The organism is Pseudomonas sp. 7P_10.2_Bac1 (genome assembly GCF_025465935.1).
Lineage (GTDB): Bacteria > Pseudomonadota > Gammaproteobacteria > Pseudomonadales > Pseudomonadaceae > Aquipseudomonas.
In genome coordinates, this window is the sequence record NZ_JANLNV010000010.1 from 1 (window position 1) to 109,232 (window position 109,232).

At 56.7% G+C, this 109,232-nt stretch carries 103 protein-coding genes, 1 tRNA gene, 1 other RNA gene and 2 pseudogenes; 73 read left to right on the forward strand and 34 right to left on the reverse strand.

The window, feature by feature from the left end:
• Positions 1-526 precede the first annotated feature (526 nt).
• The 3 genes from NTD86_RS02300 to NTD86_RS02310 form a co-directional block, all read right to left on the reverse strand.
• The gene (locus NTD86_RS02300) at positions 527-2,185 is read right to left on the reverse strand and encodes a hypothetical protein (RefSeq protein WP_262200546.1); all 1,659 of its coding nucleotides are present in this window, start codon (positions 2,183-2,185) and stop codon (positions 527-529) included.
• A complete protein-coding gene (gene dcm / locus NTD86_RS02305) occupies positions 2,133-3,518 on the reverse strand; it encodes a DNA cytosine methyltransferase (RefSeq protein WP_262200547.1) in 1,386 nt (461 codons plus the stop codon). Before dcm ends, NTD86_RS02300 begins: the two co-directional genes overlap by 53 nt.
• A gap of 369 nt (positions 3,519-3,887) precedes the next feature.
• Positions 3,888-4,883, reverse strand: a complete 996-nt coding sequence (locus tag NTD86_RS02310) for a tyrosine-type recombinase/integrase (RefSeq protein ID WP_262200548.1) — start codon at positions 4,881-4,883, stop codon at positions 3,888-3,890.
• A 167-nt stretch (positions 4,884-5,050) separates the two neighbouring features.
• On the opposite strand from NTD86_RS02310, the gene NTD86_RS02315 reads away from it, so the two are divergent.
• Complete coding sequence (locus NTD86_RS02315) at positions 5,051-5,695, forward strand: MBL fold metallo-hydrolase (RefSeq protein WP_262200549.1); 645 nt, start codon at positions 5,051-5,053, stop codon at positions 5,693-5,695.
• Positions 5,696-5,798: 103 nt separating this feature from the next.
• Positions 5,799-6,515: an OmpA family protein gene (locus tag NTD86_RS02320; protein WP_262200550.1), complete on the forward strand. Its 717-nt coding sequence runs from the start codon at positions 5,799-5,801 to the stop codon at positions 6,513-6,515.
• A gap of 106 nt (positions 6,516-6,621) precedes the next feature.
• Here NTD86_RS02320 and NTD86_RS02325 read toward each other — a convergent pair whose 3' ends face one another.
• The gene (locus NTD86_RS02325) at positions 6,622-7,056 is read right to left on the reverse strand and encodes a YhcB family protein (protein ID WP_262200551.1); all 435 of its coding nucleotides are present in this window, start codon (positions 7,054-7,056) and stop codon (positions 6,622-6,624) included.
• 139 nt (positions 7,057-7,195) lie between these two features.
• On the opposite strand from NTD86_RS02325, the gene NTD86_RS02330 reads away from it, so the two are divergent.
• From NTD86_RS02330 to zapE, 3 genes are all read left to right on the forward strand, one after another.
• Entirely contained in the window at positions 7,196-7,831 is a 636-nt protein-coding gene (locus NTD86_RS02330; RefSeq protein WP_262200552.1) for an alpha/beta hydrolase, read from the forward strand.
• 23 nt (positions 7,832-7,854) lie between these two features.
• On the forward strand, positions 7,855-9,210 hold the full coding sequence (locus NTD86_RS02335) for a tryptophan--tRNA ligase (RefSeq protein WP_262200553.1): 1,356 nt from the start codon (positions 7,855-7,857) through the stop codon (positions 9,208-9,210).
• A 91-nt stretch (positions 9,211-9,301) separates the two neighbouring features.
• Positions 9,302-10,396 (forward strand): cell division protein ZapE, encoded by a 1,095-nt coding sequence (zapE, locus tag NTD86_RS02340; RefSeq protein ID WP_262200554.1) that lies wholly within the window; start codon positions 9,302-9,304, stop codon positions 10,394-10,396.
• An 81-nt stretch (positions 10,397-10,477) separates the two neighbouring features.
• Here zapE and NTD86_RS02345 read toward each other — a convergent pair whose 3' ends face one another.
• A complete protein-coding gene (locus tag NTD86_RS02345; RefSeq protein WP_262200631.1) occupies positions 10,478-11,374 on the reverse strand; it encodes a GlxA family transcriptional regulator in 897 nt (298 codons plus the stop codon).
• Between the two features lie 273 nt (positions 11,375-11,647).
• Positions 11,648-12,688, reverse strand: coding sequence for an NADP(H)-dependent aldo-keto reductase (locus tag NTD86_RS02350; protein WP_262200555.1), 1,041 nt, complete (start codon positions 12,686-12,688; stop codon positions 11,648-11,650).
• A gap of 246 nt (positions 12,689-12,934) precedes the next feature.
• On the opposite strand from NTD86_RS02350, the gene rplM reads away from it, so the two are divergent.
• From rplM to NTD86_RS02385, 7 genes are all read left to right on the forward strand, one after another.
• Positions 12,935-13,363, forward strand: coding sequence for a 50S ribosomal protein L13 (rplM, locus tag NTD86_RS02355; RefSeq protein WP_262200556.1), 429 nt, complete (start codon positions 12,935-12,937; stop codon positions 13,361-13,363).
• 14 nt (positions 13,364-13,377) lie between these two features.
• Positions 13,378-13,770: a 30S ribosomal protein S9 gene (rpsI, locus tag NTD86_RS02360; RefSeq protein WP_205889778.1), complete on the forward strand. Its 393-nt coding sequence runs from the start codon at positions 13,378-13,380 to the stop codon at positions 13,768-13,770.
• 256 nt (positions 13,771-14,026) lie between these two features.
• The gene (petA, locus tag NTD86_RS02365) at positions 14,027-14,620 is read left to right on the forward strand and encodes a ubiquinol-cytochrome c reductase iron-sulfur subunit (RefSeq protein ID WP_262200557.1); all 594 of its coding nucleotides are present in this window, start codon (positions 14,027-14,029) and stop codon (positions 14,618-14,620) included.
• Positions 14,620-15,831 (forward strand): cytochrome b, encoded by a 1,212-nt coding sequence (locus NTD86_RS02370; RefSeq protein ID WP_262200558.1) that lies wholly within the window; start codon positions 14,620-14,622, stop codon positions 15,829-15,831. Before petA ends, NTD86_RS02370 begins: the two co-directional genes overlap by 1 nt.
• The gene (locus tag NTD86_RS02375) at positions 15,831-16,610 is read left to right on the forward strand and encodes a cytochrome c1 (protein ID WP_262200559.1); all 780 of its coding nucleotides are present in this window, start codon (positions 15,831-15,833) and stop codon (positions 16,608-16,610) included. The genes NTD86_RS02370 and NTD86_RS02375 overlap by 1 nt, the downstream gene beginning before the upstream one ends.
• A gap of 183 nt (positions 16,611-16,793) precedes the next feature.
• Positions 16,794-17,411, forward strand: coding sequence for a glutathione S-transferase N-terminal domain-containing protein (locus tag NTD86_RS02380; protein ID WP_048389907.1), 618 nt, complete (start codon positions 16,794-16,796; stop codon positions 17,409-17,411).
• 17 nt (positions 17,412-17,428) lie between these two features.
• A complete protein-coding gene (locus tag NTD86_RS02385) occupies positions 17,429-17,842 on the forward strand; it encodes a ClpXP protease specificity-enhancing factor (protein ID WP_262200560.1) in 414 nt (137 codons plus the stop codon).
• 123 nt (positions 17,843-17,965) lie between these two features.
• On the opposite strand, the gene NTD86_RS02390 is transcribed toward NTD86_RS02385, so the two are convergent.
• The 4 genes from NTD86_RS02390 to NTD86_RS02405 all read right to left on the reverse strand — a co-directional run bounded on the left by NTD86_RS02390 (position 17,966) and on the right by NTD86_RS02405 (position 21,408).
• Entirely contained in the window at positions 17,966-18,547 is a 582-nt protein-coding gene (locus NTD86_RS02390; protein WP_262200561.1) for a BON domain-containing protein, read from the reverse strand.
• Entirely contained in the window at positions 18,544-19,137 is a 594-nt protein-coding gene (locus NTD86_RS02395) for a phosphoheptose isomerase (protein WP_048367201.1), read from the reverse strand. Before NTD86_RS02395 ends, NTD86_RS02390 begins: the two co-directional genes overlap by 4 nt.
• A gap of 136 nt (positions 19,138-19,273) precedes the next feature.
• Positions 19,274-19,636, reverse strand: coding sequence for a YraN family protein (locus NTD86_RS02400; RefSeq protein WP_262200562.1), 363 nt, complete (start codon positions 19,634-19,636; stop codon positions 19,274-19,276).
• Positions 19,636-21,408, reverse strand: coding sequence for a penicillin-binding protein activator (locus NTD86_RS02405; protein ID WP_262200563.1), 1,773 nt, complete (start codon positions 21,406-21,408; stop codon positions 19,636-19,638). The genes NTD86_RS02400 and NTD86_RS02405 overlap by 1 nt, the downstream gene beginning before the upstream one ends.
• A 236-nt stretch (positions 21,409-21,644) precedes the next feature.
• Here NTD86_RS02405 and rsmI point away from each other — a divergent pair, with 236 nt between their 5' ends.
• The 18 genes from rsmI to lpxC all read left to right on the forward strand — a co-directional run bounded on the left by rsmI (position 21,645) and on the right by lpxC (position 41,159).
• Positions 21,645-22,499 (forward strand): 16S rRNA (cytidine(1402)-2'-O)-methyltransferase, encoded by an 855-nt coding sequence (gene rsmI / locus NTD86_RS02410; protein ID WP_262200632.1) that lies wholly within the window; start codon positions 21,645-21,647, stop codon positions 22,497-22,499.
• 131 nt (positions 22,500-22,630) lie between these two features.
• Positions 22,631-22,984: RNase P RNA component class A (rnpB, locus tag NTD86_RS02415), an RNA gene on the forward strand.
• A 355-nt stretch (positions 22,985-23,339) separates the two neighbouring features.
• Complete coding sequence (gene mraZ, locus NTD86_RS02420; protein ID WP_262200564.1) at positions 23,340-23,795, forward strand: division/cell wall cluster transcriptional repressor MraZ; 456 nt, start codon at positions 23,340-23,342, stop codon at positions 23,793-23,795.
• Positions 23,792-24,739, forward strand: coding sequence for a 16S rRNA (cytosine(1402)-N(4))-methyltransferase RsmH (rsmH, locus tag NTD86_RS02425; protein ID WP_410016939.1), 948 nt, complete (start codon positions 23,792-23,794; stop codon positions 24,737-24,739). The genes mraZ and rsmH overlap by 4 nt, the downstream gene beginning before the upstream one ends.
• A complete protein-coding gene (ftsL, locus tag NTD86_RS02430) occupies positions 24,736-25,029 on the forward strand; it encodes a cell division protein FtsL (RefSeq protein WP_262200565.1) in 294 nt (97 codons plus the stop codon). The genes rsmH and ftsL overlap by 4 nt, the downstream gene beginning before the upstream one ends.
• A complete protein-coding gene (locus NTD86_RS02435; RefSeq protein WP_410016940.1) occupies positions 25,026-26,768 on the forward strand; it encodes a peptidoglycan D,D-transpeptidase FtsI family protein in 1,743 nt (580 codons plus the stop codon). Before ftsL ends, NTD86_RS02435 begins: the two co-directional genes overlap by 4 nt.
• Positions 26,768-28,231 (forward strand): UDP-N-acetylmuramoyl-L-alanyl-D-glutamate--2,6-diaminopimelate ligase, encoded by a 1,464-nt coding sequence (locus tag NTD86_RS02440; RefSeq protein WP_262200566.1) that lies wholly within the window; start codon positions 26,768-26,770, stop codon positions 28,229-28,231. The genes NTD86_RS02435 and NTD86_RS02440 overlap by 1 nt, the downstream gene beginning before the upstream one ends.
• Positions 28,224-29,591 (forward strand): UDP-N-acetylmuramoyl-tripeptide--D-alanyl-D-alanine ligase, encoded by a 1,368-nt coding sequence (gene murF / locus NTD86_RS02445; protein WP_262200567.1) that lies wholly within the window; start codon positions 28,224-28,226, stop codon positions 29,589-29,591. Before NTD86_RS02440 ends, murF begins: the two co-directional genes overlap by 8 nt.
• Entirely contained in the window at positions 29,591-30,673 is a 1,083-nt protein-coding gene (gene mraY / locus NTD86_RS02450) for a phospho-N-acetylmuramoyl-pentapeptide-transferase (RefSeq protein WP_262200568.1), read from the forward strand. Before murF ends, mraY begins: the two co-directional genes overlap by 1 nt.
• Before the next feature lie 5 nt (positions 30,674-30,678).
• Positions 30,679-32,025, forward strand: a complete 1,347-nt coding sequence (gene murD / locus NTD86_RS02455; RefSeq protein WP_262200569.1) for a UDP-N-acetylmuramoyl-L-alanine--D-glutamate ligase — start codon at positions 30,679-30,681, stop codon at positions 32,023-32,025.
• Entirely contained in the window at positions 32,022-33,236 is a 1,215-nt protein-coding gene (gene ftsW / locus NTD86_RS02460; protein WP_410016941.1) for a putative lipid II flippase FtsW, read from the forward strand. Before murD ends, ftsW begins: the two co-directional genes overlap by 4 nt.
• Positions 33,226-34,296: an undecaprenyldiphospho-muramoylpentapeptide beta-N-acetylglucosaminyltransferase gene (gene murG / locus NTD86_RS02465; RefSeq protein ID WP_262200570.1), complete on the forward strand. Its 1,071-nt coding sequence runs from the start codon at positions 33,226-33,228 to the stop codon at positions 34,294-34,296. The genes ftsW and murG overlap by 11 nt, the downstream gene beginning before the upstream one ends.
• Entirely contained in the window at positions 34,289-35,749 is a 1,461-nt protein-coding gene (gene murC / locus NTD86_RS02470) for a UDP-N-acetylmuramate--L-alanine ligase (RefSeq protein WP_262200571.1), read from the forward strand. Before murG ends, murC begins: the two co-directional genes overlap by 8 nt.
• Positions 35,746-36,702: a D-alanine--D-alanine ligase gene (locus NTD86_RS02475; RefSeq protein WP_262200572.1), complete on the forward strand. Its 957-nt coding sequence runs from the start codon at positions 35,746-35,748 to the stop codon at positions 36,700-36,702. Before murC ends, NTD86_RS02475 begins: the two co-directional genes overlap by 4 nt.
• Positions 36,703-36,706: 4 nt before the next feature.
• On the forward strand, positions 36,707-37,573 hold the full coding sequence (locus tag NTD86_RS02480; protein ID WP_262200573.1) for a cell division protein FtsQ/DivIB: 867 nt from the start codon (positions 36,707-36,709) through the stop codon (positions 37,571-37,573).
• 15 nt (positions 37,574-37,588) lie between these two features.
• Positions 37,589-38,848, forward strand: coding sequence for a cell division protein FtsA (gene ftsA / locus NTD86_RS02485; RefSeq protein ID WP_262200574.1), 1,260 nt, complete (start codon positions 37,589-37,591; stop codon positions 38,846-38,848).
• Between the two features lie 72 nt (positions 38,849-38,920).
• On the forward strand, positions 38,921-40,135 hold the full coding sequence (gene ftsZ, locus NTD86_RS02490; RefSeq protein ID WP_262200575.1) for a cell division protein FtsZ: 1,215 nt from the start codon (positions 38,921-38,923) through the stop codon (positions 40,133-40,135).
• Between the two features lie 112 nt (positions 40,136-40,247).
• A complete protein-coding gene (lpxC, locus tag NTD86_RS02495) occupies positions 40,248-41,159 on the forward strand; it encodes a UDP-3-O-acyl-N-acetylglucosamine deacetylase (RefSeq protein WP_055104996.1) in 912 nt (303 codons plus the stop codon).
• Positions 41,160-41,316: 157 nt separating this feature from the next.
• On the opposite strand, the gene NTD86_RS02500 is transcribed toward lpxC, so the two are convergent.
• The 7 genes from NTD86_RS02500 to NTD86_RS02530 form a co-directional block, all read right to left on the reverse strand.
• Entirely contained in the window at positions 41,317-42,864 is a 1,548-nt protein-coding gene (locus tag NTD86_RS02500; RefSeq protein WP_262200576.1) for a sensor domain-containing diguanylate cyclase, read from the reverse strand.
• 60 nt (positions 42,865-42,924) lie between these two features.
• Entirely contained in the window at positions 42,925-44,244 is a 1,320-nt protein-coding gene (locus NTD86_RS02505) for an OprD family porin (protein ID WP_262200577.1), read from the reverse strand.
• Between the two features lie 191 nt (positions 44,245-44,435).
• Positions 44,436-44,660 carry a hypothetical protein gene (locus NTD86_RS02510; RefSeq protein WP_262200578.1) on the reverse strand — a complete coding sequence of 75 codons (225 nt, stop codon included), beginning with the start codon at positions 44,658-44,660 and terminating at the stop codon, positions 44,436-44,438.
• A gap of 170 nt (positions 44,661-44,830) precedes the next feature.
• Positions 44,831-46,189 carry a heavy metal sensor histidine kinase gene (locus tag NTD86_RS02515; RefSeq protein ID WP_262200636.1) on the reverse strand — a complete coding sequence of 453 codons (1,359 nt, stop codon included), beginning with the start codon at positions 46,187-46,189 and terminating at the stop codon, positions 44,831-44,833.
• A gap of 13 nt (positions 46,190-46,202) precedes the next feature.
• Positions 46,203-46,877: a heavy metal response regulator transcription factor gene (locus NTD86_RS02520; RefSeq protein ID WP_153330380.1), complete on the reverse strand. Its 675-nt coding sequence runs from the start codon at positions 46,875-46,877 to the stop codon at positions 46,203-46,205.
• A gap of 8 nt (positions 46,878-46,885) precedes the next feature.
• Entirely contained in the window at positions 46,886-49,981 is a 3,096-nt protein-coding gene (locus NTD86_RS02525) for a multidrug efflux RND transporter permease subunit (RefSeq protein ID WP_262200579.1), read from the reverse strand.
• A complete protein-coding gene (locus tag NTD86_RS02530) occupies positions 49,978-51,147 on the reverse strand; it encodes an efflux RND transporter periplasmic adaptor subunit (protein WP_262200580.1) in 1,170 nt (389 codons plus the stop codon). Before NTD86_RS02530 ends, NTD86_RS02525 begins: the two co-directional genes overlap by 4 nt.
• 192 nt (positions 51,148-51,339) lie before the next feature.
• Between NTD86_RS02530 and NTD86_RS02535 the strand changes: the two genes are divergently transcribed.
• Both NTD86_RS02535 and NTD86_RS02540 read left to right on the forward strand, forming a co-directional pair.
• Positions 51,340-51,681 (forward strand): hypothetical protein, encoded by a 342-nt coding sequence (locus tag NTD86_RS02535; RefSeq protein ID WP_262200581.1) that lies wholly within the window; start codon positions 51,340-51,342, stop codon positions 51,679-51,681.
• Between the two features lie 82 nt (positions 51,682-51,763).
• Positions 51,764-52,015, forward strand: a complete 252-nt coding sequence (locus tag NTD86_RS02540) for a hypothetical protein (RefSeq protein ID WP_262200582.1) — start codon at positions 51,764-51,766, stop codon at positions 52,013-52,015.
• 11 nt (positions 52,016-52,026) lie between these two features.
• Here the strand turns inward: NTD86_RS02540 and NTD86_RS02545 are convergent, their stop codons facing one another.
• From NTD86_RS02545 to norR, 3 genes are all read right to left on the reverse strand, one after another.
• On the reverse strand, positions 52,027-52,500 hold the full coding sequence (locus NTD86_RS02545; RefSeq protein ID WP_262200583.1) for a GNAT family N-acetyltransferase: 474 nt from the start codon (positions 52,498-52,500) through the stop codon (positions 52,027-52,029).
• Between the two features lie 6 nt (positions 52,501-52,506).
• A complete protein-coding gene (locus NTD86_RS02550; protein WP_262200584.1) occupies positions 52,507-53,406 on the reverse strand; it encodes a chemotaxis protein in 900 nt (299 codons plus the stop codon).
• A 108-nt stretch (positions 53,407-53,514) separates the two neighbouring features.
• On the reverse strand, positions 53,515-55,059 hold the full coding sequence (gene norR, locus NTD86_RS02555) for a nitric oxide reductase transcriptional regulator NorR (RefSeq protein ID WP_262200585.1): 1,545 nt from the start codon (positions 55,057-55,059) through the stop codon (positions 53,515-53,517).
• Positions 55,060-55,214: 155 nt separating this feature from the next.
• On the opposite strand from norR, the gene hmpA reads away from it, so the two are divergent.
• The 9 genes and pseudogenes from hmpA to NTD86_RS02600 all read left to right on the forward strand — a co-directional run.
• On the forward strand, positions 55,215-56,387 hold the full coding sequence (hmpA, locus tag NTD86_RS02560; RefSeq protein WP_262200586.1) for an NO-inducible flavohemoprotein: 1,173 nt from the start codon (positions 55,215-55,217) through the stop codon (positions 56,385-56,387).
• A gap of 254 nt (positions 56,388-56,641) precedes the next feature.
• A complete protein-coding gene (locus tag NTD86_RS02565; protein WP_262200587.1) occupies positions 56,642-57,151 on the forward strand; it encodes a disulfide bond formation protein B in 510 nt (169 codons plus the stop codon).
• 802 nt (positions 57,152-57,953) lie between these two features.
• Positions 57,954-58,892, forward strand: a complete 939-nt coding sequence (gene cyoA / locus NTD86_RS02570) for a ubiquinol oxidase subunit II (RefSeq protein WP_262200588.1) — start codon at positions 57,954-57,956, stop codon at positions 58,890-58,892.
• A gap of 3 nt (positions 58,893-58,895) precedes the next feature.
• Complete coding sequence (gene cyoB / locus NTD86_RS02575) at positions 58,896-60,920, forward strand: cytochrome o ubiquinol oxidase subunit I (protein ID WP_262200589.1); 2,025 nt, start codon at positions 58,896-58,898, stop codon at positions 60,918-60,920.
• A gap of 3 nt (positions 60,921-60,923) precedes the next feature.
• On the forward strand, positions 60,924-61,544 hold the full coding sequence (locus NTD86_RS02580; RefSeq protein ID WP_048367147.1) for a cytochrome o ubiquinol oxidase subunit III: 621 nt from the start codon (positions 60,924-60,926) through the stop codon (positions 61,542-61,544).
• A complete protein-coding gene (cyoD, locus tag NTD86_RS02585; protein WP_262126393.1) occupies positions 61,545-61,871 on the forward strand; it encodes a cytochrome o ubiquinol oxidase subunit IV in 327 nt (108 codons plus the stop codon).
• Positions 61,872-61,881: 10 nt separating this feature from the next.
• Complete coding sequence (gene cyoE / locus NTD86_RS02590) at positions 61,882-62,769, forward strand: heme o synthase (protein WP_262200590.1); 888 nt, start codon at positions 61,882-61,884, stop codon at positions 62,767-62,769.
• A gap of 338 nt (positions 62,770-63,107) precedes the next feature.
• Positions 63,108-63,317, forward strand: a pseudogene (locus tag NTD86_RS02595) (PAAR domain-containing protein); the annotation flags it as partial.
• Between the two features lie 190 nt (positions 63,318-63,507).
• Positions 63,508-63,783 (forward strand): annotated as a pseudogene (locus NTD86_RS02600) (DUF2931 family protein); the annotation flags it as partial.
• Between the two features lie 386 nt (positions 63,784-64,169).
• On the opposite strand, the gene NTD86_RS02605 reads toward NTD86_RS02600, so the two are convergent.
• The 7 genes from NTD86_RS02605 to NTD86_RS02635 all read right to left on the reverse strand — a co-directional run bounded on the left by NTD86_RS02605 (position 64,170) and on the right by NTD86_RS02635 (position 73,862).
• Complete coding sequence (locus tag NTD86_RS02605) at positions 64,170-64,934, reverse strand: amino acid ABC transporter ATP-binding protein (protein WP_262200591.1); 765 nt, start codon at positions 64,932-64,934, stop codon at positions 64,170-64,172.
• A gap of 10 nt (positions 64,935-64,944) precedes the next feature.
• Positions 64,945-66,042 carry an amino acid ABC transporter permease gene (locus NTD86_RS02610; protein WP_262200592.1) on the reverse strand — a complete coding sequence of 366 codons (1,098 nt, stop codon included), beginning with the start codon at positions 66,040-66,042 and terminating at the stop codon, positions 64,945-64,947.
• A gap of 10 nt (positions 66,043-66,052) precedes the next feature.
• Positions 66,053-67,234 carry an amino acid ABC transporter permease gene (locus tag NTD86_RS02615; protein ID WP_262200593.1) on the reverse strand — a complete coding sequence of 394 codons (1,182 nt, stop codon included), beginning with the start codon at positions 67,232-67,234 and terminating at the stop codon, positions 66,053-66,055.
• Between the two features lie 72 nt (positions 67,235-67,306).
• On the reverse strand, positions 67,307-68,302 hold the full coding sequence (locus tag NTD86_RS02620) for an amino acid ABC transporter substrate-binding protein (protein WP_262200594.1): 996 nt from the start codon (positions 68,300-68,302) through the stop codon (positions 67,307-67,309).
• A gap of 207 nt (positions 68,303-68,509) precedes the next feature.
• Entirely contained in the window at positions 68,510-70,624 is a 2,115-nt protein-coding gene (locus NTD86_RS02625) for an FAD-dependent oxidoreductase (protein WP_262200595.1), read from the reverse strand.
• A 552-nt stretch (positions 70,625-71,176) separates the two neighbouring features.
• Positions 71,177-73,114 carry an autotransporter domain-containing protein gene (locus NTD86_RS02630; protein WP_262200596.1) on the reverse strand — a complete coding sequence of 646 codons (1,938 nt, stop codon included), beginning with the start codon at positions 73,112-73,114 and terminating at the stop codon, positions 71,177-71,179.
• A gap of 295 nt (positions 73,115-73,409) precedes the next feature.
• A complete protein-coding gene (locus NTD86_RS02635; RefSeq protein ID WP_262200597.1) occupies positions 73,410-73,862 on the reverse strand; it encodes an Lrp/AsnC family transcriptional regulator in 453 nt (150 codons plus the stop codon).
• A gap of 147 nt (positions 73,863-74,009) precedes the next feature.
• On the opposite strand from NTD86_RS02635, the gene NTD86_RS02640 reads away from it, so the two are divergent.
• From NTD86_RS02640 to NTD86_RS02650, 3 genes are all read left to right on the forward strand, one after another.
• Positions 74,010-74,630, forward strand: coding sequence for a LysE family translocator (locus NTD86_RS02640; protein ID WP_262200598.1), 621 nt, complete (start codon positions 74,010-74,012; stop codon positions 74,628-74,630).
• A gap of 49 nt (positions 74,631-74,679) precedes the next feature.
• A complete protein-coding gene (locus NTD86_RS02645) occupies positions 74,680-75,228 on the forward strand; it encodes a DUF924 family protein (protein WP_262200599.1) in 549 nt (182 codons plus the stop codon).
• 134 nt (positions 75,229-75,362) lie between these two features.
• Positions 75,363-75,752: a c-type cytochrome gene (locus tag NTD86_RS02650; protein ID WP_262200600.1), complete on the forward strand. Its 390-nt coding sequence runs from the start codon at positions 75,363-75,365 to the stop codon at positions 75,750-75,752.
• On the opposite strand, the gene NTD86_RS02655 is transcribed toward NTD86_RS02650, so the two are convergent.
• A complete protein-coding gene (locus NTD86_RS02655) occupies positions 75,753-76,082 on the reverse strand; it encodes a hypothetical protein (RefSeq protein WP_262200601.1) in 330 nt (109 codons plus the stop codon).
• 341 nt (positions 76,083-76,423) lie between these two features.
• Between NTD86_RS02655 and NTD86_RS02660 the strand changes: the two genes are divergently transcribed.
• Positions 76,424-76,918, forward strand: coding sequence for a GlcG/HbpS family heme-binding protein (locus tag NTD86_RS02660; protein WP_262200602.1), 495 nt, complete (start codon positions 76,424-76,426; stop codon positions 76,916-76,918).
• A gap of 121 nt (positions 76,919-77,039) precedes the next feature.
• Here NTD86_RS02660 and NTD86_RS02665 read toward each other — a convergent pair whose 3' ends face one another.
• Both NTD86_RS02665 and NTD86_RS02670 read right to left on the reverse strand, forming a co-directional pair.
• Positions 77,040-77,330, reverse strand: a complete 291-nt coding sequence (locus NTD86_RS02665; RefSeq protein ID WP_262200603.1) for a DUF3077 domain-containing protein — start codon at positions 77,328-77,330, stop codon at positions 77,040-77,042.
• Positions 77,331-77,769: 439 nt separating this feature from the next.
• Positions 77,770-77,854: transfer RNA gene (locus tag NTD86_RS02670), tRNA-Leu, on the reverse strand.
• Positions 77,855-77,960: 106 nt separating this feature from the next.
• On the opposite strand from NTD86_RS02670, the gene queA reads away from it, so the two are divergent.
• The 6 genes from queA (at position 77,961) to NTD86_RS02700 (ending at position 84,041) form a co-directional block, all read left to right on the forward strand.
• Positions 77,961-79,022, forward strand: coding sequence for a tRNA preQ1(34) S-adenosylmethionine ribosyltransferase-isomerase QueA (gene queA / locus NTD86_RS02675; RefSeq protein ID WP_262200604.1), 1,062 nt, complete (start codon positions 77,961-77,963; stop codon positions 79,020-79,022).
• 11 nt (positions 79,023-79,033) lie between these two features.
• Complete coding sequence (gene tgt, locus NTD86_RS02680; RefSeq protein ID WP_262200637.1) at positions 79,034-80,149, forward strand: tRNA guanosine(34) transglycosylase Tgt; 1,116 nt, start codon at positions 79,034-79,036, stop codon at positions 80,147-80,149.
• A gap of 42 nt (positions 80,150-80,191) precedes the next feature.
• Positions 80,192-80,530, forward strand: coding sequence for a preprotein translocase subunit YajC (gene yajC / locus NTD86_RS02685; RefSeq protein WP_262200605.1), 339 nt, complete (start codon positions 80,192-80,194; stop codon positions 80,528-80,530).
• A 66-nt stretch (positions 80,531-80,596) separates the two neighbouring features.
• On the forward strand, positions 80,597-82,465 hold the full coding sequence (gene secD, locus NTD86_RS02690; protein ID WP_262200606.1) for a protein translocase subunit SecD: 1,869 nt from the start codon (positions 80,597-80,599) through the stop codon (positions 82,463-82,465).
• Between the two features lie 9 nt (positions 82,466-82,474).
• Positions 82,475-83,389 (forward strand): protein translocase subunit SecF, encoded by a 915-nt coding sequence (secF, locus tag NTD86_RS02695; protein WP_262200607.1) that lies wholly within the window; start codon positions 82,475-82,477, stop codon positions 83,387-83,389.
• 124 nt (positions 83,390-83,513) lie between these two features.
• Positions 83,514-84,041: a glycine zipper 2TM domain-containing protein gene (locus NTD86_RS02700; RefSeq protein ID WP_262200608.1), complete on the forward strand. Its 528-nt coding sequence runs from the start codon at positions 83,514-83,516 to the stop codon at positions 84,039-84,041.
• Between the two features lie 137 nt (positions 84,042-84,178).
• Here NTD86_RS02700 and suhB read toward each other — a convergent pair whose 3' ends face one another.
• Positions 84,179-84,994 (reverse strand): inositol-phosphate phosphatase, encoded by an 816-nt coding sequence (gene suhB / locus NTD86_RS02705; protein WP_262200609.1) that lies wholly within the window; start codon positions 84,992-84,994, stop codon positions 84,179-84,181.
• Positions 84,995-85,137: 143 nt separating this feature from the next.
• Here suhB and trmJ point away from each other — a divergent pair, with 143 nt between their 5' ends.
• The 21 genes from trmJ to NTD86_RS02810 all read left to right on the forward strand — a co-directional run bounded on the left by trmJ (position 85,138) and on the right by NTD86_RS02810 (position 103,933).
• Positions 85,138-85,908 carry a tRNA (cytosine(32)/uridine(32)-2'-O)-methyltransferase TrmJ gene (gene trmJ, locus NTD86_RS02710; protein ID WP_262200610.1) on the forward strand — a complete coding sequence of 257 codons (771 nt, stop codon included), beginning with the start codon at positions 85,138-85,140 and terminating at the stop codon, positions 85,906-85,908.
• 2 nt (positions 85,909-85,910) lie between these two features.
• Positions 85,911-86,687, forward strand: a complete 777-nt coding sequence (gene cysE / locus NTD86_RS02715) for a serine O-acetyltransferase (RefSeq protein WP_262200611.1) — start codon at positions 85,911-85,913, stop codon at positions 86,685-86,687.
• A gap of 263 nt (positions 86,688-86,950) precedes the next feature.
• A complete protein-coding gene (gene iscR / locus NTD86_RS02720; protein ID WP_047273839.1) occupies positions 86,951-87,442 on the forward strand; it encodes a Fe-S cluster assembly transcriptional regulator IscR in 492 nt (163 codons plus the stop codon).
• A gap of 49 nt (positions 87,443-87,491) precedes the next feature.
• Entirely contained in the window at positions 87,492-88,706 is a 1,215-nt protein-coding gene (locus tag NTD86_RS02725; RefSeq protein WP_048367095.1) for an IscS subfamily cysteine desulfurase, read from the forward strand.
• A gap of 94 nt (positions 88,707-88,800) precedes the next feature.
• Positions 88,801-89,187 (forward strand): Fe-S cluster assembly scaffold IscU, encoded by a 387-nt coding sequence (iscU, locus tag NTD86_RS02730; protein ID WP_007929523.1) that lies wholly within the window; start codon positions 88,801-88,803, stop codon positions 89,185-89,187.
• Between the two features lie 66 nt (positions 89,188-89,253).
• Entirely contained in the window at positions 89,254-89,577 is a 324-nt protein-coding gene (gene iscA / locus NTD86_RS02735) for an iron-sulfur cluster assembly protein IscA (protein ID WP_262200612.1), read from the forward strand.
• Between the two features lie 8 nt (positions 89,578-89,585).
• Positions 89,586-90,107, forward strand: coding sequence for a co-chaperone HscB (gene hscB, locus NTD86_RS02740; protein WP_262200613.1), 522 nt, complete (start codon positions 89,586-89,588; stop codon positions 90,105-90,107).
• Between the two features lie 51 nt (positions 90,108-90,158).
• The gene (gene hscA / locus NTD86_RS02745) at positions 90,159-92,021 is read left to right on the forward strand and encodes a Fe-S protein assembly chaperone HscA (protein ID WP_262200614.1); all 1,863 of its coding nucleotides are present in this window, start codon (positions 90,159-90,161) and stop codon (positions 92,019-92,021) included.
• A 2-nt stretch (positions 92,022-92,023) separates the two neighbouring features.
• Entirely contained in the window at positions 92,024-92,365 is a 342-nt protein-coding gene (gene fdx, locus NTD86_RS02750) for an ISC system 2Fe-2S type ferredoxin (protein WP_153328855.1), read from the forward strand.
• A gap of 14 nt (positions 92,366-92,379) precedes the next feature.
• Positions 92,380-92,580 (forward strand): Fe-S cluster assembly protein IscX, encoded by a 201-nt coding sequence (gene iscX, locus NTD86_RS02755; RefSeq protein WP_262200615.1) that lies wholly within the window; start codon positions 92,380-92,382, stop codon positions 92,578-92,580.
• A 94-nt stretch (positions 92,581-92,674) separates the two neighbouring features.
• Positions 92,675-93,100: a nucleoside-diphosphate kinase gene (gene ndk, locus NTD86_RS02760; RefSeq protein WP_262200616.1), complete on the forward strand. Its 426-nt coding sequence runs from the start codon at positions 92,675-92,677 to the stop codon at positions 93,098-93,100.
• A gap of 28 nt (positions 93,101-93,128) precedes the next feature.
• Positions 93,129-94,277, forward strand: a complete 1,149-nt coding sequence (gene rlmN, locus NTD86_RS02765; protein ID WP_262200617.1) for a 23S rRNA (adenine(2503)-C(2))-methyltransferase RlmN — start codon at positions 93,129-93,131, stop codon at positions 94,275-94,277.
• Between the two features lie 12 nt (positions 94,278-94,289).
• The gene (gene pilW, locus NTD86_RS02770; RefSeq protein WP_262200618.1) at positions 94,290-95,048 is read left to right on the forward strand and encodes a type IV pilus biogenesis/stability protein PilW; all 759 of its coding nucleotides are present in this window, start codon (positions 94,290-94,292) and stop codon (positions 95,046-95,048) included.
• Entirely contained in the window at positions 95,048-96,040 is a 993-nt protein-coding gene (locus NTD86_RS02775; protein ID WP_262200619.1) for a helix-turn-helix domain-containing protein, read from the forward strand. The genes pilW and NTD86_RS02775 overlap by 1 nt, the downstream gene beginning before the upstream one ends.
• Positions 96,041-96,043: 3 nt before the next feature.
• Complete coding sequence (ispG, locus tag NTD86_RS02780; protein WP_262200620.1) at positions 96,044-97,153, forward strand: flavodoxin-dependent (E)-4-hydroxy-3-methylbut-2-enyl-diphosphate synthase; 1,110 nt, start codon at positions 96,044-96,046, stop codon at positions 97,151-97,153.
• 22 nt (positions 97,154-97,175) lie between these two features.
• Complete coding sequence (gene hisS, locus NTD86_RS02785) at positions 97,176-98,465, forward strand: histidine--tRNA ligase (protein ID WP_262200621.1); 1,290 nt, start codon at positions 97,176-97,178, stop codon at positions 98,463-98,465.
• A gap of 40 nt (positions 98,466-98,505) precedes the next feature.
• Positions 98,506-99,147 carry a tetratricopeptide repeat protein gene (locus NTD86_RS02790; protein WP_262200622.1) on the forward strand — a complete coding sequence of 214 codons (642 nt, stop codon included), beginning with the start codon at positions 98,506-98,508 and terminating at the stop codon, positions 99,145-99,147.
• Positions 99,140-100,291: an outer membrane protein assembly factor BamB gene (gene bamB / locus NTD86_RS02795; protein WP_262200623.1), complete on the forward strand. Its 1,152-nt coding sequence runs from the start codon at positions 99,140-99,142 to the stop codon at positions 100,289-100,291. The genes NTD86_RS02790 and bamB overlap by 8 nt, the downstream gene beginning before the upstream one ends.
• A 138-nt stretch (positions 100,292-100,429) precedes the next feature.
• On the forward strand, positions 100,430-101,899 hold the full coding sequence (gene der / locus NTD86_RS02800) for a ribosome biogenesis GTPase Der (RefSeq protein ID WP_262200624.1): 1,470 nt from the start codon (positions 100,430-100,432) through the stop codon (positions 101,897-101,899).
• Positions 101,900-102,005: 106 nt separating this feature from the next.
• Positions 102,006-103,154 carry a pyridoxal phosphate-dependent aminotransferase gene (locus tag NTD86_RS02805; RefSeq protein WP_262200625.1) on the forward strand — a complete coding sequence of 383 codons (1,149 nt, stop codon included), beginning with the start codon at positions 102,006-102,008 and terminating at the stop codon, positions 103,152-103,154.
• Positions 103,142-103,933: an amidohydrolase gene (locus tag NTD86_RS02810; protein WP_262200626.1), complete on the forward strand. Its 792-nt coding sequence runs from the start codon at positions 103,142-103,144 to the stop codon at positions 103,931-103,933. Before NTD86_RS02805 ends, NTD86_RS02810 begins: the two co-directional genes overlap by 13 nt.
• Before the next feature lie 206 nt (positions 103,934-104,139).
• Here NTD86_RS02810 and leuA read toward each other — a convergent pair whose 3' ends face one another.
• The 3 genes from leuA to xseA form a co-directional block, all read right to left on the reverse strand.
• On the reverse strand, positions 104,140-105,819 hold the full coding sequence (leuA, locus tag NTD86_RS02815) for a 2-isopropylmalate synthase (protein WP_262200627.1): 1,680 nt from the start codon (positions 105,817-105,819) through the stop codon (positions 104,140-104,142).
• A 328-nt stretch (positions 105,820-106,147) separates the two neighbouring features.
• Positions 106,148-106,972 carry a M23 family metallopeptidase gene (locus NTD86_RS02820; RefSeq protein WP_262200628.1) on the reverse strand — a complete coding sequence of 275 codons (825 nt, stop codon included), beginning with the start codon at positions 106,970-106,972 and terminating at the stop codon, positions 106,148-106,150.
• A gap of 4 nt (positions 106,973-106,976) precedes the next feature.
• Positions 106,977-108,356 carry an exodeoxyribonuclease VII large subunit gene (xseA, locus tag NTD86_RS02825; protein WP_262200629.1) on the reverse strand — a complete coding sequence of 460 codons (1,380 nt, stop codon included), beginning with the start codon at positions 108,354-108,356 and terminating at the stop codon, positions 106,977-106,979.
• Between the two features lie 77 nt (positions 108,357-108,433).
• Here xseA and NTD86_RS02830 point away from each other — a divergent pair, with 77 nt between their 5' ends.
• A complete protein-coding gene (locus NTD86_RS02830; protein WP_262200630.1) occupies positions 108,434-109,180 on the forward strand; it encodes a sulfite exporter TauE/SafE family protein in 747 nt (248 codons plus the stop codon).
• The last annotated feature ends 52 nt before the right edge of the window (positions 109,181-109,232 follow it).

The window sequence follows — 109,232 nt, forward strand, 5'->3', positions numbered from 1 at the left end:
TCCCTCGGCGGCATAACCCCTAAACAGAAATTGGCCCTGGTGGCCTGACCTCTATTTTTGACGAGTATTAAAATGGGGGGATTACCATAGGGTGTGGTTTTGTTTGCTAAAACATTGCTAGCCTGGGTCACGTCAAAGAGATACGATCATTCGTAATTGCACTTCAAAGATTGGCGGCGTCACCGAAGCGGAGGATATATGTGTGACCGATCTCACGATAAAGTCATGGGCGAGTCTTATCGCCATCGACCTTTAGATGCTGTGGGAATGTTTAAAGCGTTATTGATTCAAGGCGGGACTCTTGGAGAGTGGCGCATATTCTTGCGTCATATTCGGATAGCATTGTGCAAACGATAACAAGATTTTTGTTGAAGATATTATCTCGAGACGCTGGATGGCGTCAGATTAGTAGGGGCCATTTAATTGATGCGGGAGAGTGGGTACATGTCTCGATGGAGCAAATCTTAATCTAACCGGTAAGCTCCTTGAAACTTACTGGTTAGATAATATTTGGGTGTGTGAAATATCAAATAGTTTTTATCTGGATTAGGCCGTTGCTGTTTAACCACCCGAGATCTAAACTAAATCGAGTTGCGCCTGAGTCTGTGGCGCCTAAAAGTCGTTCATAGATTCTTCCAAGGGCTGGTAATCCGACTCCCCGATCAGCTCCCACCCCCGGGGCAATTACAACAACAGAACCTCCAGTTCTCTGGAATCGTTCTCCTTCCACCACAATGATATCCAGCAACATTATACGTCTTGAATTGACAAGCAGTCTTGGTGAAATTTGGATGAGGCCAGAAGCTTGTAACATTAAGTTTTCTGCAATACAGAAATTATAACACCGTAAAATCTCTTCCTCTGAGTAGTCTTCATCAATCAAAATTAACCTTGCGCGCTCTAGCGATCCTTCAGCACGGAGTAGTGCATGCACAAAATCGAGAGGCGTTAAAAAGCCAATATTTTGTAACGCCCGGCGAAGTTTCACATGAGCCGTTCTTACTTGGATGAAGTCCGCGGTGGAGGGCATCTCAAGCATGTGCTTGAGATCTCGGTAAAGACTCGAGTAATAGCCCGCACCATCCAAGTACTCAACAAATAGTGCCCTTGGGTATATTGCTCTAGTCAATACTCTAGATGAACGTGTTTGATCAACGACCTTGTGAGAAACACTGCCTGAATCACCAGCGTAAAACTGTGCTTGAATAAAAATGCGCGGTGACCAGCCAGGTGTTCTATACGGCAATACAAAATCATATGCTCGCGTTTTAGTGGGATCGGCACTCAAGTCATCAATAATACGGCCCCCATTGTTATTCTCTTGTAGCTCAACGGCGGCCTCAATAAGATCGTCTCTTTGCAGGTCGCGACCACTAATTACTACGTCATCATTATTGAAATCAATACCGGATTTTAAGCCCCACGTTGTCATGCAGCGTCTGAGAATTTTCTCTGGCAGATGTCCACTCTGAGCTGCGACTGATCCGCGCACTTTAAAGGCAACGATAGGGGCCAGCAGCTTGCCTTCAAAGCCAGGGTTTCTTTCCTTTAGGGTAAAGTAACTAAATCCTAATGCCCAAAGTTGTTCAATGCTTCCATCGCTATTAAGTATACTATTGATGTAGCCCTTTAGAAGCCAAACTGCTTCGGATTCTAGGTCAATTGTTCCAGGATATCTCGCTCGAAGAACTAATGCTTCACCGATCAGCTTAGAGACTTTCTCCTGCTTAATTACTCGGCCTAGTTCTTCAAATTCAAAATTGACACGCCCATTTCCACGGCGGTTCACCATTGGGAAAACGGTTCTATTTTCGCTTTGAATTAGGTATACCGGAAATTGACACTTCATATTGTTATCAGACTTTCCAGTGACCAGGAAAAGCATTGATATCAATGAATCGAGTAGGTCAATTGCAGCAGTAAGTGATAATTCAATTGTCTCAAATTCAGCTATAATTCTCTCTACTTGGGCGATGCAATAGATTGCCATCTGCTCAGGGTTGCAATCTTCTACACGTTGAAAACCGTTGGTAGCGGCGCCGAGTGAATCTAGAATTAGGCTGATCTTTTCTAGTTCGCTGCGATAGGTTGCCGTGTCACTAACCTGCTGAATAGATGCAGTAATCCAATTTTCAAACTCGCTCAACTTCTCTTCTAGAGAAAGTTCTACTGATACCAGTTTCAATTTTCACTTCCTTGGACAAATACTTAAAAATTGCCTTTGCAAACGCGCGGCCCACTGGCGGTGATACAGCGTTACCTACAAGCCTATAACCATCCACAAGTTCGCGTTCGCTACTTCCAAAAGTAAACAGGAAATCGTCAGGGAATCCTTGAAGGCGGGCACACTCCCTCAAGGAAAAAGGACGATTTGCCTCCGGGTGAAGAAAATATCTCGGATTGTGAAAATTTGTCAGCACTGTAGAGGAGGGAGAGTCCCAGTCTGGTCGCTTGTATAAGCCTGAGCAAAACATTGCCCCTTTTAAGTCAAACTTTCCTTCGACTTCTTTGAGGTAGCCTTTAGTCATAAGGCTATCTATATGGCGGCTTACTGATTTTATCCCAGAAAGTTCTTTTATGACTTCGACTGAAAGAGGGTTGCCATTTGGAATGGATCCATATTTTTTATGGCGCCTATTCTTCCCGATTGTCTCGAGAATATTTCTTTCTGTGTCGTTGATGTGGCCGAAGTATTCTGGTATGTCCCAGGTATAAACAGACGTCGGGGAGTGCCTAACATTACAAAGTTTCTGACCAGGTCCAATTTTTGCGAAAATAGAACTCCATGCATCATTCCATGCATATGTGACCCTGTGGTCCGCAATCTTAGAGTCTAGCTGAATTAAATCCCCTATAGACTCTCGGATAGTCCTCGCCGGTAGCAGGGTTTGCTTATCCTGAGAGAAAAGATCCCCGAGGTCCGCAATCGCTGCTTCACCGTTTCGGCTCTGGCTTAAATGTGTAAATTCGGGCCAATTAAAGTCATCAAATAAAAGATCATCCCTAATCCCAATAAAGTATATTCTTCTTCTATGTTGGGGGACCCCGAATCCAACGGAATCAAACAGCCGATACTCAACTCTATAACCAATATCTTTAAAGTCTCTGACTATGGCTTCTAGGTACGCGCCTTTAAAGTTTTGCGATAATCCGTCGACATTTTCTGCGAGAAACAATTTCGGTTTTAATCTATTTACGGCTGAATGCATTTCCAGATACAGCAGGTTTCGTATGTCATCATGTTTTTTTGGTCCAGCCTTCGAGAACCCTTGGCATGGGAATCCTCCAAGAATGATGTCGCACGAACCAATAGATTTCATTTCAGCATGGAATTCATCAGAGGTGACGTCTCTAACATACGCCCTCTCGTCAATATTTTTTTTATAAACCGCCACAGCTGCAGGGTCATTATCACAAGCGTAAATCAAATCGTAATCCAGTTCTTTAAACCCGACATCAAGCCCGCCGCACCCAGCAAAAAGGCTTACAACGGTTGGTTTTTGAACTAAACTATTCATGATCACTTCGCTGCGCAATATAAACAAAAAAATAAATTCCCGCATTTTATCACGTGTCAAATGACTAGGCAAGATCATGATTAGGCTTGATTATTATAATAGGCTTCCGGCTCGCGAAGAGCATACGACATTGGTATGCAAACTTTTGAACAGTGGAGGTAAGTTTCAGTTGAAAAGCATTGTAAGTAAAACTGGACTCACAAAAACCCAGGTTTTATGCACTTTGCAAGCACTTGTTAATCATAAGATAGTATCTTTTTCTGCTGTTGGAAAAACAAAATTTTACTTCATAGAGTCTGATATGTGAGCAGGCATTTACTTTGAAATAATAATCGTCTGTTCGAAGTGAGGTTATGATTTATAGTGAACTTATTTTAGTTTTTTTGCTAGGTCTTCTGTCCGAGGATGGTAGTAGCGCATTAGCATGCGTGAGTCTTGGTGTCCTGTAATTTTCGTTAATTCATGCAGCGGGAATATTTCAGCAAGTCGGGAAGTTGCTTCGTGCCTCAGATCATGAAATCTAAGGTCCGTCAGGAAAAGATCATCTTCAATTTTTTTCTGGAGTTTATTTTTTTTCTTCCCCTCATTTCCCCAATGTTTTTCTAGGCCTTTTTCATAGGCCATTCGAGCGTTGTTCAATGCTTCCATAAAAGCTTTGGTGATGGTGTCTGGTTGGCTTTTGAATAGCCGGCCATCATCCCGCGAGGGCTGTTTTTTTAGGATTTCAACGGCAACGCTAGAAAGCGGAACTCCGCGAGCGGAGCCGTTTTTGGTGAGTGGGAGGATGGCTGTTCTCTTCTCGAGATTTACATTGGACCTCAGTAGTCCTGCAATTTCGCTTCGGCGCATAGCTGTCTCTACTGCAAACTTGACTATCTTTGGAAGCTCAGTCGAGCGGCAGTGGCGGTAGAGCATTTCCAGTTCGTCCAGGTGCTCGCAGACTAGACCGTCGTTTGTGAGTGTCCAGACGTCCGCGCTGAGCACACGTCTCTTCCTTGCGTCAGTAACAGTGGGCTGCCGGATCAGCTCGACTGGGTTGATCAGGGATTCCATCCGCCATTCTTTACGAGCGATGGTGAACACATGCGAAATCAAGGCGAGTTCACGTCGCACTGTGGATGCCGCCAGTCCCTCTTCGAGGCGTTTGTCGCGATACGCCGCCATATCGGACCCGCGGATACTGGCAAGTGAGCGAAGCGCGAGCGGATGGCGTTGCATTGCGAGGATACGTGACAGCTCGGACGCACTGCTGCGTTTTTTGCTCGTAACCTCCGTTGCATACAACTCTAGTGCGCTGGCGAAGGAGGTCGCCTCCGCTTCGTTCCGGCTGACGAACACACCAGCATCCATTTCGCGCTCAATCATGGTCGCCCAGGTTTTTGCTTCGAGTTGGGTATTGAATGTACGTGTCTGTTGGGGCCACCCTTTGCGTCTGATTTGGGCGTGCCATTGGTGGGGGCCTTTCTTCCTAAACGTCGCCATCGCTTTTCACACTGTGCCAAAATTGTGCCATCAACTTTACAGGAACACCCATGGAAGCCGCAAACCCCTTGCTTATCCGCGAAACCTTCCCCGTCGGCCCTTTGCAGTGCAACTGCACGATCATTGGTGATCCGATCACTAAAAAAGCCATTGTGGTGGATCCGGGCGGCGATCATGAGGGAATTCTCGCGCGACTGAAGAAGCACGGGCTGCGGCTGGTGAGCATCATCCACACCCATGCGCACCTGGATCACTTTTTAGCGTCGGGCCAGTTGAAGGAGAAAACCGGTGCAACCCTGCACTTGCACAAGGAGGACCAGTTTTTGTGGGACAACCTTGAGATGCAATGCAGCCTGTTCGGCGTGCCGTATACGCCTGTACCGCCGCCAGATCGCTGGTTGGCCGATGACGAAGAGCTGGCCTGCGGCTGCGGTGTGGCCCTGCACACGCCCGGGCATACGCCCGGTTCCATGAGTTTTTGGTTTTCTGAGGCTAAGCTGTTGATCGCGGGTGACACGCTGTTTCGTCGCGGGGTAGGGCGTACGGACTTATGGGGTGGCGATCAAGCCACTATTGTCCGCTCGATCAAGCAACGTCTGTATACGCTGGACGAGGACGCTACCGTGGTGACCGGGCATGGTCCTGACACGCGTCTTGGCGATGAAATGCGTGAGAACCCGTTTGTTCGCGCTTAAACAAGATGTAATGGAATTTTTACCGTTGGTCGTGTTCCAACGAACCGCAGAGGTCTATTGCCAACGGCCTTTGTCCCCAGAAAGATTGAGTAGGAGCTTCACCATGTTCATCTCGCGTCGTTTGATTGTGGCTGCAAGTGCAATTGCCTTGTTGGCCGGCTGCGCCTCTCCCAACCCTTATGACAACCAGGGCCAGGCCTCTTCGGGCATGAGCAATACTGCTAAATACGGTGGTCTCGGTGCCTTGGCTGGTGCTGTTGCAGGTGCTGCCATTGACCACAACAACCGTGGCAAGGGCGCATTGATCGGCGCTGCGGTGGCGGGTCTGGGGGCTGCGGGCTATGGCTATTACGCTGACAAGCAAGAAGCCGCGCTGCGCGCCAGCATGGCTAACACAGGCGTTGAGGTTCAGCGTCAGGGCGACAACATTACGCTAGTGATGCCGGGCAACATTACGTTTGCCACCAGCTCGGCGAATATTGCGCCAAGCTTCTATCAGCCGCTTAACAGCCTGGCCAACTCGCTGAAGCAGTTGAACAACCAGCAGCAAATCCAAATCGTGGGTTACACCGATAGCACCGGTAACAGCGCTTTCAACCAGCAGCTGTCGCAACAACGTGCGCAGAGCGTAGCGACCTACCTGACCTCGCAGGGCGTCAGTGGCCAGTACCTGTCGGTGATTGGTAAAGGCCCGGCCGACCCGATTGCCAGCAACGCCACCCCTGATGGCCGCGCTCAGAACCGTCGTGTTCAGATCACCCTGGCGCCGATCCCGGGTATGAACTACCAGCAACAGGGTCAGGTGCAGCAGTACCCGTAACTCGACAGTGAGGCCGCAGCTCTCGGCGGCGGCTCCAGCGTCCATAAAAAAGCCCCGCGATCGTTGCTGATCGCGGGGCTTTTTGTTGAGCGTTTGGCTGGATGAATTACTTCTTCAGGCCGTAATGCTCGTCCAGCATGCCGGGGGCGTTCGGGCTTTTTGGCGCGTAATCCTTTGGCGGCTCGGAACTGTGCGGCGGGGTCAGGCGCTCGCGGTGCGGTTGTGGTGCCTCGGAGTGCAGGGCCGCCAGCAGGCGCTGACGTGTCAGTTCGTCCAGTGCCAGGCTGTTGGCGCCTTCAGCGAGGTGATCTTGCACTTCCTGGTAGCTCTGGGTGAGTTTCTTCACCAGATGGGCCGTGGTGTTGAAGTGGGTTACTACTTCACTTTGATAGTGATCAAAACGTTCCTGGATGTCGTCCAGCTGACGCTGCGTGCGATTAGGCGCGGCGTTCGGCAGCAGACGAGCGACCAGAAAACCAATGGCGACACCGGCAACCAGGGCTAGGGTCGGCAACAACCAAATTAAGAGCGAGTGTTCCACGAGTCCTTCCTCTATAAACGGCTTTGCTTTACGTTAACGGCTCGGACCTGCGCTGTATACCGCGATCCACTCGCAAATATGTCAGACAGAATCTATCAGCTAGACGTGTCGACCCACTTTGAGGTCACGGAGTTCCTTCTTGCTTACCCGCGAAACCCCCGTACTGATTGATGGCCCCGTTGGCCAATTGGAAGCTTTATACCTCGATTCTGCTGAGCCGCGCGGCCTTGCGTTGCTGTGCCATCCCAACCCGGTACAGGGTGGGACGATGCTGAATAAAGTGGTGTCGACCCTGCAACGCACCGCCCGCGATGCTGGTCTTGTTACGTTGCGATTTAATTACCGCGGCGTAGGTGCCAGTGCCGGCAGTCACGACATGGGTACTGGCGAAGTCGAAGATGCTCTGGCAGCCGCCCGCTGGTTGCGCGCCCAATACCCTGAGTTGCCATTGACCTTGCTGGGCTTTTCGTTCGGCGGCTTTGTCGCGGCCAGCCTGGGCGGGCAACTTGAAGCGCAAGGTGCCAAGCTTTCGGGGCTGTTCATGGTGGCGCCGGCGGTGATGCGTTTGCTTGAGCAATACCCGCTGCCAGCGTCGTGTCCGATCACGGTTATCCAGCCCGAAACTGACGAAGTCATTGATCCGCAACTGGTATATAACTGGTCAAACGATCTCTCACGCCCCCATGAGCTGCTGAAAGTGGCAGAATGCGGTCACTTTTTTCACGGCAAGCTGCCCGAACTCAAAGAGTTGGTAGCGCCACGCCTTTTGAATTGATACAGCCTGATAAGCGATTACCCATGACCACTCGTACTCGTATCCTCACCGGTATCACCACCACCGGCACACCGCATCTGGGCAACTATGCCGGTGCTATCCGCCCGGCAATCCTTGCCAGCCGTGACAGTAATGCCGACTCGTTTTACTTTTTGGCCGACTACCACGCCTTGATCAAATGTGATGACCCGCAGCGCATTCAGCGTTCGCGCCAGGAAATCGCAGCAACCTGGCTGGCGGGTGGTCTGGATGTTGAGCGAGTGACGTTTTATCGCCAATCCGACATCCCGGAAATCCCGCAATTGGCCTGGTTTCTGACCTGTGTAGCGGCCAAGGGGCTGTTGAACCGGGCGCATGCGTACAAGGCCTCGGTGGACAAGAACCTGGAAAACGGTGAAGACCCGGATGCAGGCATCACCATGGGCCTGTACAGCTACCCGGTGTTGATGGCCGCGGACATCTTGATGTTCAACGCGCACAAGGTGCCGGTGGGTCGTGACCAGATCCAGCATGTTGAAATGGCCCGAGATATCGGCCAGCGCTTTAACCACTTGTTCGGCAATGGCAAAGAGTTCTTCGCCATGCCTGAAGCATTGATTGAAGAAAGCGTGGCGACCTTGCCTGGCCTTGACGGTCGCAAGATGTCAAAGAGCTACGACAACACCATTCCGTTGTTCACCAGCGCCAAAGACATGAAAAGCGCGATTTCGCGGATCGTGACCGACTCCCGTGCACCGGGCGAAGCCAAAGATCCGGACAACTCGCACTTGTTCACCTTGTATCAGGCATTCTCGACGCCTGAGCAGTCGGCTGAGTTCCGCAGCGAATTGTTGCAGGGCTTGGGCTGGGGTGAGGCTAAAGACCGCCTGTTCAAGCTGCTGGACGCTGAGTTGGGCGAGGCACGCGAGCGCTATCACGACCTGATGTCGCGCCCTGCAGACATGGAAGACATTCTTCAAGCCGGCGCACAAAAAGCCCGTGCTATCGCGACGCCGTTTTTGGGTGAGTTGCGTGAAGCGGTGGGCCTGCGTTCGTTTGAGAGCGCTGCACAAAGCTCGGCGGCAACCAAAAAGAAAGCCGCCAAGGGCCCGCGCTTTGTGAGCTTCCGTGATGAAGACGGCAGCTTCCGTTTCCGTCTGTTGAGCGCAGATGGCGAGCAATTGTTGCTGTCACGCAGCTTCGCCGATGGCAAAGCGGCAGGTCAGGTGACCAAGCAATTGCAAGCGGGTGAGGCGCTGGATGTACGCGCTGACGGTTTAAGTTTCAGCGTTTGGCTTGACGGTGCGAGTGTTGCCGACAGCCCGGCATTTGCCGATAACGCAGCACGTGATGCGGCAATCGAAGCGCTGCGCTTGGCCTTGGTGCCTGCGCAAGACTGACAAACTGCGACGTTTCGTCCCAGGTTTGATTGCCATTCCCCCGGGCCGTCGCTAAAGTGTCGGCCCGTTTTTGTTGCCCAGCTAGCGAATTATGACGCCTCTAGAACGATATCAAGCTGATCTGAAACGCCCGGACTTCTTCCACGATGCCGCGCAGGAAAACGCTGTGCGTCACCTGCAGCGTCTCTATGACGACTTGGTCGCGTCTTCGCAGAGCAAGCCTGGCCTGCTGGGCAAACTGTTCGGCAAAAAAGAGCCTGCGCTGGTCAAAGGCCTGTATTTCTGGGGCGGTGTAGGTCGCGGCAAGACGTACCTGGTTGACACCTTCTTTGACGCTTTGCCGTTCAAAGAGAAGGTACGTACCCACTTCCACCGCTTCATGAAGCGTGTGCACGAAGAAATGCGCACCCTCAATGGTGAGAAGAACCCGCTGACCATTATCGCCAAGCGCTTTGCTGATGAAGCACGAGTGATCTGTTTCGACGAATTCTTTGTGTCGGACATTACCGACGCGATGATTCTCGGCACCTTGATGGAAGAGCTGTTCAAGAACGGCGTGACCCTGGTGGCGACCTCCAACATCGTGCCTGACGGTCTGTACAAAGATGGTCTGCAGCGTGCCCGTTTCTTGCCAGCCATTGCGCTGATCAAGCAGAACACCGAGATCGTCAACGTCGACAGCGGCGTGGATTACCGTTTGCGCCACCTGGAGCAAGCCGAGCTTTACCACTTCCCGCTCAATGAAGCTTCTGAAGCCTGCCTGCGCGAAAGCTTCAAGGCGCTGACACACAACTCGACCCGCACGGTTGAAAACGATGATCTGATCATCGAGAACCGGACGATTCGTGCATTGCGCACCTGCGATGATGTGGCCTGGTTTGATTTTCGCGAGCTGTGTGACGGCCCGCGCAGCCAGAACGACTACATCGAACTGGGCAAGATCTTCAACGCTGTGATCCTCAGCGGTGTTGAGCAAATGGAAGTTAAAACCGACGACATCGCCCGTCGTTTCATCAACATGGTCGACGAGTTCTACGACCGTGGTGTCAAGTTGATCATCTCGGCCGAGGTCGAACTCAAGGACCTCTATACCGGTGGTCGTTTGAGCTTCGAGTTCCAGCGTACGCTGAGCCGCCTGCTCGAGATGCAATCCCACGAATACCTGACTCGGGCGCATAAGCCCTAAGTGATTGCCTGGCTCTGGGCTTGGCTCGCGATCTTTCAATAATCATAAGATCGCGAGCCAAGCTCCTAAAAGGGCGGGAGATCAGGCGGCTTGCTGGAACTGTTGCCGGTATTGATTGGGTGACAGTTCGGTGTGCTGGCGAAACAGCCTTGCAAAGAAGCTGGCGTCGTCGTAGCCCACGTCGTAGCTGATGGTCTTGATGCTTTTACGGGTGGCAGACAGCAGGCCCTTGGCGGTTTCTATGCGCAAGCGCTGCAGATAGTGCAGCGGCTTGTCGCCGGTGGCGATCTGGAAGCGACGCATGAAATTGCGGATGCTCATACCGTGTTCGCGGGCCACATCTTCAAAGCGGAACTTGTCGGCAAAGTGCTCTTCGAGCCAGTGCTGGATCTGCAAGATAATCACGTCTTGATGCAGCTTTTGCCCGCCGAAGCCAATGCGCCCCGGTGAGTAATTGCGCTGCACCTCATACAAAATGTCGCGGGCCACGGCCTGGGCGATGTTCGCGCCGCAGAAACGCTCAATCAGATAAATGTACAGGTCACACGCCGAAGTCGGGCCGCCAGCACAGTAGAGATTGTCGGCGTCGGTGAGGTGTTTGTCCTGATTGAGGTTCACCTGTGGGAAGCGTTCGGCGAAAGTGTTGAAAAATCGCCAATACGTTGTGGCTTCCTTGCCGTCGAGCAACCCGGCCTCTGCCAGCCAGAACACGCCGGTCGCTGCCGCGCACAACACAGCCCCTCGCGCATGTTGCTCGCGCAACCATGGCATTACCTGCGGGTAACGCTCGCAGAGGGTGTCAAAGTCACCCCAGAAGGCGGGGAGGATGATGATGTCTGCGTCATCGAGGCCGCCGTCCACTGGTAGCGTTACATTGCTGAAACTGCCCACAGGCTGGTTGTCGGGGCTGACAAGACGGGTTTCGAAGCTGGCATTGAAGCCTTGGCCCAATTGTTTGCCATGGCGCAGGCTGGCCAGGTGAAAAAAATCCTTGGCCTGCATCAGGGTCGAGGCGAACACCTGATCCGTGGCCAAAACGCTGACGCGCCGCAGGGGCGTGGAGAGTTGAGTAGACATGATTCGATTATTCTTATAGGTGAAATTGGTCAACTTACGGCTGGATCGTCTTATGTTTTTTCCTGTGTGTCTAGGGGAAGAGGAGTGAAGCCGCTGTGTAGGGGTGAGCTTGCCTCGCGATCTTTTAAAGATCAAAAGATCGCGAGACAAGCTCGCTTGTACAGGGGGATTGGGTCACGGTGCCGGGTTTGGTTGCTCTTTATGAATGGCTTCAATGCCTTCGAGCACTTCGTGCGACAGCTTCAGATCGGCGCTGGCGATGTTGCTTTTGAGTTGCTCCATTGTCGTGGCGCCAATGATGTTGCTGGTCACGAACGGTTGCTGGGTGACATAGGCCAGGGCCATTTGTGCCGGGTCCAGCCCGTGTTCGCGAGCCAGGGCGACGTAGCGCTCGCAGGCGGCAACCGATTGCGGATTGGAGTAACGCGCGAAACGGCTGTAGAGGCTCAGGCGGCCTTTTTCCGGGCGGGCGCCACCGCCGTATTTGCCGGTCAGCATGCCGAAGGCCAGAGGCGAGTAAGCCAGCAGCCCGCATTGTTCGCGAATGGCAATTTCCGCCAGGCCCACTTCAAAGCTGCGGTTAAGCAGGTTATAGGGGTTCTGGATCGACACAGCCCGCGGCCAGCCGCGGCTCTCGGCCAGTTGCAGGAACTTCATGGTCGCCCATGGGGTTTCGTTGGACAGGCCTATGTGGCGAATTTTGCCGGCCTTGACCTGCTCATCCAGGGCTTCGAGGGTGTCTTCCAGTGGGGTAAAGTCTTCATCGGCCTTGTGTGTGTAGCCCAGTTGGCCAAAAAAGTTGGTGCTGCGCTCGGGCCAGTGCAACTGGTACAGATCGATCCAGTCGGTTTGCAGGCGCTTGAGGCTGGCGTCCAGCGCTTGAACGATGTGGGTGCGGTTGTGTTTGAGGTTGCCATCACGGATGTAGTCGATGGTGTTGCCAGGGCCGGCAATTTTGCTGGCCAGTACCCAGTCGGCGCGATCGCCACGGGCTTTGAACCAATTGCCGATGTAGCGCTCGGTGGTGGCGTAGGTTTCGGCTTTGGGAGGGACCGGGTACATCTCGGCGGTGTCGAGGAAGTTGATGCCGGCGCTTTTCGCGTAAGCAATTTGCTCAAAGGCTTCGTCTTGGGTGTTCTGCTCACCCCAGGTCATGGTGCCGAGGGCAATGGCACTGACGTTGAGGTTGCTGCGGCCTAGCTGGCGGTAGTCCATCGGTGACTCCTTCGGGGAAAGAATCATAAAAGCAGGTTGTAATTTTTTGCGCAATCTGGATAATCGTCGACCTCTTTCTGCAGTGGAAGTGATGCCCCGCCTGCCGAAGAATCTTGCCGTTGAACGGACGCGCTGACCCGAGCCCCCGATAGCGTCTGTATCCGGCTGCCTTTGACTTGTCAAAGTACGCACTATTCAGTAAGATCCGCCGTCTAATTTACAGGGCGGCCCCTGAGGCTATAAAGAATGAAAACTTTTACTGCTAAACCAGAAACAGTAAAGCGCGACTGGTTTGTCGTCGACGCTGCTGGTCAGACCCTGGGTCGTCTGGCCACCGAGATCGCAAGCCGTCTGCGTGGTAAGCACAAGCCTGAATACACTCCGCACGTTGACACCGGTGACTACATCGTTGTTATCAACGCTGAGCAGATTCGTGTCACTGGTGCTAAGACCTCTGACAAGATGTACTACTCTCACTCCGGTTTCCCGGGCGGGATTAAGTCGATCAACTTCGAAAAGCTGATCGTCAAAGCTCCTGAGCGCGTGATCGAGACCGCGGTTAAAGGCATGCTGCCTAAGAACCCGCTGGGTCGCGACATGTACCGTAAGCTGAAAGTCTATGCGGGCGCTGCTCACCCTCATACTGCTCAGCAGCCCCAAGAACTGAAGTTTTAACGGAATAGTTCATTATGTCGGCGACTCAAAACTACGGCACTGGCCGTCGTAAGACTGCAACCGCACGCGTTTTCCTGCGTCCGGGCACTGGTAACATCTCTATCAACAACCGTTCCCTGGACAACTTCTTCGGCCGCGAAACTGCCCGCATGGTAGTTCGTCAGCCGCTGGAACTGACCGAGACTGTTGAGAAATTCGACATCTACGTTACCGTTATCGGTGGCGGTGTAAGTGGTCAAGCTGGCGCAATCCGCCACGGTATCACTCGCGCTCTGATGGACTACGACGAGACTCTGCGTAGCGCTCTGCGTAAAGCAGGTTACGTAACTCGCGATGCTCGTGAAGTTGAACGTAAGAAAGTCGGTCTGCGTAAAGCGCGTAAGCGTCCGCAGTACTCGAAGCGTTAATTCGCAGCTTCGTTCAAAAAAAGCCCAGCCTCCTCACGGAGCTGGGCTTTTTTTATGGCTCCACAAAAGTCTGTGTGACAACGTGCCACATCCGCCGAATCCTTGTGCTGCAAGGGCTGCAGCCGGCTCCTCCCGGTAATTACCTTGTTTTAGTAGGGTCTTTTCATTACCATTCGGCAAAATTTTTATAAAGATTAGTTTGCTACTTACTAGATGCCTGTTTTAACAGGTCGCAAAGCTGATGGGAGAGGACGGAATGAGCAAAGTCGACGTTAATGTCGGTCGGCGTCGTTTCCTCGTGGCAGCCACATCCGTGGTGGGAGCTGCAGGGGCGGTAGGGGCGGCGGTCCCGTTCGTGGGGTCGTGGTTCCCCAGTGCCAAGGCCAAGGCGGCTGGCGCGCCGGTGAAGGTCAATATTGCCAAGGTCGAGCCGGGCCAGCAGATGGTTGCAGAGTGGCGGGGGCAGCCGGTGTTCATTGTCCGTCGCACTGAGGAAATCCTGGCCAACCTGAAGAAAATTGATGATCGGCTCGCTGATCCGGACTCCCAGCAATCAGATCAACCGACCTACGTAAACCCTGAGTTACGCTCGATCAAGCCCGAAATCCTGCTGGTGATCGGCATCTGTACTCACTTGGGCTGCTCACCTACTTTCCGTCCTGAAGTGGCCCCTGCCGACCTTGGCAAGGACTGGGTCGGGGGGTATTTCTGCCCCTGTCATGGTTCGCACTATGATTTGGCGGGGCGTGTCTATAAGGCCCAGCCAGCCCCGTTAAATCTGCCTGTACCGCCTTACTACTATGAGTCGGACAACATTATTGTCGTTGGCCTGGATAGGGAGACTGCGTAATGAGCAAGTTCATGGATTGGATTGATGCTCGCTTCCCGGCCACCAAAATGTGGGAAGACCACCTCAGCAAGTATTACGCGCCAAAGAACTTCAACTTCCTGTATTTCTTTGGTTCTCTCGCTCTCGTGGTGCTGGTCAACCAGATCGTCACGGGCGTGTGGCTGACCATGAGTTACACGCCGACGGCAGAGGACGCATTTGCCTCGGTCGAATACATCATGCGTGATGTCGAATACGGTTCGATTCTGCGCCTGCTGCACTCCACGGGCGCGTCTGCGTTCTTTATCGTGGTGTATCTGCATATGTTCCGTGGCTTGCTCTACGGCTCTTATCAGAAGCCGCGCGAGCTGGTGTGGTTGTTTGGCATGATGATTTACCTGGCCCTGATGGCAGAGGCGTTCATGGGCTATCTGTTGCCTTGGGGGCAGATGTCCTACTGGGGCGCGCAGGTGATTATCTCGCTGTTCGGCGCGATCCCGGTGATCGGCAACGACCTGACGCAATGGATTCGCGGTGACTACCTGATTTCCGGGATCACCCTGAACCGCTTTTTCGCGTTGCACGTTGTCGCGTTGCCCATCGTGATCTTGGGCTTGGTGGTGCTGCACATCCTGGCCCTGCACGAAGTCGGCTCGAACAACCCTGACGGGATCGATATCAAGAAGTACAAGGACGAAAACGGCATCCCGCTGGACGGCATTCCATTCCACCCGTACTACACCGTGAAAGACATTGTCGGCGTAGTGGTGTTCTTGTTTATCTTCTGTTCGATTGTGTTCTTCTTCCCCGAAATGGGGGGTTACTTCCTCGAAAAGCCTAACTTCGAGCAAGCCAACGCCTTCAAGACCCCGGAGCATATTGCCCCCGTCTGGTACTTCACGCCGTTCTACGCGATCTTGCGGGCGATCCCCGACAAGCTCATGGGCGTGATCGCCATGGGCGCTGCGATTGCAGTGCTGTTTGTATTGCCTTGGCTGGACCGCAGTCCGGTGAAATCCATGCGCTACAAAGGCTGGATGAGCAAGGTCTGGTTGTGGGTGTTCTGTGTATCGTTCGTGACCCTGGGCGTGCTGGGTGTCTTGTCGCCTACGCCTGAGCGTACGTTGCTGTCGCAGGTGTGTACGTTCCTGTACTTCGCCTACTTCATTCTGATGCCGTTCTACACCCGGCTCGAGAAGACCAAACCGGTTCCGGAAAGGGTGACAGGCTGATGAAAAAGTTATTTGCCGTAGTAATGCTCGCAATGATGCCCGTGCTGTCTTTTGCCTCCGAGCAGGGCGTCCAGCTGGACAAGGTTGATATCGACGTCTCAGACAAGGCGGCACTGCAAGATGGTGCGCGTACTTTTGCCAACTATTGCATGGGTTGCCACAGCGCCAAGTTTCAGCGCTACGAGCGGGTGGCAGACGATTTGGGAATTCCTCATGACGTCATGCTCAACAATCTGGTGTTCACAGGTGCCAAGATTGGCGATCACATGAACATCGGTATGCAGCCTGAAGACGCCAAAGCGTGGTTTGGTGCGGCGCCGCCCGACTTGACTCTGGTGGCTCGCGTGCGGGGTACAGACTGGCTCTACAGCTACCTGCGTTCGTTCTATGAAGACCCGTCGCGCCCTTGGGGTGTGAACAATACCGTCTTCCCTAACGTGGGCATGCCGAACGTTCTTGCGCCACTGCAAGGGCGTCAAGTTATCGGTTGCAAGCAAGTACAGATCGTCGAAGACGGCAAGAAGCAGTATGATCCGCTCACCGGCACGCCTTTGACACATGAAGCGTGCGACCAGCTGACAGTGTTGCCCAAGACCGGCGCACTGACTGAAGAGCAGTTCGACGAGAAGATCCAGAACCTTGTGACCTTCCTGGCTTATTCGGCCAACCCGGTGAAGCTGGAACATCAGCGCATCGGGACTTACGTGCTGCTCTATCTGGCCTTCTTCTTTGTCTTCGCGTATCTGCTCAAGCGCGAATACTGGAAGGATGTGCACTGATACCATTACATGCATTGCTGTTAATCGTGCGCGCCCAAGGGTGTCTCTAAAAGGTAACAGTGCAGGACTCGGCGAAGGTGTGGTCTATAAGGCCTGCCTTCGCGGTTCTGCTGTTATGGGAGGCATTCTTGGGCGCGTTCGTTTTTCCGCTCCTGATAATTTCAACAAGCGAGGAGGACCGCCATGGGCGTGACCAATCGGTTGGCCTGTTACTCCGACCCCGCCGACCACTATTCCCACCGAGTACGCATTGTGCTCGCCGAGAAAGGTGTCAGCGCCGAGATCATCAGTGTGGTGGCGGGTCGTCATCCGCCAAAACTGATCGAAGTGAACCCGTACGGCAGCCTGCCAACCCTGGTCGATCGTGACCTGGCGTTGTGGGAGTCGACGGTGGTGATGGAGTATCTGGATGAGCGTTATCCGCATCCGCCGCTGTTACCGGTGTATCCGGTAGCGCGGGCCAACAGCCGTCTGCTGATGCACCGGATCCAGCGTGACTGGTGCAATCTGGTCGACCTGATCCTTGATTCGCGTACCAAGGAGCCTGCTCGCGTGCAGGCGCGTAAGGAGTTGCGCGAGAGTCTGACGGGTGTCTCGGCATTGTTTGCAGACAAACCTTTTTTTCTGAGTGATGAGCAAAGTCTGGTCGACTGCTGTCTATTACCGATACTCTGGCGCCTGCCTGTTTTGGGTATTGAGTTGCCGCGGCCTGCCAAGCCGCTGCTTGACTATATGGAGCGCCAATTTGCGCGTGAGGCTTTCCAGGCAAGCTTGTCTGGTGTCGAACGCGACATGCGCTAAGGCTTTAGGAGCCCTTGATGAATTCAAGTCGACCTTATCTGGTGCGTGCGCTCTATGAGTGGATTGTGGACAACGATTGCACTCCGCACTTGCTGGTTAAATCGGACTATCCGAAGGTGCAGGTCCCTCAGGGATTTGCCAGTGATGGACAGATTGTCCTGAACGTATCACCAAGCGCCGTGCGTAATTTGCACATGGACAACGAAGCGGTCAGCTTTGACGGGCGTTTTGGCGGTGTGCCACACACGTTGTACGTGCCGATTGCAGCCATTCTGGGCATTTATGCACGGGAAAATGGCCAAGGCATGATGTTTGATCTCGAAGAAGCGTTTGAGGTGGAAGACGAAATCGAGCCGGACGACGACACTCCGCCACCAGGCACCGAGCCACCGCGACCCAGCGGACGGCCAAGTCTCAAAGTGGTTAAGTGACAAAAAAGGCGACCTGAAAAGGTCGCCTTTTTTTATGCCGGTTGAACCGTCCTGTAGGAGCGAGCTTGCCTCGCGATCTATTGTTCTTAAAAGATCGCGAGGCAAGCTCACTCCTACAAGTAGTTAGTCGATGTACTCAAAGAGTTTGACGATTTTCTGTACGCCAGACACACCTTGCACCAGGTTGGTCGCGCGGGCGGCTTCTTGCTTGGTCACCAGACCCAGCAGGTAGACGATACCGTTCTCGGTCACCACTTTGATGCGCGAGCCTGGGATGGCGCCGTCAGTCAGCATCTGGGTTTTGATCTTGGTGGTCAGCCACGCATCGTTGTTACGCGCCAGGATCGAAGAGGGCGCCATCACTTGCAGTTCGTTGTTGACCTTCTTCACGCGCTGTACAGATGCCGCAGCTTGTTCCGCCTGGGCTTTGAGGTCGGCGCGTGGCGTCTGGCCAGCCAGCAGCACGATGCCGTTGTAGCTGGTAACTACGATGTGCGAGCCGTTGTCCAGGTCTGGGTTGGCCTTGGCGACGTTGACCGCAACCTTGGTTTCGATCAGCGAATCGTCGATCTTGCTGCCAAAGGTTCGGGTGCCGCGATCGTCTTCGATCGGTGTATCACGGGTAGCGGTCAGTACTGAGCTGCAACCAGCGGTCAGGCCCAGGCACAACGTCAAGGCTACTAGGCTAAAGCGCTTAAAAGTCATTCTTCACTCCCGAACAGTTGGCTGTCGATCAGATCGCACAGGCAGTGGATCGCCAGCAGGTGGACTTCTTGAATACGTGCAGTGACAGTGGATGGAACGCGGATCTCCACGTCCTCAGGCAGCAGCAGCGAGGCCATGCCGCCGCCGTCGCGACCCGTCAGGGCGACCACGATCATTTCGCGGTCATGCGCTGCCTGAATGGCCTGGATGATGTTGGCCGAGTTGCCGCTGGTGGAGATCGCCAGCAGGACATCGCCGGGTTGGCCGAGGGCGCGGATTTGTTTGGAGAACACCTCGTTGAAGGTGTAGTCGTTGGCGATCGAGGTGATTGTCGAGCTGTCGGTGGTCAGTGCAATAGCAGGCAGGCTGGGACGCTCGCGCTCAAAGCGGTTGAGCAGCTCGGACGAAAAGTGCTGGGCGTCGCCGGCTGAGCCGCCGTTGCCGCACGAAAGCATCTTGCCTTCGTTGAGCAGCGCATTGACCATCACTTGGCTGGCCAGCTCGATGTGGGGGGCAAGAACCGCCATCGCCTGCTGCTTGGTGTCGATACTGGCCTGGAAAAGCTGGCGAATCCGGGATTGCATGTCCATCTATGTGACCTTAATTAGGGCGGCTGGTCGGGCGTGATCCAGGTGTTCCTGAGTGACTTCCCGGCACAAAAATGTGCAGCCCGCAAAGCAAAGCAAAATCGTTCAAAAAGGGGGCTGAAATCGGCCCTGCAGCGTTTCAGCTGTCAAAGGCATTCCGTAGCCAGTTCAAGTGAGGTGTTGCGCTATCCATGGCGACTACGTCGAATCGGCAGGGGTGGTTGGCCCAGCGTGATTCACGTTGCAAGAAGAACTGGGCGGCCAGTATCAGCTTTTGACGCTTGCGTGCGTCAACGCTGGCTAGCGCGCCTCCCCATTGCGCATGTTGTCGGTAACGAACTTCGACGAATACTACTGTATCGCCGTCAAGCATGACCAGATCCAGCTCGCCGCGCTTGCAAGACCAGTTTTGCGCCAGCAAGCGTAAACCGTGTCGCTCAAGATGCCGCAGCGCAGTGCGCTCGGCATCTTTGCCTGTTTGCAGGCTTGAGCGATCGAGCATCAGTTAGGGGTGTCGGGCAGGCGTTGAACCTGACCGTTAACGAACTCCGCCCACGGCATCTGACGTTGAATGTGCTGGGTCGAGTCCATGCTGAGGCTGCCGGACAAGCCGTCGATCCGGTTTTCGGGCAGTGCTTTCAACTGGCCCAGTCGGGACGATAATTCAAACGCATCCACGCCCATGGCATACAGGCGGCCCAGGCTGCCCCCGGCTTGTGGCCATTGTGCGGCCACTTGCTGACGCAGTGGGTTGGCCGTATCGAGTAGCCAAGGGGTTTCGCAGAAGCGAATGCCGTTCATGTCGTTGTACTGGTTTTGATCACCGCTGGCGCTGAACACGTGAGAGGTGGCGTAAACCGGGATGTCACCCGCGTACTGATAGTTCAGCGTGGGCTTGATCTGTTGCGCTTGCTGTGGGGTGGCAGCCAGGAAGATGAACTCCATGTCCTGGCGACGCGATGGCTGGCCGGAGCCGCCTACGTTGCGCAGTTGCACCAGATCAGCAACTTGCTGGGCCAGGGCGACAGGTTTGTCGATGTGCTCGACGCCGACGATAGTGCCGCCGTTAGCTTCCCATTCCTGGCGGAAGGCTTTGAGTACGCGGTCGCCCCATTCGCCCTGCGGCACCATGGCACCTGCACGGGTCAGGCCGTCGGCATGGGCGCGGCGCGCGACTTCGCGAGCCTCGTCTTCAGCCGCCAGGCCAAACTGGAACAGTTGTGCCGGGCCTTGGCCGCCTTCGCTGTAGTTCAGCGCCAGCGTGGTAATAGGCAGTTGCTGGTGCACGTTCAATTGCTTGACCAGCGACTTCTCCAGCGGGCCTACCACCAGTTGCACGCCATCGGCCTGCGCCTTGCGGTAGAAGTCATCCAGTGAAGTCAGGCGCGAGCTGTCGTAGAACTGGATAGCCGGCGGGTTTTGACCCGCTTGCTGGGCTTGATAGTAAGCCGCCATGAAGCCGTCGCGCAGTGCTTTGCTGACGGAGGCCAGTTGGCCGTCTTGAGGCAGCAGCAGGCCGATCTTGGTCAGCGGCTGGCTGGCCAGTTCCTTAAGTTTGATCAGGGTGGCTGGCAGTTGGATGGCGGCCGGGTGCGCAGGGTTTTGCGCGCGCCATTGATCAATGGCGCTCTGTTGTTCTTGCAGGCTGCTGGCGCTCTTGATGGCGAGGGCCAAGGACATCCAGCCACCCAGTACGCCAGGCTCGGGCGTACGCAGTTGGTCGGCCGGCAATGCGGCAACCAGAGCCCAGATTGCCTCGTTATTGCTGTTGGCGGCTTCGCCGGTCAGGCTCTGGCCCATGATCACGCGTTCACGAGCGGCGGCCAGTGCCTGGCCGTCAGCCTCCAGTGCCTGTGCGCGAACCTTGTGGGTGCGCACCTGCAAGTCGGCTGGCATTTCATCCAGGCGCGAAACGCTCGGATGATTCAAGGCGGCCAGCGCTTCTTTGGGCTGGTTGCGACTCATCGCCAGCTCGGCGGCCAAGGTGCTGGCAAAGACCTGTTGCGCAGGTTTGAGCTGATCCAGCGGCACTTGCGCCAGAATTTGAGCGGCGCGTTGGTTGTTATGTTGGCGTATGGCCAAGTCGGTGGCAGACAGGCGCAGCAGCGCTGCCTTGGCCGGGTCCTTGCTCGTAGAAGCCTCTTGCAACAGCTGTTCAAGGCTGGCGTCAGGCGTGCGTGGGAGTTCGCCAAGGCTGGATGAGGGCGAGCTGGCGCAAGCAGCGAGCAAGGCAGCGAGGCAGAGGGCAGTGAACAGCCGCAGGCAAGCGATCATGTAGTGTTCCTGATACTCGATCAAATGAGTGGCGAAGTGTACCCAAGCGCTGGCCGGGACGCGATCTTACTGGTGATAAAGCTTAACTTTAGATGAGTTCTGCCCACTGCGATGCAGAGTGTTTTGCCGATTGCGTCTTTTGAACGCGCCTTTAAGGGTGCGTCCGGCAAGGCTCTACGCGCTACAATGGCGCCTTTAACTCTCATGAGGTGCGCGTTTTGACTGCTCCAGGTGCTTTGAATTCCGTTGTCGGCTCACTTTATGTGGTGGCCACGCCCATCGGTAACCTGGACGACATCAGTGCGCGTGCGCTCAAAGTGTTGCGCGAGGTATCGCTGATCGCGGCCGAAGACACGCGTCACTCGCTGCGTTTGATGCAGCATTTTGGTATCGCGACGCCACTGGGTGCCTGTCACGAGCATAACGAACGGGATGAAGGTAATCGTTTCATTCAGCGCTTGCTCGCCGGAGAGGATGTGGCATTGATCTCCGACGCGGGGACACCGCTGATCTCTGATCCGGGCTACCACTTGGTGCGCCAGGCGCGTGCAGCCGGCGTCAAGGTGGTGCCGGTACCGGGAGCGTGCGCCTTGATTGCCGCATTGTCGGCGGCGGGCTTGCCCTCTGATCGCTTTATCTTCGAAGGATTCTTGCCCGCCAAGGCTGTCGGTCGCCGTTCGCGTCTGGAGTTATTAAAGGAAGAGCCGCGGACCCTGATTTTCTATGAGGCGCCGCACCGCATCCTCGAGTGCCTGCAAGACATGGAATCGGTGTTTGGCGCTGATCGCCCGGCATTGCTGGCGCGAGAATTGACCAAGACTTTTGAAACCCTCAAGGGGCTGCCTTTGGCGGAACTGCGCGCTTTTGTTGAAGCAGACAGTAATCAGCAGCGCGGAGAGTGTGTCGTGCTGGTGGCAGGCTGGACCGCTCCGCAAACGGATCAGGCCGTCAGCAGCGAGGCGATGCGTATTCTTGATTTGCTGCTAAAAGAGATGCCGCTCAAACGTGCCGCAGCATTAGCCGCTGAAATAACCGGCGAACGCAAGAATGTGTTGTATCAAGTTGCTCTTGAGAAGCAGAAAGCAGAGTAATGAGTAGTGGCACTTGGCCTTTGTTTTAAAGTGGAGTCTTTTAATAAAGGCGCTGAAGTACGATTGTCCGACGCGATCCATTGCTTTTAAAGCTTGTTCTATACGCTGCGTACAGTTAACCTTCGCGCCGGAGAGTCGATTGGACAGTCGCTGCCCTCTATGAAAATTAGAGGGGGGAGGAAAGTCCGGGCTCCATAGGGCGAAGTGCCAGGTAATGCCTGGGAGGCGTGAGCCTACGGAAAGTGCCACAGAAAACAACCGCCTAAGCGCTTCGGCGCCGGTAAGGGTGAAAAGGTGCGGTAAGAGCGCACCGCACGACTGGCAACAGTTCGTGGCTAGGTAAACCCCACTTGGAGCAAGACCAAATAGGGTCCCAAGGCGTGGCCCGCGCTGGGACCGGGTAGGTTGCTAAAGATGTCCAGTGATGGCCATCGTAGACGAATGACTGTTCACGACAGAACCCGGCTTACAGATCGACTCTCCACCTTTTTCTCCTGCTTGTTTCGCAAGCAGAATGCATTCAAAAATGCCCGCCCCACCCCCTCGCTTTACTTACATGAATAACCGCTCATCTTAATGTCAAAAAAAGCTTGCTCTTAAGAAATCACTTTAAGTTTGAAGTCCTGTGCTTTGAATTAGCTGCGTATCGCTCGCTCAAAAAACCTCTTCCTTAGTGCTGTACGTCTATTTACCCGCCTAAATCTCCGTAATGTAAGGATTTTCCTTCAGGCCGCGCCTTGACGGTGTGGTGGGCGCATTCCTATAGTGTGCGCAAGTGGCGAAAAGTGGCATAAAGTGGGTTTTTTAGACGTAAAACGCTAATTTTTGGAGTGGCGCCTCGTGTTTCGCGGAGCTAACGCAATCAGTCTCGATGCCAAGGGCCGTCTCGCGATGCCGAGTCGGTACCGTGACGAGCTGAATTCGAGAAGCTCCGGGCAACTGATCGTGACCATCGATGCGTCGGATCCCTGCTTATGTGTGTACCCGCTCGATGAGTGGGAATTGATTGAAACCAAGCTGCGGGCGTTGCCGTCGTTGCGTGAAGAAAACCGACGCTTGCAACGCTTGTTGATTGGTAATGCCGTCGATCTTGAGCTCGACGGCAGTGGTCGTTTTCTGGTGCCGCCGCGTTTGCGTGAATATGCCAAGTTGGACAAGCGCGCGATGTTGGTGGGCCAGCTGAACAAGTTTCAACTGTGGGACGAGGACGCCTGGGAAGCTGTATCTGCCGCTGACCTTGCAGCCATTCAACAACCGGGCGCGATGCCTGATGAACTGCGTGATTTAATTCTGTGACTATTGATAGCGACTTCAACCACATCACCGTACTGCTCGATGAAGCCGTAGAGGCTCTCGCCGTACGTCCTGATGGATGCTATCTGGATGGCACCTTTGGTCGCGGCGGTCATAGCCGCCTGATACTCCAGCATCTAGGCCCTGAAGGGCGTCTCCTCGGGTTTGATAAAGATCCACAAGCGATTGCGACCGGGCAAGCGCTAGCGGCCGAAGACGGCCGCTTTGTCATTGTGCAGCGCAGCTTTGCCGAAATGGGATCCGAAGTGGCCGAGCGCGGTCTGGCCGGCAAGGTCAGTGGCGTTCTGCTCGACTTGGGCGTGTCTTCGCCGCAGCTCGACGACCCGGAGCGTGGCTTCAGCTTCATGAATGATGGCCCCTTGGACATGCGCATGAACCCGAATGCCGGGATCAGCGCGGCAGAGTTCGTTAACACGGCCTCCCATGAAGAAATCACCCGCGTATTCAAGGAATACGGCGAAGAGCGTTTTGCCGGCCGTATGGCACGCGCCGTGGTAGAGCGTCGCGAAGTCACGCCATTCGAGCGCACCGGCGATCTGGCTGAAGTATTGAAAACCGCCAATCCGGCCTGGGAAAAGGGCAAGCACCCTGCGACCCGTACCTTCCAGGGTTTGCGGATTCACGTCAACAACGAACTGGGGGACCTCAAGGCAGGTCTGGAAGCTGCCCTTGAGTCGCTGGAAGTGGGCGGTCGCCTGGTCGTGATCAGCTTCCATTCGCTCGAAGACCGCATCGTGAAATTGTTCATGCGTGATCTGGTGAAAGGTGAGCCCGACAACCTGCCGCGTGGCTTGCCTGTGCAGCACAAAACCTTTGAGCCCAAGATCAAGATTCATGGCAAGGCCCAGTTCGCTTCAGAGGCTGAACTCAAGGCTAATCCGCGCTCGCGTAGCGCTGTCATGCGCGTTGCGGAGAAGCTTCGTTGAACAAGCTTTACGCCAAACCACTCCCCGGCGGAAGCTTTTTCATGCTGCTGCTGTTTATTGCCGTGCTGGTCTCGGCCGTGGCCGTTTCCTATAGCGCGCACTGGAACCGCCAACTGCTCAACACCCTTTACGGGGAGCTGAGTGTGCGTGACAAGGCCCAGGCAGAATGGGGCCGCCTGATCCTCGAGCAAAGTACCTGGACGGCCCATAGCCGTATCGAAACCCTGGCCAGCGAACAACTGAAAATGCACATCCCCGGTGCAGCAGAAGTTCGGATGGTGAAGCCATGATCAAGCTCGAAGGCGCGCTTTATCCGTGGCGTTTTCGCGTGGTGCTGGCCTTGCTGGCACTGCTGGTAGGTGCGATCGCCTTCCAGATCATCTACCTGCAAGTGATCGACCATGACTTCCTCAAGGGTCAAGGCGATGCCCGCAGCTTGCGGCACATCACTATCCCGGCACACCGTGGGTTGATTACCGACCGTAATGGCGAGCCGCTGGCAGTCAGTACGCCGGTAACCACGCTGTGGGCCAACCCCAAGGAAATGCAGGCTGCCAAGGATCGCTGGCCAGCCCTTGCACGCGCACTCGGGCAAGACCCTAAAGTGCTGACCGCGCGCCTTGAGCAGCAGGCTGGCAAAGAATTCATTTACCTGGTTCGTGGCCTGACACCAGAGCAGGGCCAGGTCGTGCTCGACCTCAAGGTGCCGGGCGTCTACGGCATTGAAGAATTCCGCCGCTTCTACCCCGCAGGCGAAGTCACCGCGCATATGGTTGGCTTCACCGATATCGATGACAAGGGCCGTGAGGGTGTCGAGTTGGCCTATGACGAATGGCTGGCCGGCGTGCCGGGCAAGCGACAGGTCATCAAGGACCGACGCGGTCGTCTGATCAAAGACATTCAAGTCACTAAAAACGCCAAGGCAGGGAAGACCTTGGCGTTGTCGATTGACCTGCGCCTGCAATACCTGGCCAACCGCGAGCTGCGCAATGCGTTGGTCGAAAACGGCGCCAAGGCGGGCAGCCTGGTGATCATGGATGTGAAGACCGGTGAAATCCTGGCCATGGTCAACCAGCCAACCTACAACCCGAACAACCGTCGTAACCTGCAACCGGCGATGATGCGTAACCGCGCCATGATCGACGTGTTCGAGCCCGGTTCCACGGTTAAGCCAATTTCGATGAGTGCTGCCCTGGAAACTGGGCGCTGGAAGCCTACCGACAAGGTTGAGGTGTATCCGGGCACGCTGCAGCTGGGCAAATACACCATTCGTGACGTATCGCGTACCGAAGGCCCGGTGCTGGACCTGACCGGCATTCTGATCAACTCCAGTAACGTGGGCATGAGTAAAGTTGCCTTCGATATCGGCGGCGAAGCGATTTTCCGTCAGATGGCCAAGATGGGTCTGGGCCAAGACACCGGTCTGGGCTTCCCGGGCGAGCGTGTGGGTAACCTGCCTAACTACCGCGAATGGCGCAAAGCCGAAACCGCGACTCTGTCATACGGCTACGGTGTTTCCGTGACCGCGATCCAGCTGGTGCACGCGTTCTCGGCCATGGCCAACAACGGCAAGCTTGCGCCACTGACGCTGCTCAAGACCGATAAACCGGTTCAGGCCGTACAAGTGATGCCTGAGCAAGTTGCCAAAACCTTGCAGGGCATGCTCCAGGAAGTGGTCGAAAACCCGCGTGGCGTCTGGCGTGCGAAAGTTCCGGCCTACCACGTCGGTGGCAAGTCGGGTACTGCGCGTAAAACATCGTCGGGCGGCGTCAAAGGCTACGCCGTTAACTCTTATCGTTCTCTGTTCGCCGGTTTCGGCCCGATGAGCGACCCGCGCTACGCGATCGTGGTCGTGATCGATGAGCCGAGCAAGGCGGGCTACTTCGGTGGTCTGGTATCGGCGCCAGTCTTCAGCAAGGTGATGTCCGGTACTTTGCGCCTGATGAACGTCACCCCAGACAACCTGCCAACGGCAGCGGAGCAACAAGCGGCGGCAACAGCTGCGGCAGCCAAAGGAGGGCGCGGCTAATGCCTCTGAGCCTGATCAAGATTTTCCCTCATGCCGGTCACGACTTGATGATCCGTGAGTTGACCCTCGACAGTCGCAACGTGCGCGCGGGGGATCTGTTTCTTGCCGTGCCGGGCACCAAGCTCGATGGCCGTGAACACATCGCCGATGCCCTGCAGCGTGGTGCAGCCGCTGTCGCTTATGAAGTTGAAGGCGCTTCGGTGTTGCCGATAACCGACGTGCCGCTGATCCCGGTCAAAGGGTTGATCGCTCAGTTGTCGGACCTGGCCGGCCGCTTTTATGGTGAGCCAAGCCACGCGCTGAATCTGGTGGGCGTTACGGGCACCAATGGCAAAACCAGCGTGACTCAACTGGTCGCGCAAGCGCTTGATCATCTGGGCCAGCACTGCGGCCTGATTGGCACGCTGGGCACCGGTTTCTATGGGGCACTGCAAAGCGGGCGTAACACCACACCTGATCCGATTGCCGTGCAAGCCATGCTCGCCGACCTGAAAAAGGCCGGGGCCAAAGCCGTGGCCATGGAAGTTTCGTCCCACGGGCTGGATCAAGGGCGCGTCGGTGCCTTGGCCTTTGATGTGGCCGTGATGACCAACCTGACCCGCGATCACCTGGATTACCACGGCACCATGGAGGCTTACGCAGCCGCCAAGGCCAAGCTGTTTGCCTGGCCAGACTTGCATTGCCGGGTGGTCAACCTGGATGACGATTTTGGTCGTCAGTTGGCGGCAGACAAACACCCGTCGCGCCTGATCAGTTACAGCCTCGAAGACAGCAGTGCTTACCTGTATTGCCGCGATGCGATTTTTGATGATGACGGTGTCCGCGCCACGCTGGTGACGCCGCAGGGCGAGCACCTGCTGCGCAGCACCCTGCTTGGCCGTTTCAATCTGAGTAACGTATTGGCCACTGTTGGCGCGTTGCTCGGCCTCGATTACGCGCTGGATGAAATCCTCGCTGTGCTGCCCAAACTGGAAGGTCCGGTAGGTCGCATGCAGCGTCTGGGCGGTGGTACCAAGCCGTTGGTAGTGGTGGATTACGCCCACACCCCGGATGCATTGGAAAAAGTCCTGCTCGCTCTGCGTCCCCACGCCAAGGGGCAATTGCAATGCCTGTTCGGCTGTGGCGGCGACCGCGATCGCGGCAAGCGCCCGATCATGGCTGAAGTGGTTGAGCGGCTTGCCGACTCCGTGCTGGTGACCGACGACAATCCGCGCACCGAAGACCCCTCGCAGATTTTCTCTGATATCCGTGCAGGCTTTGTCGATGCCGACAAGGTGGTTTTCGTCGCCGGTCGAGGTGAAGCCATTGCACAGATCATCGCCCATGCCGCTGCCGATGACGTCATCGTGCTGGCGGGCAAGGGGCATGAGGACTATCAGGAAATCAACGGCGAACGCCATGCGTTCTCTGACCTGATCGAAGCCGAGAACGCCCTGAATGCCTGGGGGGCTGCCCATGCTTAAGCCGCTGCTGTTGAGCGAAGTTGCAGTTGCCCTGAACGGTCGTCTGGTCGGTGAAGATGCTCGTTTCAGTGGTGTCAGCATCGACAGCCGTGCAATCAAGCAGGGCCAGCTGTTTATTGCCCTGACTGGCCCACGTTTCGATGGCCATGACTACTTGAATGACGTCGCTGAAAAAGGCGCCGTGGCTGCACTGGTTGAGCGTGAAGTTGCGGACTCGACATTGCCACAACTGGTGGTCAAGGATACCCGCGAAGCATTGGGCCAATTGGGTGCGTTGAACCGTGCCGGCTATGACAAGCCTGTGGCTGCGATCACCGGCTCCAGTGGCAAGACCACAGTCAAAGAAATGCTTGCCTGCATCCTGCGCACGCGCGGTCCGGTGCTGGCGACCAAGGGCAATTTGAACAATGATCTCGGCGTACCGCTGACCCTGCTTGAACTGACGCACGAGGACACCTCGGCAGTCATCGAGCTGGGCGCTTCGCGCATCGGCGAAATCGCTTACACCGTGGCCATGACCAAGCCTCATGTTGCGGTGCTCAACAACGCAGGGACCGCCCACGTGGGTGAGTTCGGCGGGCCTGAGAAAATCGTCGAGGCCAAGGGTGAAATCATAGAAGGCTTGGCGGCTGACGGCATTGCGGTGCTGAATCTGGACGACAAGGCCTTTGGCATCTGGCAAGCCCGGGCAGCGGGGCGCAAGGTGCTTAGCTTCTCCCTGAAAAACCCTGATGCAGATTTTTTCGCCAGCGATTTGGACCGCGATGCGCGCGGTTGCCCGGCGTTTACATTGCACAGCCCCCAAGGTGACGAACACGTACAACTCAACCTGCTGGGCACGCACAACGTGGCCAACGCCTTGGCCGCCGCGGCTGCCGCCCATGCGCTGGGTGTGTCGCTGTTCGGGATCAAAACTGGCCTCGAAGCCGTGCAGCCGGTCAAAGGTCGAGCTGTCGCCCAAGTGACTAGCACAGGTCTGCGAATTATTGATGACACTTACAACGCAAACCCCACCTCAATGTGCGCTGCCGTTGATATACTCGCCGCCTTTTCCGGCCGTACCGTCCTGGTGCTCGGAGATATTGGCGAACTGGGTGAGTGGGCAGAGCAAGGACATCGTGAAGTAGGCGCTTATGCCGCCGACAAGGTTTCAGCGCTCTACGCGGTGGGACCGCTGATGGCTCATGCCGTCGCTGCATTTGGACACCAGGCTCGTCACTTTGCCAATCAGGCTGATCTGATCCAGGCACTTCGCACTGAGCACGAAAAAAACACCACTATTTTGATCAAGGGCTCGCGCAGCGCAGCGATGGAGAACGTCGTTGCGGCACTGTGCGGTTCCTGCGGGGAGAAACATTAATGCTGCTGCTTCTAGCGGAGTATCTACAACAGTTCTACAAGGGCTTCGCAGTCTTCCAGTACTTATCCCTGCGCGGGATTCTGGGCGTCCTGACCGCGTTGTCGTTGTCGCTGTACCTGGGACCGTGGATGATCCGTACCTTGCAGAACCGTCAGATCGGCCAATCGGTCCGTAACGATGGTCCGCAATCGCACCTGTCCAAATCCGGCACCCCAACCATGGGCGGTGCACTGATCCTCTCGGCCATTACCGTCAGCACCTTGCTGTGGGCTGACCTGAGCAACCGGTATGTGTGGGTCGTGCTGCTGGTGACCTTGCTGTTCGGCGCCATCGGCTGGGTTGACGACTACCGCAAAGTCATCGAAAAGAACTCCCGCGGGCTGCCAAGCCGCTGGAAGTATTTCTGGCAGTCGGTGTTCGGCCTTGCCGCGGCGATTTTCCTGTATGTGACCGCGCCAAGCGCTGTCGAAACCACCCTGATCCTGCCGATTCTCAAGGATGCGAGCATCCCGCTGGGCATCGGCTTTGTGGTGCTGACTTATTTTGTGATCGTCGGCTCGAGCAACGCGGTCAACCTGACTGACGGCCTCGACGGTCTGGCGATCATGCCGACCGTGATGGTTGGCGGCGCGCTGGGTATCTTCTGCTACCTGTCGGGCAACCTGAAATTCGCTGACTACCTGCTGATCCCGTATGTCCCCGGCGCAGGTGAGTTGATTGTGTTCTGCGGCGCACTGATTGGCGCGGGCCTCGGCTTTCTGTGGTTCAACACGTACCCGGCACAAGTGTTCATGGGTGACGTTGGCGCGCTGGCGCTGGGCGCGGCCTTGGGCACTATCGCGGTCATCGTGCGTCAGGAAATCGTGCTGTTCATCATGGGCGGCGTGTTCGTGATGGAAACACTTTCGGTGGTCATCCAGGTCGCATCGTTCAAGTTGACCGGCAAGCGGGTGTTCCGCATGGCACCGATTCACCACCATTTTGAACTCAAGGGCTGGCCCGAGCCGCGTGTGATTGTCCGTTTCTGGATTATTACCGTGATCCTCGTGTTGATCGGTCTTGCCACGCTGAAGCTGAGGTAGAACCTGTGTCTCTGATCGCTTCTGACCACTTCCGCATCGTTGTCGGCCTCGGCAAGAGCGGCATGTCCCTAGTGCGCTTCCTGGCGCAGCGGGGCGTGTCGTTTGCCGTGGCTGACACGCGGGAAAATCCACCGGAGCTGGCCACGCTGCGCCGTGACTATCCACAGGTGGAGGTGCGTTGTGGCGAGCTGGATGTCGAGTTCCTGTGCCGTGCCGACGAGCTCTACGTGAGCCCCGGCCTGGCATTGGCGACGCCTGCTCTGCAAGCGGCGGCTGCCCGTGGCGTGAAGCTGTCGGGCGATATCGATCTGTTCGCGCGTAACGCAAAAGCCCCGATCGTGGCAATCAGTGGTTCCAATGCGAAAAGCACTGTGACCACCCTGGTCGGTGAAATGGCTGCGGCGGCGGGTAAGCGTGTGGCTGTTGGCGGTAACCTCGGTACCCCGGCGCTGGACCTGCTCAGCGATGACGTCGAGTTGTACGTGATGGAGCTGTCGAGCTTCCAACTCGAAACCACCAACCAACTGGGTGCTGAAGTCGCCACCGTGCTGAACATCAGCGAAGACCACATGGACCGCTACAGCGGCCTGCCTGCCTACCACTTGGCCAAGCACCGGATCTTCCGTGGTGCACGCCAGCTGGTGTTCAACCGTCAGGATGCACTCACCCGTCCGCTGATGGGTGAAGGGTTGCCGTGCTGGTCGTTCGGTCTGGGCGCTCCTGATTTCAAGGCGTTTGGTCTGCGTGAAGAACAGGGCGAAAAATACCTGGCTTTCGAATTCCAGAACCTGATGCCGGTGCGCGAATTGAAAATCCGCGGTGCACACAATCAGGCCAACGCCTTGGCTGCGTTGGCGCTGGGGCATGCCGTGGGCTTGCCGTTCGACGCCATGCTGTCGAGCCTGCGCACCTTTGCCGGTCTTGAGCATCGCTGCCAATGGGTCCGCGAGCTGGACGGCGTGAGTTATTACAACGACTCCAAGGCCACCAACGTTGGCGCTGCCCTGGCCGCGATTGATGGTTTGGGTACGGACATGGACGGCAAGCTGGTCCTGATCGCGGGCGGTGATGGCAAGGGCGCTGATTTCAGCGGCCTGCGCGACTCCGTGGCCAAGCACTGCCGTGCGGTAGTGCTGATGGGTCGTGATTCGGGGTTGATCGCCGATGCGTTGGGCGATGCTGTTCCACAGGTACGTGTCAGCTCGCTGGACGAGGCTATCGCGCAAAGTCGTGCGCTGGCCAAGGCCGGTGATGCGGTGTTGTTGTCGCCCGCCTGCGCAAGCTTCGACATGTTCAAAAACTACGAAGAACGCGGCCACCTCTTTGCGCGCGCAGTGGAGGCATTGGCATGATCTTCGGATTCCTGAAACCTTATCCTTCGCCGTTGATCACCGGTCGTGGCATCGACATCGATTTCCCGCTGCTGGCCGGCTGTCTGGCCTTGCTTGGCCTGGGGCTGGTGATGATCACTTCGGCATCGTCCGAAGTGGCCGCCTTGCAGTCTGGCAACACGCTGTACCACATGATCCGTCACCTGTTTTACATCGTGCTCGGTCTGGGCGCGTGCATCATGACCATGATGGTGCCGATTGCGACCTGGCAACGCCTGGGCTTTATCTTGTTGCTGGGTGCTTTTGGCTTGCTGGTGATGGTATTGCTGCCGGGCATCGGCCGTGAGGTAAACGGTTCGATGCGTTGGATCGGTTTCAGCTTCTTTAACGTGCAGCCCTCGGAAATCGCCAAGGTGTTCGTGGTGATTTACCTCGCCGGTTACCTGGTGCGTCAACAGAAGGAAGTCCGTGACAGCTGGATGGGCTTCTTCAAACCGTTCATTGTGTTGCTGCCCATGGCCGGTTTGCTGCTGATGGAGCCTGACTTCGGTGCCACAGTTGTGATGATGGGGGCTGCGGCCGCCATGCTGTTCCTGGGCGGTGTTGGTCTGTTCCGTTTTGCGCTGATGGTGGCATTGGCGGTGGGTGCGGTGTTCGTGCTGGTTCAAGCCCAGCCCTACCGGATGGCGCGTCTGATTACCTTTACCGACCCATGGTCCGACCAGTTCGGTTCGGGCTACCAACTGACCCAGGCACTGATCGCGTTCGGTCGTGGCGAGTGGTTCGGGGTGGGCTTGGGCAACAGCGTACAAAAGCAGTTCTACCTGCCGGAAGCGCACACCGACTTCGTGTTCTCGGTTCTGGCTGAAGAGCTGGGCGTCGTGGGCTCGTTGCTGACCGTGGCCCTGTTTGTCTTTGTCTGCGTACGCGGCATGTACATCGGCCTGTGGGCCGAGCGCGCCAAGCAATACTTCTCGGCTTACATGGCGTACGGCCTGTCGTTCCTGTGGATCGGCCAGTTCCTGATCAACATCGGGGTAAACGTCGGGCTGCTGCCGACCAAGGGCCTGACCCTGCCATTCCTCAGTTATGGCGGCAGTTCGTTGGTCATTTGCTGTGTGTGTATGGGGTTGTTGCTGCGCATCGAGTGGGAGAGTCGAACTCACCTGGGCAGCGAAGAAACCGACTTCAAGGAAAGCGACTTCGCAGAGGAGCCGAACCATGGGCGCTAATGTGCTGATCATGGCGGGCGGCACCGGCGGACACGTCTTTCCAGCGTTGTCCTGCGCACGTGAGTTTGAAGCCCGTGGTTACACCGTGCACTGGCTCGGCACACCACGCGGCATCGAAAACGAACTGGTTGAACCGGCAGGCTTCACCCTGCACCGGATCAACGTCGCGGGCTTGCGTGGCAAAGGCAAACTGTCGCTGCTCAAGGCGCCGTTTGTATTGCTCAAGGCCTTGTTCCAGGCACGCAAAATCATTCGTCAACTCAAGCCGGTCTGTGTACTTGGCTTTGGTGGCTATGTCACCGGGCCTGGCGGCCTGGCGGCCAAAACCTGCGGTGTACCGGTGATCATCCACGAGCAGAACGCCGTGGCCGGTACGGCCAATCGCCTGCTGGTGCCGATGACGAGCCGAGTGTGTGAAGCCTTTCCGCAGACTTTCGCAGCCTCGGACAAACTGCGCACCACGGGTAACCCTGTGCGGCCTGAACTGTTCACTCTGGCGCCTCGCGCTGCACTCGAAGGGCGCAAGGCACGTTTGCTGGTGCTGGGTGGCAGCCTGGGTGCCGAGCCGCTGAACAAATTACTGCCTGAAGCTCTGGCCAACGTACCGGCCGAGGTGCGTCCTGAGGTGTTTCATCAGGCAGGCAAGCAACACGTTCAAATCACCGCCGAGCGCTACACCGCGGCCGGTGTCGAGGCTGATGTACAGCCTTTTATCAAAGACATGGCCCACGCCTATGGCTGGGCTGACCTGGTGGTTTGTCGCGCAGGCGCGCTGACCGTCAGTGAACTGGCTGCGGCCGGTCTGCCTTCGCTGCTGGTGCCGTTGCCCCACGCGATTGACGACCATCAGAGCCGTAATGCTGACTTTTTGGCCCGGGAGGGCGCGGCCTTCCTGATGCCGCAAGCGACAACTGGCGCAGCCGAACTGGCTGCTCGCCTGAAAGAGGTATTGATGCAACCGGAACGACTCAACAGCATGGCGGCCAATGCTCGCCGCCTGGCCAAACCTGACGCCACCCGTAACGTTGTCGACATCTGCCTGGAGGTGGCCAATGGTTGAGAATCAGAAAGCCATGCCGCAGCCAGAAATGCGCCGTATCCGCCGTATTCACTTTGTCGGGATCGGCGGCGTGGGCATGTGCGGGATTGCCGAGGTATTGCTCAATCTGGGCTATCAGGTATCGGGCTCGGACCTGAATGCTTCGCCGGTCACTGAACGTCTAGAGTCGTTCGGCGCGCACATCTTTATCGGCCACCGCGCAGAAAACGCTGCCAATGCCGATGTACTGGTGGTATCGAGTGCTGTGAACACCTCCAACCCGGAAGTCGCCAGTGCGCTTGAGCGCCGGATTCCGGTGGTGCCCCGCGCCGAAATGCTGGCAGAGCTGATGCGCTATCGCCACGGCATCGCCGTTGCCGGTACGCACGGCAAAACCACCACCACCAGCCTGCTGGCCTCGGTATTTGCGGCCGGTGGCCTGGACCCGACATTCGTCATCGGTGGCCGTCTGAACGCTGCCGGTACCAATGCCCAGTTGGGCACCAGCCGTTACCTGATTGCCGAAGCAGACGAAAGCGACGCCAGCTTCCTGCACCTGCAACCGATGGTTGCCGTGGTGACCAACATCGACGCCGACCACATGGCGACCTACGAAGGTGACTTCAACAAGCTGAAGAAAACCTTCGTCGAGTTCCTGCACAACCTGCCGTTCTACGGCTTGGCCGTGCTGTGCCTGGACGATCCGGTGGTGCGTGAAATCCTCCCGCTGGTCAAGCGTCCGACCGTGACTTACGGCTTCAACGAAGCGGCTGACGTGCGTGCAATCAATGTGCGTCAGCAAGGCATGCAGACCTTCTTCACCGTGCTGCGTCCTGACCGCGAGCCCCTGGATGTGTCGGTCAACATGCCCGGCAATCACAACGTATTGAATGCCTTGGCCACCCTCTGCATTGCCACGGATGAAGGCATCAGCGATGAAGCCATTGTTCAGGGACTGTCGGGTTTCCAGGGCGTGGGTCGACGCTTCCAGGTGTACGGCGAGTTGCCTGTGGACGGCGGCAGCGTGATGTTGGTCGACGACTACGGCCATCACCCAACCGAAGTCGCAGCCGTGATCAAGGCCGTACGCGGTGGCTGGCCTGAGCGTCGTCTGGTGATGGTGTACCAGCCGCACCGGTTCAGTCGTACCCGTGACCTGTATGACGATTTCGTGCAGGTACTGGCCGATGCCAATGTGCTGCTGCTGATGGAAGTCTACCCGGCAGGCGAAGAGCCGATTCCGGGCGCGGACAGCCGCCAGCTGTGCCACAGCATTCGTCAGCGCGGCCAATTGGACCCGATCTACATTGAGCGCGGCGTTGAGCTGGCGCCCATCGTCAAGCCGCTACTGCGCGCGGGCGACATTCTGTTGTGCCAAGGAGCGGGCGATATTGGCCGTCTGGCACCACAACTTATCAAGAGTCCGTTGTTCGCCGGTGCCGTGATCGCCTCCAGCGAGGGGAAGTTGAAATGACTACTACCTACGCCAATCTGTTCTCGACTATTGCCCCAGCCGATTTCGGCCGTGTAGCGGTGCTGTTCGGTGGCAAAAGCGCTGAGCGTGAAGTGTCTTTGAAATCCGGCAATGCGGTGCTGCAAGCGCTGCAAAGCGCTGGGGTCAATGCGTTCGGCATTGATGTGGGGGATGATTTCGTTACCCGCATCACCGCTGAAAAAATCGACCGTGCGTTCATTATCCTCCACGGCCGTGGCGGCGAAGACGGCAGTATGCAAGGCCTGCTGGAATGCCTGGGCATTCCCTACACCGGCAGCGGCATCCTCGCCTCGGCACTGGCCATGGACAAGCTGCGCACCAAGCAGGTGTGGCACAGCCTGGGGATTCCAACTCCGCGCCATGCCGTACTGAGCAATGATGACGATTGTATTTCAGCGGCCAAGGAACTGAGCTTCCCTTTGATCGTCAAACCGGCGCATGAAGGTTCAAGTATCGGAATGGCCAAAGTGAACAACGTCGAGGAATTGATCGCGGCGTGGAAAGTGGCCAGCAAGTACGACTCGCAAGTCATGGTTGAACAATGGATTCACGGTCCTGAGTTCACCATCGCCACCCTGCGCAATCAGGTGCTGCCTCCGATTGCGCTGGGGACGCCGCATACGTTCTACGACTACGACGCCAAATACGTGTCCGACGATACCCAGTATCGGATTCCGTGCGGCCTTGATAGCCATAAAGAGCAAGAACTCATGGAGCTCACGGCGAAAGCCTGTGAGGCGATCGGTATTGCCGGTTGGGGCCGCCTGGACGTGATGCAGGACACCCATGGCCAGTTCTGGCTGCTGGAGGTCAACACTGCTCCGGGCATGACCGACCATAGCCTGGTGCCGATGGCGGCCAAGGCAGCGGGTCTGGATTTCCAACAACTGGTGCTGTCGATTCTGGCCGCCAGTGTTGAGTCACGAGGTTAAGAACATGCCAGGCGCATCGCTTCGTCATCAGCAACCTGTCCCCGGCCGCAAGCCGGTGCCACGGGGTGCAAGCCGAATGGTGGCTAAAGAGCCGATGTCGGTGCGTGTGCCAAAAGCCAATTTCGGCTTTTTGAAAGTGCTGTTTTGGCCTGTGCTGCTGGTAGCGCTCGGGTTCGGTACGTACGAAGGCGCTCAACGCCTGATGCCGTACGCGGACCGTCCAATCACCAATGTCAATGTGCAAGGTGATTTGACCTATATCAGCCAGCAGGCCGTGCAACAGCGTATTGCTCCTTATGTGGCCGCGAGTTTCTTCACGGTCGATCTGGAAGGCATGCGCACTGAGCTGGAACAAATGCCATGGATTGCTCACGCCGAAGTCCGTCGGGTGTGGCCGGACCAAGTGGTGATTCGCCTTGAAGAGCAACTGCCGGTTGCTCGTTGGGGTGATGAAGCACTGCTTAACAACCAGGGCCAGGCGTTCACCCCGCGTGAGCTGGCCAACTACGAGCATTTGCCGCAGCTGTTCGGTCCACAACGGGCTCAGCAGCAAGTGATGCAGCAGTATCAGGTGTTGAGCCAGATGCTGCGTCCGATGGGCTTTTCCATTGCCCGGCTGGAATTGCGTGAGCGCGGTAGCTGGTTCCTGACCACTGGAGCTGGCAGTGCAGGGCCCGGGATCGAGCTGCTGTTGGGGCGCGATCACCTGGTGGAAAAAATGCGTCGCTTCATAGCCATCTATGAAAAAACGCTGAAAGAGCAGATCACAAACATAGCGCGCATTGATTTGCGTTATGCCAACGGATTGGCCGTCGGCTGGCGGGAACCTGTGGCACCCACGATAGCCCAACCCGCTGTCGCGAAGAATTAAGAAGAGGCAGGACCCATGGCAAATGTGCAAAGCGGCAAAATGATCGTTGGTCTCGATATCGGCACCTCCAAGGTGGTGGCGCTGGTAGGCGAGGTTGGTGAAGACGGCACGATCGAAATCGTCGGTATTGGCACGCATCCGTCTCGGGGCCTGAAGAAGGGCGTGGTGGTGAACATCGAGTCCACCGTGCAATCGATCCAGCGCGCGATTGAAGAAGCGCAGCTGATGGCCGGTTGCCGGATTCACTCGGCGTTCGTCGGCGTTGCGGGTAACCATATCCGCAGCCTGAACTCCCACGGCATCGTTGCGATCCGTGATCGCGAAGTGAGTACGGCTGACCTGGAACGCGTGCTTGACGCTGCCCAGGCAGTGGCCATTCCGGCTGACCAGCGTGTGTTGCACACCTTGGCGCAAGACTACGTGATCGACAACCAGGAAGGCGTTCGTGAGCCTCTGGGTATGTCGGGCGTACGTCTGGAAGCCAAAGTGCACGTTGTGACCTGCGCGGTGAACGCGGCGCAGAACATTGAAAAGTGCGTACGCCGCTGTGGCCTCGAGGTGGATGACATCATCCTCGAGCAACTGGCGTCGGCTTACTCGGTATTGACTGACGACGAGAAAGAGCTGGGCGTGTGCCTGGTCGATATCGGCGGCGGCACCACGGATATCGCCATCTTCACCGAAGGCGCGATTCGGCATACCGCAGTGATCCCGATTGCAGGGGATCAGGTGACCAACGACATCGCGATGGCGTTGCGTACCCCGACCCAGTACGCCGAAGAGATCAAAATCCGTTACGCCTGTGCACTGGCCAAACTGGCCAGCGCGGGTGAAACCATCAAAGTACCGAGCGTGGGTGATCGTCCTCCGCGCGAGCTGTCTCGCCAGGCCTTGGCCGAAGTGGTCGAGCCGCGCTACGACGAACTCTTCACGTTGATCCAGGCGGAGCTGCGTCGCAGTGGCTACGAAGACTTGATCCCGGCCGGCATCGTGCTGACCGGTGGTACTTCGAAAATGGAAGGTGCTGTCGAATTGGCTGAGGAGATTTTCCACATGCCGGTTCGCCTGGGTGTGCCGCACAGCTTCAAAGGCTTGTCCGACGTTGTGCGCAATCCGATCTACTCCACCGCTGTGGGCTTGTTGCTATACGGGCTGCAAAAGCAGTCGGACGGTATTTCGATATCGGGTATCAGCAACCGCGACAACTACGGCAGTGATGAACAAAAAGCCCCTGTGTTCGAGCGCTTCAAGCGTTGGGTTCAGGGCAATTTTTAAAGCTTGAGCGGTAACAGATTCAAAAGCAGTAGAAGTAGGCGAAATAACTAGAGAAATGTAAGGAGAGGGACCATGTTCGAACTCGTAGACAACATCCCGCAAAGCCCGGTAATCAAGGTTATCGGTGTTGGTGGTGGCGGTGGCAATGCTGTTAACCATATGGTTAAGAGCAACATCGAAGGCGTGGAATTCATCTGCGCCAACACTGACGCACAAGCGCTGAAAAACATCGGCGCGCGTACCATCCTGCAATTGGGCACGGGTGTGACCAAAGGCCTGGGTGCCGGCGCAAATCCTGAGGTCGGTCGTCAGGCCGCTCTGGAAGACCGCGAGCGCATCGCAGAAGTGCTGGTGGGCACCAACATGGTGTTCATTACCACGGGTATGGGCGGTGGTACCGGTACCGGTGCTGCACCGATCATTGCCGAAGTGGCCAAGGAAATGGGGATTCTCACCGTTGCAGTGGTGACACGCCCGTTCCCGTTTGAAGGTCGCAAGCGCATGCAGATCGCTGACGAAGGTATTCGTCTGTTGTCTGAAAGCGTCGACTCGTTGATCACGATTCCGAACGAAAAACTGCTGACCATCCTCGGCAAAGACGCCAGCCTGCTGTCGGCTTTCGCCAAGGCTGACGACGTACTGGCCGGTGCCGTTCGCGGTATCTCCGACATCATCAAACGTCCTGGCATGATCAACGTCGACTTTGCCGACGTGCGTACCGTGATGAGCGAAATGGGCATGGCGATGATGGGCACTGGCTGCGCCAGCGGCCCGAATCGTGCACGCGAAGCGACCGAAGCGGCCATCCGCAACCCGTTGCTCGAAGACGTGAACCTGGAAGGCGCGCGCGGCATTCTGGTGAACATCACCGCAGGTCCGGACCTGTCCCTGGGCGAGTACTCCGACGTGGGTAGCATCATCGAAGCCTTCGCTTCGGAACACGCCATGGTCAAGGTCGGTACTGTTATTGATCCGGACATGCGCGACGAGCTGCACGTGACCGTGGTTGCAACCGGTCTGGGCGCGAAAATCGAGAAGCCGGTCAAGGTTATCGACAATACCGTTCAGGCATCGTACGCACCTTCTGCGGCTCAACCAGCGCCTTCGCGTCAAGAGCCACGTGTAGAACGTCAGGAGCAGCCTGCAGTTAACTACCGTGACCTGGATCGCCCAACCGTAATGCGTAATCAGGCTCAGCATGGCGCGACAGCGGCTGCAAAACTGAATCCGCAAGATGATCTGGACTACCTGGACATCCCGGCATTCCTGCGTCGTCAGGCTGATTAATGAAATCAATCAGGGGTATTCAGGTGATTGGTGTTCAGCAAAGGCTCGGTCTGCTATTATCGCCAGCCTTTGTTGATACCAGTTCGCAATTTGCGCTGAAGCGGCCAATGCCATGATTAAACAACGCACCCTGAAAAATATTATCCGTGCCACAGGTGTCGGCCTGCACTCCGGTGAGAAGGTCTACCTGACCCTCAAGCCTGCGCCTGTGGACACCGGCATCGTGTTTTGTCGTGCAGACCTTGACCCTGTTGTGCAGATTCCTGCCCGCGCGGAAAACGTCGGCGAGACGACGATGTCGACCACGTTGGTCAACGGCGACGTAAAAGTAGACACGGTAGAGCACTTGCTCTCGGCCATGGCTGGCCTTGGGATCGATAACGCCTACGTCGAACTCTCCGCGTCTGAAGTCCCGATTATGGACGGTAGCGCCGGACCTTTCGTGTTCTTGATTCAATCTGCCGGCCTGGAAGAACAGGACGCGCCGAAGAAGTTCATCCGCATCCTGCGTGAAGTGACAGTGGAAGATGGCGACAAACGCGCCACTTTCGTCCCTTTCGAAGGGTTCAAAGTGAGCTTCGAGATCGATTTCGATCACCCGGTTTTCCGTAACCGCACCCAAAGTGCAAGCGTGGACTTCTCAAGCACTTCGTTTGTAAAAGAAGTCAGCCGCGCACGTACCTTTGGTTTCATGAGTGACATCGAGTACCTGCGCAAGCACAACCTCGCACTCGGCGGCAGCGTGGAAAACGCGATCGTAGTCGACTCCGATGGTGTACTGAACGAAGACGGCCTTCGCTACGAAGACGAATTTGTGAAGCACAAAATCCTCGACGCCATTGGCGATCTCTACCTGTTGGGCAATAGCCTGATTGGTGAGTTCAAGGGCTTCAAGTCTGGCCATGCACTGAACAACCAGCTGCTTCGCAAGCTGATTGAGCAGAAAGACGCATGGGAAGTCGTGACCTTTGAAGACGCCAGCACTGCACCGATTTCGTACATGCGTCCGGTTGCGGCAGTTTAAGTAAAACTTCTTTCTCTAGTTTTTGAAGACCACCCTCGGGTGGTCTTTTTTTTACCCGATGTTTAACGTAAATCTGTAGGAGCGAGCTTGTCTCGCGATCTTTTGATCTTAAAGATCGCAACTGCCGTACACAAAGGTCATGCCCATGGGCTCTTGCCTACACCAACGGCGGCTTCAGCGCATTCAACCCCGTCTCATTGATGTTCACGACCCGGTTACGCCCGGTGTTCTTGGCTTGATACAGCGCTTTGTCAGCCACGCTCAACAGGGCATCCGGGGTTTCACCCGGCTTGGCATAGCGCGTACACGAGCCCAGGCTGATGGTCAGTTTCTTGTGGTCCGGCAACACCGCAGGCATCTGCTCGACAGCCAGACGGATTTTCTCGCATAAGACGCGTGTCCCTGCTGCCTCCGTTTCGCTCAGCACCACGGCAAACTCTTCGCCGCCGTACCGCGCCGCGAGGTCCCCCGGGCGACGTACGTGGGCTTCGATCGCCTGCGCCACCTGGCGTAGGGCTTCGTCACCCGCCTGATGGCCGTAGTCATCATTGAAGGCTTTGAAATGGTCGATATCAATCATCACCAGCGATAACGGGCAGCCCGAACGTTGCGCCCTGCGCCATTCCAGATCCAGGGTGCGGTCCAGTGTGCGGCGGTTGGCAAGGCCTGTCAGCGGATCGGTCGACGCCAGGGTAGCGAGGTCGCGCTCTGCCAAATGGCGCAAGCTCAATTCGCGAAGCAGCAGCCAGGTCAGCCATGACAGCCCCAGGCACAGAAGAAGTGTCACGCTGCCGATCAACAGTGCTGTGTGCTGCCAATTACTGAAAATACTCGAGGCCGCGACCGCCACGACTACGATCATGGGCAGGTCGTGGACCTGGGCGAAATTATACAGGCGCTCATGGTGATAGATCGCGGACATGGCGATAAAACCGCCATAGCGCTCGTTCAAAAACCGCTTGAAATTGGGCGCCTGACTGAGGTCTTGGCCGGCAGCGATCTTGCTGGTCGCCGGGTACTGCATCATCAGCGTGCCGTCGGTGTCGAGCAGGCTGATATTACCGCTTGGGCCAATGTCCAGACCTCGGAACAGATTCTGGAAGTACGACATCTTCAATTGCCCCACCACAACCCCGGCGAAAGCCCCGTCCGGGCTCGGGAGTCTTCGGCTGAGAAGGATGATCCATTCGTTGCTATCGGCATTGGCGAGTTGCGGGTGGCTGATATACAGGTCGTCGACTGCCGTGTGCTGGTGCGCAGTGAACCACGGTTGCTGAAGGGCGTTGGCAGGCACGCGCACGCCCGGTTGTGAGTGGGCAATCAGCTTGCCTTGCGCATCCAGCACAAAGAACCCGCCACTGGAGGGCGCCTCACTGGTTCTGTCGAACAGCAAAGCGTGTTGGGTCTGGACAGGCAGCGTCGACAAGACTTGGCTGTGCAGCAAGTCGGCAATGTTAATCAGCGCAGAATCATAGGTCGAAAAGGTGGTGCGAATGTCGCGACTGATCAGTTGCACGATATTCAGGGCTGAACGCTTGGCGTCTTCTTCGGTATTGCGGTATTCACGAACCAGCAAGTAGCCGACGATGGTGAGAATCACAATGGCCGAAAAGGTGGTCGCCCCGATCAGGGTGCGGCGGGTAATCACAGGCGTGCGCGCGGAGTACTTAATGGCTTTACCCTCAAGGCTATAAATCGTGCCCACTACACAGGTAAAGCCTTGTAGGCATAAGGCCAGCTAACGAGCTGGCCTTATGGTTCCGATTTAAAAGATGTTGAGAGGATAGTCCACAATCACGCGGTATTCGTCCACATTGTGGTCGACGGTTTTATATGCCGCATTACCACGGTTGGTCGCCCAGCGCAGGGTGAGGCCCAAGTCTTTGGCCTTGCCTTGCTGCACCACATACCTGAGGTCCAGGTCGCGCTCCCAGTGGAATGCATTCTTGCCATTGGGGTTGTACCAGTTGCTGTAGCCGATGCTGTTCGGGTCAGCCTTGGTCAGGTCCACCGTGCCGCGCGAGTATGCCGCGCGGGTGCTGAGGCCCGGAAAGCCCAACCCTGCAAAGTCATAATCGTATTGCAGCTTCCACGAGCGTTCGTGCGGGCCGTTGAAGTCCGAATACTGCTGCGAGTTATCCAGGTAAATGCTGTCGCCCTGGTTGATGTAGTCAAACGGTGTATTGCCGTTGACGCGCTGGTACACGGCGGTCACGGTATGGCCGTTCATGCCCACGGCAAAGTGCAGGCTGAAGGTGTTGTTGTTGATGGAGCCCAACAGCGCCTTGCCGGTGTCCTGCGTGTGGTAGTAATGGAAACCTGGGTTCAGGGTGATACCGTTGCTCAGCGAGTGGGTGTAGTCCAGATCGTAGTAGTACTGATTCCAGACATTTTGCAACTGCGAGGCATACAGATTGCTGGTCACCCCAGCAATCCCGCTGAACGATACGCCGGCCCAGTTCAGGTGCTTGGTAGTTTGGCCATTAAGGTCGCCATACGTGGTGGTCAGGCGACGCATGCCGCTCTGGTTATAGGGCTTGTCATAGGTAACCTGCCCGCCCTCGATCATCCAGCCATCGAAGCTGTGGTTGGTCAGACTGATGCCCTGGAACGTCTGCGGCAGCATGCGGGTTTCGCCGCCTGCGATCACCGGGTTGGTGATAAACAGGTCGCCGGCTTTGAGTTCGGTATCGAATGCGCGAATTTTCAGCGCCGCACCGCCTGACGAGAAGTCAGTAGGCGCATTGCCGTTGCCACCGCCGACCGGCAGGATGCTGCTGCCGCTTGTGCCGCCACCGCCATCGAGCTTGAGACCCAGCATGGCGTACGCATCCAGACCAAATCCGACCACGCCAGGTGTATAGCCTGAGGCGAACTTGGCAATAAAGCCTTGGCCCCACTCTTTACCGTCGTGGATATTCGGGCTGTGAACGTCATGGTTCATGTAGTAGTTGCGTAGATGTAAATCGAGAGTCGATCCTTCGATAAACCCCTCTTTGGAGGCCTCGTCATCTGCCTGTGCAAACCCGGGGATCGTTGCAGACAGGGCGATGAATAAAGGACTGAGTTTAAGCGTCTGTTTCATCAGTCGGTTGCTCCTTTCAAGTGACAGCAGTTTTTATTCTCTTGGGAAATTTCTGTTCTTATTTGTAGGCGCTTCGCGGCGGTAGTGCCTTTTTTTACGCAAAAAAAAGCCGCTATCATAGCGGCTTTTGAAACAATCAGTCACATGTAGTCGGCAGGACTGACTGGGTCGGGAAGTATTTGCACGTGCAATCAGCTGTCTTTTGACTCATTCGTTGTGCTGACTTTGACCTGTGTTTGTTGGGAGTTCACATCATTTTGCGGGTGGTTCGCGAGTTCTGTCTGGCGCTGTTCAAAGGCCGCTGCGCGGGCCTCGTTCTTGGCTACGAAGGCAGGAGATTCCTCCGCCATGGCCAGAGGCGACAACAACATAGACGACAAAACTAAAACGCTAGCCATACCCATACTGGTGGACATTTTGGAGACCTTCTTGCTTAGCAAGTGCTGTGTGATGGGCTAAATCTATAGCGCTTGCCGTGCAGGAAACAGCGCCAATCCGTACAAGGACTGTTGCGTTTTGGGTAACAAAGCACGGTAGGTGCTGACCTTGCACGAAGGCGGTGATGGATGGTTAACAGTTGCAGCCTTTACACCGGCAGAGTCAGCCCAAACGTATTGCGACCCTTGCCGGTGCGCACAAACACTTCGCCGCCGTGCATGTGCGCGATGGCTTTGACGATGGCCAGGCCCAGGCCGTGGTTGGCAACGCTGTTGTGGCGTGAAGCATCCACCCGGTAGAAGCGCTCGAACAGACGCGGCAAATGCTCGTCGGCAATCGGCCCGCCCGGATTGCTGATACTGATACTGGCCTGCTGTTCGGTGTGTTCGATCTGCACATCGATCTGTTGCCCGGGCTCGGTATGCTGCACGGCGTTGTTCAGCAGGTTGATCAGTGCTCGGCGCAAGTGGGCTTTTTCGATATTGACCTGGGCATCGCCGCTGACCCTCACCGTGACGTTGGCGTCTTCAAGAATGAACTCCAGATAGTCCAGCGTGGTGGCCACTTCATCGGCCAGTGAGGCACGGGTCAGTTTGCTCGCTTTGCTGCCTTGGTCGGCACTGGCCAGGAACAACATGTCATTGATGATGCTGCGCAGCCGCTCCAACTCTTCGAGGTTGGACTGCAGCACTTCAAAGTAATGCTCCGCCGAACGCCCGCGCGTTAGCGCCACTTGGGTCTGGCCAATCAGGTTGGTCAGGGGCGAGCGCAGTTCATGGGCCACGTCGGCATTGAAAGACTCAAGGCGGGTGTACGCTTGCTCAACCCGATCAAGCGTGGAGTTGAAACCTTTGACCAGATGGTCAAGCTCCGGCGGCAATGGCGACAGATGCAGGCGCCCGGACAAGCGTGGCGGTTCCAGCTTTTGGGCTTTTTCAGACAGGGTGATCAGCGGCTTCAAACCGATACGCGCCACCCAATAGCCCAGCGCGGACGCCAACAACACGCCAATAATCGCCAGGCTGATCAACGCCATCAGCAAGTGGTGCTGAGTCTGGCGAAAGGTCTCGGTGTCGATGCCGATCAAAAACCGCAGCGCCGGGCGTTGCTCCTTGGCCGGGATCTGACTGATCAACACCTTGAACGGGTAATCCGAACCGGGCAGTTGCAGATCGCGCACGCCGACCGGGCCTTGGGCAAAGGCCCTTATCTGGGTGTCGGGGGCGCCATACTCATACTGCGGGTCGCTGCTGATGGCCCAAAAGCGAATGCGTTTGTCTTCTTCGCTGAGCAAGGTGAGTTTGGAGGTGATCTTGGCCCAATGATCAGGGTTACCGAAGCGATTGATCGATGATTCCAGGACGCTGAAGCGTGCATCCAGTTCGGCCTCGGGCAGCAGATTGATACCCTTGTCGACCTGCTGGTACAACGCCCCGCCAATGAGTACAAACACCAGCAGGGCCACCAGCGTGAACAGCACGCTCAGGCGCAGCGCGATAGAGTTCATGCGGGTCGGCTGCTTAGACACTACGACGCTCCAGTACGTAACCCATGCCGCGAATGGTGTGCAGTAACTTGTGCTCGAAAGGCCCGTCCAGTTTGGCCCGCAGGCGTTTGATCGCGACTTCGACGACGTTGGCGTCGCTGTCGAAGTTGATGTCCCAGACCATCTCGGCAATCGCTGTTTTAGACAGAATTTCGCCCTGACGCCGGGCCAGTACGCTGAGCAGCGCAAATTCTTTGGCGGTCAGGTCCAGGCGGCTTCCGGCGCGGCTGGCCTTGCGGCTTATCAGGTCGATCCACAGGTCATCGACCGTCACCTGCACCGGCTCATGGCCGCCGCTGCGACGGGTCAAGGCTTGCAACCGGGCGACCAGTTCCAGAAACGAAAACGGCTTGCCCAGGTAATCATCAGCGCCTTCGCGCAGGCCGCGCACCCGGTCTTCAACCCGCTCGCGCGCGGTTAGCATAATCACCGGGGTTTGCTTGCGCGCGCGCAAGGCTCGCAGCACGCCAAAGCCATCGAGTTCCGGGAGCATCACGTCGAGCACAATCACCGCGTAATCGCTCTCCAGCGCCAGGTGTAAACCCTCGACGCCATCGCGGGCCACATCCACCGTGTAGCCTTGTTCTGTCAGCCCGCGATGCAGGTAGTCAGCGGTTTTCTCTTCATCTTCAATAATCAGAACGCGCATAACCTGCCTCAGTGATCCGTCGCCAGTGAGTTGGCGGGTTTGGACCGGTGGAACAATCGTTCGAGCCACAAGTATATGACGGGCGTGGTAAACAGCGTCAGCGCCTGACTGACCAATAACCCGCCGACCACGGCAATCCCCAGGGGCTGGCGCAACTCGGCGCCGGTGCCGTAGCCGAGCATCAGCGGCAAGGCGCCGAGCAGGGCGGCAAGGGTGGTCATGATGATCGGTCGAAAACGCGTCAGGCAGGCTTCATAGATTGCGGCCTCGGGGCTCAGCCCGCGTGTGCGCTGGGCATCGAGGGCGAAGTCGATCATCAGGATGCCGTTTTTCTTGACGATCCCGATCAGCAACACCAGCCCGATCAACGCCATGATCGAAAAGTCCTGGCCACATATCCACAGCATCAACAGTGCACCCAGCCCCGCCGAGGGCAGCGTCGAGATGATCGTCAGCGGGTGCACGAAGCTTTCGTATAGCACACCCAGAATGATGTAAACCGCCACCAGCGCGGCCAGAATCAGCCACGGCTGACTGGCCAGCGAGCTTTGGAACGCTTGTGCGGCTCCCTGGAAATTGCCGCTGATGGTGCTCGGCATGCCAATCTCGTTTTTCGCCTGATTGAGTATCAGCACTGCGTCACCCAAGGCCACGCCGGGGGCAAGGTTGAAAGACAGGTTGGCGGCCGGGAACATCCCGTCATGGCTGATCGACAAGGGGCCGCTGGTGGGGGCATCGACCTTGGCCACGGCCGAGAGCGGGACCATTTCACCGGTCAACGGTGAGCGCAGGTAGAAGTAGTTCAGGCTCTCGGCCTTGCCGCGCTGCTTGCTGTCGACTTCCAGTATCACGTTGTACTGGTTGGTTTCAGTCTGGAATTCATTGATCTGGCGCTGCCCAAACGCGTCGTACAGGGCTTCGTCGACATCGGTGGCGGTCAGGCCGAAGCGCGCGGCAGCTTTGCGGTCGATGCTGATGTGGGTGATGCTGCCGCCCAGTTGCAGATCATTGGACAAGTCGCGAAAGGCTGGAAGGGTGCGCAATTTTTCTGTCAGGCGCTGGGTCCAGGTATTGAGCGTGGGCCCATCGTTGCTCTTGAGTACGTACTGATACTGGCTGCGGCTTGGCCCGGAGCTGAGGTTGATGTCTTGCCCGGCGCGCAGGTACAGCACTATGCCCGGCACCTTGGCCAGTTGTGGGCGGATACGGTCGATAAACTCGCTGGCCGAAACATCGCGCTCGCCGCGGTTTTTAAGGGCAATCCAGAAGCGGCCGTTGGCGATGGTCTGGTTGCTGCCGGTCACGCCCACCGAATGCGAAAACGCCTGCACTGCCGGGTCGGCACCGATGATCTTGGCCAGTGCCAAGTGCTTCTGGGTCATGTCCGCGTATGAAATATCCGAGGCCGCCTCGCTGGTGCCCAGAACAAAACCGGTGTCTTGAACCGGGAAGAACCCCTTGGGGATAAGCACATAGCCAGCAATGGCCATCGCCAATGTCACGCCAAATACCCCCAGCATCAGCCGCTGGTGGGCGAGGGCACGCTTGAGGCCTGCGTCATACAGGGCTAGCAAGCGCTCGCCAAAACCGGGCCGGGCGTCAGCGTGATGCACCGGTGCGCGCATGAACAACGCAGCCAGGGTCGGAGCGAGGGTCAGCGACACCAGCACCGAAATCACAATGGTTGAGGTGGCGGTCAGGGCGAACTCTTTGAACAGCCGCCCGACCACACCGCCCATGAACAGCAGTGGAATAAATGCAGCCACCAGCGAGAAACTGATCGACACCACGGTGAAGCCAATCTCACTCGACCCCTTGATTGCCGCATCGCGCATGCTTTCGCCTGCTTCGAGATGGCGGTGGATGTTCTCCACCACCACAATCGCGTCGTCGACCACAAACCCCACGGCTACCACAATCGCCACCAGCGTCAGGTTGTTCAAGCTGAACCCGAGCACGTACATCAGGGCAAAGCTGGCGATCAACGAGACCCCCAGCACCGCGGAGACAATCAATGTAGCTGACCACTGGCGCAGGAACAGCGCCATGACCGCGACCACCAGCAGCACCGCGATCAGCAGCGTGATTTCAACTTCATGCAACGAGGCGCGGATGGTCTGGGTACGGTCGCTCAGCACCGTGACCTCAACAGAGGCCGGGAGCATGGCTTGCAGGCCGGGCAGAGCGGCTTGAATGCGGTCGACGGTCTCGACGATGTTGGCCCCTGGCTGGCGTGAAATCACCAGGTTGACCCCGGGCTGGTGGCCCGACCAGGCTTGCACATAGTCATTCTCGGAGCCGTTGATGACCCGCGCGACGTCGCGCAACTGCACGGGCGCGCCATCTTTGTACGAGACGATCAACTGGCCGTACTCGTCGGCATCGAACAGTTGGTCGTTGGTTGCCAGCGTGGAAATACTCGATGGGCCGTACAGCGCGCCTTTGGCGAGGTTGAGGCTGGTCTGTTGCAGCGTCAGGCGGATGTCAGCGAGGGTCAGGCCGATGGCCGCCAGTTTGTCGGCGGAGGCCTGGATCCGGATCGCCGGGCGTTGCTGGCCGGTAATGTTGATCTGGCCCACGCCGTCGATCTGGCTGATTTGCCGGGCGAGCAAGGTTTCTACGTAATCGCTGAGTTCGGTGCCGGGCATGTGCAACGAGCTGATGCTCAGGATCAACACCGGGCTGTCCGCCGGGTTGACCTTGCGCCAGGTGGGCAGCGTGGGCATGTCTTTGGGCAACTTGCCCGAAGCAGTGTTGATCGCCGCCTGGACTTCCTGCGCGGCGGTGTCGATGCTTTTGTCGAGGGTGAATTGCAGGGTCAGGCTGGTGGATCCCAGCGCGCTGCTGGAAGTCATCTGGGTGACGCCGGGGATGGCGCTGAACTGCACCTCCAGCGGTGTAGCCACCGAGGAAGCCATGGTGTCCGGGCTGGCGCCGGGCAGTTGTGCCGACACTTGGATGGTCGGAAATTCAGCTTCGGGCAGCGGCGCGACCGGCAGACGCGGGAAGGCAATCAAGCCCAGCAGCACTAACGCAAAGGTCAGCAACACGGTGGCAATCGGGTGATCGACGCACCAGGCCGAGAGTGAGCGGCTGCGGGTCATGGTTGCACCGGCGTGGCATTGTTCGAACCTGTATCTGCGAGCGCGGGCTCGCTCAGGATTTCAATCCGCGAGCCGGGTTTGAGTCGCGACTGGCCATCACTGACCAACGTATCGCCCACATTGACGCCGCTGACGATGTTCAACGCCGTGTCCTGATAGAGGAGTTGCACGGGCACGGTTTCGACCTTGTCGCCGTTGACCCTGTACACGAAATAATGGTCCAGGCCGCGTTGTACCACCGAAGGCGGCACCACCAGGGCGCCTTGATCGAGCCCGGTCTGCACTTCGACATTCACCAGTTGCCCAGGCCAGAGCGTATGGGTGGGGTTGTCGAACTGTGCCTTGACCTTGATGGTGCCGGTGCTGGCGGTTACCTGGTTGTCAATCAGGCTCAAGCGACCTTCGCCCAACGGCGTGCCGCTGTGGTCCGCGTCGCCAATAAAGGCTTTGACCAGGGCCGGATTCCTGGCGTTGAGCAGTTCATGCAAAGTGGGCAACAACTGTTGGGGCAGGGAAAACTCAACAGCGATCGGATCGAGTTGGGTCACGGAAAATAACCCCTGGGTATCGCTGACCCGCAGGAAGTTACCCGGATCCACGGCACGGATACCCACGCGGCCAGTGACCGGTGAGTGAATCTGCGTATACGACAGTTGCACCTGCGCTGCTTCAATGGCCGCCTGATTGCCTATCGCCGTAGCTTTTAGCTGATTGACCAGTGCCTGTTGCTGATCGAGAGTTTGTTTGGACACGCCGTTGTCGACGCTCAGCAACTGGTAGCGCTTGAGGTCGATCAGCGCACCCTGCAACTGCGCCTGATTTTGCTGTAATTGAGCTTTGGCCTGGTCCAGGCTGGCCTTGATCGAACGGTCATCCAGGGTCGCGAGCAAGTCCCCGGCCCGCACAGTCTGCCCTTCATTGACCAGCAATTGCGTGAGGATGCCATCAATCTGTGGGCGGATGATCACGCTGTGCAGCGACAGCACGGCACCGATCCCGCTGACGGTGCGGGGGACGTCTTGCTGCACCACTTGAATGACTCGCACCGGCACGGCGGTAGCTGCGACCGGGGTGTGAGAGGCGGGGCGTTTGAACAGCCAGAAGCCTGCGCCGAGCAGAACAATCACCAACGTGCCTAGCACTATTTTTTTAGTTTGAATGCGCATGCCGGGTAAACGCCGTGTGCGTGGAAAAGGATAGTCAGGGTTATAGCGTTTGAATCCGGTCAGCAGAGTGACTGCAAACTGACATTACGGACAGGAACATAAAAATAGTGTGATCAGCATCAAGAAAGAGCTGCCCACGTCGATAGTTCTGTAGAGGGTGCGCTCCAGCGTTCCCGCTCAGAGGCGTGAACAATGAAGAAGATGGCGCTAAGTTTTGCCGCGTGTGTGTTCATGCTGTTGGCTAAAGAAGCTGAGGCACAGTCGGTTGTCAGAAGCGGTGAGATTCATTTTCAGGGCGCTATTGTGGAGTCTTCCTACGAGATTGCCCCGGTCAGCGATATGAACGTGGGGCAGTCCATAAAGCTGATTGAGGTCGAGCCCGGTATTGTCATTGCGGTGAATATGGCCTCACGAGGCGCCGGTGGCAGCGAGCCGCATTTTTCCACGGCCTTTGAAGCGCTGAAAAACCTGCCACCTGCCAACGATAACGTGTCTGCCAGCAAGCGCGGCGTGCTGACTATTTCCTACCGGTGACTGCTCGACGGGTAGATCGGGCAGGTATACTGCGCCGTCTTGCGCCAACTGGCCGATCACTCCCCCGTAATCCGGAGCTTTCATGACCACTCCTACATCACCGGCCGCTCCCGATGCCGTGAGCGCCGAACCGATTGAAACCGAAGCAACTGTGGAAACCCCGAAAAAGCCGGTGATTCCAGCGTTCACGTTTCCATTCAAGCCTGCTGAATTTGCCAAGAACAAAGCCAGTTCCAAAGGGCAGACCCACTACAAAAAAGGTGAAGGTCACGGCCACACCAAAACCCCTGGTGCAGCGCCTCCCGGCACTCGTCGTTCCATGGGCAAGCGCTGATTGTCGAATGCTTATAGCGCTTCGCGGCGCACCCGTTGCAGGCCGTGTTTGTGGTAAAGCCGGCGGGCGCGGTGGTTGTGTTCCATGACTTTGAGGTCGACACAGGCTTCACCGCGCTGCTTGAACGTGCTGAACACCTGGTAGAGCAGCGCGCCGCCCAGCCCACGTCCTTGCAGGCGAGGATGCACCACCAGATCCTTGAGGTAAGCGCTGGTCCAGGCCACCGCCACGCCGACCACCTGGTCGTCGAGCAGGCTGACAAAACACAGTTGTGGGTCGTATTCCGCGTCGTGCAACAGGTCATGTTGCCAGCGTGTGAATGGCTCGACACTGCCCTGGCCAGCGGCATACCCCAGTTCGAGCAAGGCATGCACGGCGGGCATCCGATCCTGTTCAAGCCGGGTCAGCAGCACATCTTCAGGCCACGGCACAGGGGCCAGGGGCTGGCGCAGGTCTTTGCGTAGCAGCAGGCAGTACTCACTCATGTGCAGTCAGGCACCTTGCTCGGCCACGGTGCGGGCGGCCAGGATCAGCGATTGGGTCAGTTCCGGCGAGGAAAACTTGGTCAGTACTGCATTGGCCCCGGCCAGTCGGGCTTTCTCGCTGTTCATCGTGCTGTTGAGCGAGGTGTGCAGCAATACATACAAGTGCGCAAAATCCGGCGTCTCACGCAGGGTACGGGTGAAGGCGTAGCCGTCCATCTCGGACATTTCAATGTCCGAAACCAGCACATTGATTTGCTCGGGCGTGCCGTGCAGTTCCAGCAGGCGGTCGATGGCCTCCTTGGCGCTGCGTGCCGTGTGGCAGTGCAGGCCAAGATTGCGCAGGCTCAACACCGACTGTTGCAGCGCCACTTGACTGTCATCGACCACCAGGATTCGTGCGTTGGCCAGCAATTGCGCGTCTTCACGGCTGAGGGGTTGTGCCTGGGGTTCTACCCGGGCCGGGGTGATGCCGTGGATTACTTTTTCAATGTCCAGCACCTGCACCAGCGCGCCATCCACCTGCGTGACGCCGGTGATGTAGGAGCGCTTGCCTGAGCCATAAGGCGGCGGGCGAATGTCTGTGCTCAGGCAATGCACGATCTTGCTCACGCTTTGTACATGCAGCCCCTGCCGGGAACGGCTGATGTCGGTGACGATCAGGCACCCTCCATTGGGGTCCAACAAGGGCTGCTCACCGATGGCCCGGCTCAGATCAATGACCGACAACGACGACCCGCGCAGCACCGCAATGCCTTTTACGTGGGGGTGCGACTCGGGCATTTTGGTCAGCGGTGGGCAGGGAATGATTTCGCTGACCTTCAACAGATTGATCGCCATCAGCTTGCCGCTGCGCAACGTGAACAGCAGCAAAGACATCGAGTCGACGCGGGCGTGGGTGGATGACATAAATACCTTCTGTGATAAGGGCAGCAATACTGGGTTATCGACCTTGACGCCGAATCCTGTAGGCGTCGCCTTTGGCAGCGCCTACACAGGGAGCGTTGATAAGAAGGGTTATTTCAAGCCCAGGCGCTTGGCCATTCGGCCCAGGTTTGCCCGGTCCAGACCCAGTTCACGAGCGGCGCTGGCCCAGTTGTGTTGATGGCGTTCAAGGCAGGCGCTGATCAATTGGCGTTGGTAGTTTTCTGTGGCCTGGCGCAAGTCGCCGATGATCGGCGGTAACGGTGCTTGCTCTGTCACGACGGGACCGTCCTGGGGCGTCGGCAAGTCCAGGTCGGCAGCCGTCAGGGTCAGGATGCGCGGTCGGGTCTTGCAATTGCCCAAGGCCTTGAGGGTGCTGCGGCCTATCAAGTGTTCCAGTTCACGTACGTTGCCCGGCCAGGTGTAATGCAGCAGCGCGGCCTGGGCGTCGGGGCTCAGGCGCAAGCTGCCCAGGCCCATGCGTGAGCGGTTTTGTTCGAGAAAGAAGCCGCTCAGCAGCAACACATCGCGCCCGCGATCGCGCAGGGCCGGGACGTTGAGTGGGTAGACGCTCAAGCGATGATAGAAGTCGGCGCGATAGCGGCCGCTGCGCACTTCTTCAGCGAGGTCGCGGTTGGTCGCGGCAATCAGGCGCACATCCACCCGATGCTCCTGGTCCGAGCCCAGGCGCTGCAACTGCCCGCTTTGCAGCACGCGCAGCAGTTTGGCCTGGACCGTCAGTGACAACTCACCCACTTCGTCCAGAAACAACGTGCCGCCATTGGCCAGTTCAAACTTGCCACGGCGGTCGCTGGTGGCGCCGGTAAAGGCCCCCCGCACATGGCCGAACAGTTCGCTTTCGACCAGGGTGTCGGGCAAGGCCGCGCAGTTGAGGCTGATCATCGGCTTGTCGGCGCGCGGGGATGCAGCATGAATGGCCTGAGCGACCAGTTCCTTGCCAACCCCGGTTTCGCCGGTGATCAGCACGGTCAGGTCGCTGTTGCCCACCAATGCAATCTCTTCGAGCAAGTGTTTAATGGCTTTGCTCTGGCCAATCAGCTCTTTGTTGGGCAATGAATGGGCTTGGCGATACAGTTCGGCCTTTTGCTGTTCATCGGCGACACGCAAGGCCAAACGTTCAATGCGCTGGGCCACATTGACCGTGGCAGCCGCCAGACTGGCAAAAGCCTGCAAGGCATCCAGCTCAATAGGTTCAAAACGTTCAGGGGCCAGTGCATCAAGGGTCAGCAGGCCCCAGGGCCGCTCGTCGACGAACAGCGGGCAACCCATGCAGTCGTGTATCTCCAGGTGTTCAGCCAACCCGTCGACCAGCCCGTCGTACGGGTCGGGCAGTTCGCAGTCGCTGGGGAAGCGCGTGGGGCCGGGGCCGCGTAGCAGTATTTCAAAGCGCGGGTGCTCGCTGATTTTAAAGCGCCGGCCCAAGGTATCGAGGCTCAGACCGTCCACGGCCAGCGGCACCAGCCATTCACCCTCGAGGCGCAACAGGGCGGCCGCATCGCAGGGAAGTACGGCGCGCATGGCTTGTAACAAGCGCCGATAACGTTCGCTTTCGGGCAGTTCGCGTGAAAGGTCCGCGACCAGCGGTAGCAGGGCAGTGAGGAGTTGTTTTGCAGTCATTTTGACCTCGTGTAGTCGAAGTGACTATAGATCAGATGCAGTCAATATGACTATTTGGTTTTTAACTTGCTGAATTTAAAAGGTTTTATTGTTGGCACGGAAACTGATGGTAAAGAGCTAATTAGCTTTTCTCTATGTGCTCAGGAGTCAACCTTATGCTTACTGCTCAAGATCGCGCCATCGTTAAATCCACTGTGCCACTGCTCGAAAGTGGTGGTGAGGCGTTGATGACGCATTTCTACCAGATGATGCTCACCGAGTACCCGCAGGTGCGCCCACTGTTCAATCAGGCCAACCAGGCCAGCGGCGCTCAGCCTCGGGCATTGGCTAATGGCGTACTCATGTATGCCCGTCACATTGACCAACTGGACCAGTTGGGTGACCTGGTCGCGCGCATTATCAACAAGCACGTTGCGCTGCAAATCCTGCCGGAGCACTACCCGATTGTCGGCAGTTGCTTGCTGCGTGCCATCGAGGAAGTGCTGGGCAGCGACATTGCGACCCCGCAAGTGTTGGCGGCCTGGGGCGCAGCCTATAACCAACTGGCGGATATTCTGATCGGCGCTGAAGCGGCCATCTACGACGAAAAGGCCGCCGCACCGGGTGGATGGCGCGGTGCCCGTGCCTTCAAATTGGCGGCCAAAATTGAAGAGAGCGCCGAAATTACCTCGTTCTACTTCCGCCCAGTCGACCAGCAGCCGATCCTTGAGTTTGAACCCGGCCAGTACATCGGCCTCAAGCTCAACATCGATGGCGAAGAAGTGCGTCGGAACTATTCGTTGTCGGCGCTGGCACAAGTGGGCCGCTACCGCATAAGCGTCAAGCGCGAAGCGGGCGGGGTGGTGTCCAACTTCCTGCATGACCGTCTGCAAGTGGGTGACATCGTGGACCTGTTCCCGCCTGCGGGTGAGTTCACCCTGACCCCAAGTGACAAACCGCTGGTCTTGATCAGTGGCGGGGTGGGCATCACGCCAACGCTGTCGATGCTGGAGGCCGCGCTGGCCACTCAGCGCCCGATTCGTTTTATCCACTGTGCACGAAATGCCCGGGCGCATGCTTTCCGTGGCTGGATCGAGGAACTGGCTGCGCAGCATCCTCAGTTGCAGCGTTTCTATTGCTATGAAGAGGCGGATCCGTTGGCTGACCATGTAGGGCTGCTGACGGAGGAAGTCTTGGGTGGCTGGTTAGGGCAGGAGCGCGATGTCGATGCGTATTTTCTGGGGCCTATAGGCTTTATGGGCGCCGTTAAGCGTCAGCTCAAAGCTTTGGGCGTACCTGAGCAGCAAAGTCGCTATGAGTTCTTCGGGCCGGCTGCGGCGCTGGAGTAAGCGGCGGGGTTGAATACGTCGTTGTCGCGATAAAGAGGGGTGCGCAGGGCCTTGAGATAAGGGGTTACTGTGTAACCCTACGCAGCCTTCGCCGGCGACTACGGGTTTATGTGCGACGAGTTAATCATCTATTAATCCTTCTGCGACACCTTGCCTGCACAGTTCTCCTACATTCAGGTCGATGTTCTGGGTGTAAACTGCGCGCCTTAGTGGCTGCGGCTTAACTCCAAAATAACCTGGCAAAGGGAAGCAGGATGACGGATGAAATGATACGACTGAGCCGCGAGAAGCGTTTTTTGGTCTTGCTCGGGGTTATCTGTCTGGCGCTGATTGGTGGCGCTTTGTACATGCAGATTGTGCTCGGCGAGGCACCGTGCCCGCTGTGCATCTTGCAACGCTATGCGTTGCTGCTGATCGCAATTTTTGCCTTTATAGGGGCAGCGATGCCAACCCGGCGCAGCCTCACGATCTTTGAGGTGCTGGTGGTGCTCAGTGCGATTGGCGGTGTGATCGCGGCGGGGCGTCACGTCTTTATCCTGGCCCACCCAGCCGTGAGCTGCGGAATAGACGTGCTGCAACCGATTGTCGACGGCTTGCCGCTGGCCACGGTGTTCCCGCTGGGCTTTCAGGTCGAGGGCTTCTGCTCGACGCCTTATCCGCCGGTGTTCGGCCTGTCGCTGGCGCAATGGGCGCTGGTGGCGTTTGTGCTGACCAGCGTGCTGGTACCGCTGGGTATTTACCGGAACCGCAAAAAACACAGCTAAACCGCCAAGTTTGGCTTGAGCCGCCCCGCACTTTTCCTGAAAATGCGGGGCGTTTTTTTGTCCGCGCAAAAATGTCAACAGGATGTGAATCGACCCACTAAAGTGATAGCTGACTTGTGCGACATATTGTCACGGCAAAAGTGTCGCAGAGGGCGATTTCTGTAGGACAGGTGAGTACGAATTACGTTCAGAGCGATTTAGCCGACGAACGTATTTTTTGCGGATCAGATGATTGAAATGACCCGTCGACGTCTCCATGGGAATCGGCTGTAAGCCTCTTTGCTTGGGCGTTTGGGGCAATTGGTCAGCCCACGTTGTGCGCCAAAAAGGGGCATATCAGTAGCGGGCTTTTGACGTGCTACAGGCACTTTAGTGAGGCATATGTGACCGCAATGGGTAACAATAGTGAGGCATTGTTACTGGAGCCGAGAAGAATTATTTCTGGATGAGACATGGTTTGTAGAGAGCTTCCTAACTACAATCGCCTGCACTGAACGTCCAGCCTGCTCGCCTTCGAGCCCAAGCGGGTAGTCGGAGGTCGTCTGGGCAGTTCACAACAGGCGTCACATGCGACTCCCAGGTACTGGCAACCCTTCTAAGTTCCGCCACAAATGGAATTGTCTGTAGTAAGGCGATTGACCACGTATCGAATAAGAAATCACTGCTAACCCGGGATTGCGTATTCACCTGAAGGTGATGAGCAGGCATTTATTCAAGCCCGGAAAAGAGCCAACCCTTGGTAGGGTGAAGTGTTGGCGAAAAAAACCAACTGCATTGTGCAAGCTGTTTTAGAGGTCGTGAGATGACTAAAAAAAGGTACCCCAGACTCCTTGGCTTATTGCCACTTTTCGGCACGTTGCTGCTGGGAGGCTGCAATATGACACTGCTTGATCCGGTGGGGCAGGTAGGGATCGAAGAGCGGAATCTGATCATCACTGCAACATTGCTGATGCTCCTGGTCGTGGTCCCGGTCATCTTGATGACCCTGATCTTCGCGTGGAAGTATCGCGCGTCGAACAAAAACGCCACCTACGCTCCAAAATGGTCGCACTCCACCAAGATCGAAGTTGTGATCTGGACTGTGCCAATTCTCATCATCATCGCCCTGGGCGTGATTACCTATAAGTCGACCCACGCGCTGGACCCTTATCGTCCGCTCGAGTCCGACGTCAAGCCGGTCACTATTCAAGTGGTGGCACTGGACTGGAAATGGGTGTTCATCTATCCAGAGCAAGGTATCGCTACCGTTAACAAGATCGTGTTCCCAGCCAACACGCCTATTAACTTCCGCATTACCTCTGACTCTGTGATGAACTCGTTCTTCATTCCAGGTCTGGGTGGTCAGATCTACGCCATGGCGGGTATGACGACTCAGCTGCATTTGATTGCCAACAAAAACGCAGAGATGGACGGCATTTCGGCCAACTACAGCGGCGCTGGCTTCACTGGCATGAAATTCAAGGCGATCGCGACCTCCGAGGCTGATTTCAACGCCTGGGTAGATGAAGTCAAAGCGTCACCTAAACAGCTTGATAACGCTGAATACGCTGCGTTGGAGAAGCCGAGCGAAAACAACCCTGTTGAACTCTATTCTTCTGTCACACCAAACCTGTTCCAGCTCATCATCGACAAGTACGAAGGCATGAACCCGGGCAAGTTTGTGAAGCACGAGAAGAAAGAAGAGTCCGGGACCCAAAGCTTGGACAACACCTCGAATTCAGCTGCCGGGGCAGAGGAGTAAACGATGTTTGGTAAATTAAGTCTGGACGCCATACCGTTCCACGAGCCGATAGTGATGGTTACCGTCGCTATGATTCTGCTCGGCGGGTTGGCGCTCGTAGCTGCAATCACGTATTTCAAGAAGTGGAACTACTTGTGGACCGAATGGCTGACGTCAGTCGACCACAAGAAAATCGGCGTGATGTACATCATCGTTGCCATGGTCATGCTGCTGCGTGGCTTTGCTGACGCCGTGATGATGCGTACCCAGTTGGCCATGGCCACCGAGGGTTCGCCTGGCTACCTGCCACCTGAACACTATGACCAGATCTTCACCGCTCACGGTGTGATCATGATCATCTTCATGGCGATGCCATTCTTCACCGGCCTGATGAACCTTGCAGTGCCGCTGCAGATCGGCGCGCGTGACGTTGCCTATCCGTTCCTGAACTCCCTCAGCTTCTGGCTGCTGGTGTCCGGCGTGGTACTGGTTAACGTATCGCTGGGCGTCGGCGAGTTCGCCAAAACCGGTTGGGTTGCGTATCCGCCGCTGTCGGGCTTGCAATACAGTCCTGGCGTGGGTGTGGACTACTACATCTGGGCGCTACAGTTATCAGGGCTAGGTACGACGTTAACCGGGGTCAACTTCCTGGCAACCGTGCTGAAAATGCGTGCTCCAGGCATGAAACTGATGGACATGCCTATCTTCACCTGGACCTGCACCTGGGCAAACGTCCTGATCGTGGCTTCGTTCCCGATCCTGACCGCTACCCTGGCACTGCTGACGCTTGACCGTTACCTGGATTTCCACATTTTCACCAACGAACTTGGTGGCAATCCAATGATGTACGTGAACCTGTTCTGGGCGTGGGGTCACCCTGAGGTGTACATCCTCATCCTGCCAGCGTTCGGTATCTTCTCTGAAGTGGTCTCCACCTTCACGGGCAAACGCCTGTTCGGTCACCACTCGATGGTCTACGCCTCTGGCGCGATCTCGGTACTGGGCTTCATGGTTTGGCTGCACCACTTCTTCACCATGGGTTCGGGTGCAAGCGTTAACGCCTTCTTCGGTCTGGCGACGATGCTGATCTCCATCCCGACGGGTGTGAAGCTATTTAACTGGCTATTCACCATCTACCGTGGTCGTCTGCAATTCACCAGCCAGATCATGTGGACTCTGGGCTTCATGGTGACTTTCGCCATCGGTGGTATGACCGGCGTACTGCTGGCCATTCCGGGTGCTGACTTCGTTCTGCACAACAGCCTGTTCGTAATTGCTCACTTCCACAACGTAATCATCGGTGGTGCTGTATTCGGTTACATCGCTGGTTTCGCGTTCTACTTCCCTAAAGCGTTCGGCTTCAAACTGAACGAGAAGTGGGGCAAAGCTGCATTCTGGTTCTGGATCATCGGCTTCTTCATCGCTTTCATGCCGCTCTACGCACTGGGCTTCATGGGCATGACTCGTCGTCTGAACGCCACGACCAACCCTGAGTGGGTGCCTTACCTGTACGTTGCTGCTGTAGGTGCTGCTCTGATTGCTGTGGGTATCGCTTGCCAGTTGATCCAGCTGTTCGTGTCGGTTCGTGACCGTAACAAGCCAGAAAACCGTTGCGACTTCGGTGACCCGTGGAATGGCCACACCCTGGAATGGTCGACTTCGTCGCCACCTCCGTTCTACAACTTCGCTGTTGTGCCAACCGTTCACGGTATTGACGCATTCACCGAAGCCAAAGAAGACGGTACTGCTTACAAGGCTCCGGCCAAGTACGCGCCGATCCACATGCCTAACAACACCGCTACCGGTGTGGTCATGGGTGCACTGCTGACCGTGTTCGGTTTCGCAATGATCTGGCACATCTGGTGGCTGGCTATCGCGAGCCTGGTGGGTACCGTTGTGTACTTCGTTATCCACGCTGCACGTGATGACCAAGGCTACATGGTGCCGGTGGAAACCATCGAGCGCATCGAAGCCGAGCAGCACAAGCGTCTGTTGGCCGCCAAAGCAATTCCGGCCGACCGTGTTGAAACCAAGTTGGGACAGGCATAAACCATGTCGAACATAGCGACCAATGCTGGACACGCCCATGATCATGGGCACGATGACCACCATCACGACGCGGGCGAGACTACCGTATTCGGTTTCTGGCTCTACCTGATGACCGACTGCATCATCTTTGCATCGCTCTTCGCGGTATACGCAGTACTGGTGGGTAACGTAGCGGGTGGCCCGTCGGGCCACGACATTTTCGAACTGCCATACGTGCTGGGTGAAACCGCACTGCTGCTGTTCAGTTCGATCACGTATGGCTTTGCCATGCTCGCGTTCTACAAAGGCAACAAAGGCGGCGTGCTGGGCTGGCTGGCCATTACCTTCCTGCTGGGTGCCGGCTTTATCGGCATGGAAATCAACGAGTTCCACCTGTTGATCTCCGAAGGTTACGGTCCACACCGTAGCGGCTTCCTGTCGGCCTTCTTCACCCTGGTCGGTACCCACGGTCTGCACGTGACCTGCGGTCTGATCTGGATGGCGATCATGATGTATCAGGTCAACCAACACGGCCTGACTTCGACCAACAAGACGCGTCTGAGCTGCCTGAGCCTGTTCTGGCACTTCCTGGACGTGGTGTGGATCTGCGTATTCACCGTTGTTTACCTGATGGGGACTCTGTAAATGGCTAACGCACATTCTGACGGCGCGAACCACGGCAGCGTGAAGTCCTACGCAACTGGCTTCATCTTGTCGGTGATCCTGACCGCAATTCCGTTCTGGCTGGTGATGAACCCGATCCTGGCCAAATCGACCACGCTGGCGATCGTTCTGTTGACCGCAGTGATCCAGGTTGTTGTTCACCTGGTGTACTTCCTGCACATGGACCGTTCCCCAGAGCAACGCAACAGCGTTGCAGCGCTGATCTTCTCGGCGCTGGTTATTGTTCTGCTGGTGGGCTTGTCCCTGTGGATTATGTTCAGCATCCACGCTGAAATGATGGCGAAGTGAGGTAAACCCGATGTCCTTTAAGCACTTTATCCAAATCACCAAACCGGGGATCATTTTCGGTAACGTGCTTTCTGTGGCAGGCGGGTTCTTCCTGGCCTCGAAGGGGCATTTTGATCTTGCCCTGTTCCTGGCTGCGGTGATTGGCACCTCCTTGGTGGTGGCGTCCGGTTGTGTGTTTAACAACTGCATCGACCGCGACATCGACATCAAGATGGACCGCACCAAGAACCGCGTACTGGTTCAAGGCCTGATCTCCCCCAAGGTGGCGTTGGTTTACGCCACCTTGCTGGGGGTTGCAGGGCTTGTGCTGCTGTATCGCGTAGCCAACCCGCTGGCGGCTTTGTTCGCGGCGATTGGCTTCGTGATCTACGTTGGTTTGTACAGCCTGTACTTTAAGCGCAAGTCGGTTCACGGCACGCTTATCGGCAGTCTGTCGGGTGCAATGCCGCCGGTCATTGGCTACGTCGCCGTGAGCAATCACTTCGACATGGCCGCACTGACCTTGCTGGTGATGTTCAGCTTGTGGCAGATGCCGCATTCCTACGCTATCGCGATCTTCCGCTTCAACGATTACCTGGCTGCATCGATTCCGGTGTTGCCAGTGAAGCGCGGGATCAAAGTGGCCAAGAAGCACATCCTGCTCTACATCCTCGCGTTCCTGATCGCGACCCTGATGCTCACTCTCGGCGGTTACGCCGGTATGAGCTACATGGCCGTGGCCGCCGCGATGGGCATGTACTGGCTGTACATGGCGTGGACCGGCTACAGAGCCGTCGACGACAAGGTGTGGGCACGCAAGCTGTTCGTGTTCTCGATCTTCACCATCACCGCCCTGAGCGTCATGATGTCCCTGGACTTTAAAGTGCCGACTGAGTTGCTACTGACTTACGCGCACTAAGACCTCCAGACCTGAAAAACCCCGCCTTCGAAAGAAGTGCGGGTTTTTTTTATGGCTGCTGAAAACCTGCCTGTATTGCCGCAGGTTTAAACGAACCCAACACTCGGAAAGCTACGCAGCCTACAAGCCAAACGGAGCTTCTTTACCGAGTGATTCTGCACCTCCTCGGCATACTGGCTGGGCGACGGTTGCTGGCGAAATGGCAGTCATCGAACAGCATCCTAAACTCGAGTGCCGACATGACGCCCATCCCGAACCCCCTGTGGATTTACCTGTTTGTCTTCCTTGTGACTTGCGCACCCAGGTAAGGCGATGCCCGGTGGCTGCGTATCAAGCGCATGAACATAACCGTCGGGGCCACGACCACCGTTGGCGGTGTTGTTGTCACGGGCTGGGAACTGATGAAGCTCAACGGCCAAATCCTGGCCCGCGAAGGTGACAGCATCGATTGCCCTGCGTGTGGCAGGACGGGCGTCATCGTCCTTTGCGGCCCGCGCCATAATGAGTTACTGGGTGATCGGCAGGCCGCACTGGAAAGCGACTTGTGCAAATGCCTGTGCCGCCCTGCGCCACGCTTGATCCCCAACCAACACCTCAGAGGACAGGTAATGGGTGGTGACCATAGTGATCGCCCGGGTGTGATGACGCCGATGCCCCTCTGGCCCGCCGAGCCGTCAATGCCGATGCCGAACTTGAGGAAGAGGACGAAGAAGAGGAACTGGCCCCCGGCATTACCTTGGGTGGGGAGCCGGCAAATATGTTTACGGTGCCGAGGTGCCGCGCTTGATCTACCTGCGCTGGCAATCGTTGGTCGAGCCGCAAACTTACGTGGCTTATATCGTGATCTCAGAGGCCATTCAGCAGGCCATGGTCAAGCCCGAAAAAGCCTTTTGTACGTTCGACTCCAAATGGATCACCGGTTACCGCAAAGGCGTGACCGTAGGGTTGGCCCCAGGTTGGATCTCCAAAGTGTGGATCTCGGGCCCCTGCGTAAGCCCAATCGAAGTCACCCGCTAACACGGCAGTGCTTCAGGTCGTCACCCACGTTTGCGGGTCAGACGTGAACACATTTTCCCTGGACCAACCCGTCGTACTCTCAGGGATGGTTTTGCAGGCAAGCAACAAACGGCTACGTCAGTGCGATCAGCCAGTTGGCCTACCCGATGAGAATCCTGGCAGTACTGCAAGGTTCGCGATTACTGTCACGCTCAATCTCCCTTTGGAAGATGAACTCAAAGGCATGCGGATCAGGGCTGACCGCGCAATGACTGTTCACGGGATGCCCCTCGTGAGGCGGTCTGCACCTCAAGAGGGTTTCCGTGATCGGGCCTGGTTCGCGTTATGTTGATAGGCGTTCGCCGAGCAAGCGTGCAACAGAACTGGCCTGTATCGTCAGTGACTTAGTGCAAAATCTGGTTTAAGAACAGCTGGGTCCGATCATTTTGCGGGTTCTCAAAAAATTCATTCGGCGCAGCCTGTTCCACGATCTCACCTTTATCCATGAAGATCACTCGGTTGGCCACCGTGCGCGCAAAGCCCATTTCATGGGTGACGCAGAGCATGGTCATGCCGTCTTCGGCCAGGCCGATCATAGTATCAAGCACCTCTTTCACCATTTCCGGGTCGAGTGCCGAAGTCGGCTCATCGAACAGCATGATCGTTGGCTTCATACACAGCGCACGGGCAATTGCCACCCGCTGCTGCTGGCCGCCGGACAGTTGCCCCGGGAACTTGTGCGCCTGTTCTGGAATGCGCACGCGCTCCAGGTAATGCATGGCGATTTCTTCGGCCTGACGCTTGGGTATTTTGCGCACCCACATCGGTGCCAGCGTGCAGTTCTGCAAAATGGTCAGGTGCGGGAACAGATTGAAGTGCTGAAACACCATGCCCACTTCACGGCGGATCGTTTCGATCTGTTTGAGGTCGTTGGTCAGCTCCACGCCATCGACCACGATACGGCCCTGCTGATGCTCTTCGAGGCGGTTAAGGCATCGGATGGTAGTGGACTTGCCGGAACCCGATGGGCCGCACAGTACGATACGCTCGCCCTGTTTGACGCTCAGGTTGATGTCTTTCAACACATGGAACTGGTCGTACCACTTGTTGACGCCCTGCATTTGGATAATGCCTTCAGGGTTCACAGGTTGTTTGATTACTTCACTCATCAGAAAACTCCTAACGCTTATGGCCTGTGTCGAGTTTGCGTTCCAAATGCATGGAATAACGCGACATGCCAAAACAGAAAATCCAGAACACCAAAGCCGCGAACACATAGCCTTCAGTCGCCATGCCCAGCCATTTAGGGTCGGCGGCGGCTTGCTTGACGCTGTTGAGCAGGTCGAACAGGCCGATGATGATTACCAGGCTGGTGTCCTTGAACAACGCGATAAACGTGTTGACGATCCCTGGTATCACCATCTTCAGGGCCTGAGGCAAAATCACCAGGCCCATGCTGCGCCAGTAACCCAGTCCCATCGCCGCCGCGGCTTCGTACTGACCCTTGGGAATGGCCTGCAACCCTCCGCGCACCACTTCGGCCACATAGGCCGACTGAAACAGGATTACGCCAATCAAAGCACGCAGCAATTTGTCGAAGTTCATGCCCTCGGGCAGAAACAACGGCAGCATCACCGACGACATAAACAGCACGGTAATGAGTGGCACGCCGCGCCAGAACTCGATAAACGTCACACACACCACACGAATCGCCGGCATGTTTGAACGCCGTCCCAACGCCAGCAGAATGCCCAATGGAAGTGCACCGGCGATGCCGACGGTGGCGATCACTAACGTCAGCATCAGACCGCCCCATTGGCTGGTCTGCACGCTGGTCAGGCTGAAGATCCCGCCGTGCAGCAGGACGTAGGCGATGACGGGGTAAAGCACCAAAAAGCTCAGTCCGTAGACCGCCTTGCGCGTAAAGCGCGAGATGAATAAAGGTGCTACGCCAATGATGGCCAAGCACACGGTCAGATCGACACGCCAGCGCAGGTCACCGGGGTAGTAGCCGTACATGAACTGCCCCCAACGCTGCTGGATAAACACCCAGCAGGCACCCTCTCGGGTGCAGTCGGCGCGGGTAGTACCAACCCAGTTCGCGTCGAAAATGGCCCAATGCAGGAGCGGTGGCACCATCAGGTAGATCAGGTAGAGCGCCAAAAAAGTCATCAGGGTATTGAGCCAACTGGAGAACAGATTGGCGCGCATCCACGCCACCGGCCCGAAGACCTTGTCGGGTGGCGGCATATCAGGTTTGAAAATATGGGAACTCATGGGGCTTTCCTTACTTCTCGACCAGCGCAATGCGCGTGTTGTACCCGTTCATCAGCAGCGAAATGCTGATGCTGATCGCCAGATAAACGCTCATGGTAATGGCGATGACTTCAATCGCTTGCCCGGTCTGGTTCAGCACCGTGCCGGCAAACAGGGAAACCATTTCCGGATAACCGATACCCGCCGCCAACGATGAGTTTTTCACCAGGTTGAGGTATTGACTGGTCAGCGGCGGAATGATCACGCGCAGCGCCTGCGGGATGATTACCTTGCGCAACGTTGGCCCCGGGCGCAGGCCCAGTGAATGAGCGGCTTCGGTTTGGCCATGACTGACCGACTTGATCCCTGAGCGCACGATTTCGGCAATAAAAGCGGCGGTGTATACCGTCAGCGCGATGGTCAAGGCCAGCAATTCAGGGATCAACACCCAGCCACCGACAAAGTTGAAGCCCTTGAGCTCTGGCATTTCCCAATGCACCGGCGAACCGGCGATCAGCATGCACAGCCCCGGAATCACCAGTAACAAACCCAATCCTGCCCAGAATGAGTGAAACGCTATGCCGGTCGTTTCAAAGCGTTTGTTGGCCCAACGGGTCATTAGCACAATGGCAATGATTGCCCCTACGACACTGACAACAAACGGCCAGAAGCCGTCCGCTGCCAAGGCTGCCGGCATGTTAAGACCACGATTGCTAATAAAGAACGTGTCGCCGAACTGGTGACTGGCACGTGGCCCTGGCATGGCCAGGAAAACCGCGAAATACCAGAACAGGATTTGCAGGAGCGGCGGGATGTTGCGAAATACTTCCACATACACGGCCGCCAGCTTGTTGATCATCCAGTTGGGCGATAGACGCGCTACACCGATGATGAAGCCAAGAATGGTCGCCAGGACCACCCCGATTGCACTCACCAGTAACGTATTAAGTAGCCCGATCACAAAGACTCGGGCATAACTGTCCGAGTCGATGTAGTCGAGCAGGTGCTGAGCAATACCGAAACCGGCACTGCGTTCAAGAAAATCGAAGCCGGAAGTAATGCCCCTGTGCTGAAGGTTGGTTTGGGTGTTGTTGAATAAGTACCAGCCCAGCGAGACCACTGCCACAACGGTGATGATCTGGAAGAGCCACGCACGCACTTTGGGATCGCTGACACTAAGGTTCTGCTTGGGCGCGCTGATTTGATTTAGCATGAATTGTCTCGCAAAGAATGGAACAGACCATCACCCGGCGGTTGGCTCACCGGGTGATAGAACAAACAACGATCAGCGCACAGGGGGGGCGTATTGAATGCCGCCGTTGTTCCACAACGCATTCAGGCCACGATCGATTTCAAGTGGACTGCTCTTGCCGAGGTTTTTCTCGAACACTTCACCGTAGTTGCCAACCTGCTTGACGATCTGTACGACCCAATCTTTCCTCAGTTTCAGGTCTTTGCCATATTCGCCATCAGCACCCAGTAGCCGGGCTACGTCAGGGTTCTTGGTGGTTTTCGCTTGGACTTCAACGTTTTTCGATGTGATACCGGCTTCTTCAGCGTTGAGCATGGCGAAGCCCACCCAGCGCACGATGGCCAGCCAGTCCTCGTCGCCGTTACGCACCATAGGGCCCAGAGGCTCTTTGGAAATGGTTTCTGGCAGAACCACGTAGTCAGCAGGCGTGGCTAGCTTGCTGCGCTGTGCGTAGAGCTGGGATTTGTCGGAGGTCAATACGTCGCAACGACCGGATTCCAGCGACTTGGCGCTTTCATCGGAGGTGTCGAACGTGATCGGGGTGTACTTCAGGTTTTGGGCACGGAAGTAATCGGAAACGTTTAGTTCAGTGGTGGTCCCGGCCAAGATACAGATGGTTGCACCGTTCAGTTCCTTGGCGCTTTTAACACCCAGCTTCTGGTTAACCAGGAAGCCGACACCGTCATAGTAAGTGACAAACCCCGGGAACTTCATACCCATGCCCGAATCGCGAGAGCTGGTCCATGTGGTGTTGCGAGCTAGAATGTCGACCTCGCCAGACTGAAGCGCGGTAAAACGCTCCTTGGCATTTAGCTGGCTGAACTTGACTTTGGTGGCATCGCCAAACACGGCAGCTGCCACTGCGCGACAGAAATCAGCATCGATCCCGAGGATCTTGCCCTTGGCATCCGGAACCGAGAAACCTGGTAATCCATCGGATACACCGCATTGAATTAAGCCTTTCTTCTCAATGGTATCTAGCGTAGAGCCTGCCTGGACGCTATTGCTAACGCCCGTCAGAGAAACCATGGTCAAGAAAAGCCAAGTACATTTGGATCGGTTCATTCCAATACCTCAAGTGATGTTTCGTTGTTGTTTTTATCGGGAGCTTGAGTGTCGTCGAGTGTTGGCCCAAGTGTAAGCAGTAGGAAGTAGCTATCACGACCAGTGCAAGGTGCTAATACCCCAACCTTAAATAAATAAGTACCCTGTTGGACAGTTGAATAATGCCCGTCATTAAACAGTATGTTTTTTTAAACAAAGTCTTGAAACCTCAAGCGCTTTTGTCTGGATAAGTTCCTGGGCCAAAGAAGCCCATACTAATCCCTGTGTGGTACCTCCCGCATAAGTTGCACCGGCCGTAATTTGATTGAATGCACACCAGTGCACGATTGATAGACCATCTAAAGTGCCGGGTCGAGCACAGTCGATTATCTGTAAGTTGCCACGTTTGATTGCGAAACTATAAGAGTTTGGGAAGTGTCGAGATATTGCGGCCAGGCACGCTGCGAGTATTTGCTCCTTATAATCCGGTGTCGCATCGGGCGGAACCTGTCCGCCGGAGACAAGAATGCAGTCCCCATCCAGGCGGCAATTCATGGCACCGATGGGCAGGTCGTACTGCAGTTTTAGCCCACGCATGTCGGCACCTTCATTGCCGACAGCACTCAGTTTGAAAAACCAGCCCATGATCGGTATGACTTCTGGTTGTTCCACTCCCATGGCAGTGACGACGAAGTTATCCTTACTCAGCTCGGTTATTTGGTTACGACTCAGATGCTGGTGCACAAACTGAACCCCGGCGCGCTGCAGCAACGTCACGATCTGCGGCATTACCTTGAGAAACTCCAGATCGTAGCCCGATACCTCAATAGCGCGACCCATCCCTGAGACTCCATACCTTACTTGCAATTGCTGTTGACTGATCTCTTCGATATCGCATCCCGGCTTGCCACTCGGCCAAGGCCTCTTTTCAATATCTCGTTGCTCCTGGATTGCAGCCTCTACGCCATTGGCATCCTCCCTGTAGGCTCGAATAATCCGCGCCTTGGCGAAGGGTAACAATGACGGGTTGTCGACCAGCAGCTTTTCAAAAAGCTCTATGCCGGCGCGATTGCACTCAACGGCCAAAGACTCATTGGCGGGGAACAGATAGGGATTATGCAGCGGCTTTGCGACTGTTTCTGTTGCAGACAGATGACGCATGTTCACAGGCTTGTGACTGGCTCCATCGCTCTCCTGATCCCCTCCGTAGACGGTGACCTGATAATTTGCCAAGCGGCACATCACCGCCTGGAGCAGGCCATTAATACCTCTGCCGATTATCGAGACGCGTGGTCCAGCGACCTGTCCTTGCTCAGAGGGAAGCTTCAAGGATTGAGCAAGTTTGCGCCTGACCAGACTGCGCAAGGCCGTCAGACTCAGTTGCACTGAGACGGCATAGTCAAGGTCGTGATTGCAGGCCTCGGTGGTGGCGGCCTGTGTCGTCAGCGTCACGGGCTTGCACCACGTAGCTGAACTACAGCCTAGCGCTTGGGTGCGCGCCCGAAACGCATCCAGGGTCGCTGGCCCATAGTCCAATACAAGCTGGATGCCTTCAGCCACTGCCAGTGCCTGCAAAGCGTCATCGCTAAAGACATCCGGTTTGGCGACACAGACCAAGCGAGCCTGCCTGTGCATAGACTCAATAAGCCTCTGATCAATGCGATGAACGGTTTCAACATTCAAGGACAAGCAAATGGCGACAGCATAGGCACCTTGCAACGCCTCAAGCCAGTCCTCGACAAATGTTACTTTGCTGTCACAAAAGGCTTTACCGGTAGGGTCTGGCGCTTGACCGTGTCGCGACAGCACCTTGATCCGAATATCTGGATCTCGATCCAGCAGCAACTTAACAAGCTCTTTACCCACATTGCCATAGCCCAGTATGCAAACATCATGGGGCAGGGAACCATCGGCCAGTGTCAGCCAATGCGCGATATAAGCTGCGACATGCGGTGCGTTTATACCCGGAGTATTAACCACTCGAATGCGATTGGATTCGCATTGATCCAGTCGCACTTTATCCAGGCTCGTGCCTCTGCGAACAAGTAAGAGTTCACCAAAGGGGTGGGATATACGCCATTGGTCAATAATGTCCGGATCGATGAGCTGGTCTCCAACAACGATGGTTGATGGGCGCAGAAGTCCAATCTGGATGAGCAGCGTTTGTTTGGTTATTGTCGGGGGCAGAAAAGCGATATTACTGGGAGCATCAGTTTTCCAGCGCTTGGAAACAGGTGCGATATGCAAGATATTTTCGGTGGTGGCTATGAGTGATGTAGCAACTGGCGGAACGCAAATGAGCCTCATAACTTAGTCTCCAGCAATGCTTGCCCGTTAATACCCCGCAGAGAGGCACCGAATAAAGTTGGGGTGTACAAAAATATGCTTGAACTTTAACGCAGAGGACTAACCTTGCCGGAAACATGTTGCCAGCCCACTAAATAGCCTTTGTATACGTTGTAAATAGCACCCAAGGCACGCCAAGTCGTTAAGGAGGTCTTGCGTATGTTCATGCTTAAATCCTTAAATTTAAGTTGACTGCTTAACTTCATTAACTAAGCTAGCAGTAACTAGCATCATGGTCTGTAGGATGCTTCCTAAATTTCAGAATTAATTTGTTTGAGGTTGGCGCAATTACAGAATGCCTTTGCGCCGGGGGCTACCGAGTGTTGGCCATTGATAGACGCGTGCACTTGGATGTGTCACCCGCACTACTTAATGAAAATGTACACCGGTCCGCCGCGTGAGGTATTGGCCATTTGCGGATCGCAGAGCCTCTCAGTGACGTCTTTAGCTGATGGGATTTTTTCGTGTTTAAAGGCCGGAGGCGCCTGAGCGCCGCCGGCTAACCACGATCAATCAGAACAACCAATGTGCCCCGATGGAGTAGCCGGTCTGGCTGCCTTCATCGTTACCCAGACGGCCGTTGATCTCGGCATACAGCCCCAGTTGTGGGGTGATGGCGAGTTGGCTGCCAACCTGGGCGCGGCCATAACTCTTGTCGACACTGCCCAGACGCGCATTGCGCGCCTGTCCGTCGGCACGACTGGTCAGCAGAATGTCCTCCAGGCGCCCGTCACCCATTTCCTTGACCCAGGCAATGTCGCCGTAAGGTTGCAGGCTCATACCAGCGGGTAAATCGAAGGTGCCGCGTGCCCGCCAACCCAGGCTGCCCTGCACAGAGTCGAAGCTCTGCTCTTGGTAGCTCAGAGCGGTGCGCAGATCCTGCTTTTCATGAAATTTATCGATGCGGTAATGGCTGTAGTCCAGACCGGCGAATGGGCCGCTTTTGAGTGCGCCGAAATCAAAGTCATAGCCGCCGATGACGCGGGCACCCAGGCTCAGGGCGTCGGTCTTGCCGGTGAGTTTCTGGCTCAGCAGCACAGGGCCGCCGTTGGCCTGAATCACCAGATTGCGTTTGCTGTCGAAGCGGGTGGTGCCTGCGCTCAGATCGCCGGCCAACCACAGCGGGCCACCGTCATTGAGCAAGGCGTAGATCGCCGCCTGCCAGCTTTCGCTGTCGAGTTTACCGCCGCGTTCCAGCTTGTCGCGTCCGTTCAGGTAGCTCAGGCTGGCGCCGACGCTCAGGCTTGAGGTCAGTTGGTAGTCGCCCAGGGCATGCAGGCCAAGGCGACGACCTTCGTTGAACGGACCACTGTCTGCGGTGTACTCACCATCCAGGCCGATTTCACCATCGAAGCTGCCAACGTCACGGCTGGCCGCTTGCAGTGTCAGCCAGCGACGATCCAACAGGTTGACCTGAGCTTGATGCTGGCGCTGCAGGTTGTCCTGCATCGTGCGCGCAACTGCGCCGCCTGACGCGGTGGAAGCCATCACGTCAGCGTTGGTCAGCTCCAGCACCAGACGGCTGAGCAGTCGCGAATAGTCGCGCAGGCGTTGGTCGATACGTTCTTGGCCGAAAGCGTTGGTGAGTACCGCTTCGTTGTCTTTTTTGGGGTCATGCCAGGTCGAGCCGCCGGCAATGGCCGGATTGCTGGTCTGGGTGTAGCCGTCCAGATCACCGAGTTCCCAGTTGGTCGCCTCGACATAGAGCACCGGAATGTTCAGCTTTTCAAATGACTCACCGTCACTGCAGCAACCGGTGCCTGCCGGGTAGGCGGCATCCAGTCCTGGGTTGGTGAACAGATTGATATTGAGCTCTTTGGCAAGCTTGAACGCATGTTCACGCAACGAAGCCAGCCCCGGGTTGCTGACACTGTTCTTGCCAGAGTGGGCGTACATCATGTCGCCGGTGATCAGGCTGTCGAGGTTGATCATGGCCAGCATGTTTTCGCGCTGGCTGGCGCTCAGGCTGTTGACGAAAGCTTTGGAGCCTTGCAGGCCTTCTTCCTCAGCGCCAAAGCCTATGACTTGCAGGCCATATTCCAGGGGCACGCCATTAAGGTTGCGGGCGACTTCGGTGAGCACGCTGGCACCGGAGCCATTGTCATCCAGGCCTTGTAGCGTAGGGCGGCCAAAGTAGGTGTCAAAGTGCGCGCCAATCACCACGTATTGCGGCTGAGTGCCCGCCGCGAAAGCGACCACGTTCTGCGAGCTACGGCTGTTACCTGTGCCCCAGGAAAAATCCTGCCGGCTGATGCTGTAGGCATCGCCCATCTGGCTCTGCATCCAGTCAGCGGCACCCGCAAAATTGGCCGTGCCACGGTAGCGGCCCGGGTACTCGTTAATCAGTTTATCGAGGGTAGTAGCAGCATGTTCGCCGTAGTTATAGGCATGACCTTGGGTCGACAGCAGGGCGCCGGCGACACTAACAGCGAGTGCGAGAGGTTTGATCACAACATCTTCCTTGGAATTATTAGAGGTTAAGCAAGCCATCCCTTTGCAGGATGTGCGCCCGTTTTGGGCGTTGATGGCAGATTGACGCATGACATCAACCGTTTGTCGCTCCTGTATAAACCGGCGCAAGCGTTGCGCCCGTTGAACGATGATCGGGTCAAGGTCATGACTTGAAATCGTGCAGGAGTCGCCGGCAATGCTGCGAAAAGTAGCACCGTGCTATCGGCGAGAAAGCCAAAATATTTAATGAGTGACGATGTGATAACGGCTGGAACGCTGATAGTCACCCTCTGTTTTAAAGCGGCAATACTCGGTCATTGATGACGTTTTTCATGACCAGCGTGGACACCAACCGCTGCACGTTGGGCAATGAGGTGAGGTGCTCATCGTAGAGGCGCTGAAAGGCCGGCAAGTCTTTGGTTATGACTTGCAGCAGATAATCAGGGTCGCCGAACAAGCGTTGCGCTTCGATGATCTGTGGGATTTGCGGCAGCGCCGCCTCAAAGTCAGCGATGGCCTGGCGGGTCACTTCGCGCAAGGTCACGAACACGATGGCTGAAAAACTCAAGCCCAGTTCCTTGGGCGCCAGCAGGGCGCGATAACCCAGGATCACGCCCGCTTCCTCCAGCGCCCTCACGCGTCGGTGGCACGGGGAAAGGCTCAACCCCACACGTTCTGCGAGTTCAGTGAGGGACAAGCGCCCGTCGGCGTGCAGCTCAGCGAGAATCTTGCGGTCAATTCGATCCACTTGGAAGAACCTTCTAGGTTGATAGCGCTGTATGGGTATAAACGAAAGATAATCCTATCAGGATTTCCCTATTCTTCTACTGGTCGCGAACGCTTTCACACAGTGCCCGCACACCCCCTCCAGGCTCACTCTAGAAGGTAGAAAACCGTGACTCTCAGCGTATTGGCCGCTTTTTGGGCGGTGTCTTTTCTGTTCATCATTACCCCCGGCGCAGACTGGGCCTACGCGATTTCTGCCGGCATGCGCGGGCGTTTGGTGACGCCTGCGGTGGCGGGTTTGCTCTCGGGGCATTTGTTGGCGACGGTGGTAGTGGCCGCAGGGGTTGGCGGGCTGGTGGCGAGCAATCCGATGATCTTGCGGGTGATGACCCTCGCTGGCTCCGGGTATTTGCTCTGGTTGGGCGTCAGCATGATTCGCCACCCCTCGACGCCCGAATCCGGCGCTGTGCAGGTGGCAGACTCCGGGTTGCGCTGGGCCTGGAAGGGGCTGTGCGTCAGCGGTTTGAACCCCAAGGTGTTTCTGTTGTTTTTGGCCTTGTTGCCGCAGTTCACCGATCCGCTGTCGGTGTGGCCGATACCGGCGCAAATCGCCGCCCTGGGCGCACTGCATGCATTCAGTTGTGGCGTGGTGTACCTGATGGTTGGTTTCGGTGCCAAAGCTGTCTTGCAGACACGACCCAGTGCGGCGCAAAACGTCAGCCGCATATCAGGTGCCATCATGATCGTCATTGCCGTGGTGTTACTGGCTGGGCAAATTTTGCACCAGTAACGTCTAAGCTGGTTGCACGACTTGACTGGTAACCACGGAGCAGCCGAACGTGACGACGACTGACACTACCCCGCAGGCGGTTATTGAATTCTGGAAACAGGCAGGCCCCAAGCATTGGTTTGCCAAGGACGAAGCTTTCGATAAACGCTTTCGTGAAACGTTTTATACCGCGCATTTCCAGGCTGCTAGGCGCGAGCTGGAGCACTGGCTGGACGAGCCCGAAAGCGCGCTGGCATTGCTGTTGTTGCTGGACCAATACCCTCGCAATGCCTTTAGGGGCACCGCGCACATGTTTGCCACCGACCCGCTGGCGCGCTTTTATGCCAATAAGGTGATTGAGGCGGGCTTGGATCAACAGATCGACATCACGTTGCGCGGCTTTTGCTACTTGCCGTTCGAGCACTCCGAGGACGCCGAGGACCAGCGACTGTCGTTACAACTGCATGAGGCGCTTAACCCTAAAGACACACGCTGGGCCAAAGAGCACGCTGACATTATTGAACGGTTCGGGCGTTTCCCTCATCGCAACGCGGTTTTGGGGCGTGTCTCGACGCAAGATGAGTTCAGATTTCTGGAGAGTGGCGGGTTCTCCGGCTAGCACTTAAGGTGCGCCTCTCACCTTGCTCGATACGGATGGCTGCATGAAAGAGATGACCTGGATCTCGTGATGGGATTGACGGCTGGGCTATATTGGCGCCTGCCTGAACACCCAGACCTGATGTGGAGCCACCTATGAAGCACCGAGCCTTACTGACCTTCGCCTTGATCCTCAATGCCGGGCTGTTTAGCGCCTGGGCTGCGGCGGCGGGCGACGCAGAAGCGGGCGGCAAGTTATTTACCAAGACCTGTGGTGGTTGCCATAGCATCGGTGAAAACGCCCGCAGTGGATTCGGGCCGCACCTCAACGGTGTCATCGGTCGACAGGCCGGGAGCTTGCCGGGTTACCAGTTTTCGGATGCCATGAAAAATTCCGGCGTGGTCTGGACTCCGGAAACCCTTGCTGCCTACATCGAAGCTCCGAAAAAAGTTGTGAAGGGCACGCGCATGATCTTCTGGGGCATCAGCGACCCGGAAAAGATCGCCAACTTGCTCGCTTACATCGAGACCTTCAAAGACCAGTGATCACAGAATGTCTTTCAAATAATTCTGGAGCATCAGCAGCGGTGCGTTCAGTTGCTCCAGGCTGTGCGCCTGTTGGAGCCCAAGCGCCAGCTTCTGCAACTCGCGACCCATGGGCGAATCCGCACCGCCAATCGCATCCATGGCCAGGTCGATGCACTCATCCAACTTGGCCTTGATCGTATTCAAATCGCCCTTGCGCACCAGAAACTCAAACACATCACGCTGATAGTCACCCATGACCAAATCATCACGCAGAATCGGGCTTTGACCGTCAGCTTCGTAAGCGAGTTTGAGTGAGAAAAGGGCGACGGTTTCCAGCGGGATTTCCATGGTGCGGGGTCCTTAATGAGCGCTTGAGTGTTTCAGGGCGCCGACGATCATAAGAGAACCCAGCCTGCTTTTCCAATGGAGGCCGTAGAGTCAGTACATCACTGGATGTGGCCTGTCGGTAAGTTGTAGCTAAATATTTAAAGTGCTGGCGGATGTTATAAGTAAATGATGAGCAAGTAAGTTGTAGGTTGGCATGCGAGCACTTAAAGCCCTGGCGCAGGAGCACGAAGCATAATTGATAAGTCATGAAATATATTGCGTTTGCTAATAGTTCGTGGATAAAGCAATTCTCCTGTCGGCGTTTTTCCTAAGCGCAATACTAACCACAAGAGGCTTTAGCTATGTTTAAGAAGATCGGAGTTACAACTATTTTGTTTCTTACGTTGTCTGGTACTGCTTTTGCCGCTGACAAGGCAATCACTTCGACGCAGGCAACCTCTCTGGCGCAGAGCGCGGTGAGTATTGGTTTGAAACAGGGCTATAACGTGGCGGTAACAGTGGTCGATGCCAATGGCGTTATTTTGGCCACCGTGCGTGCTGACGAAGCTTTACCGCATACACCCAAGACCTCATTCAAAAAAGCCTTTACCGCTTTCGCAGCCAAAGAGAACACAAGCGACCTCATCGCCACTATTCATAAAGGTGATCCCACCTATATGAATAAGTTTGTACTCTCGACGCTAAGTAATGGGCAGGACAATATTATTTTCCTGCGCGGCGGTGTATTGATTAAACATAACGACACCGTCGTAGGTGCCATTGGCGTAGGCGGGGCACCTGGAGGGCAGTTGGATGACAGCATCGCGTTTGAAGCATTAAAAGAATTCAGCCTGTAAACAGCAAGCAAAGGTTTGCGGCAATCAAGGCATGCACGTGCTGCTTTGGGTTGAATGATCTTCATCAATTAAGCCTGCAAGCGTGTTGCAGGCTTAAAACTTTATCCCTGTACGGTCTAACTTACACATCCCCTACTTGGGCTTGTTGAAGCCCTATCGTCAGGTCATCAATGACTGCTTTAGCCATCTCGCTGAGATAGTGCGAAGCCCAGCGCATGGCTTCGTCGCCATCGTCCAAAGCCCCGAGAAACGACAGCGTATTGACGCAGTTCATTAGCAGAGAAGCGTGCTCCATCGCATCAATGCCTGAAATACCCGCATTGACGCTGAACAAGCGTTGTTTCTGAGCATTGCACGTGCCGAACGTGGCAGCGCCGGTGGTATGGAGTAAAGGGTATGCAGGGCGTGTCATTGGGCGTAACTCCTGTATGTGAGGAGCTGCCACAGTTCGCCGCGAAACGAGTAAGGGTGGCAGCCATGTGCGGGTTCGCGGACCGGGCATACAGGAACCCCGGCAGACCCGAAGGTCTCCCACACACAGCCGCCATAACAGACTAGCGGGCACAAAAAAGCGCCAGCTATTGAAATGGTGGCGCCTGTGCGCCTGTATATGCTCGGACCGCGACGTCCGGTCGCTGAATGTGCAGCGACGGCGGGAGAGTAACGTGCTGCGTTTAAAAGGGCAATCCAGGGGCGAGGCACAAGCTATCTGTAGGAGCGAGCTTGCCTCGCGATCTTTTGATCTAAGAGAGCCGCTCACAGCCTTCTAGCCTCGGCGACGACAGGATGCGCTGCGCCACTTTTCTACAGACGAAAAAAAAGACCTTGAAATTCAAGGTCTTTTTTTAAGATGGTGCCCCGAGGGAGACTCGAACTCCCACTCCTTTCGAAAACGGATTTTGAATCCGCCGCGTCTACCAATTCCGCCATCAGGGCTCAATGGCGGCGAAGTATAGAGACGACTTTTAGGTCGGTCAACAACTTATTGGTCTATTTTTACTAAGTCCGTTAAACTCCCCGGCCCTGCTAGACGAAACCTATCATGCGCGTTGCTGACTTTACTTTCGAGCTCCCTGATTCACTCATCGCACGCCATCCTTTGGCGGAGCGCCGCAACAGTCGCCTGCTGACCCTGGATGGGGAGAGTGGGGCACTGGCACATCGTCAATTCACTGATTTGCTTGAACATTTGCGTCCAGGCGATTTGATGGTGTTTAACAATACCCGGGTGATTCCAGCCCGGCTGTTCGGCCAAAAGGCGTCGGGCGGCAAGCTGGAGATTCTGGTTGAGCGTGTGCTCGACAGTCATCGGGTGCTGGCGCATGTGCGCTCCAGCAAGTCGCCAAAACCAGGTTCAAAGATCCTGATTGATGGCGGCGGCGAGGCCGAGATGCTGGCGCGCCACGATGCGCTGTTTGAGTTGGGCTTTGCCGATGAGGTATTGCCGCTGCTGGATCGCGTCGGGCATATGCCGCTGCCGCCTTATATCGATCGCCCGGACGAGGGTGCGGACCGCGAGCGTTATCAAACGGTTTACGCGCAGCGCCTGGGTGCGGTGGCTGCGCCGACCGCTGGGCTGCATTTCGATGAACCGCTGATGCAGGCCATTGCCGCCAAGGGCGTCGAAACAGCGTTCGTAACGCTGCACGTGGGGGCGGGTACGTTCCAGCCGGTGCGGGTTGAGCGTCTTGAAGACCATCACATGCACACAGAGTGGCTTGAGGTCGGTCAGGATGTGGTCGACGCCGTGGCGGCGTGCCGTGCGCGCGGCGGTCGGGTGATTGCGGTAGGCACCACCAGCGTGCGCTCGCTAGAAAGCGCGGCCCGCGACGGCGTGTTGAAGCCGTTCAGTGGCGATACCGATATTTTCATCTTCCCGGGCCGGCCGTTTCATGTGGTCGATGCCCTGGTGACGAACTTCCATTTGCCGGAATCCACGCTGTTGATGCTGGTTTCGGCGTTCGCCGGTTATCCCGAAACCATGGCGGCCTACCAGGCTGCGGTTGAGCATGGATACCGCTTCTTTAGTTACGGTGATGCAATGTTCATCACCCGCAATCCCGCGCCGACGGCTCCAGCCCCGGCCCCAGAGGATCAAGCATGAGCAACTGTCGTATGTCCTTCGAGCTGCTGGCCACTGATGGCAAGGCTCGTCGTGGTCGCCTCACCTTCCCCCGTGGTGTCGTTGAAACCCCGGCCTTTATGCCGGTGGGCACCTACGGTACGGTCAAGGGCATGTTGCCGCGTGATATTGAAGCCATCGGCGCGCACATGATTCTGGGGAACACCTTTCACCTGTGGCTGCGTCCGGGTACCGAGGTGATCAAGAAGCACGGCGATCTGCACGACTTCATGAAGTGGCAAGGCCCGATCCTGACCGACTCCGGTGGTTTCCAGGTGTTCAGCCTGGGTGCCATGCGCAAGATTAAAGAAGAAGGCGTGACCTTCGCATCTCCGGTTGACGGCGCCAAGGTGTTCATGGGGCCTGAAGAGTCGATGCAGGTTCAGCGTGACCTGGGCTCTGACGTTGTGATGATTTTTGACGAGTGCACGCCGTACCCGGCCGACGAAGAGGTTGCCCGTGTATCGATGGAGCTCTCCTTGCGCTGGGCTCAGCGCTCTAAAAACGCCCATGGCGATAACACGGCGGCCTTGTTCGGTATCGTGCAGGGCGGCATGCACCAGAATCTGCGCGAGCGTTCGCTCGAAGGCTTGAACAAGATCGGTTTTGACGGCCTGGCCATCGGCGGTCTGTCGGTGGGTGAACCCAAGCACGAGATGATCAAGGTGCTGGATTACTTGCCGGCGATGATGCCTTCTGACAAACCTCGTTACCTTATGGGGGTTGGCAAGCCGGAAGATCTGGTCGAGGGTGTGCGCCGCGGTGTGGACATGTTCGATTGCGTGATGCCAACCCGCAATGCCCGCAATGGGCATCTGTTTATCGACACGGGTGTTTTGAAGATCCGCAATGCGTTCCATCGTTACGATGATTCGCCGCTGGATCCGACCTGCGACTGCTACACCTGCCAGAACTTCTCTCGCGCTTATCTGCACCATTTGGACAAGTGCGGCGAAATGCTGGGTAGCATGCTCAATACCATCCACAATTTGCGGCACTATCAGGTGCTGATGGCTGGTTTGCGCGAGGCTATTCAACAGGGTACATTGGCCACCTTTGTCGATGCCTTCTATGCCAAGCGCGGGCTGCCTGTGCCGCCCTTGGACTAAGTTTCGTACCTTTAAGAACCAACTTTGCAACTGGAGTGCTTAATGAGCTTTTTCATCTCTTCCGCTTTCGCGGACGGTGCCGCACCTGCAGCCGCTGCCCCTATGGGCGGTGGCTTTGAATGGATTTTCCTGATCGGCTTCCTGGTTATCTTCTATCTGATGATCTGGCGTCCACAAGCCAAGCGTGCCAAAGAGCAGAAAGCTCTGTTGGGCAACCTGCAAAAGGGTGATGAAGTTGTGACCACTGGCGGTATCGCCGGCAAAATCACTAAAGTATCTGACGCTTTTGTTGTCATCGAAGTGTCTGACACTGTAGAGCTGAAAATTCAGAAGGGCTCGGTTGCGGCCACGCTGCCGAAAGGCACGCTGAAAGCGATCTAAGTTTCAACTTTTAACAATCGACGGGGCGCGCAAGGCGCCCCGCGTTTTAAGCGGGCGGCGTGATTGATGCTGAACAAATACCCTCTGTGGAAATACATACTGATCCTGGCAGTGCTGGCGATCGGTTTTATTTATTCCGCTCCCAATCTGTACCCGGATGACCCGGCCATTCAGGTGTCGGGTGCGAGCACGGCATTGCAGGTGACTGAAGCTGATCTGGACCGCGCAAGCAAGGCGCTGACTGATGACGGTATCGTCGTCAAAGGTGCTTCTCTGGTTCAGGGCGGTAAAACCGGTTTGCTGCGTCTGGCCAAGAAAGACGACCAGTTGCCAGCCAAGGACATCGTGCGCAAGGCGTTGGGGGACGACTTTGTCGTAGCGCTCAACCTGGCGCAAACGACGCCTCAGTGGTTGCGTAACCTGGGTGCTCACCCAATGAAATTGGGTCTGGACTTGTCGGGTGGTGTGCACTTCTTGCTGGAAGTGGACATGGACAAAGCCGTTGATGCACGCATGAAAGTGTACGAAGGCGATGTCAAAAGCCTGCTGCGTAAAGAGAAAGTGCGTTACCGCAGTCTGCCGCAACTCAATGGGGCCGTTCAGCTGGGTTTCAGCGATGAGGCAACCCGTGAGCAAGCGCGCAACCTGATTCGCAAGAACTTCAATGACTTTGACGTAACGGCAGCGGACCTCAATGGCCAGCCGGTTCTGCGTCTGGCGATGACCCCGGCCAAGCTGGCGGAAATCCGTGAATATTCCATCAAGCAAAACCTGACAACCGTCCGTAACCGGGTGAACGAGTTGGGTGTTGCCGAGCCTCTGGTTCAGCGTCAGGGTGCCAACCGCATCGTGGTTGAATTGCCGGGCGTGCAAGACACCGCCGAAGCCAAGCGTATTCTGGGCAAGACGGCCAACCTTGAGTTCCGCCTGGCTGCCGAGCCGGGTGCATCCAAAGCCACTTCCGAGACTTTCGAATTCCGTGAGGGCAATCGTCCACCTGCCCAGATCGAGCGCAGCTTGATCATTACCGGCGACCAGGTGACTGACGCTCAGGCGGGCTTTGACGAGCACGGCCGCCCACAGGTGAACATCAAGCTTGATGGTCACGGCGGCGAGCTGATGAGCCGTTCTACGCGCAGCAACGTAGGCCGCAGCATGGCGGTAATCTTCATCGAGCAACGCCCGGTGACGACTTACACCAAGCAAGTGGTTGACGGTGTTGAGAAGGACGTGCCGGTTCAGTCGTTCAAGGAAGACAAGAAGATCATCAGCCTGGCGACCATTCAGTCGCCGCTGGGTAGCCAGTTCCGGATCACCGGTCTGAATGGCCAGGGTGAAGCTTCCGAGCTGGCATTGCTGTTGCGTGCCGGTGGTCTGGCTGCACCGATGTACTTCGCTGAAGAACGTACGATTGGCCCGAGCCTGGGTGCGGACAACATTGCCAAGGGTGTCGATGCTTCCCTGTGGGGCATGCTGTTTGTGTCGATCTTCATCATCGCCATCTACCGCTTCTTCGGTGTGATTGCGACGGTGGCACTGGCCGGCAACATGGTGCTGCTGTTGGCCTTGATGTCGATCCTGGGTGCGACCCTGACCCTGCCGGGTATTGCCGGTATCGTTCTGACGATGGGTATGGCGGTCGACGCCAACGTACTGATCTTCTCGCGTATTCGCGAGGAACTGGCCAGTGGCATGACACCTCAGCGGGCGATCAATGAAGGCTTCAATCGCGCATTCACGGCGATTGTCGACTCCAACCTGACAACCCTGTTGGTCGGCGGGATTCTGTTCGCCATGGGTACCGGGCCGGTTAAAGGCTTCGCGGTCACCATGTCGCTCGGTATCTTCACCTCTATGTTCACGGCCATCATGGTGACCCGCGCTTTGGTCAACCTGATCTACGGCGGTCGGGACTTCAAGAAGTTGTGGATTTAAGGGGCTGCCATGTTACGTACTATCAACTTCATGGGCGTGCGAAACATTGCGTTCGGCGTCACTGTGCTGCTCACCGTGCTGGCGTTGTTCAGCATGTTCCACAAGGGCATGAACTACGGCTTGGACTTCACCGGCGGTACGCTCATCGAGCTGACCTACGAGAAGCCGGCGGATCTGACCAAGGTGCGTGATGAGCTGGCTTCGGCCGGCTTCCACGACGCCGTGGTGCAGAGCTTTGGTGCGACAACTGACCTGCTGGTGCGCATGCCGGGCGATGACCCGTTGCTGGGCAACAAGGTCGCAGCTGCGCTGGGTGAGGCCGATTCGGCCAACCCTGCGGTCATCAAGCGCGTTGAGTTTGTCGGCCCGCAGGTCGGTGAAGAGCTGCGCGACCAGGGTGGCCTCGGCATGCTGATGGCGCTGGGCGGGATCATGCTGTACCTGGCTTTCCGCTTTCAGTGGAAGTTTGCGGTCGGCGCGATCGTTTCCCTGGTTCACGACGTGATCGTGACCATGGGCGTGCTGTCGTTCTTCCAGATCACCTTCGACCTGACGGTGCTGGCGGCGGTACTGGCGATTATCGGTTACTCGCTCAACGACACCATCGTGGTATTCGACCGGGTTCGTGAGAACTTCCGGGTGCTGCGCAAGGCGACGCTGGTAGAGAACATCAACATCTCGACCACGCAGACCCTGTTGCGTACTGTTGCGACTTCGGTGTCGACCTTGCTGGCGATCGCTGCGCTGTTGATCTTTGGTGGTGACAACCTGTGGGGCTTCTCGATCGCACTGTTCGTGGGTGTGATGGCGGGTACTTACTCGTCCATCTACATCGCGAACGTGGTGTTGATCTGGCTGAAGCTCAGCGCTGAGGATTTGATTCCGCCAGCGGCGAGCGAGAAAGAAATCGACGACCGTCCTTAACGATCCGTTAATCCCGGCAGTCACCAGAAAGGCGCGAGTATTGAACTCGCGCCTTTTTTTATGCTCCAAGGCTGGGAGTGATGGATGTGGGAATATTCCCACCTGTGATGGTCTGGAGGTTCACGTGAACAAGTCTTTGCTGGTGGGTGCTGTGCTGGGTGCTGTCGGTGTAACTGCCGGGGGTGCTGTTGCTACCTACAGCTTGGTTAAAGGCCCAGAGTTTGCTCAGGTGTTGGCTGTTCAGCCGGTCACTCAGCAAATCAAAACCCCGCGCGAGGTGTGTAAAGACGTCACGGTTACACGCCGTGCGCCGGTCAAGGATGAGCATCAAATTGTCGGTAGCGTGATTGGTGCGGTGGCGGGCGGCCTGTTGGGTAATCAGGTCGGCGGCGGTAGCGGCAAGAAAATTGCTACCGTAGCGGGTGCATTGGGAGGGGGTTACGCAGGTAACCGGGTGCAGGAAGGCATGCAGGAGCGAGATACGTACTCTACGACTCAGACGCGCTGTAACACGGTCAACGACATCAGTGACAAGGTGATTGGTTATGACGTGCGTTACACGCTGGATGGCAAGGAAGGCAAGGTGCGTATGGATCGCGAGCCAGGTAACCAGATTGCTGTGGACAAGCAAGGTAATCTGATTCTGAATTAAGCCGCTGCCCTGTAGGAGTGAGCTCGTCTCGCGATCTTTTGACCTTATAAAAAATCGCGAGACAAGCTAGCTCTTACAGGTCATGCAGGCATAAAAAAAGCACCTTGAAAGGTGCTTTTTTTGTGCTTGGGCTTCGCTTAGCGTTTCAGCGAGGCTGGCAGGTGCGGCTGGATGGCTGTCAGTACGGCTTTGAAGCACTTGGTATTGCCAGCAACGATGTGACCTTTTTCAAGGAAGTCGTGGCTACCAGTGAAGTCGCTGACCAGGCCGCCTGCTTCTTGAATCAGCAGTGCGCCGGCAGCCATGTCCCATTCAGACAGGCCTGACTCCCAGAATGCATCAAAACGACCGGCTGCTACGTAGGCCAAGTCCAGGCTGGCAGCGCCTGCGCGGCGGATACCGGCAGTTTGGCCGACCAGGCTGCGGAACATGCCCAGGTAGTTGTCCAGGTTGTCCATCTGATTGTCGCGGAACGGGAAGCCGGTACCCAGCAGGGCGCCTTCCAGGCTGGTGCGACCGCTGACGCGCAGGCGGCGGCCGTTTAGTTGAGCGCCACGACCACGGCTGGCGGTGAATTCTTCCTGGCGAACCGGGTCAAGCACAACAGCGTGTTCAAGACGGCCACGGTATTTGCAGGCGATGCTGACGGCGAAGTGAGGAATGCCGCGCAGGAAGTTGGTGGTACCGTCCAGTGGATCAATGATCCACAGGTAGTCTTCACCTTCGCCGCTGCCTGCGTGCAGGCCGGTTTCTTCACCGAGAATGCCGTGCGTCGGGTAAGCCTTGCGCAAGGCGTCGATGATTTTCTGTTCAGCAGCACGATCGACTTCAGAGACGTAATCCTTGGCGTCTTTTTCGTCAACCTTGATGGTATCCAGGCGCTCGATGGAGCGGAAAATCAATTCACTGGCGCTGCGGGCGGCGCGCAGCGCGATATTCAGCATGGGCTGCATGGACGTTTCACCTAGGTCGTTAAAGAAAGCCGCACATTCTAACAGAAAATTTTGGCAGATGAAGGTTTGCGTGAGCTTGCGTAGCTTAAGGTGGTGGGCTTAGGTAAGATTTGCTCCCTTTTACCAGTCTGTGAGCGCTCCCATTGCTGTCTAATATTCGTGTCGTTCTGGTCAATACCAGTCATCCCGGGAACATCGGCGGTGCTGCGCGAGCCATGAAAAACATGGGGTTGTCGCGGTTGGTTCTGGTTGAGCCAAGGGTGTTTCCCCACCACGAAGCCGATGCGCGGGCCTCAGGCGCAGGCGACATTCTCGAAAACGCACAAGTTGTCGGCTCGCTGGAAGAAGCGCTGGTAGGGTGCAACCTGGTGTTGGGCACCAGTGCGCGCGATCGGCGTATTCCCTGGCCTCTGTTGGATCCGCGTGAGTGTGGGCATAAAGTCGTCGAAGAGGCGGGGCAGGGTGCTGAAATTGCGTTGGTGTTTGGTCGTGAAGATTCCGGCCTGACCAATGAGGAATTACAGCGCTGTCACTACCACGTGCACATCCCATCAGACCCTGAGTTCAGCTCTCTGAACCTGGGTGCGGCTGTGCAGGTGTTGAGCTATGAAATCCGCATGGCTTGGTTGGCGGCTCAAGGCCAGCCCAGCAAAATTGAAAAAGAAGAAGTCGCCTCCACTAAAAGTGGGGAGTTGGCGACGATGGATGAGCTGGAGCGCTTTTACGAGCATCTGGAGCAGACATTGGTGGCCATCGAATTTCTGGATCCGGAAAAGCCGCGCCATTTGATGGCGCGCCTGCGCAGGCTTTACGGGCGCAGCTCGGTCAGTCGGGCAGAAATGAACATTTTGCGTGGCATTCTCACCGAAACCCAAAAAGCGGCCCGTGGCGAGCTGCTCAAGCGCAAGGATTAATGATGTTCGAGCGTCTGCGTGAAGATATTCAAAGCGTTTTCCATCGTGACCCGGCGGCACGCAATGCATTCGAAGTGCTGACCTGCTATCCGGGCATGCATGCCATTTGGCTTCATCGTCTTTCTGGGTGGTTGTGGAATGCTGGCTGGAAGTGGCTTGCACGTCTGGTGTCGAACTTTGGTCGCTGGTTGACCGGTATCGAGATCCATCCGGGCGCCAAGGTGGGGCGACGTTTCTTTATCGATCACGGCATGGGCATCGTGATTGGTGAAACTGCTGAAATCGGTGATGACGTCACCTTGTATCAGGGCGTAACCCTGGGCGGAACCAGTTGGAACAAGGGCAAGCGCCATCCAACACTTGAGAATGGAGTGGTTGTCGGCGCAGGCGCCAAAGTGTTGGGGCCTTTCACAGTCGGTGCAGGGGCCAAGGTGGGCTCCAATGCGGTGGTGACCAAGGCGGTGCCGGCCGGGGCGACGGTTGTGGGTATTCCGGGCCGTATCATTGTTAAAAGTGATGATGAGGCTGAAGCCAAGCGTAAGGCTATGGCTGAAAAAATAGGTTTTGATGCCTATGGCGTCAGTGAAGACATGCCGGACCCGGTAGCGCGCGCCATTGCGCAGTTGCTGGATCACTTGCAGGCGGTTGACGGCAAGCTGGATGGCATGTGCGGCGCACTGAAAGATCTGGGCAGCCCATACTGCGCCAAAGAACTGCCGGAGCTGCGTGAAGAAGACTTCGCTTGTGTTCAGGGCAAGGATGAAAGCAAGGCGGTGTGAGTGATCGGTGGGGGCGGGCTCGCTTGCAATAGCCCCGATGCGGCTTGCCAGAAGGGCGCTCTCGACGCCATGGCGCGCAGCCCGCTCCCACTTTGATTATCAGTGCTCGAAGGATTTGCTTGCTGTGCCATTACGCCGCAGACCCTGCTACAATGCCGCCGCTCTTTGCGGGTAATCCCGACTAAAGTACTAGGTCTAATAGTTGACTTAAACAGTCGGGAATAGCATACTCGCCTCCATTCCGAATTCCGTGGTACCTGTCCATGAGACTGACTACAAAAGGCCGTTACGCCGTGACTGCAATGCTCGATTTGGCGTTGCACGCGCAGCACGGGCCGGTGTCCCTGGCTGATATTTCTGAACGCCAAGGCATCTCTCTTTCCTACCTTGAGCAACTGTTCGCCAAATTGCGCCGCAGCAGCCTGGTTTCCAGCGTGCGAGGCCCTGGCGGCGGCTACCAGCTGTCGCGCGACATGCAAGGTATTCAGGTTGCCCAGGTGATTGATGCAGTGAACGAATCGGTCGACGCAACGCGTTGCCAGGGCCTGGGCGATTGCCATGCCGGCGACACGTGTCTGACCCACCACTTGTGGTGCGATTTGAGCCTGCAAATCCACGAATTTCTCAGTGGTATCAGCTTGGCTGATCTTGTTACTCGCCGTGAGGTACAAGAAGTAGCCCAGCGTCAGGATCAGCGCCGCTGTAATGGCAAGGCGCCGCACCTGGATAAGATCGAAGCGTCCGCCGTCGAGTGATTACATAAAAACGACGGTGCGCCAGCCAGCCTGATTTAGGAGATAGTCCATGAAATTGCCGATTTACCTTGATTACTCAGCCACCACCCCGGTTGATCCGCGTGTTGCTCAAAAAATGAGTGACTGCCTGCTGGTTGACGGGAACTTCGGTAACCCTGCTTCGCGCTCCCACGTATTCGGCTGGAAAGCTGAAGAAGCCGTAGAGAACGCTCGCCGTCAGGTTGCTGATCTGGTGAATGCTGATCCGCGTGAAATTGTCTGGACTTCCGGTGCAACCGAAGCGAACAACCTGGCAATCAAAGGTGCAGCCCACTTCTATGCTTCCAAGGGCAAGCACCTGATCACCGACAAAATTGAACACAAAGCCGTTCTCGACACCATGCGTCAGTTGGAGCGTGAAGGCTTTGAAGTGACCTACATCGAGCCAGGTGAAGATGGCCTTGTCACCCCGGCCATGGTTGAAGCGGCACTGCGTGAGGACACCATTCTGGTGTCGATCATGCACGTCAACAACGAAATCGGCACCATCAATGACATCGCCGCCATTGGCGAGCTGACTCGCTCGCGCGGCGTGTTGTTCCATGTTGACGCTGCTCAGTCCACTGGCAAGGTTGAAATTGACCTGGCCAAGCTGAAAGTCGACCTCATGTCCTTCTCGGCTCACAAGACCTACGGCCCTAAAGGCATCGGCGCACTGTACGTAAGCCGTAAGCCTCGTGTCCGTATCGAAGCTGCCATGCACGGCGGCGGTCACGAGCGCGGTATGCGTTCGGGCACCCTCGCCACCCACCAGATCGTGGGCATGGGCGAAGCCTTCCAGATCGCCAAAGAAGAAATGGCTGCCGAAAACGTCCGTATCAAAGCCCTGAGCGACCGCTTCTTCAAGCAGGTAGAACACCTGGAAGAGCTGTACGTCAACGGCAGCATGACCGCCCGTGTTCCGCACAACCTCAACCTGAGCTTCAACTACGTTGAAGGCGAGTCGCTGATCATGGCGCTCAAGGATCTGGCTGTGTCTTCCGGTTCGGCGTGCACCTCGGCTTCTCTTGAGCCCTCCTACGTATTGCGCGCCCTGGGCCGTAACGACGAATTGGCACACAGCTCGATCCGTTTCACCTTCGGCCGTTTCACCACTGAAGAAGAAATCGATTACGCCGCGCAGAAGGTCTGCGAGGCGGTTACCAAGCTGCGTGCCCTGTCGCCGCTGTGGGACATGTACAAAGACGGCATCGACATTTCGAAAATCGAATGGGCGGCGCACTAATAATTTAAGTCGCCGCATGCAGACGCTGTGGATCGCAGCGAATAGCAGTTTTACAGCGTCTGAAGAGCGACTCTGATGAGTGAGGATTAGTACCATGGCTTACAGCGAAAAGGTCATTGACCACTACGAAAACCCGCGCAACGTCGGCAAGATGAACGCGGAAGATCCAGATGTTGGCACCGGCATGGTGGGCGCACCGGCGTGCGGCGACGTAATGCGCTTGCAGATCAAGGTGAACGAGCAGGGCATCATTGAAGATGCCAAGTTCAAGACCTATGGTTGCGGCTCGGCAATCGCTTCCAGCTCCTTGGCGACTGAGTGGATGAAGGGCAAGACTCTGGATGAAGCAGAGACCATCAAGAACACTCAGCTGGCTGAAGAGTTGGCCTTGCCACCTGTGAAAATTCACTGCTCGGTACTCGCTGAAGACGCCATCAAGGCGGCCGTTCGCGATTACAAGCAGAAGAAAGGTTTGATCTGACCCGAATGGCCCATACCTGTTAGGGTGCGGGCCGGTGAAGAGACTGGCGAGAGGTAAGGAGTCACGATGGCTATCAGCATGACAGAGGCGGCGGCCAGGCATATTCGCCGCTCCCTTGATGGGCGCGGCAAAGGTGAGGGGATTCGTCTGGGTGTTCGTACCACAGGCTGTTCCGGTCTTGCCTATGTGCTGGAGTTTGTCGATGAAGTGGGCGCAGAAGACCAGGTCTTCGAAACCCATGGCGAAAAAGTGATCATTGATCCCAAGAGCCTGACCTACCTTGACGGCACCGAGCTGGATTTCGTCAAGGAAGGCCTGAACGAAGGCTTCAAGTTCAATAACCCTAACGTGCGCGGTGAATGTGGCTGCGGCGAGAGCTTCAACATCTGAGGCCAGTCGTGGGTACTCCTTGTCATTTTGCTTTGTTTGAACTGCAGCCGAGCTTCAATCTGGACCTCGATCAGTTGGCCACGCGTTACCGTGAGTTGGCGCGTGGTGTTCATCCAGACCGTTTTGCTGATGCTTCCGAGCGTGAGCAGCGCCTGGCGCTCGAGCAATCTGCCAGCCTCAATGAGGCCTATCAGACGCTCAAAAGCCCCTCCAAACGTGCGCGTTACCTGCTCGCGATGAGCGGTGGCGACATGCCCCTTGAAGTGACGGTGCATGACCCTGAGTTTCTGATGCAGCAGATGCAGTGGCGCGAAGAGCTTGAAGAGCTGCAAGACGACGCGAACATCGACGGCGTTGCCGCATTCAAGCGTCGTCTCAAGCTTGCTCAGAACCAGTTGAATGAAAGCTTCGCTGCCTGTTGGGATGATGCTGCACAGCGCGAGCAGGCCGAGCGCCTGATGCGCCGCATGCAGTTCCTCGACAAGCTCACCTACGAAGTGCGCCAGTTAGAAGAGCGCCTCGACGATTAACCCAGTGCCGCCACGGTTGCACGCCTGATATACAGATAAGTCCTGATAACGATGGCCCTACTGCAGATCGCCGAACCCGGCCAAAGTCCTCAACCGCACCAGCGTCGTCTGGCTGTGGGGATTGACTTGGGTACTACCAATTCGCTGGTCGCTGCATTGCGCAGTGGTCTTTCTGAGCCGCTGGCCGATACCGAAGGCCGAATCATCCTGCCCTCCGCGGTGCGTTATCACGCAGACCGCGTCGAGGTCGGTGAGTCTGCTCGCCAGGCGGCCTCCAGCGATCCTTTCAATACCGTGCTGTCGGTCAAGCGCTTGATGGGTCGTGGTCTGTCCGACGTCAAGCAATTGGGCGAGCAACTGCCTTACCGCTTTGTGGGCGGTGAGTCGCATATGCCGTTCATCGATACCGTACAGGGGCCGAAAAGCCCGGTAGAAGTGTCGGCCGACATCCTGAAAGTGCTGCGCGAGCGCGCCGAAAAAACGCTGGGTGGTGAGTTGGTCGGGGCAGTGATTACTGTTCCGGCATATTTTGATGACGCTCAGCGCCAAGCCACCAAAGATGCTGCACGCCTGGCCGGGCTTAACGTTTTGCGTCTGCTCAACGAACCAACGGCTGCCGCGGTGGCATATGGTCTGGACCAGCAGGCAGAAGGCGTTGTCGCCATCTATGACCTGGGTGGCGGTACGTTCGATATTTCGATCCTGCGTTTGACCGGTGGAGTGTTTGAAGTTCTGGCAACGGGGGGCGACAGCGCTCTAGGTGGCGACGATTTTGACCACGCCATCGCCAACTGGATCGTTGAGCAGGCCAAATTGTCGGCTGACCTTGCTCCGGGTGCTCAGCGGGAACTGCTGCAAATGGCCTGTGCGGCCAAGGAAGCGCTCACCGATGCGGCTTCTGTACCTGTCAGCTATGGCGATTGGCAGTCTGTGTTGACCCGCGAGGCGTTCAATGCCCTTATCGAGCCCATGGTCGCCCGCAGCCTCAAGGCCTGCCGTCGTGCCGTGCGCGATGCCAATATTGAGCTGGAAGACGTTCAGGCGGTGGTGATGGTTGGCGGCTCGACCCGCGTTCCGCGTGTGCGGGAAGCCGTGGCCGAGATGTTTGCCCGCCAGCCGCTGACGGATATCGATCCGGATCAAGTGGTTGCCATCGGCGCTGCAATTCAGGCCGACACCCTGGCTGGTAACAAGCGCGATGGTGGCGAATTACTGCTGCTGGACGTGATTCCATTGTCGCTGGGTCTTGAGACCATGGGTGGCCTGATGGAAAAAGTCATTCCGCGTAACACCACCATTCCGGTGGCGCGAGCGCAAGACTTCACCACCTATAAAGATGGCCAGACAGCCATGATGGTGCATGTCCTGCAAGGTGAGCGCGAGTTGATCAGTGACTGCCGTTCGCTGGCGCGTTTCGAGCTGCGTGGCATTCCGCCGATGGTGGCCGGGGCTGCAAAAATCCGCGTGACCTTCCAGGTTGATGCCGACGGTTTGCTCAACGTTTCTGCGCGTGAGCTGGGCTCGGGTGTCGAAGCCAGCATCCAGGTCAAGCCGTCCTACGGTCTGACCGATGGCGAAATCGCCAAGATGCTCAAGGATTCGTTCCAGTACGCCGGTGACGACAAAGTCGCCCGTGTCCTGCGCGAGCAGCAAGTGGATGCCCAGCGTCTGATCGAAGCCGTGCAGGCCGCCATTGAAGTTGACGGCGAGCGTTTGCTGGACGCCGACGAGCGCATGGTCATCGAGCTGCAAGTGCAGGAATTGTCCGAACTGTTAAAAGGCACCGATGGTTATGCTATCGAGCAACAGACCAAGCGTCTGTCGCAAGTGACCGATGCCTTTGCTGCCCGCCGTATGGATCAGACGGTCAAAGCCGCTTTGGCGGGGCGCAACCTGAATGAGATTGAGGAATAACGATGCCGCAGGTCATTTTTTTGCCACACGCCGAGCATTGCCCGGACGGTATGGTCGTTGAGGCCGAGACTGGAAAGTCGATTCTCGAAGTGGCGCACGACAATCACATCGAAATTGAAAGTGCTTGCGGTGGCGTGTGTGCCTGCACCACCTGTCACTGCATCATTCGTGAAGGTTTTGACACGTTGGAAGAAGCCGATGAGCTGGAAGAAGACTACCTGGATCGTGCCTGGGGTCTTGAAGCTCATTCGCGCCTGAGCTGTCAGGCCAAGGTCGGGACTGAAGACATTACTGTCGAAATCCCGAAATACTCACTCAACCATGCTGCCGAAGCGCCGCACTGATTCAAGGAAGTGTCATGAGTCTGAAATGGGTTGATGTACAAGAAATTGCTATACAGCTGGCTGAAGCTCACCCGGATATCAATCCGCTGACAGTGAACTTCGTCAAGCTGCGTAACCTGGTTATGGCGTTGCCGGACTTTGATGACATCCCGGATCGCGGCGGAGAGAAAGTTCTCGAAGCCATTCAGGGTTTGTGGATCGAAGAGGCTGACTAAGCCCGCAACGTTCGTAATTATGCAATACCCAAGAACCCGCGTATAATTCGCGGGTTTAATTTTTCGCTTAAATCACTGTTTCTGGAGTTACACCATGGCTGTTCAACGTACTTTCTCCATCATCAAGCCTGACGCCGTTGCTAAAAACGTTATCGGTAAGATCGTTACCCGTTTCGAAGACGCTGGCCTGCGCGTTGTTGCTTCGAAAATGAAGCAACTGTCCAAAGCTGAAGCTGAAGGTTTCTACGCTGAGCACAGCGAGCGCGGTTTCTTCGCTGACCTGGTTGCTTTCATGACTTCCGGTCCAGTTGTTGTTCAGGTGCTGGAAGGCGAAAACGCTATCGCTCGCAACCGCGAACTGATGGGCGCCACCAACCCTAAAGAAGCTGCTGCTGGCACCATCCGTGCTGACTTCGCTGAATCCATCGACGCTAACGCTGTTCACGGTTCCGACTCGGAAGCAGCCGCTGCACGCGAAATCGCTTACTTTTTCGCAGCTACTGAAGTAACCACTCGCTAAGCATTGGCTCGTGAGTGAGGGTGAAGACATGATTGCAACGACTGGCAAAACTAACCTGTTGGGTCTGACTCAGCCGGAAATGGAGAAATTCTTCGACTCAATCGGGGAGAAGCGTTTCCGTGCCGGTCAGGTCATGAAGTGGATTCACCACTTTGGCGTCGATGATTTCGACGCCATGACTAACGTCAGCAAAGCCTTGCGCGACAAGCTCAAGGCCATTGCTGAGGTTCGTGGTCCAGAAGTCGTCAGCGAGGACATCTCCAGCGATGGCACCCGCAAGTGGGTGGTGCGCGTTGAGTCCGGCAGCTGCGTCGAGACCGTTTACATTCCCCAGGGCAAACGCGGCACCTTGTGCGTTTCGTCCCAGGCAGGCTGTGCCCTGGATTGCAGTTTCTGCTCCACCGGCAAGCAAGGTTTCAATAGCAACCTCACCGTGGCCGAAGTGATTGGTCAGGTGTGGATTGCCAACAAATCCTTTGGCAGCGTCCCGGCAACCATCGACCGTGCCATCACCAACGTGGTGATGATGGGCATGGGTGAGCCGCTGCTGAACTTCGACAACGTGATCGCCGCCATGCATCTGATGATGGATGACCTGGGCTATGGGATTTCCAAGCGCCGGGTGACTCTGTCGACCTCAGGCGTGGTGCCGATGATCGATGAGCTGGCCAAGCACATTGACGTTTCGCTGGCGTTGTCGTTGCACGCACCCAACGACGAATTGCGCAGTCAGTTGGTACCGATCAACAAGAAATATCCGCTCAAGATGCTGCTTGAGTCCTGCCGCAACTATATGTCGAGCCTGGGCGAAAAGCGTGTGTTGACCGTTGAATACACCCTGCTCAAGGGCGTCAATGACCATGTCGATCACGCTGTACAAATGATCGAGCTGCTCAAGGACACCCCGTGCAAGATCAACCTGATCCCGTTCAACCCGTTCCCGCATTCAGGTTATGAGCGTCCAAGCAACAACGCCATTCGCCGTTTCCAGGAACTGCTGCAGCAAGCGGGATACAACGTCACCGTGCGCACCACCCGTGGTGAAGACATCGACGCGGCTTGCGGGCAATTGGTGGGGCAGGTCAATGACCGTACCCGCCGCAGCTCGCGACTGATCGCCGCACGTGAGCTCAATGCTGAGTCTGATCTGGCGCAAAACGCTGCGACTCAGCCCTGAGAGAGGACGCCTATGATCTTGCGCGCTGCGCTCCCTGTCTTCATGGTCGGCCTGTTGGCCGGCTGTGTCTCATCGGGTGATACAAACCCGTTGAGCAGCGACAAGGGGCGTGATGAAGCGCGCCAGGCCTATGTCCAGTTAGGTCTTGGCTATCTCCAGCAGGGGATGACCGATCAAGCCAAAATCCCCCTCGGCAAAGCCCTTGAGCTCGACAAGACAGACCCGGACACCAATGCCGCACTGGCCTTGGTGTTTCAGTCCGAAATGGAGCCTGGGCTGGCAGAGCGGGCGTTCCAGACGGCGTTAGGCAGGCGCCCTGCCGACACGCGAATTCTGAATAACTACGGCAGTTTCCTGTTTGAGCAGCAGCGTTATCAGGACGCCTACAGCCAGTTTCTAAAAGCCTCGGCCAACAGCCTTTATCCTGAGCGTTCTCGTGTGTACGAGAACCTGGGGGTGACTTTACTCAAACTGGGCCAGCGTGATGCCGGGCGCCAACAGCTTGAAAAAGCCTTGCGACTGAACCGTCAGCAACCCCGTGCACTGCTCGAAATGGCTGAGATGTCTTACGAAGACAGGCATTATGTGCCAGCACGTGACTATTACGATCGTTTTAGCCTGCTTAGCGGGCAAAATGCACGTAGTCTATTGCTCGGTGCGCGACTGGCGAGTGTCTTCGAGGAGCGCACCTCAACTGCCAACTATGGCCAGCAATTAAAAAGACTCTATCCCGGCACGCCGGAATATCAGCAATACCTGTCGGAGCAATGATGAAAGCGGCGCAACCCGAAGTTCTAGCAGCGACTCGTGTCAATCCCGGTGAGACCCTGCGTCTGGCCCGTGAAAACAATGGATGGACCCTGGCTGAAGTCGCCCTGAAACTCAATCTCACGGCCAGTTCCTTGAGCAACCTTGAGACGGGAGCGTTCGACAAACTGCCCGGTCATACCTTTGCCCGTGGTTACATTCGCGCCTATGCCAAATTGCTGGGCATGGACCAGGCCAGCCTGGTGCACGAATTCGACGTATACACCGGTACTGATGCAAACGGCAGTAACGTGCACAGCCTGGGCCGTATCGAAGAGCCCGTGCGCGTGTCGCACACCATTTTGCGGATCATTAGTTTGTTACTGCTGATTGCAGTATTGGGCGGCGGTTTTTTCTGGTGGCAGGATCAAACGTCCATGCGCGCCAAGGACCTTATCGGTCTGGCGCCTGAGCACGTTGAAGTGGAAGGTGCCGATGGCACCACCCAGATCCACCCGATTGACGAACCGGAAGATCAGGCTGTCGCCGAGGCCAAGGCCGAGGGTGACGTCGCTGCGCAATCGGCCCCGGAGCAAGCGCCGACCACAGACCTGCCATTGCCTGCAGCGCCTGCTGCGCCGATTGCCTCGACGCAAGCCCCTGCGGCTGCCGTGACACCTGCGCAGCCGACCGCTCCGGCAGGCGCTGCAACTCAAGCTGCCCCGGCTACCGCACCTGCCAATCCGCAGGCTGATGGCCCAGCGCCGGTTGCCGGTGCTGGCAAGGTCAATATCATTTACACCGCTGATTGCTGGTCTCAAGTCACCGATGGCGCCGGGAAGGTGCTGTTCAGTGGTCTTAAGCGCAAGGGCGACACACTTGATGTGACCGGCAAGCCTCCACTGAGCCTGCGCCTGGGCTATGCCCGCGGTGCGCAGGTGACCTACAACGGTCAAGTTGTGGATGTGGCTCCTTTCACCAGTGGCGAGACTGCTCGCCTGAAGTTAGGTCAATAAGTCATGCACGGCGAATCACCAATTAAACGTCGCGAATCGCGCAAAATCTGGGTTGGCTCGGTACCGGTAGGCGGCGATGCCCCTATTGCCGTACAGAGCATGACAAACAGTGACACCAACGATGTGGCTGCCACAGTGGCCCAAATCAACCGGCTGGAAGCGGCGGGCGTCGATATCGTCCGCGTTTCCGTACCGGACATGGACGCTGCCGAAGCTTTTGGCCGCATCAAGCAATTGGTCAAGGTGCCATTGGTTGCCGATATCCACTTCGACTACCGTATTGCGTTGCGTGTGGCAGAGCTGGGTGTCGACTGCTTGCGCATCAACCCGGGCAACATCGGCCGTGAAGACCGTGTGCGAGCGGTGGTTGATGCCGCCCGTGATCGCGGGATTCCGATCCGGATCGGGGTCAACGCGGGTTCGCTTGAAAAAGACCTGCAAAAAAAATATGGCGAACCTACGCCTGCCGCTTTGGTCGAGTCGGCCCTACGCCATGTAGAGCACCTGGAGCGCCTGAATTTCAAGGACTTCAAGGTCAGCGTAAAGGCCTCGGACGTGTTCATGGCGGTTGAAGCCTATCGCTTGCTGGCCAAGGAAATCGTCCAGCCACTGCATCTAGGCATCACTGAAGCGGGTGGTTTACGCTCGGGCACAGTGAAATCTGCCGTGGGCCTAGGTATGCTGCTCGCCGAGGGGATTGGCGATACTATTCGCATCTCGTTGGCCGCAGATCCGGTCGAGGAAGTGAAAGTCGGCTACGACATCCTTAAATCTCTGCATTTGCGCTCGCGTGGTATCAACTTCATCGCGTGCCCAAGCTGCTCCCGGCAGAATTTCGACGTGGTGAAAACCATGAACGAATTGGAAGTGCGGCTTGAGGACTTGTTGGTGCCGATGGATGTGGCGGTCATTGGCTGCGTGGTCAACGGTCCCGGCGAAGCCAAAGAGGCTCATGTAGGCTTGACCGGCGGTACGCCCAACCTGATTTACATCGACGGTAAACCGTCGCAGAAATTGACGAATGAAAACCTGGTGGACCAGCTTGAAAAGCTGATCCGGCAGAAGGCGGCCGATAAGGTCGAAGCTGACGCAGCCGTTATCGCGCGCGGCTAACCAGACGAATTAAGGATTTTTTGTGAGCAAGTCTTTGCAAGCCATCCGTGGCATGAATGACATCCTGCCGGAGCAGACGCCGCTCTGGCGCTACTTCGAAGGTACGGTTGCGCGTTTGCTGGATAACTACGGTTACAAGCAGATCCGCATGCCGATCGTCGAGTTCACCGAACTGTTCAAGCGTTCGATCGGCGAAGTGACCGACATCGTCGAGAAAGAGATGTACACCTTCGAAGACCGCAACGGCGATTCGCTGACCTTGCGTCCCGAGGGGACCGCTGCGTGCGTACGCGCAGTGCTTGAGCACGGCATTACCGGCGGTGGTCAGGTGCAAAAACTGTGGTACGTCGGCCCGATGTTCCGTCACGAACGTCCTCAGAAAGGCCGTTATCGCCAGTTCCACCAGGTCGGGGTTGAGGTGTTCAACCTGGACGGTCCGGACATTGACGCAGAACTCATTCTGCTCACCTGGCGTCTATGGGGCGAGTTGGGTATCCGTGACGCGGTGAAACTTGAGCTCAACAGCCTGGGCACCAGCGAAGCCCGTGCCCGTTACCGTGCAGCACTGGTCGATTACCTGTCTTCGCGCCTGAGCGAGCTTGACGAAGACAGCCAGCGTCGCCTCAAAACCAACCCGCTGCGCGTACTCGACACCAAGAACGCCGACACGCAGGCGGTACTGGTCGATGCACCAAAGCTGGTTGATTATCTCGACGAAGAATCCCGTGTGCACTTTGAGGGCCTTAAGGCTCGCCTCGATGCGGCCGGCATTCCTTATGTGATCAATCCCAAGTTGGTGCGTGGCCTCGACTACTACAGCAAAACCGTTTTTGAATGGGTGACCGACAAGCTCGGCGCGCAAGGCACCGTGTGTGCCGGTGGCCGTTATGATGGTCTGGTCGAGCAAATGGGCGGCAAGCCAACACCCGGTGTCGGTTTTGCAATGGGGATCGAACGCCTGATCCTGATGCTTGAAACCCTGGATCAGATCCCTGAAGAAATCGCGCGTCAGGTGGATGTGTACTTGTGCGCTTTCGGTGAGGCTGCTGAACTGGCTGCCTTGGCCTTGAGCGAACGTGTTCGTGACCAGTTGCCAAACCTGCGCCTGCAAATCAATGCCGGTGCTGGCAGCTTCAAGAGCCAGTTCAAAAAGGCTGACAAGAGCGGTGCGCTGTTTGCACTGATTCTGGGTGAAGACGAATTGGCCCAGCAAGTGGTAGGCGTCAAGCCGCTGCGTGGCCAGGGCGAACAACAAACAATTGCCTGGGATGCTCTTTCCGAGCACTTGGCCACCTGCGTCGTGCAGGATTGAAGCTGTTTAACAGCCGATTTATCGAATAAGGAGTGTTGGGGTGTCGAGTAACGATGATGATCAGTTGGGCGAGTTGAAAGACTGGTGGCAGCGCAACGGCAAACCCCTGGTCACTGGCGGCTTGCTGGCGCTGGTGGTGGTGTTCGGCTGGCAAGCTTGGCACAAGTATCAGACGAACCAGTCTCAGGGTGCGTCGATTCTCTACCAACAATTGCTGGAAACCGCACTGACGCCGACCGGGCAGCCGGATGCAGGCCGTGTGGCCGAGTTGGCCAACAAATTGAACAGTGAGTACGGCGGTTCTGCCTACGCACAGTTTGGCGGCCTGTTTGTGGCCAAAGTGGCCGTAGATACCGGTAAGCTGGATGACGCGGCCACCGAACTCAAGGCCATTGTCGACAAGCCGGCGAACTCGACCCTGGGCGAAGTGGCGCGTCAGCGTCTGGCTCAGGTTCTGGCAGCACAAGGCAAGGCAGACGAGGCCTTGAAGCTGCTCGACGGCGACTCCGACAAAGCATTCCTGGCCAGCCGTGAAGAACTCAAGGGCGACTTGCTGGTTCAGCAAGGTCGTACTGATGACGCACGTGCTGCCTACGAAAAAGCCAAGGCTGCACTGTCTGATGAGGCAGCAGTAGGTGGCTTACAAATCAAGCTCGATGACCTGGCCAAAGGGGATGCGTGAAGTGATGCGTTGGAAACATGCGGCATTGCTGGCTCTGGTCGTTCTGGCCGCGGGTTGCAGCAGCAACAGCAAAAAAGAACTTCCGCCAGCTGAACTGACGGACTTCAAAGAAGAAGTCGTTCTGCAAAAGCAGTGGGACCGTTCGATCGGTGACGGCCAGGGTAAAACCTACAACATGCTGACGCCAGCGGTTGAAGGTAATACCATCTACGCCGCTGACGTGAACGGTATCGTGATGTCTCTGGACCGCATGAACGGTGACGTTCAGTGGAAAAAAGACCTCGAGCTGCCTGTTTCCGGCGCAGTGGGTGTTGGCTATGGCCTGCTCATGCTCGGCACCCTGCAGGGTGAAGTGATTGCCCTGGACGCCAGCACTGGCGAAGAAAAGTGGCGCGCTCGCGTTAACAGCGAAGTGCTTGCACCACCTGCCACCAACGGCGACGTTGTGGTGGTTCAGACCCAGGACGATCACCTGATTGGCCTGGATGCGTCCACCGGCAACCAGCGCTGGATCTACGACAGCACGCCGGGTGTTCTGACCTTGCGCGGCACTGGTGCGCCGTTGGTGACCAATCATCTGGCAATTGCAGGTCTTTCGACCGGTAAAGTGGTTGCCGTTGATACGCAAAACGGTGTGCCTGTGTGGGAAACTCGCGTTGCGATCCCGCAAGGCCGTTCGGAGCTTGAGCGTATCGTCGACATCGACGGTGGGCTGCTGCTCTCCGGTGGCACGTTGTATGTCGCCAGCTATCAAGGCCGCATGGCCGCACTGGAGCTGGAAAGCGGCCGTGTACTCTGGCAGCGTGATGCTTCCAGTTACGCGGGTGTCGCCCAAGGTTTCGGCAACGTCTACATCAGCCTGGCGTCCGGCACTGTAGAGGGCGTTGACGAACGTTCGACCACCGTTCTTTGGAGCAACGATGCGCTGGCCCGCCGTCAATTGTCGGCACCAGAAGTGTTCTCCAGCTATGTTGCCGTCGGTGACTTCGAAGGTTATCTGCACCTGCTCAGCCAGGTCGATGGCCGTTTCGTAGGCCGTACCCGCATTGACAGTGATGGTCTGCGCGCGCGTCCGCTGGTGGTCGGTGACATGATTTACGTGTTTGGTAACAGCGGCAAACTGGAAGCCCTGACCATTCGCTAAGGCGTCTATGCTTGAGGCTCTGGAGTCTCAAGCAGCCTTGCTCAGGCAAGGCTTGCGGCACATATGTGCTGTTCCGAACTCTGGCCGCTGCCTTGCAGCGGCTTTTGTATTTTCTGAAATAACGAAGTGGAGAGCCGCATGGTTCCCGTAATCGCCCTGGTGGGCCGACCCAACGTCGGCAAGTCCACCTTGTTCAACCGCCTGACCAGGACTCGTGACGCCATCGTCGGCGACTTGTCCGGTCTGACCCGTGATCGCCAATACGGTGAGGCCAAGTGGCAAGGGCGTTCCTACATTTTGGTCGACACCGGCGGTATCTCCGGTGACGAGCACGGTATGGACGAAAAAATGGCCGAGCAGTCGCTGCTGGCCATCGAAGAAGCTGATGTCGTTCTGTTCCTGGTAGATGCCAAGGCGGGTTTCACCGCCGCTGACCAGATGATCGGCGAGCACCTTCGCAAACGTAACAAGCGCTCCTACGTGGTGGCCAACAAGGTCGATAACATCGACCCGGACATGGCCCGCGCCGAGTTCGCACCGTTGGGTATGGGCGACGCAATCCCGATTGCTGGCGCACATGGCCGCGGTATTTCGCAATTGCTGGAAATTGCCCTTGGCGATTTCCCTCGTGACTCGCAAGAGCCCGAAGAGGGTGAAGAAGAGGTCGTTCTCGAAGGTGAGGAAGCCAAGCGCATTCCGGGCCCTAGCGAAAAAGACGGCATCAAGATCGCCATCATCGGTCGTCCCAACGTCGGTAAATCGACGTTGGTCAACCGTATGCTCGGTGAAGACCGGGTAATCGTTTACGACCAGCCGGGCACCACCCGTGACAGCATCTACATCCCGTTTGAGCGTAACGACGAGAAGTACACGCTGATCGACACCGCCGGTGTGCGCAAGCGCGGCAAGATCCATGAAGAAGTCGAAAAGTTCTCCGTGGTCAAAACATTGCAGGCGATCAAAGACGCCAACGTCGTGATCTTTGTGATGGACGCCCGCGAAGGTGTGGTGGATCACGACCTGAACCTGTTGGGCTTTGCCCTTGAGGCGGGCCGTGCGCTGGTGATCGCGGTCAACAAGTGGGACGGCATGACGCCAAGCGAGCGTGACTATGTGAAGGTCGAGCTGACCCGTCGTCTGTTCTTCGCTGACTTCGCGGACATCCACTTCATCTCCGCGTTGCACGGCACTGGTGTCGGTAACTTGTACCAGTCGGTACAGAACTCCTTCAAGTCGGCGGTCACCCGCTGGCCGACTAACCGCCTGACTCAGATCCTCGAAGACGCGGTCAGTGAGCACGCGCCGCCGATGGTTAACAGCCGCCGGATCAAGCTGCGTTATGCGCACTTGGGGGGTGCCAACCCGCCCATTATCGTGATCCACGGTAACCAGGTTGAGAAGGTGCCGAAGTCCTACGTTCGTTATCTCGAAAACACCTACCGTCGAGTCTTGAAGCTGGTCGGTACGCCGATCCGTATCGAGTTCAAAGGTGGCGAGAACCCTTACGAGGCCAACAAGAACACGTTGACGGACCGTCAGGTCAACAAAAAGCGCCGTTTGATGTCGCACCACAAAAAAGCGGACAAGAAGCGTAGAGACAAGCGCTAACGCGCTAGCTGTAAGTTTTGAGCTGCAAGCTGTAAGTTAGAGCGGATATGCTTTTAGCTTGCAGCTTGAGGCTTACTACTTGCAGCTCCCTAAAAGGGTCACGTCCATGATTATCAGCAAGTTGCCGAACGTCGGCACCACCATCTTCACGCGCATGTCGCAACTCGCGGCTGAAACGGGCGCGCTCAACTTGTCTCAGGGTTTTCCTGATTTCGATGGCCCGCAAGCATTGCGTGATGCCGTTGGCCGGCATATTGCCAGTGGCCACAACCAATATTCGCCCATGACCGGCTTGCCTGCCTTGCGCACGCAAGTAGCGGCCAAAATTGCCCGCAGCTACGGCGTACACGTAGATGCCGATACCGAGGTGACCATCACCCCGGGCGCCACCCAAGCTATCTTCTGTGCCATTCAGGCGGTCATTCGGGCCGGTGATGAAGTCATCGTGTTCGATCCGTGCTACGACAGCTATGAGCCTTCGGTTGAGCTGGCCGGTGGTCGCTGCGTGCATGTGCAGTTGGGGCTGGATGACTTCGCCATCGACTGGCAAAAGCTCACCGACGCTCTGACGCCACGTACCCGCATGATCATCCTCAATACTCCGCACAACCCGAGCGGCGCCTTGATCAGCCGTGCGGAACTGGATCAACTGGCCGCATTGATCGCCGATCGCGACATCTACCTGATCAGCGATGAGGTGTACGAACACTTGGTGTACGACGGCGTGCCTCACGTCAGTGTTTTGTCACATCCCGAGTTGTACCATCGTGCCTTCGTTGTCAGTTCGTTCGGCAAGACCTACCACGTCACCGGCTGGAAAACCGGCTATGTGGTCGCGCCGCCTGCGCTGACCGCCGAGTTGCGCAAGGTCCATCAGTACGTGAGTTTTTGCGGTGTGACGCCGCTGCAGTTCGCGCTGGCTGGCTACATGGCCGCCAGCCCGGAGCATGTTGAAGAGTTGCCGGGGTTCTATCAGGCCAAGCGTGATCTGTTTTGTGATTTGTTGAAACCGTCGCGTTTTACCTTCAAGCCGGTGGCGGGAACGTACTTCCAGTTGGTCGACTACGCTCAGATTCGTCCGGACCTTAATGACGTCGACATGGCCGTGTGGATGACTCGAGAACATGGCGTTGCGACCATTCCGGTATCGGTGTTCTACCAGACCCCGCCTGAAGGGCAGCGGCTGGTCCGTCTGTGTTTTGCCAAACGCGAGGAGACGCTGCGCGAAGCAGCAGAGAAACTATGCGTGATCTAAGTGGGTTACCCGATTTAACCCTGGCGCTGGTGCAGACCACTTTGGTGTGGCACGACCGTCAGGCCAATTTCGAGCACTTCGAGGAGTTGCTTGAACAAGCCCGTGGCGCAGACCTGGTGGTCTTGCCAGAAATGTTCACTACGGGTTTCAGCATGGAATCCGAGAGTCTGGCTGAGCCTGAAGAGGGGCCGACCACTCAATGGTTGCGCGTTCAGGCACGCAACCTCAATGCGGTCGTGACCGGCAGTGTGATTGTCCAGGCGGCTGATGGCAGCCATCGCAACCGACTGCTGTGGGCGCGGCCGGACGGCGAGGTGCTGCACTATGACAAGCGCCACTTGTTCCGTATGGCCGGCGAGCATGAACACTACACGCCGGGTGAGCGGCAGGTGCAGTTTGAAGTCAAAGGCTGGCGTATCCGCCCGTTGATTTGCTACGACCTGCGTTTTCCGGTGTGGAGCAGCGATCCGCACGACACCGACGTGTTGCTTTATACCGCCAACTGGCCGGGTGCGCGTCGTTTGCACTGGAACCGCTTGCTACCAGCCCGGGCGATCGAAAACCTGTGTTATGTCGGCGCAGTCAACCGCGTGGGCACTGATGGCAAAGGTCTGGTCTACACCGGCGACAGTCAGATACTCGACTTCCAGGGCGAGACCCTGCTCAGTGCGGGCGAAGCAGATGGCGTGTTCCAGGTCAGTCTGAGCGCAAGCGAACTGGGCGCTTACCGTGAGCGCTTCCCGGCGTACATGGATGCCGACAACTTCGACCTGATTTAACTGGCACACAACCTCTGTAGCAGCGAGCTTGCCTTGCGATCTTTTAAAGATCAAAAGATCGCGAGGCAAGCTCGCTCCTACAGGGGGTGTCACCGATGCAGACGTACCCTGCGGCAGCCCCCATAGGGGATCTAAAGCTCGCTTCATGCCTAATAAAAAAGGCCCTGAGGTTTTCACCTCAGGGCCTTTTGCGTTTCAGCAGACGCTTAGGCAGCTTTGGCGTCTGTTGCGCTCAGCGAGCGGTTCAGGGCGCTGAACAGGGCCTTGAAGCTGGCAGTAGTGATGTTTTCATCAATACCCACACCGTGTACGGCACGGCCGCCATCCACGCGCAGTTCGATGTACGCTGCTGCCTTGGCATTGGTACCTGCGCCAATGGCGTGCTCGTTGTAATCCATGATCTCGGCTTTAACCGGCAGGCCTGCTACCAGAGCTTCCAGCGCGCCGTTGCCTTTGCCGTTCCAGCGCAGGTTGGTTTCGCCAGCGCCCTTGGCCGAGACTTCCACTTCAACAGCGCTATGACCGTTTTCTTCCTGCAGACGATGGCTGACCAATGCGTACGGGGTGTTGGCCTGCAGATACTCGCTGTGCAGCAAGCTGTGGATCTGCTGGGCAGTCATCTCGAGACCCAGACGGTCGGTCTCGCGTTGAACCACCTGGCTGAATTCGATCTGCATGCGGCGTGGCAAGCTGATGCCGTATTCCTGCTCCAGCAGATATGCAATCCCGCCTTTGCCCGACTGGCTGTTCACGCGGATAACCGCTTCATAGCTACGACCAATGTCCGCCGGATCAATCGGCAAGTACGGCACTTCCCACAGCGCGTCTGGTTTCTGTTGGGCGAAACCTTTGCGGATGGCGTCCTGGTGCGAGCCGGAGAACGCGGTGTGAACCAGGTCGCCCACGTACGGGTGACGCGGGTGCACTGGAATCTGGTTGCACTCTTCAACGACTTTGCGCACGCCGTCGATATCGGAGAAGTCCAGTTGCGGGTCCAGGCCTTGGGTATACATGTTCAGGGCAACGGTCACCAGGTCAACGTTACCGGTACGTTCGCCGTTACCGAACAGGCAGCCTTCGACGCGGTCAGCGCCAGCCATCAAGCCCAGCTCGGTCGCAGCAACACCGGTGCCACGGTCGTTGTGGGTGTGCAGGCTGATGATCACGCTGTCACGGCGGTTGATGTGGCGGCCGAACCATTCAATCTGATCGGCATAAATATTCGGTGTGGCGCACTCGACGGTGGCAGGCAGGTTGAGGATCACCTTGTGCTCAGGGGTCGGGTTCCAGACTTCAATCACCGCGTCGCAGACTTCCTTGGCAAACTCCAGTTCGGTGGCGCTGAACGTCTCTGGCGAGTACTCGAAGGTCCACTCGGTTTCTGGCTGCTGGGCGGCGTATTTGACGAACAGCTTGGCGGCGCTGACTGCGATTTCCTTGATGCCGTCCTTGTCCTGGTTGAACACGATGCGGCGGAACGATGGCGACGTCGCGTTGTACAGGTGAACGATGGCTTTTTTCGCGCCGCGCAGCGATTCAAAGGTACGGGCGATCAGGTCTTCACGGCCTTGGGTCAGCACCTGGATGGTGGTGTCGTCCGGGATGTGGCCGTCTTCGATCAGCGTGCGCACGAAGTCAAAGTCGGTCTGCGAAGCGGCCGGGAACGAGGCCTCAATCTCTTTTACGCCAACGCTGACCAGGGTTTTCCAAAAACGCAGTTTCTTGACGGAGTCCATCGGCTCGATCAGCGACTGGTTGCCGTCGCGCAGGTCAGAGCTGCACCAGATAGGCGCCTTGTCGATGGTCTTGGATGGCCAGGTACGGTCAGGCAAGTCAATGACAGGGAAGGCGCGGTATTTGGACGATGGGTCTTTGAGCATGGTCATCAGGCAATCCTTTAATGGGCGAGCCGTATCAAAAAAGGGGCTCGCTGAAGAAGTACAAAGCAGGGGGGCGAGGCAACGCGTGTCAGCTTTGCAGTCGTGCACTGACGAGGCAGAGGCTTCGGTGTTGACGTAATTGAATGAGGGTATGAGGTGTTTTCATAGGCTCAACCCTAACCATTGAGCTTAAAGATGGCAAGCGGCTAAAAAAGATTGAGATAAATGCTCTTAAAATGCTTTTTTTTGAGTTTTTATGGCGAAATATTTCTGTATTTCTATTTTTAATTGCGTCGCCCGGGCAGGTTCGGCAACCTGCCCGCGACGCGTTGGATCAAGGCTGGAAGGCGCCAATAAAGATTGCCGGGTCGACCCTGGCATCGTTCAAGCTGACGTTCCAGTGCATATGCGGGCCGGTGGCGCGGCCGGTTGAACCTACCTTGCCCACTACATCGCCGCGCGCCAATTGCTGGCCCAGCTTGGCGTCGATTTTCGACATATGGCAGAACATGCTGATAAAGCCTTGGCCGTGATCGACGAACACGGTGTTGCCGTTAAAGAAATAGTTGCCGATCAGAATGACTTTACCGGCTGCCGGCGTCTTGATTGGCGTGCCCGCTGGCACCGCGAAGTCCAGCCCTGCATGCGGGTTGCGTTCTTCGCCATTGAAGAAGCGGCGTACGCCAAACTTGCTCGACAATGGGCCGTTCACCGGTTTGTCCAGCAGCAGGTTGCTGGGCGTATTAGGGCTGAAGGTGCGGTACGCCTTGATCTGCACTGCCAGCTCGTTTTCGATGCGCTTGAGGTCGTCCGGGTTGGGATTGACCTGACGCTGGTTTTTCAGGGTGATGTGTTGCTCGGGGTACTTCTTGGTGCCCACGCTGAAGTTCAGGTTTCGGCCATTGGCATTCAGTGTTTGCGTCCCCGGCTTGACGGTCAGCGGGATGCCGACAATCGCCCGCCAGTTGTCTTGTTCTTTGACCACCAGTACCGGCTTGCCATCGTATTTGGCGTCGGGCCGTTGTGCGCCGGTGCCCAGATCGATGACCGCCACGCCACCCGGCACCGGTTTGTTGAGCAGTCGGGTGATATAGCTGTCGGCCGCCGAGGCGTTAAAGGTCAGGCAGAGCAATAAAACAGCAGAAAAAAAGCGTGGCATCAAATCAATCCAATAAAGAAAGGGTCACCGGTGTCAGGTGATTGTCTTCTACCCGCACTTGCAATTCGCCTTCGCCCAAACGTGCCTTCAAACGCTGACCATTGTGAGTCTGCTCGGCGCTGCGAATGGCATTGCCGCGCTCGTCGAGCAAAATGCTGTAGCCGCGACCCAAGGTAGCCAGCGGGCTCACCACATGCAGGGTTTGCATCTGGCTTTGCAGTGCCAGCCGACGGGCCTTGAGGCCTTCGCGCATGGCTCGCGGCAAGCGTTCGGCAAGGCTGTCCAGGCGCTGGCGCAGTAAGGCTAGCTGACGACCCGGATGTTGCGCTGCCAGCCGTGTTTCGAGACGTATCAAACGTTCGCGGCGGGTATTCAAGCTGCGCTCGAAGGCTAGGCGCATGCGCATGTCCAGGTCATCCAGGCGCTGAGCCTGCTGGCGCAGACGTTCACCGGGGTGGCGTAGCCGTCGGGTCAGGCCATCGAGGCGCAGGCGCTCGCGCATCAGGCGATCACGCATGCGCATCACCAGGCGGCGGTGCAGGCTGTCGACTTGACGCTGCAGGTCGTTGGCATCTGGCGCCAGCAGTTCGGCAGCCGCAGATGGCGTGGGCGCGCGCACGTCGGCGACAAAGTCACTGATCGAAACGTCGGTTTCATGCCCGACAGCGCTGACAATCGGTGTTACGCAGGCATCAACTGCGCGGGCGACGGCTTCTTCGTTGAAGCACCACAAATCTTCGAGCGAGCCACCGCCGCGGGCCAGGATCAGAGCGTCAAAGCCCCTGGCATCAGCCAGCTTCAGCGCCCGCACAATTTGCGCGGTGGCTTCGCGGCCTTGCACGGCGGTGGGGATCAGGGTCAGTTCAACCTGCGGTGCACGGCGGCGGAACACGCTGATGATGTCGCGAATCACTGCACCGGTTGGCGAACTGATAATGCCAATGCGCTGCGGGTGAGCCGGCAGTGGGACTTTACGTTCGGCACTGAATAAACCTTCGGCGCTGAGCTTCTCTTTGAGCGCATCGAAGGCCAGGCGTAAGGCACCATCACCGGCGGGCTCGACAGTATCGAGGATCAGTTGATAGTCGCCGCGGCCTTCAAACAGGGACACCTTGCCCCGCACCTTGACCGCCAGACCGTCTTTGAGGGCCTGGCGCACCCGTGCCGCGTTGTTGCGAAACAACGCGCAGCGCACTTGGGCACCACTGTCTTTAAGGGTGAAATAAATATGCCCAGACGCCGGGCGGGCGAGGTTGGAGATTTCACCCTCGACCCAGATATTGCTGAACACGTCTTCGAGCAAGACCCGCGCGCGGCCATTGAGCTGGCTGACGGTCAGGACTTCCCGGTCGAGATTGAGTCGTGCAAAAGGATCTTTAATCATGCGGGCCATCATAAGGGTGGATTGTTTAGACTGCACCTGCTGGTTAAAGTCGCGCTCCAAAAATAAGGAGTGCTGCAATGGATTTCATGTACTCGGGGAGTGAGTGGGTGTTGATCGAGCTAGCGATCGCGCTGGCTTATATTGTATTTGGTGTCGCGGGGTTCGGGACGGCGCTGGTGGCCGGGCCGATCTTGATTCTGTGTATGCCGCTGTCAAAGATCATTCCATTGCTGGTATTGCTGGATTTTGTCGCCGCGTTTGGCAATTGGCTGCCAGCACGTCGTGACGTGGCTCGCCCGGAGTTGTTGCGTTTGCTGCCGTGCATGGCCGTCGGTTGCATTGTCGGCGTAGTGTTTTTGCTGAACCTTAAATCCGACCTGTTACTGCTGTTGATGGGCGTGTTTGTCAGCGCTTATGCGCTGTACAGCCTGGCGGTAAAAGTTCGCCCCACCCAAGTGGCGGCGGGCTGGGCGGTGCCGACTGGGGTCATTGGCGGGTTGTTTGGTGCTTTGTTTGGCAGTGGCGGCTTTTTATACGCGCTGTACCTGAACGCGCGGTTAACCAAGGACGCAGCACGGGCCACGCAAAGTGCGTTGATCAGCTGCAGCACCGTGGTGCGTTTGAGCCTGTTCGTGATTGCAGGAGTGTACACCGATGGCGCGTTGTTGTGGCTGGCCGCCTTTCTATTGCCCGCGATGGCACTGGGACTGTGGATAGGGCGTAGACTGGCGAGCAAGTTGTCGCGCGAAGCCTTCGTCCGTCTTGTGACATGGCTGGTACTGGCGAGCGGGGTTGCGCTGATTGCGCGCTATTTGAGCGCTTGATTTCTTGTAGGAGCTTGGCGCGCGCGCGTTTTTTTTTTTTAAAAATATACAG

Bases quoted from the DNA above. Each gene is read 5' to 3' on its own strand.
- dcm (WP_262200547.1), bottom strand. From the start codon at position 3,518: ATGAATAGTTTAGTTCAAAAACCAACCGTTGTAAGCCTTTTTGCTGGG.
- NTD86_RS02310 (WP_262200548.1), bottom strand. From the start codon at position 4,883: ATGATTGAGCGCGAAATGGATGCTGGTGTGTTCGTCAGCCGGAACGAA.
- NTD86_RS02315 (WP_262200549.1), top strand. From the start codon at position 5,051: ATGGAAGCCGCAAACCCCTTGCTTATCCGCGAAACCTTCCCCGTCGGC.
- NTD86_RS02320 (WP_262200550.1), top strand. From the start codon at position 5,799: ATGTTCATCTCGCGTCGTTTGATTGTGGCTGCAAGTGCAATTGCCTTG.
- NTD86_RS02335 (WP_262200553.1), top strand. From the start codon at position 7,855: ATGACCACTCGTACTCGTATCCTCACCGGTATCACCACCACCGGCACA.
- zapE (WP_262200554.1), top strand. From the start codon at position 9,302: ATGACGCCTCTAGAACGATATCAAGCTGATCTGAAACGCCCGGACTTC.
- NTD86_RS02350 (WP_262200555.1), bottom strand. From the start codon at position 12,688: ATGGACTACCGCCAGCTAGGCCGCAGCAACCTCAACGTCAGTGCCATT.
- rplM (WP_262200556.1), top strand. From the start codon at position 12,935: ATGAAAACTTTTACTGCTAAACCAGAAACAGTAAAGCGCGACTGGTTT.
- rpsI (WP_205889778.1), top strand. From the start codon at position 13,378: ATGTCGGCGACTCAAAACTACGGCACTGGCCGTCGTAAGACTGCAACC.
- petA (WP_262200557.1), top strand. From the start codon at position 14,027: ATGAGCAAAGTCGACGTTAATGTCGGTCGGCGTCGTTTCCTCGTGGCA.
- NTD86_RS02370 (WP_262200558.1), top strand. From the start codon at position 14,620: ATGAGCAAGTTCATGGATTGGATTGATGCTCGCTTCCCGGCCACCAAA.
- NTD86_RS02375 (WP_262200559.1), top strand. From the start codon at position 15,831: ATGAAAAAGTTATTTGCCGTAGTAATGCTCGCAATGATGCCCGTGCTG.
- NTD86_RS02380 (WP_048389907.1), top strand. From the start codon at position 16,794: ATGGGCGTGACCAATCGGTTGGCCTGTTACTCCGACCCCGCCGACCAC.
- NTD86_RS02385 (WP_262200560.1), top strand. From the start codon at position 17,429: ATGAATTCAAGTCGACCTTATCTGGTGCGTGCGCTCTATGAGTGGATT.
- NTD86_RS02390 (WP_262200561.1), bottom strand. From the start codon at position 18,547: ATGACTTTTAAGCGCTTTAGCCTAGTAGCCTTGACGTTGTGCCTGGGC.
- NTD86_RS02395 (WP_048367201.1), bottom strand. From the start codon at position 19,137: ATGGACATGCAATCCCGGATTCGCCAGCTTTTCCAGGCCAGTATCGAC.
- NTD86_RS02400 (WP_262200562.1), bottom strand. From the start codon at position 19,636: ATGCTCGATCGCTCAAGCCTGCAAACAGGCAAAGATGCCGAGCGCACT.
- NTD86_RS02405 (WP_262200563.1), bottom strand. From the start codon at position 21,408: ATGATCGCTTGCCTGCGGCTGTTCACTGCCCTCTGCCTCGCTGCCTTG.
- NTD86_RS02435 (WP_410016940.1), top strand. From the start codon at position 25,026: ATGATCAAGCTCGAAGGCGCGCTTTATCCGTGGCGTTTTCGCGTGGTG.
- NTD86_RS02440 (WP_262200566.1), top strand. From the start codon at position 26,768: ATGCCTCTGAGCCTGATCAAGATTTTCCCTCATGCCGGTCACGACTTG.
- murF (WP_262200567.1), top strand. From the start codon at position 28,224: ATGCTTAAGCCGCTGCTGTTGAGCGAAGTTGCAGTTGCCCTGAACGGT.
- mraY (WP_262200568.1), top strand. From the start codon at position 29,591: ATGCTGCTGCTTCTAGCGGAGTATCTACAACAGTTCTACAAGGGCTTC.
- ftsW (WP_410016941.1), top strand. From the start codon at position 32,022: ATGATCTTCGGATTCCTGAAACCTTATCCTTCGCCGTTGATCACCGGT.
- murG (WP_262200570.1), top strand. From the start codon at position 33,226: ATGGGCGCTAATGTGCTGATCATGGCGGGCGGCACCGGCGGACACGTC.
- murC (WP_262200571.1), top strand. From the start codon at position 34,289: ATGGTTGAGAATCAGAAAGCCATGCCGCAGCCAGAAATGCGCCGTATC.
- NTD86_RS02475 (WP_262200572.1), top strand. From the start codon at position 35,746: ATGACTACTACCTACGCCAATCTGTTCTCGACTATTGCCCCAGCCGAT.
- NTD86_RS02480 (WP_262200573.1), top strand. From the start codon at position 36,707: ATGCCAGGCGCATCGCTTCGTCATCAGCAACCTGTCCCCGGCCGCAAG.
- ftsA (WP_262200574.1), top strand. From the start codon at position 37,589: ATGGCAAATGTGCAAAGCGGCAAAATGATCGTTGGTCTCGATATCGGC.
- ftsZ (WP_262200575.1), top strand. From the start codon at position 38,921: ATGTTCGAACTCGTAGACAACATCCCGCAAAGCCCGGTAATCAAGGTT.
- lpxC (WP_055104996.1), top strand. From the start codon at position 40,248: ATGATTAAACAACGCACCCTGAAAAATATTATCCGTGCCACAGGTGTC.
- NTD86_RS02505 (WP_262200577.1), bottom strand. From the start codon at position 44,244: ATGAAACAGACGCTTAAACTCAGTCCTTTATTCATCGCCCTGTCTGCA.
- NTD86_RS02510 (WP_262200578.1), bottom strand. From the start codon at position 44,660: ATGTCCACCAGTATGGGTATGGCTAGCGTTTTAGTTTTGTCGTCTATG.
- NTD86_RS02515 (WP_262200636.1), bottom strand. From the start codon at position 46,189: ATGAACTCTATCGCGCTGCGCCTGAGCGTGCTGTTCACGCTGGTGGCC.
- NTD86_RS02520 (WP_153330380.1), bottom strand. From the start codon at position 46,877: ATGCGCGTTCTGATTATTGAAGATGAAGAGAAAACCGCTGACTACCTG.
- NTD86_RS02525 (WP_262200579.1), bottom strand. From the start codon at position 49,981: ATGACCCGCAGCCGCTCACTCTCGGCCTGGTGCGTCGATCACCCGATT.
- NTD86_RS02530 (WP_262200580.1), bottom strand. From the start codon at position 51,147: ATGCGCATTCAAACTAAAAAAATAGTGCTAGGCACGTTGGTGATTGTT.
- NTD86_RS02535 (WP_262200581.1), top strand. From the start codon at position 51,340: ATGAAGAAGATGGCGCTAAGTTTTGCCGCGTGTGTGTTCATGCTGTTG.
- NTD86_RS02540 (WP_262200582.1), top strand. From the start codon at position 51,764: ATGACCACTCCTACATCACCGGCCGCTCCCGATGCCGTGAGCGCCGAA.
- NTD86_RS02545 (WP_262200583.1), bottom strand. From the start codon at position 52,500: ATGAGTGAGTACTGCCTGCTGCTACGCAAAGACCTGCGCCAGCCCCTG.
- NTD86_RS02550 (WP_262200584.1), bottom strand. From the start codon at position 53,406: ATGTCATCCACCCACGCCCGCGTCGACTCGATGTCTTTGCTGCTGTTC.
- norR (WP_262200585.1), bottom strand. From the start codon at position 55,059: ATGACTGCAAAACAACTCCTCACTGCCCTGCTACCGCTGGTCGCGGAC.
- hmpA (WP_262200586.1), top strand. From the start codon at position 55,215: ATGCTTACTGCTCAAGATCGCGCCATCGTTAAATCCACTGTGCCACTG.
- NTD86_RS02565 (WP_262200587.1), top strand. From the start codon at position 56,642: ATGACGGATGAAATGATACGACTGAGCCGCGAGAAGCGTTTTTTGGTC.
- cyoA (WP_262200588.1), top strand. From the start codon at position 57,954: ATGACTAAAAAAAGGTACCCCAGACTCCTTGGCTTATTGCCACTTTTC.
- cyoB (WP_262200589.1), top strand. From the start codon at position 58,896: ATGTTTGGTAAATTAAGTCTGGACGCCATACCGTTCCACGAGCCGATA.
- NTD86_RS02580 (WP_048367147.1), top strand. From the start codon at position 60,924: ATGTCGAACATAGCGACCAATGCTGGACACGCCCATGATCATGGGCAC.
- cyoD (WP_262126393.1), top strand. From the start codon at position 61,545: ATGGCTAACGCACATTCTGACGGCGCGAACCACGGCAGCGTGAAGTCC.
- cyoE (WP_262200590.1), top strand. From the start codon at position 61,882: ATGTCCTTTAAGCACTTTATCCAAATCACCAAACCGGGGATCATTTTC.
- NTD86_RS02605 (WP_262200591.1), bottom strand. From the start codon at position 64,934: ATGAGTGAAGTAATCAAACAACCTGTGAACCCTGAAGGCATTATCCAA.
- NTD86_RS02610 (WP_262200592.1), bottom strand. From the start codon at position 66,042: ATGAGTTCCCATATTTTCAAACCTGATATGCCGCCACCCGACAAGGTC.
- NTD86_RS02615 (WP_262200593.1), bottom strand. From the start codon at position 67,234: ATGCTAAATCAAATCAGCGCGCCCAAGCAGAACCTTAGTGTCAGCGAT.
- NTD86_RS02620 (WP_262200594.1), bottom strand. From the start codon at position 68,302: ATGGTTTCTCTGACGGGCGTTAGCAATAGCGTCCAGGCAGGCTCTACG.
- NTD86_RS02625 (WP_262200595.1), bottom strand. From the start codon at position 70,624: ATGAGGCTCATTTGCGTTCCGCCAGTTGCTACATCACTCATAGCCACC.
- NTD86_RS02650 (WP_262200600.1), top strand. From the start codon at position 75,363: ATGAAGCACCGAGCCTTACTGACCTTCGCCTTGATCCTCAATGCCGGG.
- NTD86_RS02655 (WP_262200601.1), bottom strand. From the start codon at position 76,082: ATGGAAATCCCGCTGGAAACCGTCGCCCTTTTCTCACTCAAACTCGCT.
- NTD86_RS02660 (WP_262200602.1), top strand. From the start codon at position 76,424: ATGTTTAAGAAGATCGGAGTTACAACTATTTTGTTTCTTACGTTGTCT.
- NTD86_RS02665 (WP_262200603.1), bottom strand. From the start codon at position 77,330: ATGACACGCCCTGCATACCCTTTACTCCATACCACCGGCGCTGCCACG.
- queA (WP_262200604.1), top strand. From the start codon at position 77,961: ATGCGCGTTGCTGACTTTACTTTCGAGCTCCCTGATTCACTCATCGCA.
- tgt (WP_262200637.1), top strand. From the start codon at position 79,034: ATGTCCTTCGAGCTGCTGGCCACTGATGGCAAGGCTCGTCGTGGTCGC.
- yajC (WP_262200605.1), top strand. From the start codon at position 80,192: ATGAGCTTTTTCATCTCTTCCGCTTTCGCGGACGGTGCCGCACCTGCA.
- secD (WP_262200606.1), top strand. From the start codon at position 80,597: ATGCTGAACAAATACCCTCTGTGGAAATACATACTGATCCTGGCAGTG.
- secF (WP_262200607.1), top strand. From the start codon at position 82,475: ATGTTACGTACTATCAACTTCATGGGCGTGCGAAACATTGCGTTCGGC.
- suhB (WP_262200609.1), bottom strand. From the start codon at position 84,994: ATGCAGCCCATGCTGAATATCGCGCTGCGCGCCGCCCGCAGCGCCAGT.
- cysE (WP_262200611.1), top strand. From the start codon at position 85,911: ATGTTCGAGCGTCTGCGTGAAGATATTCAAAGCGTTTTCCATCGTGAC.
- iscR (WP_047273839.1), top strand. From the start codon at position 86,951: ATGAGACTGACTACAAAAGGCCGTTACGCCGTGACTGCAATGCTCGAT.
- NTD86_RS02725 (WP_048367095.1), top strand. From the start codon at position 87,492: ATGAAATTGCCGATTTACCTTGATTACTCAGCCACCACCCCGGTTGAT.
- iscU (WP_007929523.1), top strand. From the start codon at position 88,801: ATGGCTTACAGCGAAAAGGTCATTGACCACTACGAAAACCCGCGCAAC.
- iscA (WP_262200612.1), top strand. From the start codon at position 89,254: ATGGCTATCAGCATGACAGAGGCGGCGGCCAGGCATATTCGCCGCTCC.
- hscA (WP_262200614.1), top strand. From the start codon at position 90,159: ATGGCCCTACTGCAGATCGCCGAACCCGGCCAAAGTCCTCAACCGCAC.
- fdx (WP_153328855.1), top strand. From the start codon at position 92,024: ATGCCGCAGGTCATTTTTTTGCCACACGCCGAGCATTGCCCGGACGGT.
- iscX (WP_262200615.1), top strand. From the start codon at position 92,380: ATGAGTCTGAAATGGGTTGATGTACAAGAAATTGCTATACAGCTGGCT.
- ndk (WP_262200616.1), top strand. From the start codon at position 92,675: ATGGCTGTTCAACGTACTTTCTCCATCATCAAGCCTGACGCCGTTGCT.
- rlmN (WP_262200617.1), top strand. From the start codon at position 93,129: ATGATTGCAACGACTGGCAAAACTAACCTGTTGGGTCTGACTCAGCCG.
- pilW (WP_262200618.1), top strand. From the start codon at position 94,290: ATGATCTTGCGCGCTGCGCTCCCTGTCTTCATGGTCGGCCTGTTGGCC.
- NTD86_RS02775 (WP_262200619.1), top strand. From the start codon at position 95,048: ATGAAAGCGGCGCAACCCGAAGTTCTAGCAGCGACTCGTGTCAATCCC.
- ispG (WP_262200620.1), top strand. From the start codon at position 96,044: ATGCACGGCGAATCACCAATTAAACGTCGCGAATCGCGCAAAATCTGG.
- bamB (WP_262200623.1), top strand. From the start codon at position 99,140: ATGCGTGAAGTGATGCGTTGGAAACATGCGGCATTGCTGGCTCTGGTC.
- der (WP_262200624.1), top strand. From the start codon at position 100,430: ATGGTTCCCGTAATCGCCCTGGTGGGCCGACCCAACGTCGGCAAGTCC.
- NTD86_RS02805 (WP_262200625.1), top strand. From the start codon at position 102,006: ATGATTATCAGCAAGTTGCCGAACGTCGGCACCACCATCTTCACGCGC.
- NTD86_RS02810 (WP_262200626.1), top strand. From the start codon at position 103,142: ATGCGTGATCTAAGTGGGTTACCCGATTTAACCCTGGCGCTGGTGCAG.
- leuA (WP_262200627.1), bottom strand. From the start codon at position 105,819: ATGACCATGCTCAAAGACCCATCGTCCAAATACCGCGCCTTCCCTGTC.
- NTD86_RS02820 (WP_262200628.1), bottom strand. From the start codon at position 106,972: ATGCCACGCTTTTTTTCTGCTGTTTTATTGCTCTGCCTGACCTTTAAC.
- xseA (WP_262200629.1), bottom strand. From the start codon at position 108,356: ATGATTAAAGATCCTTTTGCACGACTCAATCTCGACCGGGAAGTCCTG.
- NTD86_RS02830 (WP_262200630.1), top strand. From the start codon at position 108,434: ATGGATTTCATGTACTCGGGGAGTGAGTGGGTGTTGATCGAGCTAGCG.